At 35.2% G+C, this 115,343-nt stretch carries 106 protein-coding genes, 1 pseudogene and 2 other annotated features (2 of these 109 cut by a window edge); of the genes and pseudogenes, 18 read left to right on the plus strand and 89 right to left on the minus strand.

Annotation, left to right across the window (positions count from 1 at the left end):
* Positions 1-590, minus strand: the start of a protein-coding gene (gene secDF / locus DFR56_RS11050; RefSeq protein ID WP_110395498.1) for a protein translocase subunit SecDF. The gene continues 1,669 nt to the left of window position 1, outside the view; 590 of the gene's 2,259 nt are visible here — the first part of the coding sequence; it begins with the start codon at positions 588-590; the stop codon falls past the left edge of the window.
* A 41-nt stretch (positions 591-631) separates the two neighbouring features.
* Positions 632-928 carry a post-transcriptional regulator gene (locus DFR56_RS11055; protein WP_110395499.1) on the minus strand — a complete coding sequence of 99 codons (297 nt, stop codon included), beginning with the start codon at positions 926-928 and terminating at the stop codon, positions 632-634.
* Between the two features lie 133 nt (positions 929-1,061).
* Here DFR56_RS11055 and spoVB point away from each other — a divergent pair, with 133 nt between their 5' ends.
* On the plus strand, positions 1,062-2,612 hold the full coding sequence (spoVB, locus tag DFR56_RS11060) for a stage V sporulation protein B (RefSeq protein WP_110395500.1): 1,551 nt from the start codon (positions 1,062-1,064) through the stop codon (positions 2,610-2,612).
* Between the two features lie 724 nt (positions 2,613-3,336).
* Entirely contained in the window at positions 3,337-3,720 is a 384-nt protein-coding gene (locus DFR56_RS11065) for a TIGR04086 family membrane protein (protein ID WP_110395501.1), read from the plus strand.
* Positions 3,721-3,983: 263 nt separating this feature from the next.
* Here DFR56_RS11065 and yajC read toward each other — a convergent pair whose 3' ends face one another.
* The 24 genes from yajC to DFR56_RS11185 form a co-directional block, all read right to left on the minus strand.
* Positions 3,984-4,247 carry a preprotein translocase subunit YajC gene (yajC, locus tag DFR56_RS11070; protein WP_110395502.1) on the minus strand — a complete coding sequence of 88 codons (264 nt, stop codon included), beginning with the start codon at positions 4,245-4,247 and terminating at the stop codon, positions 3,984-3,986.
* A 14-nt stretch (positions 4,248-4,261) separates the two neighbouring features.
* Positions 4,262-5,398: a tRNA guanosine(34) transglycosylase Tgt gene (tgt, locus tag DFR56_RS11075; RefSeq protein WP_110395503.1), complete on the minus strand. Its 1,137-nt coding sequence runs from the start codon at positions 5,396-5,398 to the stop codon at positions 4,262-4,264.
* Positions 5,399-5,927: 529 nt separating this feature from the next.
* Complete coding sequence (gene queA / locus DFR56_RS11080) at positions 5,928-6,971, minus strand: tRNA preQ1(34) S-adenosylmethionine ribosyltransferase-isomerase QueA (RefSeq protein WP_110395504.1); 1,044 nt, start codon at positions 6,969-6,971, stop codon at positions 5,928-5,930.
* Positions 6,972-6,989: 18 nt separating this feature from the next.
* Complete coding sequence (locus DFR56_RS11085) at positions 6,990-7,187, minus strand: DUF2905 domain-containing protein (RefSeq protein ID WP_110395505.1); 198 nt, start codon at positions 7,185-7,187, stop codon at positions 6,990-6,992.
* A gap of 6 nt (positions 7,188-7,193) precedes the next feature.
* Positions 7,194-8,186, minus strand: coding sequence for a Holliday junction branch migration DNA helicase RuvB (gene ruvB / locus DFR56_RS11090; protein WP_110395506.1), 993 nt, complete (start codon positions 8,184-8,186; stop codon positions 7,194-7,196).
* A gap of 28 nt (positions 8,187-8,214) precedes the next feature.
* Positions 8,215-8,817, minus strand: coding sequence for a Holliday junction branch migration protein RuvA (gene ruvA, locus DFR56_RS11095; RefSeq protein ID WP_110395507.1), 603 nt, complete (start codon positions 8,815-8,817; stop codon positions 8,215-8,217).
* Between the two features lie 33 nt (positions 8,818-8,850).
* Positions 8,851-9,582: a YebC/PmpR family DNA-binding transcriptional regulator gene (locus DFR56_RS11100; RefSeq protein WP_110395508.1), complete on the minus strand. Its 732-nt coding sequence runs from the start codon at positions 9,580-9,582 to the stop codon at positions 8,851-8,853.
* 103 nt (positions 9,583-9,685) lie between these two features.
* Positions 9,686-10,426: an NAD(+) synthase gene (gene nadE, locus DFR56_RS11105; RefSeq protein WP_110395509.1), complete on the minus strand. Its 741-nt coding sequence runs from the start codon at positions 10,424-10,426 to the stop codon at positions 9,686-9,688.
* 109 nt (positions 10,427-10,535) lie between these two features.
* Positions 10,536-11,393 (minus strand): SafA/ExsA family spore coat assembly protein, encoded by an 858-nt coding sequence (gene safA, locus DFR56_RS11110; RefSeq protein ID WP_110395510.1) that lies wholly within the window; start codon positions 11,391-11,393, stop codon positions 10,536-10,538.
* A 302-nt stretch (positions 11,394-11,695) separates the two neighbouring features.
* Positions 11,696-12,553 carry a prephenate dehydratase gene (gene pheA / locus DFR56_RS11115; RefSeq protein ID WP_110395511.1) on the minus strand — a complete coding sequence of 286 codons (858 nt, stop codon included), beginning with the start codon at positions 12,551-12,553 and terminating at the stop codon, positions 11,696-11,698.
* Positions 12,554-12,736: 183 nt separating this feature from the next.
* Entirely contained in the window at positions 12,737-14,008 is a 1,272-nt protein-coding gene (obgE, locus tag DFR56_RS11120; RefSeq protein WP_110395512.1) for a GTPase ObgE, read from the minus strand.
* 251 nt (positions 14,009-14,259) lie between these two features.
* Positions 14,260-14,550, minus strand: a complete 291-nt coding sequence (gene rpmA, locus DFR56_RS11125; protein ID WP_110395513.1) for a 50S ribosomal protein L27 — start codon at positions 14,548-14,550, stop codon at positions 14,260-14,262.
* Positions 14,551-14,564: 14 nt separating this feature from the next.
* Positions 14,565-14,891 (minus strand): ribosomal-processing cysteine protease Prp, encoded by a 327-nt coding sequence (locus DFR56_RS11130; RefSeq protein WP_110395514.1) that lies wholly within the window; start codon positions 14,889-14,891, stop codon positions 14,565-14,567.
* A gap of 12 nt (positions 14,892-14,903) precedes the next feature.
* Positions 14,904-15,212, minus strand: a complete 309-nt coding sequence (gene rplU, locus DFR56_RS11135) for a 50S ribosomal protein L21 (protein WP_110395515.1) — start codon at positions 15,210-15,212, stop codon at positions 14,904-14,906.
* A 16-nt stretch (positions 15,213-15,228) separates the two neighbouring features.
* Positions 15,229-15,304 (minus strand) — a sequence feature (ribosomal protein L21 leader region).
* A 78-nt stretch (positions 15,305-15,382) separates the two neighbouring features.
* Positions 15,383-16,237, minus strand: coding sequence for a site-2 protease family protein (locus tag DFR56_RS11140; protein ID WP_242694695.1), 855 nt, complete (start codon positions 16,235-16,237; stop codon positions 15,383-15,385).
* The gene (locus DFR56_RS11145) at positions 16,221-16,994 is read right to left on the minus strand and encodes a M23 family metallopeptidase (RefSeq protein WP_110395516.1); all 774 of its coding nucleotides are present in this window, start codon (positions 16,992-16,994) and stop codon (positions 16,221-16,223) included. Before DFR56_RS11145 ends, DFR56_RS11140 begins: the two co-directional genes overlap by 17 nt.
* Positions 16,995-18,449: 1,455 nt before the next feature.
* Positions 18,450-19,247, minus strand: a complete 798-nt coding sequence (gene minD, locus DFR56_RS11150; protein ID WP_110395517.1) for a septum site-determining protein MinD — start codon at positions 19,245-19,247, stop codon at positions 18,450-18,452.
* Positions 19,240-19,935 carry a septum site-determining protein MinC gene (gene minC, locus DFR56_RS11155; RefSeq protein ID WP_110395518.1) on the minus strand — a complete coding sequence of 232 codons (696 nt, stop codon included), beginning with the start codon at positions 19,933-19,935 and terminating at the stop codon, positions 19,240-19,242. The genes minD and minC overlap by 8 nt, the downstream gene beginning before the upstream one ends.
* 88 nt (positions 19,936-20,023) lie before the next feature.
* Positions 20,024-20,551 (minus strand): rod shape-determining protein MreD, encoded by a 528-nt coding sequence (gene mreD, locus DFR56_RS11160; RefSeq protein ID WP_110395519.1) that lies wholly within the window; start codon positions 20,549-20,551, stop codon positions 20,024-20,026.
* A 2-nt stretch (positions 20,552-20,553) separates the two neighbouring features.
* On the minus strand, positions 20,554-21,429 hold the full coding sequence (gene mreC / locus DFR56_RS11165) for a rod shape-determining protein MreC (RefSeq protein WP_110395520.1): 876 nt from the start codon (positions 21,427-21,429) through the stop codon (positions 20,554-20,556).
* Positions 21,430-21,441: 12 nt separating this feature from the next.
* A complete protein-coding gene (locus DFR56_RS11170) occupies positions 21,442-22,482 on the minus strand; it encodes a rod shape-determining protein (RefSeq protein ID WP_278250622.1) in 1,041 nt (346 codons plus the stop codon).
* Between the two features lie 444 nt (positions 22,483-22,926).
* Positions 22,927-23,619, minus strand: a complete 693-nt coding sequence (radC, locus tag DFR56_RS11175; protein WP_110395521.1) for a RadC family protein — start codon at positions 23,617-23,619, stop codon at positions 22,927-22,929.
* A 182-nt stretch (positions 23,620-23,801) separates the two neighbouring features.
* On the minus strand, positions 23,802-24,584 hold the full coding sequence (locus tag DFR56_RS11180; RefSeq protein ID WP_110395522.1) for an SPOR domain-containing protein: 783 nt from the start codon (positions 24,582-24,584) through the stop codon (positions 23,802-23,804).
* 117 nt (positions 24,585-24,701) lie between these two features.
* Positions 24,702-25,973 carry a bifunctional folylpolyglutamate synthase/dihydrofolate synthase gene (locus DFR56_RS11185; RefSeq protein WP_110395523.1) on the minus strand — a complete coding sequence of 424 codons (1,272 nt, stop codon included), beginning with the start codon at positions 25,971-25,973 and terminating at the stop codon, positions 24,702-24,704.
* Between the two features lie 102 nt (positions 25,974-26,075).
* Between DFR56_RS11185 and DFR56_RS11190 the strand changes: the two genes are divergently transcribed.
* The 4 genes from DFR56_RS11190 to DFR56_RS11205 all read left to right on the plus strand — a co-directional run bounded on the left by DFR56_RS11190 (position 26,076) and on the right by DFR56_RS11205 (position 31,410).
* Entirely contained in the window at positions 26,076-26,978 is a 903-nt protein-coding gene (locus DFR56_RS11190; RefSeq protein ID WP_110395524.1) for an ATP-grasp domain-containing protein, read from the plus strand.
* Positions 26,975-27,841: an ATP-grasp domain-containing protein gene (locus tag DFR56_RS11195; RefSeq protein ID WP_110395525.1), complete on the plus strand. Its 867-nt coding sequence runs from the start codon at positions 26,975-26,977 to the stop codon at positions 27,839-27,841. Before DFR56_RS11190 ends, DFR56_RS11195 begins: the two co-directional genes overlap by 4 nt.
* A gap of 421 nt (positions 27,842-28,262) precedes the next feature.
* Positions 28,263-28,937: an ABC transporter ATP-binding protein gene (locus DFR56_RS11200; protein WP_244916489.1), complete on the plus strand. Its 675-nt coding sequence runs from the start codon at positions 28,263-28,265 to the stop codon at positions 28,935-28,937.
* Positions 28,930-31,410 carry an ABC transporter permease gene (locus DFR56_RS11205; RefSeq protein ID WP_110395527.1) on the plus strand — a complete coding sequence of 827 codons (2,481 nt, stop codon included), beginning with the start codon at positions 28,930-28,932 and terminating at the stop codon, positions 31,408-31,410. The genes DFR56_RS11200 and DFR56_RS11205 overlap by 8 nt, the downstream gene beginning before the upstream one ends.
* Positions 31,411-32,095: 685 nt before the next feature.
* Here the strand turns inward: DFR56_RS11205 and DFR56_RS11210 are convergent.
* A complete protein-coding gene (locus DFR56_RS11210) occupies positions 32,096-34,738 on the minus strand; it encodes a valine--tRNA ligase (RefSeq protein ID WP_110395528.1) in 2,643 nt (880 codons plus the stop codon).
* A gap of 50 nt (positions 34,739-34,788) precedes the next feature.
* Positions 34,789-35,011: a binding site (T-box leader), on the minus strand.
* 24 nt (positions 35,012-35,035) lie between these two features.
* Here DFR56_RS11210 and DFR56_RS11215 point away from each other — a divergent pair.
* Positions 35,036-35,305 carry a hypothetical protein gene (locus tag DFR56_RS11215; RefSeq protein WP_425326636.1) on the plus strand — a complete coding sequence of 90 codons (270 nt, stop codon included), beginning with the start codon at positions 35,036-35,038 and terminating at the stop codon, positions 35,303-35,305.
* Positions 35,306-35,355: 50 nt separating this feature from the next.
* On the opposite strand, the gene spoVID is transcribed toward DFR56_RS11215, so the two are convergent.
* Positions 35,356-36,417 (minus strand): stage VI sporulation protein D, encoded by a 1,062-nt coding sequence (spoVID, locus tag DFR56_RS11220; protein ID WP_110395529.1) that lies wholly within the window; start codon positions 36,415-36,417, stop codon positions 35,356-35,358.
* Positions 36,418-36,625: 208 nt separating this feature from the next.
* On the opposite strand from spoVID, the gene DFR56_RS11225 reads away from it, so the two are divergent.
* Positions 36,626-38,317: a methyl-accepting chemotaxis protein gene (locus tag DFR56_RS11225; RefSeq protein WP_110395530.1), complete on the plus strand. Its 1,692-nt coding sequence runs from the start codon at positions 36,626-36,628 to the stop codon at positions 38,315-38,317.
* Positions 38,318-38,803: 486 nt separating this feature from the next.
* Here the strand turns inward: DFR56_RS11225 and hemL are convergent, their stop codons facing one another.
* The 6 genes from hemL to hemA form a co-directional block, all read right to left on the minus strand.
* A complete protein-coding gene (gene hemL / locus DFR56_RS11230; protein WP_377725769.1) occupies positions 38,804-40,102 on the minus strand; it encodes a glutamate-1-semialdehyde 2,1-aminomutase in 1,299 nt (432 codons plus the stop codon).
* Positions 40,102-41,082 (minus strand): porphobilinogen synthase, encoded by a 981-nt coding sequence (gene hemB, locus DFR56_RS11235; protein ID WP_110395531.1) that lies wholly within the window; start codon positions 41,080-41,082, stop codon positions 40,102-40,104. Before hemB ends, hemL begins: the two co-directional genes overlap by 1 nt.
* 34 nt (positions 41,083-41,116) lie before the next feature.
* Positions 41,117-41,899, minus strand: a complete 783-nt coding sequence (locus tag DFR56_RS11240) for a uroporphyrinogen-III synthase (RefSeq protein WP_110395532.1) — start codon at positions 41,897-41,899, stop codon at positions 41,117-41,119.
* Positions 41,878-42,807, minus strand: coding sequence for a hydroxymethylbilane synthase (gene hemC / locus DFR56_RS11245; RefSeq protein ID WP_110395533.1), 930 nt, complete (start codon positions 42,805-42,807; stop codon positions 41,878-41,880). Before hemC ends, DFR56_RS11240 begins: the two co-directional genes overlap by 22 nt.
* Before the next feature lie 12 nt (positions 42,808-42,819).
* Positions 42,820-43,608 (minus strand): cytochrome C assembly family protein, encoded by a 789-nt coding sequence (locus DFR56_RS11250; protein ID WP_342353159.1) that lies wholly within the window; start codon positions 43,606-43,608, stop codon positions 42,820-42,822.
* A 104-nt stretch (positions 43,609-43,712) separates the two neighbouring features.
* Positions 43,713-45,071 carry a glutamyl-tRNA reductase gene (gene hemA, locus DFR56_RS11255; protein ID WP_110395535.1) on the minus strand — a complete coding sequence of 453 codons (1,359 nt, stop codon included), beginning with the start codon at positions 45,069-45,071 and terminating at the stop codon, positions 43,713-43,715.
* 275 nt (positions 45,072-45,346) lie between these two features.
* On the opposite strand from hemA, the gene DFR56_RS11260 reads away from it, so the two are divergent.
* Positions 45,347-45,829 (plus strand): LiaI-LiaF-like domain-containing protein, encoded by a 483-nt coding sequence (locus tag DFR56_RS11260; protein WP_110395536.1) that lies wholly within the window; start codon positions 45,347-45,349, stop codon positions 45,827-45,829.
* Positions 45,830-46,832: 1,003 nt separating this feature from the next.
* Here the strand turns inward: DFR56_RS11260 and DFR56_RS11265 are convergent.
* The 8 genes from DFR56_RS11265 to ahpC all read right to left on the minus strand — a co-directional run bounded on the left by DFR56_RS11265 (position 46,833) and on the right by ahpC (position 56,325).
* Positions 46,833-48,401: a bifunctional metallophosphatase/5'-nucleotidase gene (locus DFR56_RS11265; RefSeq protein ID WP_110395537.1), complete on the minus strand. Its 1,569-nt coding sequence runs from the start codon at positions 48,399-48,401 to the stop codon at positions 46,833-46,835.
* A gap of 305 nt (positions 48,402-48,706) precedes the next feature.
* Entirely contained in the window at positions 48,707-49,537 is an 831-nt protein-coding gene (locus DFR56_RS11270; protein ID WP_110395538.1) for an arylamine N-acetyltransferase, read from the minus strand.
* Between the two features lie 309 nt (positions 49,538-49,846).
* Complete coding sequence (gene phnE, locus DFR56_RS11275; protein ID WP_110395539.1) at positions 49,847-50,629, minus strand: phosphonate ABC transporter, permease protein PhnE; 783 nt, start codon at positions 50,627-50,629, stop codon at positions 49,847-49,849.
* Positions 50,626-51,426, minus strand: coding sequence for a phosphonate ABC transporter, permease protein PhnE (phnE, locus tag DFR56_RS11280; RefSeq protein WP_110395540.1), 801 nt, complete (start codon positions 51,424-51,426; stop codon positions 50,626-50,628). Before phnE (DFR56_RS11280) ends, phnE (DFR56_RS11275) begins: the two co-directional genes overlap by 4 nt.
* On the minus strand, positions 51,423-52,193 hold the full coding sequence (gene phnC, locus DFR56_RS11285; protein WP_110395610.1) for a phosphonate ABC transporter ATP-binding protein: 771 nt from the start codon (positions 52,191-52,193) through the stop codon (positions 51,423-51,425). The genes phnE (DFR56_RS11280) and phnC overlap by 4 nt, the downstream gene beginning before the upstream one ends.
* A 108-nt stretch (positions 52,194-52,301) precedes the next feature.
* Positions 52,302-53,291, minus strand: coding sequence for a phosphate/phosphite/phosphonate ABC transporter substrate-binding protein (locus tag DFR56_RS11290; RefSeq protein ID WP_110395541.1), 990 nt, complete (start codon positions 53,289-53,291; stop codon positions 52,302-52,304).
* Positions 53,292-54,183: 892 nt separating this feature from the next.
* Positions 54,184-55,743 (minus strand): alkyl hydroperoxide reductase subunit F, encoded by a 1,560-nt coding sequence (gene ahpF / locus DFR56_RS11295; protein ID WP_110395542.1) that lies wholly within the window; start codon positions 55,741-55,743, stop codon positions 54,184-54,186.
* A gap of 12 nt (positions 55,744-55,755) precedes the next feature.
* Positions 55,756-56,325 (minus strand): alkyl hydroperoxide reductase subunit C, encoded by a 570-nt coding sequence (gene ahpC / locus DFR56_RS11300; protein WP_110395543.1) that lies wholly within the window; start codon positions 56,323-56,325, stop codon positions 55,756-55,758.
* A 660-nt stretch (positions 56,326-56,985) separates the two neighbouring features.
* On the opposite strand from ahpC, the gene DFR56_RS11305 reads away from it, so the two are divergent.
* A complete protein-coding gene (locus DFR56_RS11305; RefSeq protein WP_110395544.1) occupies positions 56,986-57,321 on the plus strand; it encodes a hypothetical protein in 336 nt (111 codons plus the stop codon).
* A gap of 187 nt (positions 57,322-57,508) precedes the next feature.
* On the opposite strand, the gene yihA is transcribed toward DFR56_RS11305, so the two are convergent.
* From yihA to DFR56_RS11335, 6 genes are all read right to left on the minus strand, one after another.
* Complete coding sequence (gene yihA / locus DFR56_RS11310) at positions 57,509-58,087, minus strand: ribosome biogenesis GTP-binding protein YihA/YsxC (protein WP_110395545.1); 579 nt, start codon at positions 58,085-58,087, stop codon at positions 57,509-57,511.
* Positions 58,068-60,404 carry an endopeptidase La gene (gene lon / locus DFR56_RS11315; protein WP_110395546.1) on the minus strand — a complete coding sequence of 779 codons (2,337 nt, stop codon included), beginning with the start codon at positions 60,402-60,404 and terminating at the stop codon, positions 58,068-58,070. The genes yihA and lon overlap by 20 nt, the downstream gene beginning before the upstream one ends.
* A 237-nt stretch (positions 60,405-60,641) precedes the next feature.
* Entirely contained in the window at positions 60,642-61,919 is a 1,278-nt protein-coding gene (gene clpX / locus DFR56_RS11320) for an ATP-dependent protease ATP-binding subunit ClpX (protein WP_110395547.1), read from the minus strand.
* A 436-nt stretch (positions 61,920-62,355) separates the two neighbouring features.
* The gene (gene tig, locus DFR56_RS11325) at positions 62,356-63,648 is read right to left on the minus strand and encodes a trigger factor (protein ID WP_110395548.1); all 1,293 of its coding nucleotides are present in this window, start codon (positions 63,646-63,648) and stop codon (positions 62,356-62,358) included.
* 187 nt (positions 63,649-63,835) lie between these two features.
* Complete coding sequence (locus DFR56_RS11330; RefSeq protein ID WP_110395549.1) at positions 63,836-64,798, minus strand: hypothetical protein; 963 nt, start codon at positions 64,796-64,798, stop codon at positions 63,836-63,838.
* 71 nt (positions 64,799-64,869) lie between these two features.
* On the minus strand, positions 64,870-65,115 hold the full coding sequence (locus DFR56_RS11335; RefSeq protein ID WP_110395550.1) for a hypothetical protein: 246 nt from the start codon (positions 65,113-65,115) through the stop codon (positions 64,870-64,872).
* 211 nt (positions 65,116-65,326) lie between these two features.
* Here DFR56_RS11335 and DFR56_RS11340 point away from each other — a divergent pair, with 211 nt between their 5' ends.
* On the plus strand, positions 65,327-65,878 hold the full coding sequence (locus DFR56_RS11340; RefSeq protein WP_110395551.1) for a DJ-1/PfpI family protein: 552 nt from the start codon (positions 65,327-65,329) through the stop codon (positions 65,876-65,878).
* A gap of 951 nt (positions 65,879-66,829) precedes the next feature.
* Here the strand turns inward: DFR56_RS11340 and DFR56_RS11345 are convergent.
* From DFR56_RS11345 to DFR56_RS11475, 29 genes are all read right to left on the minus strand, one after another.
* Positions 66,830-67,147: a PTS lactose/cellobiose transporter subunit IIA gene (locus DFR56_RS11345; RefSeq protein ID WP_110395552.1), complete on the minus strand. Its 318-nt coding sequence runs from the start codon at positions 67,145-67,147 to the stop codon at positions 66,830-66,832.
* Between the two features lie 172 nt (positions 67,148-67,319).
* Positions 67,320-67,916, minus strand: coding sequence for a class I SAM-dependent methyltransferase (locus DFR56_RS11350; RefSeq protein ID WP_110395553.1), 597 nt, complete (start codon positions 67,914-67,916; stop codon positions 67,320-67,322).
* A 603-nt stretch (positions 67,917-68,519) separates the two neighbouring features.
* On the minus strand, positions 68,520-68,792 hold the full coding sequence (locus DFR56_RS23470) for a hypothetical protein (RefSeq protein WP_242694611.1): 273 nt from the start codon (positions 68,790-68,792) through the stop codon (positions 68,520-68,522).
* Positions 68,793-68,966: 174 nt separating this feature from the next.
* Positions 68,967-69,098, minus strand: coding sequence for a hypothetical protein (locus DFR56_RS23715; RefSeq protein WP_278250624.1), 132 nt, complete (start codon positions 69,096-69,098; stop codon positions 68,967-68,969).
* A 10-nt stretch (positions 69,099-69,108) separates the two neighbouring features.
* Positions 69,109-69,285 carry a hypothetical protein gene (locus tag DFR56_RS22950; protein WP_158525606.1) on the minus strand — a complete coding sequence of 59 codons (177 nt, stop codon included), beginning with the start codon at positions 69,283-69,285 and terminating at the stop codon, positions 69,109-69,111.
* Between the two features lie 170 nt (positions 69,286-69,455).
* Entirely contained in the window at positions 69,456-70,667 is a 1,212-nt protein-coding gene (locus tag DFR56_RS11360; RefSeq protein WP_110395554.1) for an MFS transporter, read from the minus strand.
* Positions 70,668-70,717: 50 nt separating this feature from the next.
* A complete protein-coding gene (gene fba / locus DFR56_RS11365; RefSeq protein ID WP_110395555.1) occupies positions 70,718-71,581 on the minus strand; it encodes a class II fructose-1,6-bisphosphate aldolase in 864 nt (287 codons plus the stop codon).
* A gap of 28 nt (positions 71,582-71,609) precedes the next feature.
* On the minus strand, positions 71,610-72,671 hold the full coding sequence (locus DFR56_RS11370; RefSeq protein ID WP_110395556.1) for a tartrate dehydrogenase: 1,062 nt from the start codon (positions 72,669-72,671) through the stop codon (positions 71,610-71,612).
* Positions 72,672-72,694: 23 nt separating this feature from the next.
* Positions 72,695-74,122, minus strand: a complete 1,428-nt coding sequence (locus DFR56_RS11375) for an aldehyde dehydrogenase family protein (protein ID WP_110395557.1) — start codon at positions 74,120-74,122, stop codon at positions 72,695-72,697.
* Between the two features lie 19 nt (positions 74,123-74,141).
* Positions 74,142-75,095, minus strand: a complete 954-nt coding sequence (locus tag DFR56_RS11380; RefSeq protein WP_110395558.1) for a transketolase family protein — start codon at positions 75,093-75,095, stop codon at positions 74,142-74,144.
* A 3-nt stretch (positions 75,096-75,098) separates the two neighbouring features.
* On the minus strand, positions 75,099-75,935 hold the full coding sequence (locus tag DFR56_RS11385) for a transketolase (RefSeq protein WP_110395559.1): 837 nt from the start codon (positions 75,933-75,935) through the stop codon (positions 75,099-75,101).
* A gap of 105 nt (positions 75,936-76,040) precedes the next feature.
* The gene (iolG, locus tag DFR56_RS11390; RefSeq protein WP_110395560.1) at positions 76,041-77,042 is read right to left on the minus strand and encodes an inositol 2-dehydrogenase; all 1,002 of its coding nucleotides are present in this window, start codon (positions 77,040-77,042) and stop codon (positions 76,041-76,043) included.
* Positions 77,043-77,070: 28 nt separating this feature from the next.
* A complete protein-coding gene (locus tag DFR56_RS11395) occupies positions 77,071-77,955 on the minus strand; it encodes a sugar phosphate isomerase/epimerase family protein (RefSeq protein ID WP_244916491.1) in 885 nt (294 codons plus the stop codon).
* 17 nt (positions 77,956-77,972) lie between these two features.
* A complete protein-coding gene (locus DFR56_RS11400; RefSeq protein ID WP_110395561.1) occupies positions 77,973-79,097 on the minus strand; it encodes a Gfo/Idh/MocA family protein in 1,125 nt (374 codons plus the stop codon).
* 82 nt (positions 79,098-79,179) lie between these two features.
* The gene (locus DFR56_RS11405) at positions 79,180-80,175 is read right to left on the minus strand and encodes a sugar ABC transporter substrate-binding protein (protein WP_110395562.1); all 996 of its coding nucleotides are present in this window, start codon (positions 80,173-80,175) and stop codon (positions 79,180-79,182) included.
* Positions 80,176-80,189: 14 nt separating this feature from the next.
* On the minus strand, positions 80,190-81,206 hold the full coding sequence (locus DFR56_RS11410) for a zinc-dependent alcohol dehydrogenase (protein WP_110395563.1): 1,017 nt from the start codon (positions 81,204-81,206) through the stop codon (positions 80,190-80,192).
* 22 nt (positions 81,207-81,228) lie between these two features.
* Entirely contained in the window at positions 81,229-82,056 is an 828-nt protein-coding gene (locus tag DFR56_RS11415) for a sugar phosphate isomerase/epimerase family protein (RefSeq protein ID WP_110395564.1), read from the minus strand.
* A 22-nt stretch (positions 82,057-82,078) separates the two neighbouring features.
* A complete protein-coding gene (locus DFR56_RS11420) occupies positions 82,079-83,086 on the minus strand; it encodes a sugar ABC transporter substrate-binding protein (protein ID WP_158525607.1) in 1,008 nt (335 codons plus the stop codon).
* A gap of 121 nt (positions 83,087-83,207) precedes the next feature.
* Entirely contained in the window at positions 83,208-84,209 is a 1,002-nt protein-coding gene (locus DFR56_RS11425) for an ABC transporter permease (protein ID WP_110395566.1), read from the minus strand.
* A 7-nt stretch (positions 84,210-84,216) separates the two neighbouring features.
* On the minus strand, positions 84,217-85,701 hold the full coding sequence (locus DFR56_RS11430) for a sugar ABC transporter ATP-binding protein (protein WP_110395567.1): 1,485 nt from the start codon (positions 85,699-85,701) through the stop codon (positions 84,217-84,219).
* Between the two features lie 6 nt (positions 85,702-85,707).
* The gene (locus DFR56_RS11435) at positions 85,708-86,718 is read right to left on the minus strand and encodes a Gfo/Idh/MocA family protein (protein ID WP_110395568.1); all 1,011 of its coding nucleotides are present in this window, start codon (positions 86,716-86,718) and stop codon (positions 85,708-85,710) included.
* A 34-nt stretch (positions 86,719-86,752) separates the two neighbouring features.
* Positions 86,753-87,766 (minus strand): Gfo/Idh/MocA family oxidoreductase, encoded by a 1,014-nt coding sequence (locus DFR56_RS11440; protein WP_110395569.1) that lies wholly within the window; start codon positions 87,764-87,766, stop codon positions 86,753-86,755.
* Between the two features lie 94 nt (positions 87,767-87,860).
* Positions 87,861-88,772, minus strand: a complete 912-nt coding sequence (iolE, locus tag DFR56_RS11445; protein ID WP_110395612.1) for a myo-inosose-2 dehydratase — start codon at positions 88,770-88,772, stop codon at positions 87,861-87,863.
* Between the two features lie 104 nt (positions 88,773-88,876).
* Positions 88,877-89,683 (minus strand): 5-deoxy-glucuronate isomerase, encoded by an 807-nt coding sequence (iolB, locus tag DFR56_RS11450; protein WP_110395570.1) that lies wholly within the window; start codon positions 89,681-89,683, stop codon positions 88,877-88,879.
* A gap of 18 nt (positions 89,684-89,701) precedes the next feature.
* On the minus strand, positions 89,702-91,570 hold the full coding sequence (gene iolD, locus DFR56_RS11455; protein WP_110395571.1) for a 3D-(3,5/4)-trihydroxycyclohexane-1,2-dione acylhydrolase (decyclizing): 1,869 nt from the start codon (positions 91,568-91,570) through the stop codon (positions 89,702-89,704).
* Between the two features lie 24 nt (positions 91,571-91,594).
* Positions 91,595-92,596, minus strand: coding sequence for a Gfo/Idh/MocA family oxidoreductase (locus DFR56_RS11460; RefSeq protein ID WP_110395572.1), 1,002 nt, complete (start codon positions 92,594-92,596; stop codon positions 91,595-91,597).
* Between the two features lie 60 nt (positions 92,597-92,656).
* Positions 92,657-93,859: a 6-phosphofructokinase gene (locus DFR56_RS11465; protein ID WP_110395573.1), complete on the minus strand. Its 1,203-nt coding sequence runs from the start codon at positions 93,857-93,859 to the stop codon at positions 92,657-92,659.
* Between the two features lie 129 nt (positions 93,860-93,988).
* Entirely contained in the window at positions 93,989-94,981 is a 993-nt protein-coding gene (locus tag DFR56_RS11470; RefSeq protein WP_110395574.1) for a LacI family DNA-binding transcriptional regulator, read from the minus strand.
* A gap of 35 nt (positions 94,982-95,016) precedes the next feature.
* Positions 95,017-96,009 carry a Gfo/Idh/MocA family protein gene (locus DFR56_RS11475; protein ID WP_158525608.1) on the minus strand — a complete coding sequence of 331 codons (993 nt, stop codon included), beginning with the start codon at positions 96,007-96,009 and terminating at the stop codon, positions 95,017-95,019.
* A gap of 751 nt (positions 96,010-96,760) precedes the next feature.
* Between DFR56_RS11475 and DFR56_RS23990 the strand changes: the two are divergent.
* A pseudogene (locus tag DFR56_RS23990) lies at positions 96,761-96,880 on the plus strand (IS3 family transposase); the annotation flags it as partial.
* Positions 96,881-96,926: 46 nt separating this feature from the next.
* Here the strand turns inward: DFR56_RS23990 and DFR56_RS11485 are convergent.
* Entirely contained in the window at positions 96,927-98,117 is a 1,191-nt protein-coding gene (locus tag DFR56_RS11485; RefSeq protein WP_110395576.1) for a KamA family radical SAM protein, read from the minus strand.
* 274 nt (positions 98,118-98,391) lie between these two features.
* Between DFR56_RS11485 and DFR56_RS11490 the strand changes: the two genes are divergently transcribed.
* Positions 98,392-98,676 (plus strand): hypothetical protein, encoded by a 285-nt coding sequence (locus DFR56_RS11490; RefSeq protein WP_110395577.1) that lies wholly within the window; start codon positions 98,392-98,394, stop codon positions 98,674-98,676.
* 78 nt (positions 98,677-98,754) lie between these two features.
* On the opposite strand, the gene DFR56_RS11495 is transcribed toward DFR56_RS11490, so the two are convergent.
* Entirely contained in the window at positions 98,755-99,981 is a 1,227-nt protein-coding gene (locus DFR56_RS11495) for a dicarboxylate/amino acid:cation symporter (RefSeq protein WP_207519422.1), read from the minus strand.
* A 25-nt stretch (positions 99,982-100,006) separates the two neighbouring features.
* A complete protein-coding gene (gene dapF, locus DFR56_RS11500; protein WP_110395579.1) occupies positions 100,007-100,831 on the minus strand; it encodes a diaminopimelate epimerase in 825 nt (274 codons plus the stop codon).
* A gap of 248 nt (positions 100,832-101,079) precedes the next feature.
* On the opposite strand from dapF, the gene DFR56_RS11505 reads away from it, so the two are divergent.
* The 3 genes from DFR56_RS11505 to DFR56_RS11515 all read left to right on the plus strand — a co-directional run bounded on the left by DFR56_RS11505 (position 101,080) and on the right by DFR56_RS11515 (position 105,725).
* The gene (locus DFR56_RS11505; RefSeq protein ID WP_110395580.1) at positions 101,080-102,975 is read left to right on the plus strand and encodes a PrkA family serine protein kinase; all 1,896 of its coding nucleotides are present in this window, start codon (positions 101,080-101,082) and stop codon (positions 102,973-102,975) included.
* Between the two features lie 143 nt (positions 102,976-103,118).
* Positions 103,119-104,282, plus strand: coding sequence for a sporulation protein YhbH (yhbH, locus tag DFR56_RS11510; protein WP_110395581.1), 1,164 nt, complete (start codon positions 103,119-103,121; stop codon positions 104,280-104,282).
* Between the two features lie 36 nt (positions 104,283-104,318).
* Entirely contained in the window at positions 104,319-105,725 is a 1,407-nt protein-coding gene (locus tag DFR56_RS11515; RefSeq protein ID WP_110395613.1) for a SpoVR family protein, read from the plus strand.
* A gap of 17 nt (positions 105,726-105,742) precedes the next feature.
* Here DFR56_RS11515 and DFR56_RS22955 read toward each other — a convergent pair whose 3' ends face one another.
* Both DFR56_RS22955 and DFR56_RS11525 read right to left on the minus strand, forming a co-directional pair.
* The gene (locus DFR56_RS22955) at positions 105,743-105,904 is read right to left on the minus strand and encodes a hypothetical protein (protein ID WP_211320625.1); all 162 of its coding nucleotides are present in this window, start codon (positions 105,902-105,904) and stop codon (positions 105,743-105,745) included.
* A 563-nt stretch (positions 105,905-106,467) separates the two neighbouring features.
* Positions 106,468-106,806: a zinc ribbon domain-containing protein YjdM gene (locus tag DFR56_RS11525; RefSeq protein ID WP_110395583.1), complete on the minus strand. Its 339-nt coding sequence runs from the start codon at positions 106,804-106,806 to the stop codon at positions 106,468-106,470.
* A gap of 913 nt (positions 106,807-107,719) precedes the next feature.
* Here DFR56_RS11525 and proB point away from each other — a divergent pair.
* Together proB and DFR56_RS11540 are read left to right on the plus strand one after the other, a co-directional pair.
* Positions 107,720-108,814 (plus strand): glutamate 5-kinase, encoded by a 1,095-nt coding sequence (gene proB, locus DFR56_RS11535; RefSeq protein ID WP_110395585.1) that lies wholly within the window; start codon positions 107,720-107,722, stop codon positions 108,812-108,814.
* A 21-nt stretch (positions 108,815-108,835) separates the two neighbouring features.
* Positions 108,836-110,083 carry a glutamate-5-semialdehyde dehydrogenase gene (locus tag DFR56_RS11540; RefSeq protein WP_110395586.1) on the plus strand — a complete coding sequence of 416 codons (1,248 nt, stop codon included), beginning with the start codon at positions 108,836-108,838 and terminating at the stop codon, positions 110,081-110,083.
* Positions 110,084-110,633: 550 nt separating this feature from the next.
* Here DFR56_RS11540 and DFR56_RS11545 read toward each other — a convergent pair.
* The 7 genes from DFR56_RS11545 to DFR56_RS11580 form a co-directional block, all read right to left on the minus strand.
* A complete protein-coding gene (locus tag DFR56_RS11545) occupies positions 110,634-111,197 on the minus strand; it encodes a GNAT family N-acetyltransferase (protein WP_244916492.1) in 564 nt (187 codons plus the stop codon).
* Positions 111,198-111,349: 152 nt separating this feature from the next.
* The gene (locus DFR56_RS11550) at positions 111,350-111,541 is read right to left on the minus strand and encodes a DUF4177 domain-containing protein (protein WP_110395587.1); all 192 of its coding nucleotides are present in this window, start codon (positions 111,539-111,541) and stop codon (positions 111,350-111,352) included.
* Between the two features lie 295 nt (positions 111,542-111,836).
* Positions 111,837-112,709, minus strand: coding sequence for a DMT family transporter (locus DFR56_RS11555; RefSeq protein ID WP_110395588.1), 873 nt, complete (start codon positions 112,707-112,709; stop codon positions 111,837-111,839).
* 665 nt (positions 112,710-113,374) lie between these two features.
* A complete protein-coding gene (locus tag DFR56_RS11560) occupies positions 113,375-113,698 on the minus strand; it encodes a hypothetical protein (RefSeq protein WP_110395589.1) in 324 nt (107 codons plus the stop codon).
* A 266-nt stretch (positions 113,699-113,964) separates the two neighbouring features.
* Complete coding sequence (locus DFR56_RS11570) at positions 113,965-114,363, minus strand: phage holin family protein (protein WP_110395591.1); 399 nt, start codon at positions 114,361-114,363, stop codon at positions 113,965-113,967.
* Positions 114,364-114,783: 420 nt separating this feature from the next.
* A complete protein-coding gene (locus DFR56_RS11575; RefSeq protein ID WP_110395592.1) occupies positions 114,784-115,164 on the minus strand; it encodes a hypothetical protein in 381 nt (126 codons plus the stop codon).
* On the minus strand, positions 115,161-115,343 hold the 3' portion of the coding sequence (locus DFR56_RS11580) for a hypothetical protein (RefSeq protein ID WP_110395593.1). 84 nt of this gene lie beyond the right edge of the window; only the last 183 of its 267 coding nucleotides appear in the window; its start codon lies off the right edge, out of view — the gene reads right to left on this strand; the stop codon is at positions 115,161-115,163. The genes DFR56_RS11575 and DFR56_RS11580 overlap by 4 nt, the downstream gene beginning before the upstream one ends.

Consider the following 115,343-nt stretch of genomic DNA (forward strand, 5'->3'; position numbering starts at 1 on the left):
TTCGGATCAGCTTTTTGTACTTCTTCCTCGAATGAATCCCCCTCTTGAAAGTCCATCCATATAACAAGTAAGTTATTAGGTGCACCCATGTTTAAAACTTCAGTCGTTGCTTGACCGAATTTATTTGCATCTTTCAATTGCAAAGTAACCATTGGTTTATTTGTGTTTGGATCAAAATCTTGTTTTGCACTTCCTTCTTTTATATCAGAACCAGCTAAAAGTTCTTTGTCATTCACATCTCGAAATGATAATAAAGCCGATGTTGATAACATCTCGCGAGCCGTTTCCTGATCTTCTACACCAGCAAGCTGCACACGTATTCGATCTTCCCCTTCAATGTCAATAACAGTTTCACTTATTCCAAGTCGGTTTACACGATCATTTAATGTTTGTACTGTTGCCTCAAGAAGTGTTCGATCAACTTCTTGGCTTTTATCGACTGGTTCTACCTCATATAATATTTCGAAACCACCTTGCAGATCAAGACCAAGATTTATTTTCTTACTTATTCCTGTAACCGTCGTACTAATTGTTCCAGCGAAAATAAGAACAATTAATAGAAAGGCAATAATTCTACCTCTTTTTTTCATACAATAATTCCTCTCTTTATACCAAATTTATCAGATTGTTATCATTCATTATTTTGTCCTGTCAGTGCTTGAATAGAGCTCATTAAATCAGCTTCATCGGCATGTAAAGCATCGACCGTCATAAAATTCATATATGTAGTTGCTGGAAGATGAAAAATGTCTTGGATGACTTCATGTAATCGTTTCGTCGGATTGCCTTTCCAAACTTTACTTTCTAAACAGCGCCAAATTTCATCAACTGTTACATCTGAATAGCCAATTAATTTGAATTCACTTTGCTTACTTTTTAAGGCTGGATATATGACAGCTTTCCATTCTTTGATCGACTTTACTTCCATAGACATTCCTCCTAAGATTCAATTCCACTTAGTTTTATATAATTCTTTTGATTGCTTGTCATGCTTGACCTACTATCTAGCATATATATGATTGTAAAGCTATTTTTAATGATTAGAAAGTAGGGCGTTTACTTTGACTAAACAATCGTTTATCCGTGGAACAATGATGTTAATTATTGCTGGAATGATAACAAGACTTTTAGGTTTTGTTAATCGAATTGTTGTTGCACGGTTAATGGGTGAAGAAGGTGTTGGTTTATATATGATGGCATTACCTTCTTTATTTCTTATCATTACATTAACACAAATAGGCTTACCAATTTCCATCTCGAAACGAGTTGCTGAAGCAAACGCAAAAAATGATATGTTTAAAATTAAACAAATTATTTCATTATCCTTTCTTATTATAGCATGTACAAGTATCTTTTTTACTACTTGTATGATCATTCTTGCTCCATTTGTGGCAAATTATTTACTAACTGATAGCCGAACGTTATATCCACTTTTAGCTGTTAGTCCGGTCGTACCTATTATTGCGATCACGTCGGTCATTAAAGGCTACTTTCAAGGAATGCAAAATATGAAACCACAGAGCTATGCGATTGTTATTGAACAAATCGTTCGTATTTCTGCTGTATTTATTCTTGTTTCCCTATTGCTACCATATGGCGTTGAATTCGCTGCTACAGGTGCAATGATTAGCGTGATCATTGGTGAAATTGCATCATTAGCCTATCTATTCTTTTCATTTAAAAGAAAAAAGATTGTCAAAGTTAGGCATCAATTTTTTGCATTTTTAAAAGGAAGCAAAAAAACACGCCAAGAACTATTTTCGATTGCCCTTCCTAACACTGGCAGTAAATTGATTAGTTCCTTTGCAGGATTTTTGGAACCTATTTTAGTAGCTCAAAGTTTAGCGATTGCAGGTGTTGCAACAAGAGAGGCAACGAAACAGTATGGAGAATTAACTGGTTATGCGATGCCACTTTTATTTTTACCAACCTTTATTACTAATTCTCTATCTATTGCTCTCGTACCGTCAATTGCTGAATCTGAAGCACACGGTGATGAACGATTAGTACATTATCGTATTCACCAGGCAATTCGAATTTCATTTGCTTCTGGTGCATTAGCTACCATTATCTTCTCCTTATTTTCTATACCTATTTTAACATATATGTATGATACAAGTAACGCAAGTAAATATATCATTCTAATGGCACCATTTTTTTTATTGCTTTATATACAAGCACCACTTCAGTCTGCTTTATTTGCACTTGATTTAGCAAAAGAAGCGATGTGGAATAGTTTGATTGGATCCGTTGTTAAATTTATCACATTATTTTTGCTCGCTTCCAATGATCAAATTGGTATCATGGGTGTTGCGATTGCCATTAGTACAAGTGTTGTGCTCATTACTTTACTTCATTTAGGAGCATTGTATAAAGCGATTCAATTTACATTACAACTAAAAGATGTGGTAAAAATGATTACATTACTTGTTTCTACTTACTTATTCGGGTTTATGTTAAAAACGCTATTTGCAAATAGCGTAGACCAAATCGTCTCCTTCATGCTCATTTTAATCATTTTAACGGTCATTTATATCATTCTCGTTATATTATTAAGGTTCATCACAAAAGAAGAGTTAAAACAAATTCCGATTGTAAAAAACTTTCTTTAAGTCATTTACTCAACTTTCGCACCATTAAAAGTTTAAATGGTTTGCTTCGTCAAGATTTGGAGCATTTCTAATGATACATTTAGCCCCTGTAACTAAGAGGTGTTCCCAAAGAGGAGGACTGCAATTACTTTCTCCTACGTAATAGATTTATTTGTTACATATAAAAGATAAACTGCGCAATAACTTAGGATAGCAATTGTCAGACCGCTACGGAAATGCACTACGCTTAGGTGGGTATTGTCACTCATTACGTTTATTTGTTTATGAGTGTAATCATATCGTTCACCTTAGGTATAGTTGATTGGAGCTTAGGACAGCCGACTCCTGCGGGAAAGCACGTATCTGAAGACCCCGCAGCGGCGGTTTTTCCGCGAGGAGGCTGAAGCCGTGCCCGCGGAAAGCGACTGTCCATAGCGGAAATCAACGGTGCTGTTACTGTCGTTCTAGCCAGAATAGCAAATTAACTTACTGCGCAGTTTCGTTCAATTGCATACTGGTAGAAACTGTTTAAACGAAAAAATCAGGTAGAGTCTAGATGTAAACATACTGCTCTTAACCAAACTAGTTAAAGTCAACACTGGTACTATTCCATTGTACAAAGGTTTTCTATCCAATTCACTATGAGAAAGTTGAGTCATTCAAATAACTTTTTTACGAATTCCTGTCCAAATGATGTCTATTTTACAAGTACATGAATAAATATAATGTAAAAGGAGGGACAAAGATGAAAAACAATCATCTCATGGCGATCGTGTATGGTTGGGTTGCCATTTTAGTACTTGTTCTTTTATCTAGCATGTTATTATCCGTTCTTATTCGTTTTACGAACGTTTCAGAGTTTACTTTATCCTATATTACATTAACGATTGGACTATTATCATTATTTATTGGAGGCGTTATTGCAGGATTGAAAGGAAAAGAAAAAGGGTGGATTTTGGGTAGTTTAACAGGTATAGGTTTTACTTTGCTTACCTTTTTCATTCAATATTTAGGGTATAACGCTATGTTTTCGCTCCAGCAGCTTATCTTTCATATTACATATATTTTAGCTGCAATGATCGGGAGCATTATTGGTGTGAACTTGATCGTTTCGAATAAAAAGGCATAACGAACGAAAAAAGGTTGTCCTAAAAGCGCGTTCATGAAAAGGAAGACATGATTATTACTTCCCTCTAGTTCTACATGATAAAATCGTTGAAAGAGGTTATTCGGCACGAGGTGAAAACTATACGGTACTTGCCCTGTTCGTCTCAAACTTTTTGGGAGGATCGGACAATTTTCGGATAGGATTCGCTCTCACTTATGAAAATGAGCCTTTTCAACGATTTTACAATCTTTTAGACAACCAAATTCCATATGTATTTTATTTAATTACACATCTTGCTTTACTTCACGTACCGCAGCACGGTCAAAAGTTAGTTTCGTATTGTTGTTACAACTAATGACAATCGAATCTTCATCAATCGCATCCACAACACCATGCAAACCACCAATCGTGACAATTTTATCACCTTTTTGTAAAGCTCCTTGCATTTCCCTTACTGCCTTTTGCCTTTTTTGCTGAGGTCTAATAAGCAAAAAGTAAAAAATGACAAACATTAAAAGGATCGGTGAAAGTTGTATAAGTGTATTCATCTTTTTCCTCCTTTCTAAAAGTTTTTTGGCTTATGTTCATTGAAGCCATATTGTTCAAAAAAGACTTCTTTAAAGTCACCAAGTCGATCTTCACTTATTGCAGTTCGGACTTGCTTCATTAATTTTAACAGAAAATAGAGATTATGGTAAGTGGTAAGTCTAAAACCTAATATTTCATTTGTATTTATTAAATGACGAATATAGGCGCGTGTATAATTTTGACAGGTATAACACTCACAATTTTGATCAATCGGTGAGAAATCACGGGCATATTTAGCATTTCTGACGACAAGTCTACCACTAGAAGTCATGCAAGTCCCATTTCTAGCTATTCGAGTCGGTAACACACAATCAAACATATCAATTCCACGTATTGCTCCATCAATTAATGAATCTGGCGAGCCAACCCCCATTAGATAACGTGGTTTGTTACTTGGCATAAGTGGTGTCGTTACTTCTAACATTTCATTCATGATTTCTTTCGGCTCACCGACAGAAAGTCCACCTATCGCATACCCCGGAAAGTCCAAGGAAATTAAATCTTTCGCACTCTGTTTACGAAGGTCTTCATACTCGCCACCTTGAATAATACCGAACAACGCTTGGTCTTCTTTTCGCTTATGTGCCTGTAAACAGCGTTCTGCCCACCTTGTCGTCCGATTAATTGATTGTTCCATATAGTCGTATGTTGCTGGATATGGAGGACATTCATCTAAAACCATCATAATATCTGGCCCTAAATCATTTTGCACTTGCATCGCTTTTTCGGGTGAGAAAAATAATTTTTCTCCACTCAAATGATGGCGAAAATGAACACCTTCTTCGGTAATATCGCGAATTTTACTTAGGCTAAATACTTGGAAACCACCAGAGTCAGTTAGAATAGGACGATCCCAGTTCATAAAACGGTGTAAACCCCCTGCTTCTTTTACAATATCTTCCCCAGGTCTTAACCATAAATGATATGTGTTTGATAAAATAATTTGCGCATCCATCTGAATCAGTTCTTCAGGACTCATCGTTTTGACTGTTGCAAGAGTTCCTACCGGCATAAACATTGGGGTATCAAAACTACCATGGGGTGTATGAACTTTCCCAAGTCTTGCTCCAGTCTGTTTACACGTTTTGATTAATTCATAAGTGATTGCCATTTTTGTCATCCTTTTTAAGGTTAGTAACTCAACTTTCGCTCCAATAAAATGAGTTCAAACAATTCGCTTGGTTAAGATTGGGTCCTGCGAATACTTCTCCTACCAAATAGATTTGTTGTTTTATTACATATTAAGAAATAAACTGCGCAGTAACTTTTAGTAGTGAACGTACCGTCGCTACGGAAATACACTCCGCTTTCACCACAGGGCATAAGAGCGACATCTGTTCAACCTGCGCTATCGCTTGTTTTCACAGTGTCTCCTTTACCGCGGGCGGCTGGTGAGCCTCCTCATTCGCTACGCTCATTGCGGGGTCTCTCCGAGGCCTTTCCTCCCGCAGGAAGCGGTTTTCTTCCGAGGAGGCTGAAGCCGTGCCCGCGGAAAGCATGTCACATTTCGCGGAAGACAACGGTAGCATGGAACACATTTTAGTTGCTCAGTAGCCCCCTAAGTTACTGCGCAGTTTATATCAAATGCGTGATAATAGCAATAAACTTAGCAAGTTATACATAGGTAGTAAGAAAGTGTTTTATGCTTTCTTATCTGGTAATATAAACATCGCATCTCCGAAACTAAAAAAGCGATATTCACGTTTGATTGCTTCTTCATATGCGTTAAAAATAGCGTCTTTTCCCGCAAATGCACTGATAAGAAGCAATAAGGTTGATTTTGGAAGATGGAAATTTGTGATTAATCCATCAATTGCTGTAAACTCGTATGGTGGATAAATATAAATATCTGTCCACCCATTGCTCGCCTTAAATAGCCCATTATTTGCTTTTGCAACCGTTTCTAGAACCCTTGTCGATGTCGTACCTACTGCAATAATTCTACCATTGTTTGCTTTTACCTCATTTAATGTTTGTGCAGCTTCTTTTGATAAACTGTAATATTCAGCATGCATTTGATGTTCTTCAATATGTTCGGCCGTCACAGGTCTAAAAGTGCCTAATCCTACATGAAGAGTGATATAAACAATTTGGACTCCAAGTTGCTCCAAATGTGAAAGAAGTTCAGTAGTAAAATGAAGCCCAGCAGTTGGTGCAGCGGCTGATCCTTCTTCTTTTGCATAAACAGTTTGATATCTTTCTTGATCCGTTAACTGCTCTTTAATATATGGCGGAAGAGGCATTTCACCTAATTCTTCTAATACTTCAAGTAAAATCCCATCAAAAGATAATTGCAGTAAACGGGCACCTTCGTCTTTCTCTTCTATACAAGTAGCTACTAATTGGCCTTCTCCAAACATAATTTCAGTACCTTTTTTTACTTTTCTAGCAGGTTTAACGAGTGCTTCCCACACATTATTGTCTATTTCGTGTAATAATAACATTTCTATTTTTGCATTTGTATCCGTTTTTGACCCAAAAAGGCGCACTGGAATAACTCGGGAATTATTTAATACGATACAATCCCCTTTTTTTACATAGTTACCGATATTCGAAAATACATCATGACTTATTTTATTTGTACCTTTTTGTAAAAGGAGCAGTTTAGACGATGTACGATCTTTTAACGGAGTTTGAGCAATTAGTTCGTTAGGTAAATGATAATTATATTGTTCCATATCCATAGCTTTACTCCCTCTAATTTAACGAAACCGCGATATTAAATAAAATATCGCCGTTAAAATAATACTCACCACGATCGAAGTCATGATTGGAAAATGAAAAGAAACATTCCCTTTTTTAAAACTTATATCTCCCGGTAATTTTCCGATAAATGACCAAAGCAACCCGATAATAATGAAAATGACACCAATTAAGAGAAACATTTTACCAATCTGCATCCTCAATCACCTTTCGATTCCAAAATGAGTATATGCTTTCTCCGTAACAATCCTACCTCTTGGTGTACGTTGAATAAAACCTATTTGTAATAAATATGGCTCATACACATCTTCAATCGTTTGTGCCTCTTCACCAATGGTAGCGGCTATCGTATCTAATCCGACAGGCCCCCCATTAAAATCTTGGATAATACTTTTTAATAATTTATGGTCAATATGATCGAGCCCTGCATGGTCAACTTGTAACATTTGAAGTGCACGTCTTGTCGTTTCGAGTGTAATTTCCGATTCGCCACCTACTTGGGAAATATCGCGAATTCTTTTTAATAAACGGTTGGCGATCCTCGGGGTGCCCCGTGAGCGACTTGCAATTTCTTCCGCCGCTTCTTTTTTGATAGGCATTTGAAAAATCGATGCTGTTCGTTCAATAATATGACATAGATCTTTCGTTTCATAAAATTCTAAACGGCTCAATACACCAAAACGATCTCTAAGCGGAGCAGATAATAGTCCAGCCCTTGTTGTAGCACCTACAAGTGTAAATGGTGGTAAGTCAATTCTTACGGAACGAGCACTTGGTCCAGTACCAATGACAATATCTAAAAAATAATCCTCCATTGCAGGATATAACACTTCTTCAACAGAACGCGGTAAGCGGTGGACCTCATCAATGAACAAAACATCACCAGGTTCTAGTGATGATAAAATGGCAGCTAAATCACCTGATCGTTCAATAGCTGGACCGGAAGTAGAACGAAACTCTACCCCCATTTCATTTGCAATGATGGCAGCAAGTGTCGTCTTTCCTAGTCCAGGTGGGCCGTAAAGTAGTACATGATCTAAAGCTTCTTCACGCATTTTGGCCGCCTGGATAAATATATGTAAATTTTCTTTTACTTTATCTTGTCCAATATACTCAGCTAATATGGTCGGGCGAAGCGATAATTCTACAACCGAATCTTCCTCATTTTGTTCCCCTGTTACAATCCGCTCCTCCATTGTTTACCCCTCCCATCCTTTTAACTCATTAGTTTTTCACAAGTAATGTCAAAGCTTTTTTAATCATACGATCTGTTTCATCAATTTCTTCTTTTTGTAATGTCGGCATAATACCACTAATTTCACGATCGGAATATCCTAAAGCTTTTAACGCTTCTTTTGCTTCTGTTAATTGAATAGAGTTTTCAAGCTGCCCTTTATTTTCGAATCGATCTCCTTCAAGAGAAACAATATTGATTAGTTTTCCTTTTAAATCCAATATAATTTGCCGAGCAGTTTTCTTTCCAACACCTGGAAATTGGGTTAAATACTTTTCATCTTCCCTTTCTACCGCTGCAATGAAATCGGGAACATGAACGCTTCCTAAAATTGTTATAGCACTTTTAGGCCCAATTCCAGATACGGAGATAAGTTTGGTAAATAAATATTTCTCGTCTTCGTCTTTAAACCCATACAAACATTGGATATCTTCCCTTACATGATGATATGTATAGATAAATAGCTCTTTTTGTAAGGAAGATTGAAAGATAAACGGGTTAGGACAAATAATTTCATACCCAATACCCGCTACTTCAATAATAATCGATTCTTCTTGGATAAATGTCACTTTACCTTTTATATATGCGATCATTGTATTCCCCTTATTTCTATTTTTGGCGCTATCTTATTCGGCTATTTTTAAATTATGGTACACATCTTGCACATCTTCACTTTCTTCAAGCATATCAATTAGTTGCGTAACAGTGGCTTCTTGTTCTTTGTCTAGTTCTGTATAGTTTTGTGGAATCAAGGTTACTTCTGCTTCCTCAATGTCATATCCTAGCTCACTTAAATCATTTCTAACCTTTTCAAAATCATCAGGCATTGTATATATTTCATAGACATTGTCCACCACTTCGATATCTTCTGCTCCAGCCTCTATCGCTTCAAGAGTTAACTCGTCTTCATCCACTTTTCCTTCTTTATCCATGATAACAATATATCCTTTTCGATCAAACATAAAGGAAACACAGCCAGTTTCTCCTAAGTTTCCACCATGTTTACTAAATGCATGACGAACTTCAGCCGCTGCTCGGTTTCGGTTATCTGTTAAAACATGGACGATGACAGCAATCCCATTTGGACCGTATCCTTCATACGTAACCTCTTCATAACTTGCACCATCAAGTGTTCCTGTTGCCTTTTTTATTGCGCGTTCTATATTATCATTCGGCATATTATCAGCCTTTGCTTTTTCAATAGTCGTTCTTAGTGCGGGGTTCATATCTGGATCACCGCCACCTTGTTTTGCAGCAGTATAGATTAATTTCGCATGACGCATGAAAATTTTTCCTCTTTTCGCATCTTGCGCACCTTTACGACGTTGTATATTATGCCACTTTGAATGTCCAGCCATTTGTCGATTCCCCTTTCTTTCTTACCTCAAAATCCTTTTTAAGTATAGCAAATTTAAAAAAAATATGAAAGAAGGTCATGAAGCCAGAAACTTTTATATCACTCTATTTTAATCGTAATTGTGTAGCGATATTGCGCTTATGTTCTGTCTGCTCGTGCATTCTTTCAATGACTTTTCTATCTTTTTCCGGAATAGGTTGTCCACTAATATAAGCATCAATGTAATCATAAGTTGTACCCATCTCTTTTTCATCGGTTTGTCCTGCCCATAAATCAGCACTAGGATTTTTTTCAATGACTTCCGTAGGGACGTGTAAATATGCAGCCAATTCTCTTACTTCTTTTTTCGTTAAATCAACGATCGGCTGTAAATCAACCCCACCGTCACCATATTTCGTAAAGTACCCTGTGAACCATTCGGCAGCATTGTCAGTTCCTACGACTAAATAATTGTAATTTGTAGCGATTGTATAAAGGGTACTCATCCGAAGGCGAGCCCGTAAATTCGCATCCGCAATCCGATCTCTTTCTTCATTCCAAGCTTGTTCGGCCTTTATTTGGTTTTGAATCTCTTTATACATGATCTGATGAGTTTCTGTTAAATCGATTGTCATATGATTAATCTTACATGCTTGAACGACCTTTTCAGCGTCTTTTATATCAATTGGATTACTTTTTAAAGGCATAATGACCCCTAAAGAATCGTTCGGAAATGCACGTTTAATTAAATTTGCAACAACGGCAGAATCTAATCCGCCACTTACACCGACTATGAGCCCTTTCACACGGGCTTGTTCTACTTGTTCTCGTAACCAGCTAGTAATTATTTGAACTGTTTTTTCCATTGTTACCATCCTTTTATATATTAATCGTAAAAAGTGCAATGAGAAGACGATTGTCTTGGAATCGCCTCCTTTTATTATACACTTTTTTTCCATTATCTTGAATGGAATACTAACATTGATCACCATAATGATTCTCTGCATTCATTTGTTGCTGTGTCCTGTGATATCCGGGCATTTCGTTCATTTGTTGATTTGACATTTGAGCCATTTGATAGTTCGGCATATAGTTCATTTGATTATTAGAATAATAATTCATTCTTCGTGGCATAAAGGGACTTCCCATAAAATAAGTACCTCGATGATGCCATGGTGACGGATGATGTCTTGATACATACATGGATTGCATACATGGACAGCAACAGCAATGCATCTTTGATCTTTGATACATTGGCTTTTCCATCATATATTCCGATTGGGTGATTGGGCGAGTTGGAGGTTGTTGTTGTATCTCTTCTACCTTTCCTTTCTGCATTTCTTTTCGAACGCTTTTTTCTGGATGCTTCCTTTCCATTTCTTGCTTAGCCTCTTTTACATTTCCACTCATTTTAGTCCGGTTTGGCATTGGTGGTGCTTGAATAATTGGCTTTACAGGGTATAAAGGCTGATAATTAGTAGGAGCTTTCGGTCGAACTTGTTTCGCTTCAACATGATCATCAGCTACTATTTCACCCATTGGTCGTTCTGGCGTTCTCGCTTCTCTCTCTTCCGTAGGCTCCACTCTTGTAGCTTTCTCCATCTTTTCTACTTTTTCCGTACTTTGTCGTGGTTTAGTCTCCACACGCATTTCCATGTCAGTAGTTTTTTTCACCTGTTTTAATTCGCTCGGAATTTTTATTTTCATTCCTGGCATAATCATGTCAGGACTAGAGAGTTGTGGATTTAACTTAACAATTTCTTCAAAGTTAACACCATAGTTTTTGGCTATTTCGAATAAAGTATCACCTTTTTGTACGATGTGTATTTTCAAAATAAACAATCTCCTTTCATATTCATAAGACTAGGCTTTTATCTCATTAATAACATATGCATAGGAGTTGTCCTTGTTGAAACGAATTAAATACGTCTCTAAAAGAAACAAAAGCGCAAGCGCTCTTACAAGCAGAAAGTGACGTCCTGGGACTGCGATTACTCGTCCTACTTGAAAATATTGTACTAGCACATCCTGTGACGGAAGTTAATAGTGCAAATAAATTTTATACACGAGTATAGTCGAATATAGTTTCCTAGAAAATATGAAAAAACGCCTTCTTAAGTGAAGACGTTTTGAATTTATTTACAAGCTAATTTGTATACTGGATACGTTCCAAGTATCGTTACTTTACAACCAAGAGCTTCAAGTTCGCCTTGAACTCCAGGAAACAAAGCATCATCATACGGCTCATCTACATCAATAATAAAAAAGTAATTTCCCAAACCTGTTTTCATCGGACGTGATTCGATTTTAGAAAGGTTCATTTTCCGCCAAGCGAATGCAGATAATACTTGATGCAATACCCCCGCCCGGTCTTCTGGTAATGTGATTAGTAAGCTCGTTCTTTCTAAATCAGTTGAATGATTAATTTTCACCAACTCTTTATTTTTTGCTAAAACAATAAACCTTGTATGGTTATTTGGATAATCATGAATATTTTCTTCCATTATATTTAGATTATATTCCTCTGCGGCTAATGTGTTACCAATTGCTGCAATTGGATTCCCATTTGCACTAACCATTTCCGCGGCACTACCTGTCGAATTAGTATAATGAATCGTAGCCTGCGGTAAAAATTTATGAATATATTGCTGACATTGTGCAATTGCATGGCGATGGGAATGAACTTCTTTTATATCCAATAATTCGCCTGCAAAATCACGATGTACTAATAAGTTTTGCTGAATTGGCACAACTATTTCAGCGATGATCGGTAATCTAACCTGGTGAACAAGATAATCAATGGAAAGATGAACGGTTCCCTCTATTGCATTTTCAATCGGTACGACACCAATGTGAACTTCTTCATTATTTACCGCATCAATACATTGTGGGATCGTTTTAAAAGAAATTTTATCATCTCCGTTAAATGCTGCATCTACCGCTAATTTTGTAAACGTTCCTTTTGGTCCTAAATATCCTATCTTTACTGACAATCAACTTCCTCCTTACCCCACTTGTAACGAATGAATCAATTTGGCTCGCGTCTCGAATATACGATACACATCCAATCCGTGTGCCTTTCCTTTCGTCTATTGTGTAACTTTTCACAAACACATTCAACATGAACATATTGTTAATACTTTACCAAAATAAAGTATTTTAATCTACTGTTTTGCTTAATCAATAAATTCAAATTCAAAATCTAATAATCGTACAATATCCCCATCTTTAGCACCACGTTTTCGAAGAGCATCATCGACCCCTAAGTGTCTTAACCGACGTGCAAAGCGTTGTGTTCCTTCATCTGAAGAAAAGTCAGTCATTTTGAACATTTTTTCTATTTTTTCTCCTGAAAGTATAAAGGCACCATCATCGTCTCGTGTAATAACAAATGACTTTTCAATCGCTTTATGCTGAATAACGACTTCTGCTTCTACTGCAACTGTTTTCGGAATTTTTTCAAGTTCATCAGCAATACTGTAAAGTAAAACAGTTAATCCTTCTTTTGTTATAGAAGAAACAGGATAAATAGGTGTAGTAGCATCTTTAAGCTTCTTTGTAAATACGGCTAAATTTTCTTCGGCGTCCGGCATATCCATTTTATTCGCAACAATCATTTGTTTTTTTTCACTTAATTTTTCGTCATATGCGACCAGCTCTTCTTTTATTTTCACATAATCATCATATGGATCTCTTCCCTCTATACTTGCCATATCAATGACGTGAACGATTAAGCGTGTACGTTCCACATGGCGTAAAAACTGGTGGCCTAGCCCTACACCTTCATGTGCTCCTTCAATTAAACCAGGCAAATCTGCCATAACAAAACTACGCCCATCCTCTGTATCTACAACCCCTAAATTAGGAGACAAAGTAGTAAAATGATAGTCCGCTATTTTGGGTCTTGCGGCCGTAACGACAGATAATAAGGTAGACTTACCGACACTAGGAAAACCAACTAGTCCGACATCTGCAATTACTTTTAATTCTACACGAATATTTTTTTCCTCACCTGGCTCGCCATTTTCCGCTAAATTTGGTGCAGGGTTTCTAGAGGAAGCAAACCGAATATTCCCACGTCCGCCAATCCCACCTTGGGCGATCGTAGCCCGTTCTCCATGAGTCGTTAGATCTGCAATGAGTTCATCTGTATCTTCATCATATACAGAGGTACCTGGTGGAACTGGAACGACTAAAGGATTGGCATCTTTACCATGTTTTCCTTTGCTCATCCCATTTTCCCCGCGATCACCTTTAAAATGACGATTGTATCTAAAGTCAATCAACGTATTTAATCCTTCATCCACTTCAAAAATAACATCTCCACCATGGCCACCGTCACCACCTGCCGGTCCACCTTTTGGCACATATTTTTCACGGCGAAATGCGGCAATTCCATTTCCACCATCACCTGCTTTAACATAAATACTTACTTGGTCGATAAACATCATTTCACCTCGTCTTGCAGTTTATATGTATTTCACCCGTAACTATTCCAAGCTCAATATTAAACTGGAATGAAACGTCAGTCGATTTTAAGTAACTTCCTTGCTATGAAAAAGTGTATATTCATCTTATCATAACCTTGGACAAATTATACCAAACATGATCATGATAAAGAATGTAAACGACTTGATCATAATGGTTCTTAACAACCATAAAGAAAACCCCAATCGTGAGAGATTGGAGTTTTCTTTCATTAAGCTTCAACAGCTTCTGGATATACACTTACTTTTTTCCGACTTCTACCGTATGCTTCAAATTTAACGACACCGTCAACTTTGGCATAAAGGGTATCATCTTTTCCTCGCCCTACATTTTCACCTGGATAAATTTTCGTACCACGTTGACGATAGAGGATCGAACCCCCTGTTACAAATTGACCATCTGCACGTTTAGCACCGAGACGTTTCGCATGAGAGTCACGACCATTTCGCGTACTTCCAGCACCTTTTTTTTGCGCAAAAAACTGTAAATCTAGTTTCAACATATAAAGGCACCTCCTTACTGAATTTTAATTTGAATAAACTGTTTATATTCTCGTTCGATTGTTTGTAATGAAACGACCATCGCTTCTAATATTAGATTTGCATTCCTTGCCTGTTCTTTCGAGAGAGAGAAAGGTAATTCTACAAATAAATATCCTCCATCCGCCTGGTCAATCTTTAAGTCAATATCGCATAGTGTCGTAACAGCATTTACTGCCCCAAATGATACAGCAGAAACACCTGCACAGACCAAATCATAGCCATATGGACCACTATTTGCATGTCCACTAATTTTAAAAGCACGAATAAGATCAGCTTTTTTATAAATACAAACCTTTATCATTACAAAAAATCCTTAAAAGTTAATTTTTTCAACAATTAATTTCGTGTAAGGTTGACGATGACCTTGTTTACGCTTATAATTTTTCTTTGGCTTATATTTGAAAACAGTAATTTTTTTCTGGCGTCCCTGTTTTTCAACTTTGGCTTGTACAGTTGCACCTTCCACATATGGAGCGCCAACTTTTACATCTTCGCCACCTACGAATAAAACCTTGTCAAAAGTAACTGTTTCTTCTGGCTCTGCATTTACTTTTTCAATGTAAATTTCTTGACCTTCCGTCACTTTTACTTGTTTACCGCCTGCTTCGATAATTGCGTACATTTTTCTTTGCACCTCCCAATTGACTAAGACTCGCCATACAGGTACCCATTTTTTAGGTTTATTTAACCTGATCTGTGCGGTTGTAGCTATGGTGCTACAATTGAATAACATTGAAATGATATCATGAAATTGAAGTGATTGTCAACTTTTTTCCTAATAGATTGAATCCATTATGGATATTTCATTATCTCTGCAATTGTTTCATTATATCGCTTTTCCTTAAAATAAAAATGTAAACTCTTTTTTTCGCTTAAAGGTTCTTTTTCTTGACCATTTACGTAAATATGATGCTTTTTATTTCGCTCAAAAAAAGCAAAAATGTCTATAAGTCTTAGATCAGGCGGAACATCTAATCGTTTTACTTTATGCTCACTCTCTTCATGTAAACGATTCAGCAAAAAACGCATAAAGAGAAAATAATGATTTTTCCATTCTGTTCTATTTTCTATTAGTAAGAAAACAATAATTAATAGCGAACTTAACGTAAACGGTAAGATGAAAAGTTGGAATAAAATAAGAAAGCTACACACTAATATCGAAAATAGAATGGTAAACCGGTGCGCTTTTTTATATGGAATAAAAAATGATAACAGATAAAAAAGTAATTTTCCCCCGTCCAATGGGTAAATTGGCAGTAGATTAAATAATAAAATAACAGTATTATAATAAAATGCTGTTTCGATGATGGAGTCTGGTATCAAAGGTAGTAATGTCAAGCCACTTATACAGAAGTAAATCATGACATGTTGAAATGGCCCTGCAGCAGTAACGATCATATCCTCTTTAATTGGTCTGTTTGCGGATTCCTCTGTTTTCATCACACCACCAAAAACCCACAAAATGATCGCATTAATCCGCCAACGATACCATTTCGCAGCAAGAAAATGCCCTACTTCATGGATAAATACAATGGATAACAAAATAAATAAATGAATAAATGTTCCTGTGATGACTGAAATAACGATAAAGATGATTAATATCGGATGGATATGGATTAGTCGTATGAAATTAAGGAATGTCGTCAACTGGGATCACCTGTGATGGATCAATAAACTGATTATTTTTTTCAATCGAAAAATAAACCATTTCATTTTCTTCTGTCGGCTGAAAGGTTGCAATTGTTTGATTCGGATTCACAATTTGATACAAATGAACATCAATCGAACTTAAAAAGCCATATGTTGTTTGACTATTATCAGCATGTTGGATAATAACAGTTTTATTTGTTTCTTTATCATTTCCAGCAAAAATTACGACTCCCCTATTGATAGCTGAAACAACTGTTTTTTCATCAGGAGATATCATAATGCCAGAGCCATTTGCTGAAAATGTTTCGACAACATCGCCAATGACTGGTAAAATCATCGGATTGTCATCAGAACCTAAACTAATATTCCCTTGTGGTGTAATAGCTAGTGGAGTACCGAAAGTTGTCACATACCATTCATTTACTTTGGCAAACGGAAATTCGTTTTGTAAAGCGTTATATGCCCATTTTTGTGGCTGTTGTAATGCCGGTATATTCGATTGTAATAAAAAAGCGGAACCGACAAAAAGCACAATCGATGCTGTCACTTTTATCAGCATAGTTGATTTCTGCATTTTTCGTTCTGTTTTTTTATCATATGTAGGTTCAATATTGTATGATGGTGATTCAAAACCATGTTTCTCTTGATCATCTGCAATATAAGGTACTAATCGTTGTGCAGAAGAATCATGTCTTTCACGCATTTTCTTTCGCTGTTTAATTGATTGCCTTACTTTTCGAACCCCTCTATCCATATTGTTCAATCCTTTACTATTATCTTTGTAAATCATATGAAGGATCAGGACAAGTTATGATAACAAAGTAATTCTTTCATTTTTATTGAAAGAATTGAGTATTCATTAAGTATGATGATTTATTAGTAACTCAACTTTCGCAGAGTGAAATGGACAAAGAAGCCTTCGTAGAATAAGGTAGAATGAAGATACAGTGCTCGAGTTGACTTTGGATTACCTGTTTGCTCTAAGCAGTCTGTTTACATCTAAACTCCACCTGCTCTTTTCGTTAAGTTTGTTGCTATTATCACGCAATTGAAATAAACTGTGCAGTAACTTAATTTAATATATTATCTGCAAACCTAGTCACAGCAACGTTGATTTCCGCTACGGACAGTCGCTTTCCGCGGGCACGGCTTCAGCCTCCTCGCGGAGAAACCGCCGCTGCGGGGTCTTCAGACACGTGCTTTCCCGCAGGAGTCGACTGTCCTACGCTCCAATCAACTGTATGTAAGGTGAATGATAATTATTTTATTACACCCATAAACAAATAACAGTAATGATTGACTACACCCACCTTAGCGAAGGAAATGCACGGAGACTCCTGTGGGAGGATAGGCCTAGATAAGACCCCGCAACGAGCAAGGCGAGTGAGGAGGCTTATCAGCCGCCCACGGTAAAGGAGACACTGTGAAAACAAGCGATAGCGCAGGTTGAACAGATGTCGCTCTTATGCCCTGTGGTGAAAGCGTAGTGCATTTCCGTAGCGGTCTGACTATTGCTATCCTAAGTTATTGCGCAGTTTATTTCTTTTATGTAATAAACAACAAATGCTATTTGGTAGGAGAAGGATTAGCAATCCCGACTTTTGGAAAACGGTTTATTATACCAAGGTTGTCAAGGATATAATTAGAAGCATCCCAAGCTTAACCAAGCAACTATTCGATCTCATTTTAGTGGTGCGAAAGTTGAGTTAGTATGTTAATTTTACTAACTATTTTTTGAGTTAGTTTAGGAGGCTAGTCAATAAATCAACAAACAAAGATTGTTATTATCGCTATTTTTAAGTATGTTAAAAGATATATTTTCGAATAAATCCTTACGGGAGAGTAAAACGATGCGGTTAAAAAGATGGCAACTACTGCCTAGAAAATAAATTTGGAGCCGTTGGTACTTTTTACAAATAACGTAACGGGGAATGATTTATATCCACTTTTATTGAAAACGAAAAGGACTAACTATCGGGGAAGCAGAGAATCACAGTGGCATTTATAATGACAGGTTCTACGATTGCAGTCATCCGTTAATACTAGTATTTATCCTGCTTCAACGTCATATTATACGTGATATTACGTTAACAGGGATGAAATTAAAGCGAAAAAAGCATTGTGTTGTCCTAAAAAGGAAAAAGTAGAGCGTCAAATGTGGCATCTCTACTTTTATAGATAACTTATTAGGATAGCCCTTGCTTATCCATTAAGAACGAATGCCAAAGAAACTTTTCATTCGATGAAACATTCCTTTACTATCTTCTAAAGATTGTAAAGGGACAGTTTCTCCTAAAATTCTTCTAGCAATATTCCGATAAGCGATAGAGGCTTTATTATTAGACTTTAAAGCCACTGGCTCTCCATTATTTGATGCTTTTATTACATCATCACTATCTGAAACGATCCCTAATAGATCGATAGATAATATTTGGACAATATCATCAATATGTAACATATCGCCGTCTTTCATCATATGATTGCGAATTCTGTTTATAATTAACCGAGGTCGTTCCATGTCTTCTTGCTCAATTAATCCAATAATTCGATCCGCATCTCTTACACTAGACTTTTCTGGTGTTGTTACGACAATGGCAGCATCTGCACCAGCAATTGCGTTTTGGAAACCTTGTTCAATACCGGCTGGGCAATCAATAATAATATAATCATAATCTTGTTTGAGTTCGCTAACAATCTCTAACATGCCTTCTTTTGATACGGCAGATTTGTCACTCGTTTGCGCTGCTGGTAATAAAAATAGATCTGAAAAGCGCTTATCCTGAATTAATGCTTGTGATAATTTACATCTTCCATCAATGACATCAACAATATCATAAATGATTCTATTTTCTAACCCCATAATAACATCCAAATTACGTAAACCTATGTCTGTATCAATTAAACAAACCTTTTTATCCATTAAAGCGAGAGCTGTGCCAAGATTTGCAGTTGTAGTCGTTTTACCTACTCCACCTTTACCAGAAGTAATAACGATTGCCTCACCCATTATGAATTCTCCTCTCTAATCCACGTAATTCTTTTCGTACATATGGCAACACTTGAAGACGGTCAATAGCTATTTTATTATTTTCTTTATCTAAGTACCCACATTCCATATAAACACCTTTACTTTCATAGTCTGGTGCCCGACTAATAAATGTAGCAATTCTTAATTGACTTGGATTCATATAGGATGCCGCTATAATAGCTTCTTCATTTCCATCCTTTCCGGCATGAGCAATACCGTGTAAGTTACCCATAATAAAAATATTGCCAGTGGCTCTTACTTGTCCACCAGGATTTACATCGCCAATTAAAAGTAAATCTCCTATGACCTCAAGCACTTGACCAGAGCGAACAATCCGACAAATCGCTTTTACTTCACTTTGATCGAACCAATTCTTTGCTTGTTTTTTACTGATTACTTCCGAATCGAACCGTTCCACAATAAAACGTTTATCTTTTTCAATTAACTCTCTTATCGTCGTTTTTTGCACATCCGTCACGTAACGGTAACCAAATTTTAAAATAACCGATACGACCTTGTCTTCTGAATCCTCTTTAGAAGAGGTCGTTGATAAAACATGTTCCAATTCATCATAAGCATCTCGAAAAGAACTTGTATCATCTATATAAAAAATTAGCCCTTCTTTTGTACCTTTTATCGTAATTAACTGCTTTTCCTTTTGTTTCAATATCTCACCTCATTTAAGAGAGTTACCAACACGCTAAAAAGAATATATTTGGGATAATTAAATAGTAACACAAATAGATGATTTATGACTATTTTCCTAGTTGTTCACTACTCCATTTCATTAACTTTTTTGTTGATAGTAGATAAATTGGAATTAAAAATAAAATATTTGCTAATATTGTCGGCAAAAGACGGTGAACAAAAAAGTGCGCTTTTGAAATTTCCACTACTCCTACAATTGAAAAGATGAGTAATAATAATAATTCAGTAACAAAGATACTTACTATCGTAATGATGATCGTCATCGATAAATTCGTTTGTAATAAACGTTTTAGGATATGAACGATATATAATGTGAATGGGTACGCGAACATATAGACACCTAAAACACCTGTATAAACAACATCAATTAGTAATCCGAAAATAACTCCGTAGATGATTGCATAAAATGTCTCATTCGTATCATAAAACATTGCCATTAAAATAAGAAAAATGAGTACCCAATGTGGAATGATTAATATCTCAGATGAGGTAAGAGATGATGGTAGTAAATCAAGAGCAATTCCTTCACAAACTAGTAAGAAAAATAAAATGAATGGAAAAATTATTCGTTTCATCGCTATTCTTCCTCATCTTCTTCAATATTATCAGTAGTTTCCAATGCACGATTTACTACAATCACTTGGTTAATCTCATACATATTTGCGGCTGGTTCCACATAAGCTATTTTCGTTAACCCGTATTGGTCTGGGTTAATCTCTTTAATCGTACCAATTGGCAATCCATCTGGGAAAAGGCCACCCATATTCGATGATACGACAAGTTCATCTTCTTTTAAATCTTTATCAGATTGTTCAATAATACGAAAAATTAGTGCTTCTTTCTCCTTATCGTATCCTTCGATTAATCCAAAAATATTATCACTATCTTCGCGGGAAATCTTTGCAGAGATTCTGTTTAGTTGATCAAATCCAGTAATTAATTGTACAGTCGATGTCAAATTCGATTCAGATGTCACTTTTCCAATCATTCCATCAACGGTCATAACCGCCATGTTTTTTCTGACACCATGTTTTGTTCCCCGATTAATAGTTATTTGTTCCAGCCAACGCTCTGGCGATCTAGAAATCACATTTGCTAAAACTGGCTCAAAATCCCTAGGTGAATCAACAATATCTAATGTTTTACGTAATTCTTCATTTTCTTTCTCCATTTCTTGCACTTCATAGATTAAAGTTTTATATTCTGCTAGTTTTTCGCGGAGTATTTTATTTTCATTGTACGTATTTTTAATATCGTCAAAGCTATGAAAGGTATCAACAAAAAATGTTACCGGCTGGTGGATCAAATTTTGCATCCACCCTACTGAATCCATTAAAAATTTCTCGGGAGCTGATAATTTATCCCTACTCGTTAACGAATAACCTACGAGTACAACTAACAAAATAATGCCAATTAATAAAATAAACAAAGATTTTTTTCTAAAAAATGACATACATACACCTACTTATTCAATTGTAGTACGTGAAGCGACATTTGGATGATCACGAAAATGTTGGATATAATCTAATGATTTACCAGTTCCGATTGCTACACTTTCCAACGGGTTCTCTGTAATAAAAACTGGAATATCTGTTTCTTCACTTATCACTTTATCAATATTATTTAATAATGCGCCTCCCCCAGAAATAACAATCCCACGATTCATTACGTCTGCAGATAGTTCCGGTGGCGTTTTTTCTAGAGTAGTTTTTACAGCATGGACAATTTTATCGATACATTCCTTTAATGCTAACGTAATTTCTTTACTCGAGATACTAATTGTTTCAGGTAACCCATTTAATAAATTACGTCCACGAATTTCCATTGTATGATCTTCTTCCGGTTCCATCGCTGAACCAATTTCTATTTTGATTGCTTCCGCCGTTCTTTCACCGATCATTAAGTTATATGTTTGACGAATATATTGAGTAATTGCCTCATCCATATTATTTCCTGCAACTCGAATAGATTTACTTGTCACAATTCCACCAAGTGAAATAACAGCAACCTCTGTCGTTCCGCCCCCAATATCAACAATCATACTGCCAGTCGGTTCCCATACAGGTAGATCTGCACCGATCGCAGCAGCAAATGGTTCCGCAATTGGAAATGCTTCTTTTGCACCCGCTAGTTTGGTAGCATCTATAACAGCTCGCTCTTCCACTTTCGTAATTCCAGATGGAACACAGACCACTATATTTGGTTTTGTACCTAGATTTGATCTTTTTTGTCTTGCTTTTTGTATGTAATACTTCATCATTGTAGCAGTCGTATCATAATCAGCAATGACTCCATCTTTCATCGGGCGGACAACAGTAATATTTCCTGGTGTTCGTCCGATCATATTTCTTGCTTCACTTCCTACAGCAGTAATATTCCCTGTTTCATTATTTATTGCAACAACAGATGGCTCGCTTACAACGACCCCTTTTCCTTTTAAAAACACTAACGTATTTGCAGTCCCTAAATCTATCCCTAAATCTTGCGAAAATCGAAACATTGCCAAAAAAATCCCTCTCTCTTCCTGAATTCTAGATGTATATATCTTTACATGTTAGACATTATTTATGTGTATAATGCACGAGAATTTGTATTCTTTATTCAATTGAATAAAGCGCCAATTTCATATGATGAACAGAAAAATGGCGCTTTTCCATAATCACTACTATTTATTATACGAAAAAATGAGAGAAAATGATAGGATTTCTATCGTCGAATCGATCCTATTCAGCAAATTTAACAGGAATGCAATGTCCATGTAATTTATCTAAATTTTTTAAACAAACTCATTATAAGTGCGTGTTCAAAAAGGAGGATAAAAAGGATCGAGCAGTTCAAGGCGGCGTAGCTATATGCAACGGAGCGTATGCATTTTGATACGTGAGTAGCGGTATAGCAAGCCAACAAAGAAATGCGAAGTATCATTTTTACCGGACTTTTTGAACCACCTCTATAAGTATCCTTTTTCCTTTAAAGAGATGAATATATCATTACCAATAACTAAGTGATCTAAAAGCTCAATGCCCATCATTTTACCAGCCTCAACTAAACGTCGAGTTACATGAATATCTTCTTGGGATGGGGTTGGATCTCCAGATGGGTGATTATGTGCACAAATAATCGAGGCAGCCGAACGTTTTACAGCCTCTCGATAAATTTCTCGTGGATGGACGATCGAAGCATTTAAACTACCAATAAAAATAGTTTGACGATGAATAATTTGATTTTTCGTGTTCAAAAATAATACAACGAGGTGCTCCTGCTTCAAATTCCTCATCTCTTCCATCACATATTCGGCCCCATCTTCAGGAGAACGGATAATAAACCGTTCTTCTGGTTTATATTGTTGGATCCTTTTTCCAAGTTCAATAGCTGCCAAAAGTACCACTCCTTTTGCAGTACCTATTCCTTTAATAGCAGTTAATTCTTCAATAGTCGCCTCACTCAACAATTTTAGCCCTTCAAAATGCATGATTAGTCGATTAGATAAATCCATGACTGATTCAGTCTTCGTTCCACTACCGATAAGAATTGCTAAAATTTCTTGGTTGGATAAATGACTTTCTCCAAATGTTAATAATCTTTCTCTTGGTCTTTCTTCTTTAGGTACATCTTTCATCTTAATCGTTGTACTGCTCAACATCTTTCATCCTCCTTGATCATTTCTTCTATCATAAATCGTTCCGTGAAATGATGCGAATAGCTAAAATACTATTTTCTCTATTCTTTATGTGGATGAAAAGCTGTTTTACCTTAAAGCAAAAAGCAGTTTTACATAGTATCTATAGAAGAGTTTTACTATTTTATATCTATTTTTAAAAAGTGCTATTCATTTGTTAATTGTTCATATTCTTGCAATAGTTGTAATAAAATTTGTTGTTCTTTGTATTCATTCGTTTCATTTGCTTCTATTTTTTGAATATGGTGGGTAATCGTATCATTAAATTTTTGCAAAGGTTCTGATAATCCTTGTGCTCCTTCTGTAAAATCTATCCACTCTTCAATTACACGATCATTTCCTATTGATTGTAATGATTTTTGCCACTGGGCAAGAAAGGAGTTCAGCCAGTTAAGATCTGTTTCTGATAAGTCGTTATTTACTGCACGTACTTCCCATTCTTTCACATAGGCATCAAGTCCTTGCTCGTCCATTTCTTGCGCATATTGATTAGCTATTTCTGCTGTTTCAGCCACTCCTGTAAATAAATAAAATTCTTTATCCCGTTTCCAAGGAACTGCCGGAAAATCCAACTTTTCATATTTGCCGCCCCACTGTTTAGCATTTTCTTGCTCGCTAAAAACGCCACCTTGAACGACATATACATGAAATGATTCAATCTGTTTCACACTTTTTTCCTCTCGTTCATTTCCCGTAGACGAATTTAAAATGGTTGCATGATGTGGATCTTCTTGCTTCGACATTTGTAACGTAATAAAACCAAATATCGTTCCGATACATAAAGATGAGCAAATGGCAAAAATAAGTTGCTTCGCTTTCCTACTCATCATTGGATGGTCCCTTTTATTTTTTAGGTTCACTATATTTGATTTTTTTGGTAATAAATTACTCTTCTTCGATCGCTTAACCCACTTTTTTTGTTTATTCATAACACTCACCTTTTTATATTATTTAACCGATTTTTTGCAAGTTTATCATACATCATATAAAAAGGAAGCGTTCTTTTGTCGTAAGGTATTTTACAAAAAAGGAGACAATTTTCGTTTTTACACTAAAAATTGCCGAACCAATGTGATGAAATGTAAAGAACCAGTAATGAAATAAACGTCATTTTGGTTAGGTTTTGGATGTAGTATGTCAAGTACAGCATTTTGCCAACTCAAATTTATCTCTATCTGTTGACCAATACAATACGCTTGTAACTCTTGTATCGTGGCTGCTCTCTTATCGTCAAAAGTAGTTAGAGCAACAGATGTAAAATGACCTTTTAATTTGTCTACCATTTCGGCCAACTGTTTATCTTTAAAGCCAGCAAATAAAAGATGCTTACGTTTATTTGGATAATGTTGCTCTACTGTTTGTAAAAATGCCATAATTCCTGCAACATTATGAGCACTATCCAAAATAATTGTCGGATGCTTGTGCACGATTTCAAATCTACCAGGTAACGATGTTTCTTGAAAACTTTCAGTGACATACGACCAATCGATTGCAAAACCTACCTTATTTAAAAGCAGTAGAGCCATACTCGCAAGGGATGCATTTTCTATTTGGTGGGGGCCTTTTAATTGCAATGAGAACTTTACCGTCAATTCGTCACGATATCTCCATTTGATGATATTGTTGTCATCCACATGGTAGATAAACTCTTCCTGCAATCGATAAAGCGGAGCATTTAATGCCTTTGCTTCCTTTTGGATCACTTTTTCACTTTCTTCGTGAAGCGATCCTACAATTACTGGAGAGTGATGTTTAATAATTCCGGCTTTATGGTAAGCAATTTCTTCAATTGTTTCTCCTAGAAATTGCATATGGTCTTTTTCAACGTTCGTAATGATGGACAATACAGGATGGAAACAATTTGTCGTATCATAACGTCCTCCCATTCCAGTTTCAATTAAAGCGATGTCAACGCGATCTTTAAAATATAGAAAAGCAATGACTGTAATGATTTCAAATTCCGTCGGATGCATATTTTGATGATCAAGCATATTGATATGTGGAAGTAGCTTATTCATAAGTGAAACTAGTTCTTTTTCCTTTATTTCCTTATCGTTAATTAAAAAGTATCCTTGAATACCAGTAAAACTAGGAGAAGAAAAAAGCCCGACAACATACTGATGATGAACAAGTGCATTTTTAATCAAATGAATCGTTGAACCTTTTCCGTTCGTTCCTGCAACATGAACTGCTTGTAGATATTGTTCTGGATTACCTACCTTTTTTAATAAAAAATGGACCCGATCGAGCCCAGGTTTTATACCGAGTTCTTTTCTTTTTTGAAAAAACTGTTCTACATCTCTTAATGATTGAAACATTTTTCACACCACTTTTTCTTGTAAAATAACATGTAAGAGTTAGAATGATTATAGCAATAATAGTGAACTTCGAGCAATTTATACAGAGAGGAAAAAGAAACAATGAAGCTTTCGTGCTGGATTATTTACAATGGTTTTTTACCAGGCAATAAATTCCGGGATTATGCTGAAATGATTCAAGAAGCGGCAATTGCTCACGGTCATGAAGCAACTTTATATACAAATAGTGATATCGTTAGTTTTCTTGATCAAGAAATAAATATTATTTCTTTAAAAAACGATCTACTGCCAGATTATATTGTTTATACAGATAAAGATATTTATTTGGCGAAACAATTAGAATTACTGCATATTCCTGTTTTTAACTGTGCAAAAGCAATTGACATATCAGATGATAAAATAAAGACATATCAGATGCTTGCCGCAAAACAAATACCGATTCCACGGACGGTTTTTGCTCCAAAGACATTTGGTTTACATGTACATTTTGATGATCTATTTTTTCAATCGATTATCGAACAATTTGGCTTTCCACTTATTATGAAGGAAGCTTTTGGATCATTTGGAGAACAAGTTTATTTCGTTTCCAATGTAGTTGAATTGAAAGAGCAAGTTGAAAAAATTGCGGATCGACCATTTATGTTTCAACAATTTATTGAGACAAGTTATGGGGTTGATTTACGTCTTCAAGTCGTTGGTGATGAAGTGATTACAGCGATGAAACGGACGTCAAATACTGATTTTCGTGCGAATGTTACTTCAGGTGGAAAGATGGAAACATATATCCCTAATGATGCGGAAAAAGCACTTGCGATCCGTGCCTCCAAGGCTATTGGTGCTGATTTTGCTGGAGTGGATCTCTTATTTGGCGAAAATAATGAACGGATCGTATGTGAAGTAAATTCAAATGCACATATTCGTAATTTATATGATTGTACAGGAGTCAATGTAGCTCCCGACATCATTCAGTATATCGAAAAAAGACTAGGAGAAAGAGAACAATGAAAGGTTGGCTTATTTATGATAAAACAGCTGCAGTCGAAAATAATACGTATATCGAATGGTTTATTCATGAAGCGAAAAAACAAGCAATCGATTTACAGTTCATTTTTCGCGAAGATATATCCATCGGTATTACAGAAGGACAATATGATGTCTATTTACATGGAAAAAGAGTAACCTTACCACAATTTGCGGTAATTAGAACGATTGAACCAACCCTACAAGCGCATTTAGAATCTTGTGGCGTAATGACTTTTAATAATGCTTCTACTTCACAAGTTTGTAATCATAAAGCTTGGACACATGTAGAAATAAATAAATTATCGATTCCGATGGTCACTACGTATTTTGCGACAAAAACAGCTGTACCTAGCGATCCACCACTTCCTTATCCTATCGTTGTAAAAGAAGCAACCGGTCGAAGTGGCAAGCAAGTGCATTATATTCAAAACGAACAAGAGTGGCGCCATTGTACTCAAGCTTTGACAACGAATGAATTCATTATTCAAGCTGCAAATGTCAAGCTTGGACAGGATGTACGTGTGTTTGTGATTGGGAAAGAAATTATTGGTGCAGTGTTAAGAAAAAATGATCATGATTTTCGGGCAAATTTCAAACTTGGTGGTCAAGCTTTTCTGTATGAATTATCGTTAAAGGAGAAGATGATAATACAAAAAATAGTGAACCATTTTGATTTTGGCCTCGTTGGAATTGATTTTTTAATTAATGAACAAGATGAGCTTGTATTTAACGAAATTGAAGATGTGGTTGGTTCTCGAATTTTGAGTGAAGTAAGTAACATTAATTTACTTGAAAAATATGTGACGTATATTAAACAGCAACTTCTTCATTCAGCATTTTCTTAGAAGCTGGAGTTATTTAACAAGTTAAGAAATCTTAATTCCACAGTTTTGAATTGCTTCCTGATAAATAGATTTTTGTTGTATATATCAAGGTTGGGACAAAAGCGTTTTGACTAAAGAACAATCTGAACAACGGTAGCTACATATTTCACCGCACCGGAAATATACTTTACTCAATAGGAATGCATTGTTCTATATTAGATTTGATTTTAATGATGTCCTAGCCTTATATTTCCATCCCGTAACATCAATTATAAAAGACAAATATTATCGATTCGCTTATTTCTTCTTTTCGGTTCTAAAATGACATTACTATGCTTTATTGTTGTATTTTGGATTATAATATAATAATTAACGTATATGTTACAAAATAGCGATGAATTGTATCATTACTAATTCGCTCTGATAAAGGGGGGGGATTTTTTTGTCTACTTTATTAACAGCAAAAAATATTAGCAAGACGTTTGCTAACTTACATACGGTAGTAAAACAAACGAACATTTCCATTGAAAAAGGGAAAATTTACGTCATCGAAGGGAAAAGTGGTTCCGGCAAGTCAACCTTGCTCAGTATATTAGGAGGAATGGAAAGTCCAACTAGTGGAAAAGTCATGTTTAAAGGGAGATCCTTGTATGATTCAGAGGAAGACAATCAAGCAAAAATTCGTGGGAATTCATTTGGTTTTGTATTTCAATCCTTTCATTTAATCCCTGAGCTAACGGTAAAAGAAAATATTGAATTACCATTACAGTTTATAACGGATAAAAGTCGTGTATGGGATGTAAACGATTTAACGAAAAAACTTGAAATTAAAAAACTATTACATCAAAAGCCTGCCTATCTATCAGGAGGAGAGCAACAGAGAGTTGCCATTGCACGAGCCTTAATAACAAATCCTGAAATTATTTTTGCTGATGAACCAACTGGGAACTTAGACCATAAAACAACTAGTATCATTGTCGACTTGCTGTCAGATTTAAGTAAAGAACGTCAAAACGCTTTAGTAATTGTGACACATGAGAGAAACTTAATAAATGTTCCTCATACTAAATACAAGATGGTGGATGGACAACTAAAGGTGGTACCTTCACATGTTTAAATTAGGAATACGTCTGTTACTTTCTCGAAAAAAATGGTTTGTTTTACTATGTATTTCACTTTCACTTATACTCACATCTATTACATCCATCTCTACCGCATCAAAATCGATTAAACTGGGCTTAAAAGAACAAGGCTATCAAGATTATGGTGAACAAACTCTTGTGTTATTAGACAGTAATGAATCTTCCCAATCGTTAGCAAACAATAAAGATGTTGAAAAGATTGGTCAGTTCCAATTGTTGGGAACAGTAGACTTGCATGATGGACATTTAGCAACTGTTGGAACGATGGATCATAGTGCTCAGGAGCTTGGTAAGCTAGAAGTAATCGAGGGGAACTTTCCAATCATTGAGAACGGAATCGCGATAGAGGCTACTTATTTATCTCTAATAGATGCCAACTGGAAAGTAGGGGAAAAGAGAAAGATTACTATTAGTGGAGAAAGTGTATCCGTGACGTTAACTGGTATTATAAAAGATTATTCTGCTAAATGGACTGTGCCGGTAGATTTTGAAAAGGGAATCAATGACTATCCTAACATTATCCTATCGGAACAAAATAGTCTAACGGAGAATAGTAATAATAGATTCTTAATTAAATTAAAAGGAAGTATAAAAGAACAAAGAGAAAAAGCATATACTTTTTTGGGTGAAAATGATCACAATGGATTTTATAATGGTAGGTTATATAACGTAGCTTTAGAACATCATGAACATATATCAGTAATTTCCTTCATTTTTCAGATTGCTATCTTAATCACTTCCTTTTTATGTATTTATAGTATATTTTACTTCTTTCATTTTGGTCAGCAGAAAAAATTATCATTACTGAAAGCAGTCGGAGCTAATGATAGAAGTTTGTTTATCATATATTTCTCACAAAATGTACTCATATTTTTATGTAGTTTCATTATAGCGATTCCATTCATCATATTTTTTCACTACATGATTATTCATCACACCTTTCATCTTAGTCATTATTCTTTATCTTACTTCATTCCGACCTTTGCAATAGTAATGATTTGGATGTTGATCGTATTTTTAATAACTATTTGGAATGCTGTCCAAGCAATAAAACGACTAAAAAAACATTCAATAAATGAATCCTTAAAAGATGTTCGAATCAGTCCGTATAAAGAAGGAACATTCGTTGATCGAATCAATAACTTTTCCATTAAACAAATTGTTATACAAGCATTCACTTATCCAAAACAATCTTTACTAATGATCGTAACGATCAGTTTTTCACTGTTAATCATTATTTTTTCTATCTATGTCGAAAAGGAAACAATTGGCTTATGGGATGATAATCGAAACCAATATTATTTAAATTCGCAAGAAATATATTCATCGAATACAGTTGATAATTTAACCGTTTTAACGAAGCCAGGATTAACCTTCTCACTTAAAGATATAGAAGAACTTGAGAGTAGATCAGGGATTAGTTATATTCAAAAAATTCCATTTTTAGTAGATTTACATCCGGTGATAAATGAAAAGTTTATATCTTTTTCTTTGGAAAATTGGATTACTCAAAACGAAGAAATAGAAGTTGCATTTGATGATACATATAATGGTATATATGATGGGAAACAAATCATTCCAAATGTGAAGTATAGGCTGTTGAGTGAGAAAGAATTTTTAATGCTTTACCCGGAAAAAGACTATCAAGAATTTAAAGGGAAAGCGATTTTGTATATTCCTAATACGATAGATGATTCTAATGAAATATTACTCGATCAACCAATTACCTTTGTTAGAAATACGCTTGATGAAGATGGTCGTTATGAAATAAGCGAGTGGGAGTATGATATTTTAAATGTATATAATGGACCATTTTCGATTGATTTGGATCATGATTATCAAATAGAAGAGGATGGCTTAATTGTTGTCCTTGATCAAGAGACTGCAATGGAAAACGGAATCTTTCAAGGATATAATGAACTTGATATCTATGTAGATGATAATGTTAGCACTTCCCAGGTAGGAGAAATAGAATCAAGCATCAATAAACTTATCGCTTTAACACCCGGAAGCCTTTATCAAAATATACCATTAGATTTCTCTAATGATGCAAGAATTTCAATTTTTGTCGGTTTATTAGGGAAGTTAGCATTTATTACATCTGTGATTTTATCGATCGTAAGTATTACCGTGATCGTCTTTAGTAAATATAAACTCAAAAAGAAAGAATGGGGTATTTATCTTTCCATGGGAATGAAGAAAAAAGATATCTATTACTTACTTTATTATGAAATGATCCTTTATTTTATCCTTGCAACCATTTTAGCAGTTGCCATATTTTCCTATACGGTTTTGATCAATCACACAGAGAACTCACTAATGTATTATTTACAATACTTTTCTTTGTCTGCCATACTAGTCTTTATTTTCATTTCTTTAGGAATGGTCGCTTTAGCCTCAGCAATTAAAAAACAGTCCATCTACTCGTTGTTACGGGAGAATGAGTAATAATATAGAGGTATTAAAGAAATAGTCTACATGTAGAATGAATTTCACAATTCATTTAGTAGAGCGCAAATCCGAACAATCTTTAGGTTGTAGGAAAATTCGCTTTCCACTACAGGTGGTCGCCTTCCGCGGGCGGCTGCTGAGCCTTGCCCCGGCAAGGGGTATGTCGACGTTGCCCGCAAAGGGCGGTTTTGGTCGGTCTTCCTTTAATAGCTCGTTACAGAGTCTCAACTAGGCCTTTTATAAGGGCACTGAAAAACACCCTTATTTAAAAATCCAATATATGGAGAGATAAAGAAAAAGTCAGTATTTCCCCTTTTGTGTGGAAACCGAATCCACGAAGACTCCTACGGGAAAAGCAACAGCCGAAAATCCACTTCATACGTTTTGGAAAAACGTATGAAGTTAGTTGAGGCGTTGCCCGTGGAAAGCGTAGTGGATTCGGATGGAACACAAGCGCGCTAACCGTGGGAGACTTTTTCAGTGCCCTCTCTTTTATCCCACAGGAGTCGCCACCTTTCGTTTCAATCTTAGTAGTAAGCAGTTTCTATAGACGAACATTTAATTAATATTTCATCTATTTGTTGGCATTTTTTATTTAATTTAGAATTTATGAAATTGATTCATGTAAAAAAACTAAACTGGTCATTAGGAATATTCGCTTTCCTTAACCAGTTTAGTTCTTTTATCTATTATTTCTTAACTCTTCCAAACGTTTTTGCACCATTTGACGTTTTTCTTCGTATTCAATTTGCTTTTTCTTTTCTGCTTCGACCACTTTTTCGGGCGCTTTTTCAACAAATCCTTTATTGCTCAATTTCTTCTCTACAAGTGCAACCTCTTTGTCCCACTTTTCTAATTCTTTTTCAAGGCGAGCAATTTCTTTTTCAAAATCAATTAACCCCTCAAGCGGGAGAAAAATTTCAGCACCAGTAATGACAGCAGTCATTGACTGTTCAGGTGCTACGACTGATTCACCAATAAAGAGTTCACTCGTATTACAAAAGCGTTCCATATAATGACGATTTTGTTCAAATTCTTCGACGATTGCCGAATCCTTCGTTTTAATAAACATACTTACTTCTCTTGACATTGGTGTATTCACTTCAGCCCGAATATTACGAACCGCTTTAATGATTGCCATAATTCGATTCATTTGTGCAGCAGCTTTTTCATCATGGTATTGTTCATCTACCTGTGGCCAAGTAGCGACCGTTATCGATTCCCCTTCATGTGGGAGCTGTTGCCAGATTTCTTCCGTTATAAACGGCATATATGGGTGAAGCATACGTAATGTTTGATCCAGCACATGGGCAAGGACAGATCTAGTCGTCTTTTTACGCGCTTCATCTTCACTATATAAAGGAATTTTGGCCATTTCGATATACCAATCACAAAAATCATCCCAGATAAAGTTGTATAAATAACGACCCGCCTCACCGAATTCGTATTTATTCGTATTCATTGTCACATGCTCGATCGTTTCATTTAATCGTGTTAAAATCCATTTATCCGGTAATGCTAAATCATCTGTTAAATCAATGTCTTCATAAGCTAGATCTTCCATATTCATTAATGCAAAACGGGAAGCATTCCAAATTTTATTAGCGAAATTCCATGTCGCCTCGACTTTTTCCCAATGGAACCGTAAATCTTGCCCTGGTGTGGATCCAGTCAACAAGAAATAGCGTAAAGAATCGGCACCATATTTATCGATCACTTCCATTGGGTCGACACCATTTCCAAGTGATTTACTCATTTTTCGACCTTCTGCATCACGAATAAGTCCATGGATAAGAACATCTTTAAACGGCTTTTCATCGGTAAATTCAAGCGATTGAAAAATCATTCTTGCCACCCAAAAGAAAATAATATCGTAACCTGTTACTAACACATCTGTTGGGAAATAACGTTTAAAATCTTTACTATTTTCATTCGGCCATCCCATGGTTGAAAACGGCCATAATGCAGAAGAAAACCACGTGTCTAACACATCTTTGTCTTGTTCCCAGTTTTCAATATCTGCTGGGGCCTCTTTTCCAACATACACTTCTCCTGTTTCTTTATGATACCAGGCAGGTATTCGGTGACCCCACCACAACTGTCTTGAAATACACCATTCACGAATGTTTTCCATCCAATGTAAATACGTACCTTCAAAACGATTTGGAACAAAATTTACTTTGTTTTCGCCTTGCTGTAACTCGACCGCTGCATCTGCAAGAGGTTGCATATGAACAAACCACTGTGTTGATAAGTATGGTTCTACAACTGCTCCACTTCGCTCAGAATGGCCAACCGTATGTGTATGGTCTTCTATTTCGAAAAGGACACCTTGTTCTTGTAAATCTTTCACAATCGCTTTCCGACACTCGAAACGATCCATCCCTTTATATTTACCTGCATTTTCATTCATTGTTCCGTCTTCATTCATAACGAGGACACGCTCTAAGTTGTGACGATTTCCAATTTCAAAGTCATTCGGATCATGTGCCGGTGTTATTTTAACCGCTCCAGAACCAAATTCCATATCCACATAATCATCAGCAACAATGTCGATTTCCCGACCTACGATTGGTAAAATCACTTTTTTGCCAATTAAATGTTTGTAACGTTCATCTTTAGGATGCACTGCAACAGCGGTATCGCCTAGCATTGTTTCAGGACGGGTAGTCGCGATTTCAATCGTGTCTTCACTATCTTTAATCGGGTAGCGCATATGATAAAACTTGCCAGCTACCTCTTCGTGTATTACTTCTATATCAGATAAAGCTGTTTTTGTTTTTGGATCCCAATTAATGATATATTCACCGCGGTAAATGAGCCCTTTTTCATATAATTGAATAAACACTTCTTGAACTGCCTCAGATAAACCGTCATCTAATGTAAAACGTTCCCTCGTATAATCAAGACCGAGTCCTAATTTGCCCCACTGTTCTCGAATGAAGTCAGCGTATTCCTCTTTCCATTCCCAAACCGTTTCAACAAATTTTTCACGTCCTAAATCATAACGTGATTTCCCTTTTTCCTTCAATTTCGCTTCAACGACAGCCTGTGTTGCAATTCCGGCATGGTCCATTCCAGGTAACCATAACACATCATATCCTTGCATTCGCTTCATACGAGAAATCGTATCTTGCATCGTCGTATCCCATGCATGACCTAAATGGAGTTTCCCTGTCACATTCGGTGGTGGGATAACGATAGAAAAAGGTTCTTTCTTTTTATCTCCTGTTGCTTCAAAGTAGTTCCCTTCTAGCCAAAAACCATACCGATCTTCCTCAATACTTTTATGATCGTATTTGGGGGGAAGTTGTTGTTTACTCATCATTCTTTCCTCCTATTTTCGTCTACTAAATAAAAAAACTCTTCATCCAATAAAAGGACGAAAAGTATTATTTCCGTGGTACCACCTACATTTACAAGCATAAGCTTGCACACTCATTATACGTAACGTGTAAGATCCGCTCTTCTTCTACTATGATTCAAAGAAGCTGTATCAAGGGCGACCTTCTAAAAAACTATTTTGGAAAACTTCCACCTAATTGTTTTCCTCTCTTTAAAAATAGGTTTTTATACTCTTCCCTCTCATCACATTTACATATGTAATTAAGATTAGTTTAATATGATTTATTTATTTTTGCAACTTTTATTATTTATTTTGGCACGTTCAGAAGTAATTTATACATATAGTATGATAAGCGAGGTGATTAGGGTGTCAAGATATCGATTCCCACCATGGTTGGATAAATGTATATGTGTATTAGAAAAAGCTATTTTACCGATCTTAATCTTTCAATTAATCCGCACCCTGTTTCTAACAACAACATTTGACTTGATTTTACTCGGAATATTAATTGGTATTTTCATCGCTTTTCATTTACGATGGATTTAAATATTGATACAGTATACGTAAAAACCCCTTGCATAGCAAGGGGTTATATACTATTCTTTTGAAGGGATTGGTAAATGAAGTAATTGTCCTTCTTCAATACTATCCCCTGCTAAATTATTATCTTTTATTAACTGAAGCGCTGATATTTCATACCGTTTTGCAATGGTTTCGATTGTATCTTCTTCCTGTGTAATATATATTCTCATTTTTGAATACTGTTCTTCCTCTTCTCCACCGAATAAATCAGTTAGGAATTGAACATCCTTCACTTCATCATCCTCTTCTGCTTCACTTTCGTTTAACTGTATATCAATTTCATTCGTCTCGTTTTCATCATTACTTTCTTCCAAATGATGATGTTCCATGCGAGACACTTCCTCAACTTCTTCTGTTACTTTTTCGACCGCTTCTTCTATTATTTCATCATCAACTTTTTCATTAACATCTTCTTTAACCGTTTCTTTTACATTTGTTTCTATTATTGTTTTATCTTTTACATCATTTTTGCCTTTTTCTTTCATCTCATTCGTTTCTGCGACTGCTACAGAATCTATTTCCGTTTTATTCTCTTCCATTTTTTGTTCTAATTCTAGATCCTTTATTTCCTGCAGCTTCTTAGTTTGTTTTTTCTGTTCATTTTCATCGAACACCTTTTCTTCTTGCTGCACGATGCTTGCATCAGCTTTAATTCCATTTATATGTACGGTCGATTTAATTTTTAATTTTCCTTGATCAGGTAACTCATAATCAAAAGAATCAATCGTCACAGTAACATCTTCTAAATTTTCTACTCGATACGGTGGCACTGTGATTTCAACAGGAAATCGATGGGAAAATGAAGCTTCATTATCATCTGTATCGATTACTTTTTCTATATATCCAGTTAAATCATCATTTAAAAATGAATTAGTATGTTGATCCGATTTTTCTGATGCTTTAATATATTCCCCTTGTAATAGGATTAACCCGCGCACTTGAATGTAATTATCGTATGTTTGAATAGCAATTTCAGGATCTAGAGAGATCGACAGCATTTCAGCAATTTCTTGTCCGTTTTCAAAATATAACGTTTCATTTACTTCAAAAGTAATAACATCTTTATTCTGTTTCAAAAGACAATCCTCCCTTTTTTAAACGAATTCGATTCGTATCACATTGATAAAAATATATGTTGTTTATAACACGATTATGACCTTATATTACTTAAAAATAGTAATTATCATAGATTTAACGTGGTTCTTATCATCATTAATGGTATACTGGGAAATGGTCATTAAACACTAGAACTTTATATCTACTTACACAAGCAGGTGAATATTTATGTCAATTAGGAGAAAATTATTTTTAACTTTCATTTCCATTTTTATCGTAATCGGAAGTATTGAAATTTATTCTGTTTACCAACTATTTCATTCTAAAGATATGTTAGAGACAATAAAAAATGACTCCCATGTAAAAGCGATAAAAGCACAACAATTAAAAATTGATGTTGTCCAAGTTCAACAATTTCTGACAGATATTAGTGCAACAAGAGGACTAGACGGGCTTGACGATGGATTTGATGAAGCAGAAAAGCACGCGAGTAGTTTTCGCTCCATCATTCAAGATTTAAAAAAAATTAGTACAAAAAACGAAACGGAACAATTAGATGAATTTTTACGAGATTTTGAAGATTTCTATGAAACAGGTAAAAGCATGGCAAACGGGTATATAGAAAATGGTCCTAAAGAAGGAAACAAACTAATGTTGCCGTTCGATGACTATTCAGCAGAACTAAATGAAAAAATTAATGTATTCATGGAAAATAATCTAACTTATTTATCAGAGGATATAACAGAGATTAGTGAACAAATGGCAAAGAATGCCCAAATGACGATCATCATTTTTATCATAGGACTTATCTTAGCCAGTATTGCGAGTTTTATCATTTCAAAAAATATTGGAAATCATTTAAAAGCATTAGAAAAGAATACAAAATTAATAGCTGATGGAGATCTATCCAAGAGAATAAAAACGAACCAAAAGGATGAACTCGGGCGGGTCTCCTTATCTTTTGAACATATGCGTGCTCATCTTCATTCACTTGTCTCAACAATTCATGATTTATCGAATCAATTACTGCATACAAATAAAGAACTTAGTGAAATTGCCATACAAACGGGCGAATCATCGAAGCAAATAGCTTATTCCATCGATGAAATAGCTAGTGGAGTAGATCAACAGTCTACTGATACGAATCAGATATTAACGTCCATCCATGATACGACTACTCAAGTGGAAGAAGGGAATCATTTCGTTAAAAACACGCTCGAAGTCGCATCTAACTCAACTGCAACAGCTCAAAATGGTAAGGTTAAAGTTGATAAAAGTATTGAACAATTAAAAGATTCCTATCAGGAAATGAAACGAGCTACAAAAAATGTTCAATCTCTAGGTGAACGGTCGAAGCAAATTGGAGAAATAGTTGATTTTATTAATGATATATCAGATCAAACTAATTTATTAGCTTTAAACGCAGCGATTGAGTCAGCGCGTGCTGGTGAGCATGGGAAAGGTTTCTCAGTCGTCGCTGATGAAGTACGTAAATTAGCGGAAGAAACTACTAGTGCAACAGGGAGAATTACAAATTTAATAAAAGAAACACAGTCTGAAACAAATGAAGTAATTACCTTAATGGAAAGTAATTTGGATCATTTCGAAAACCAAGTACATACTGCATCAGAAAATGGCGTTACTTTAGACCAGATTGTAAACCAAGCACAAAACACAGAGGAGAATGTCAGTAAATTACAAGCAATTTTACAAGCAATAAATACAAATGCGTTAAGCGTCCAATCGATGATTGAAAATATTTCGGCTATTATGGAAGAAACATCCTCAGCTGCAGAAGAAGTTTCATCTTCTGCTGAAGAGCAAGCAGCCATGTCAGATGATATTTCTAAAAACATTCATCAAGCTGAAAAAATGGCACAACAATTACAACAACAAATAAAAGTATTTAAAATAAAATAAATGAGTCAATTTCATTATTCAATTAAGTAGGGTCTGCTGAACAACTAAAATGCATTCCATCCTATCGGTGTCTTCCGCGATATGTGACAGCTTTTTAGTAGGCACGCTTCAGTCTTGTTTATTGCGACGAGTAAGCGAAGTCCTAGGTATTGTGACAAATCGTTTTTGATGGGACGAGCGTAGACGCCGTCCCAGGACGTCGCGCTCTTAGCCTGTGTACCAACTGTGTTATTCCGCCGAGTCAGTCACTTTCGCTCTAGGCAACTAGAACAGTTCATTGCATGTGCAAGTTTTTTTTAGTAAGACTGCCAAAATCCTTGCACTTCTATCACGTTAAATATTGCTCCAATTTCTGTTGGAAACACCGTTAGACACGATGGTCTAGTGATTTATGATAAGGTACCTTTTCCTTGCCAGCCTTTAGCAACCCCTAAGTAAAAAAAAAGAACGAGCGAAGACAATCTCGCTCGTTTTCGTACTTTCAACTTATAAGCTTGCAAAAACTTTATCAATCGCCTGCACAGTCTGTTCAATAAGTTCATCTGAATGGGCTGTTGATAAAAACAAGCCTTCATATTGTGATGGTGGTAGAAATACTCCTTCTTCAATCATTCCACGGTAATATTTTGCGAAACGATCTAAATCAGAGCTTTGGGCTGTTTCGAAATTTACGATAGCTTGATCAGTGAAAAAGACTCCGACCATGGAACCGACACGGTTAATTTGCAATGGTATATTATACTTATCTGCTGCTTTTTCATACCCAGCAACTAATGTATCCACTTTATGATTTATTTCATCGTATGTCTCTTCTTTAATCTGGGATAATGTCTCATATCCTGCCGTCATTGCAAGCGGATTTCCTGATAATGTGCCCGCTTGATAAATATCCCCAGCTGGAGCCACTCGTTCCATTATTTCTTTTTTACCACCATAAGCACCGACCGGTAATCCCCCGCCGATCACTTTGCCTAAACAAGTTAGGTCAGGATCAATATTAAAATGTCCTTGTGCACAATGGTAGCCTACTCTAAACCCTGTCATTACTTCATCAAAAATTAACAGTGCCCCATACTCTTTTGTTACCTCGCGTAAATGTTCTAAAAAGCCGTTTTGTGGAGGAACGACACCCATATTACCTGTGACAGGCTCTACGATAACAGCAGCAATATCTTTCCCGAACTGTTCAAAGGCATAGGAAACACTTTCCTTATCATTATATGGCACTGTAACCGTATGCTTAGCAACCGATTCAGGGACACCTGGACTATCTGGTAACCCAAGTGTTGCTACCCCTGAACCAGCTTTAATTAAGAGGGAATCACCGTGTCCGTGGTAATTACCTTCAAACTTTAAAATGATATCTCTACCAGTATATCCCCTCGCTAATCGTAACGCACTCATCGTCGCTTCTGTTCCAGAGTTGACCATCCGGATCATTTCGACAGAAGGTACCCGCTCCATCACGAGTTTTGCTAATTTACTTTCGAGTGTTGTCGGTGCACCAAAACTTGTTCCTTTTTCTGCTACTTTTTTCAAACTTTCGACTACTTGATCGTCTGCATGTCCTAAAATAAGTGGTCCCCAACTAAGGACATAATCAATATATTCATTCCCATCGACATCTGTAAGGATTGCCCCTTTTCCAGACTCCATAAAAATTGGTGACATGCCAACAGATTTAAATGCCCGAACAGGTGAATTTACTCCACCTGGCATTAGGTCAACTGATTCTTTGTACGCATCGATTGATTTAGTAAAATTTCTCACATTCTCCACCACCATTAATTTTTTTGTAACCACGTTGCTACATCTTTTGCATAATACGTTAAAATTAAATCAGCGCCAGCACGTTTCATGCTTGTAAACATTTCAAGTACTAACGACTGTTCATCAATCCATCCATTTTGTGCGGCAGCTTTTATCATCGCATACTCCCCACTTACATTGTAAGCAACGATTGGAATATTTGTATGATCCTTCACTTCTCTTACAATATCTAAATAGGAAAGTGCTGGTTTCACTATTAAAAAGTCGGCTCCTTCTTCAATATCTGTTTGTGCCTCTTTTAACGCCTCTCTTCTATTTGCTGGATCCATTTGATATGTTCTACGATCACCAAATTGTGGTGTACTATCAGCCGCATCACGAAATGGTCCATAAAAGGCAGATGCATACTTCACCGCATAAGACATAATTGGAATATGTGTAAATCCAGCTTCATCAAGTGCTTGCCTAATAACAACGACAAAACCATCCATCATATTAGATGGCGCAATAATATCTGCACCCGCTTCCGCTTGTGAAACAGCTGTTTTAGCAAGTAATTTTAATGATTCATCATTATGGACATCTTCCTCATGGACTACGCCACAATGACCATGTGATGTATACTCACAAAGACAAGTATCAGCAATAACAAGCATGTGAGGATGGGATTGCTTAATCACTTTTGTCGCTTGTTGGACAATTCCTTCCTCGATATAAGCGCCTGTTCCGATTTCGTCTTTATCGTTTGGCACTCCGAATAAGATAACTGCACGAATACCGAGCGACTCAAGTTCATTCAATTCTTCCTCAAGAAAATCGAGCGAAATTTGAAAAACACCTGGCATTGATGAGACCTCATTCTTTACTTTTTCTCCCTCTACGATGAAGAGTGGGTAAATAAAATCATTTATCGTTAAAGTAGTTTCTGTCACTAAAGCACGCAATGATTCCGATGACCTTAATCTACGATGCCGCTTAAAAGAAAATGTATCCATTCATAATCCTCCTATATACGTGAATCAAGTTGTTTTAGTTGCATGTTTCCATTTCGATTAATTTCTCTACCATACTTTCTATCGTAAACATTTCTGGTACGATTGTTCGTTTACATTGAAACTTGATTGCTGCTTTTTCTGTCGTTGTCCCTATACATACAGCTGGTATTGTTAAAAATTCTTGCAATGTAGGATGTCCTTCAATCATTTCCATAAAAGTCTTTACAGTTGAAGGACTAGTAAATGTTACATAATCAAGCTTTTTTTCTTCAAGAACGTGAAGTAATGTCTCTTTCATATTTGTATAAGCCTTTGTATCATAAACGACAATGGTTTCAAACGTTCGCTTGCGATCTGTTAACTCATTTACTAAAACTTGTCTTGAAATATTACCGCGGACGAGTAAAATATTGTCTGCTTCAGGATACCGTTTAAAAAATTCATCTGCCATTACTTCAGCATTGTAGGTTGTTGGGATAAACGATGCCTTATAGCCATATTCTTTTAACGCTTTTTCCGTTTTATGCCCTACTGTCGCAAAAAGTGTCTGTATAAACTGGTTGTCTTTAAATTGATTAAAAAAACAATGGACCCCATGTGCACTTGTAAAAAAAATCCAGTCAAATGTCTGTAATTCTACCTTTGTCTTCTTTATGATATTCCGACATGTAATGTGTAATAAAGGTACTTCTATCGGAATCCCTTTATATTTTTCAATTAAACGGGCAAACTCTTTCGCTTGTGATTTTTCTCTCGTAATTAAAATCCTTTTTCCTTGTAGTGTTTTCATTCCTGTCATTCTTTGCCAAGCTCCCATTTTGCTTCCTCAATGAGTTCCTTTGCCCCTTTTTTCATTAACTCATTAGCTGCTGTTGTCGCAACTTCCTCAGGTGACACTCCTTTAGCCGTAAAGGTTAAAATCTGCTCGCCATTAATAGATGCGACGGAAGCATATAAAATAATGTCGTTATTTTCTACTGTAGCATAAGCGCCAATCGGTGCCTTATCTTCCTCATCTAACAAACGGACAAAAATGCGTTCCGTAATAGCAGCAGTTTCTGTGTTTACGTCATTAATTGTTCGTAGCACTTGCTTTGTTTCATCATCCTCACTTCGACATTCAATGGCTAAAGCACCTTGACCAACCGCTGGAATAAACGTGTCTGCTGGTAAATATTCCGTTATTACTTTTTCTATTCCGAGTCGCTTTAAGCCAGCAACTGCTAAAATAATCCCATCATATTTTCCTTCTTCCAATTGTTTAATCCGAGCATCGACTGCACCACGAATCCATTTTGTTTCTACATGTGGTAAAATTGCTTTTATTTGTGCTGCCCTTCTTGCACTACTTGTCCCAATAATTGCTCCCTCTTGTAAATCCGCTAATTTTATTCCATTTCGTCCAATAAAAGCATCGCGATGATCTTCTCTTATCGGCACAGAGCCGATAATGAATCTGTCATCTAACATAGCGGGTAAATCTTTCATACTATGTACTGCAAAATCAATTTCTTTCTTTTCTAAGGCTTCTTCAATATCTTGAATAAAAATACCTGTCCCACCGACTTTTGCTAAGGAGACATTCTGTTTCCGATCTCCTTTAGTTGAAATATATTTTAACGTAAACTCATTTGGAACTCCCGCTTTTTTTAATTCCTCCATTACCCATTTTGCTTGAGTTACTGCAAGTTTACTTTCTCTCGTTCCAATAATAAATGAACGCATAAGGTAACCTCCTTAAAAATGAAATTCTGATAAAGAACTAAATAGGAAAAAATTAATTAATAACCCTAAAAAAGCACAAGTATTATAAATCGAGATCGGTTTTCCTCGATACCCTTTTAACATACGTAATAACAAATAAACGATGTATACGACTAAAACGAGAATCGATCCAACCGTCTTTACATCTAACCAATAAAATTCAGCTTGTGCTACATACGCCCAAACGAGTCCGAAAATAAGCCCAATTAATAATAATGGTACTCCAATAATAATTAAGAAGAAAGAATACGAATCTAATCTTTCCAAATCAGCGAAACGCCACATCCATTTTAACCCTTTTTTCTCCTTTAAAAAATAATACTGAATTAAATACATAAGAGCTAATGTAAATGATAAAGTAAAAAAACCATACGAAAGCAGTGCTAATGTGATATGGATGATTAATATTTCATGGACAAATTCACTTCCTTGGTCATGAAAAGCAGTTTGAGCACTTAACGAAAGTGATAATAATAAAATAAAAAAACTGAACAAGTTCGTGAAAAAAACGATAAAATGAATTTGGAAAAAATGGTTAATAAGTAACGAAAATAATAATAAGATCCATGCATAAAAAAATAAACCATCGTTTAAAGTTAAAATCGGAAAGTTTTTTTCAATAAACGTTTGGTTATATAAAATGATCGTTTGGATAAACCAAACAAGGCAGAGTAAATAAAAGGATATTTTATTTACTCTGGAATTAGATTTAATAAAATCGATAAAATAACCTACTAAACTCAAGCTATAAATAAATAGCATTATTTCATATATCCATTTTGCAGCAAACATAGATTAACCCTTTCTAACCTACTAAGTATCATACACTCCATAGTCACATAATTACATTGGCTAAACGAAATTTCTTAGTTAGTGAAGGGAAATGATACATTATTTTTCTTTAAGTCTGTCACTATTGCTTTCGTTTTATTTGATCTTTTTTCCACTTCTTTTTTTACATCATCATCAATTCCAAATACATCTACAAATAATGCAAGTAGTTTATCCGACTCTTTCTTCCCAGCCATTTCTTTTGCTTGAATGATCGGTTCTTTTAATAATTGATTAATAATACTTTTTGTATGTTTACGAATAACCTTTTGTTCACGCTCTGTTAAATCGGGAATTTTACGTTTAATACTTGCAAATGTTTCCCCTTGAATCGTGAGCGCTTTTTCACGTAATGCACGAATGACCGGAACAACACCCAGAGTGATAACCCAATCTTTAAATTCAACAATTTCTTTTTCTACTTGTAACTCAATCACTTCAGCCGCTTTTTTACGTTCGGCTAAATTTTGATCAACGATATGTTGCAGGTCGTCAATATCGTATAAGAATACACTATCTAATTCGCCGATCTTCGCATCTAAATCTCTCGGTACGGCAATATCAACTAAAAAGAGAGGTTTACCTTTTCGATCTTTTTGAATTGGGATCAAATCAGCTTTTGTCAAAACAGGGTCTTTAGCAGCAGTTGAACTAATCAAAATATCCGCTTTTTTCAAAATGGAACTTAATTCATTTGCTGTTGCCGCATTTGCGTTAAACTGTTTAGCTAATTTTTCTGCACGCTCAAGTGTCCGATTGACAACTGTAATCTTTTTTACTCCTGCTCCGTACAAATTTTTCACTGCTAACTCGCCCATTTCGCCAGCACCATAAATAACGACATGTTTGTCGGAAATTTCTCCGAAAATCTTTTTCGAAAGTTCAACAGCAGCATAACTAACGGAAACAGCATGTTCCCCAATTGCAGTCTCTTTATGGGCTCGTTTTGCAAAAGTGATTGCCCGTTTAAATAATTCATTAAAAATGGTTCCAGTCGTTTCCATTTGTTGGGCAGTTAAAAAAGCATCCCTTATTTGCCCTAAAATCTGCGTTTCACCAAGTACCATTGAGTTTAAGCCGACAGAAACACGTAGTAAATGTTCAATTGCACCATCATTTTCGACGATTTGTAAATAAGAAGAGAACTCTTCCATTGGTATATGAAACCAGTCAGATAGAAACTGCTTGATATAATAACGTCCAGTATGGATTTGATCAACAACTGCATATATTTCCGTACGGTTACATGTAGATAAAATGACGTTTTCTAATATACTTTTCCGTTTATTTAATTCTACTATTGCATCTTCTATTGTAGATTCACTAAAAGCAAGTTTTTCACGAATTTCAATTGGTGTTGTTTTATAATTAAAGCCAACTTGTAAAATATACACGTTTCATGCTCCTTAAAGTAAATTAACTTCTTCCATGTTCATTCCCTAACATTCCATTTTAAAAACAAATTTAAATAAAAAGCGAAGTTAATAATTATTCTAATCTAATTATAACATTAACTTTTGGCTTATGCCTGTATAAATATGAACTTCCTTTGACAGTATCACACTATTCCAGTTGTTTTCACCATTTTCACTCTTTCATATTCGTACTTGTTCATTTTCTTTCGATATATTATGATAGTATTTGAAACATCTGTGAAAAGAGGATTTTAATGAAAAAACAACATGCATTTTCTGCATATATACTAATTGGAATAGGTGTATATTTTTTAATTAGACAATTAAACTTAAGCTTATTTGCAAACTTTTATTCATGGCCCACTTTTTTAATGATTATTGGCATTGCTTTTTTAATCCATAGTTATTCAACAAAAGAGTATCAAAACATCTTTGTGGGTGTATTACTACTAGGACTTGGTATTCATTTTCATGGCCTTGAGAATTATCCGTTTTGGTTTGATCATTGGTCTAGTTATGCGTTAATCGTTGGTGTTGCATTTTTAATCCGCTTCTTCAAAACAAAAACAGGATTAATCCCTGCCAGTGTTTTAATTGGTCTTGCCTTATTAATGATTTTTTCCGTCACCTTACCTGAATGGTTTGACTGGATTTATGGTATTGCTGACTTTTTTGAAACATTTTGGCCTGTTGCATTAATTGGAATCGGGATTTATTTTTTACGATTTAAAAAATAATTATTCATAGAATGAGGATTAACTGTTAGTGGTGTGAATACACTTGAACCTTCCTAGCTTGTGCGAAAGTTCAAGTGTATTACCTTTTACTTATCACCCAACTTTCGCAGAGTGAAATTGACAAAAAGCCTTCGTAGAATTAAGGAGGATGAAGATACGGTGCTCAAGTTGACTTTGGATGAACTGTTTGCTCTAACCATTCTGCTTTACATCTAGACTCCACCTGCTCTGTTCGTTACGTTTGTTGCTATTATCACAACTACGACATAACTGCAAATAGCGTGATGTCCTAGCGCTACGGAAATACACTCTGCCTTTCAGGCCACTGAAAAGGTTATAAAAAAGTTTGGGATAGATTGGTATACTACCGCATCCTGAATATGCTTCGCTTTCCGCGGGCGGCTGACGAGCCTCCTCACTCACTACGCTCGTTGTGGGGTCTCATCTAGGCCTATCCCCCCGCAGGAGTCTACGCATATTCAGGCTGCTATAAATGTGCTTAATCATTATTTTTCCGATAAATCACTTTTCAGTTGCCTTCCGCTATCAGATGGGAGTCTCCGTGTATTTCCTTCGCTCAGGTAAGGTTGAATCATTACGGTAATTTATGTTTGAAATTATTATCATTTATATTTACCTAACCTAACGTATAGTTGATTGGAGCGTAGGACAGTCGACTCCTGCGGGAAAAGCAACAACCGAAAATCCCGCAGGAAGCGCACTTTGCTTCCGAGGAAGTTGAGGGTTGCCCTCGGAAAGCGACTGTCCGTAGCGGAAATCAACATTGCTGTGACTAGGTTTATAGATATCAAACTAAGTTACTGCGCAGTTTATATTTTATATGTAAAAAACAACAAATCTATTTTGGTAGGAGAAGTATTGGCAGCCCCAATCTTTTTTGGAAAACAGTTTATTATCTTAGTTTATCAAGGATAGAACTTAGAAGCATCCCAGCTTAACCAAGTGAACTGTTTGAACTCATTTTATTGGAGCGAAAGTGGAGTTACAATGTAACAATAAAATTCTTCGTTGTTTCCGCTTTTACAATTGGATGTTTTTTAAAATAGGCGCAAATTAACTCTGTTGTATTCTGTTGTATCTCTTTTACAACAGGTTTATGTTTAAACATGTCATAATTTCCCCCACCTGATGCACGATAATTATTGAGTGCGACACTATATTTTTGATCATGCTCAAGTAATTCTCCATGATAAAATACTTGCTTAATACGGGAACCCGGTTCATTTGCAACATGGATCATATAGTTGATTCCTTCCCACATATCGTAATTATAATGTTGTGGCTTTGGGTACATAAAAGCTGGATTTACTGTGATTTCATTTTTTTTATTGACGATAAAATATTCTGCACTTTTCTCTAAGGCTAGTTTTATATCTTTACCAGTCAGTTCCAAAACGATAAGTGTATTGGGAAACATGAAGTTTGACTCGACATCTCTCATTGTTACAGTAGATCCAAATCCTTTCGTATCATTATTTAATAAGGAGGTTACTGAGATGTCCACTCCACTTGCATCCATCTGTACTTGATGAATAAATTGAATAAAGGCATGTTTGCTAGTTCTTGCCAAAAAAGGATCTGAAATAGACATATCGCCCTTAATATGTCCAATAGGTTCATCAAGCCATTGTTGTGTTGACTGTTCCAAGGACTCCATTTCCCTTATTATAACTGGATCTGGTTCAACCCCTTCCAATGTAAGAAGTTCGGCACTTTTATTCGTCATCACCCACTCGCCATTTTCTTTCTGAAGTTCAATGTCAACTTTTCCATACATCTGTGCATGATGACCAGGTTGAACAACTAACACATCATGGAGCACTTCCGTTAGTTGACGATGTTGATGTCCAGTTAATAAAATGTCAATACCTTTTATTTCTTCACACATTTTGTATGCTTGGTTTTCACCAGTTATTTGCTCTGTCGGCTCACCAGTCTTTAGGTCACATTCAAAACCACCATGATAAGAAGCGATCAGCACGTCTGGCTGCTCTTTCATATGAATTTGATTTACCCAACTTTGTAACGTTGAAAACGCATCTAAAAATTGAATTCCCTCAATATGTTCAGATTGTTCCCAATGCGGGATATAGTGAGTGGTTACCCCTACAATGGCGATTGTAAGTCCATTCGGAAATTTCTTTACTATATAAGGCTGTCCAAATAATGGTTGTTTTGTTTGTTCGTTTAAAATATTAGCAGATAACCATGGAAAATGTGCCTGTTCTACTGCGTCTGATAGCACTTTCATCCCATAGTTAAATTCATGATTTCCTATTACAGATGCATCGATTCCAATTTGATTCATCACGTTAATCATAGGATTTTTCTGCTCAGAATATTCATTGACATAATGGGTCATAAGTGGTGTTCCTTGAATTAAATCTCCATTATCAAGGACGATCACATGATCATATTTTTTTCTAGCTTGTTTGACAGCAGTAGCGTATGTCGCAAGCCCTGTGTTCACCTTCTCATTTGTCCCATAATGAATAGGCAACAAATTCCCGTGAACATCACTAGTACATAATATATGAAGTTTTACTTGCAATCTTTACATCCTTTCCTATATCACGACATACCTTTTTACGTTAAGCGTGATCTTATTTTACCCGATATCAAATCAATCAACGTAACCATCACAATAATCTCTTGTAACAAAATTCCTATTATCCTGATTCCTGACACATAACACAAAAATAAGCGGTAGCCGCACGTACACTACCCTCATATCAATACAAAAAACTTAGCAATACTTGGAGCTACTGCGAACAATAAGCGCGCTATAGCTTAAGTACATCATTTTACAAAAAACATCCATAACTTACGAATCCTAATAGATAATAAATTCACTTATTAACTACTTTTAGAAAAAATATCTATATTTAATTGGTTAAGTACATCAATTGCTTTATGAATTGGCAATTTAGTTAACCCAAACTCTTCGGTAATAACCTCAACAATTTCTGTTTGTGAAGATAAAGTGGTAACGCTTTTTCTACCATTTGTGTATCGAATTGTAAATCTATTATTTACTAGTGAAACACTTCTTCTTTTCTTAAGTTGATACAATTGACATCTCAGTATTGTCATGAACGTAAAACCTGGTTCATTTGATTTATCGATTAGTGAATGAAAATCAAAAATATTATTTGAGTTTGAAGGATTAAATGACCAAGTTTCACCACTTTTTTTTCCATCTGTTAGACGGATATAATCATAAGTTCCGTCATTTTTGTTTACTATATGAATTCTATCATTTCTAAAGTTTGTATCATAATTATCTTTATTTTGCAGAAGTAGTGGAGAAAATAATGGTGCTGCCGCCCCTATATCTACATAATACTTATCACCATTTAATTTTACTATTATTCCCATATGCTGATTACCAACCTTAGTAAGATTGCTAATAAAACCTAACTGCTTCAAAAATATATTTAGATGAGAATTTAAAGTATAACAGGTTCCTCCAAAGTTGTATTTTTTAAAATTCTCAATAAACGTATCGTGCTCTGGCACTTTACATTGCTTAAAGTTTCCTTTTTGAAAATAAATTAGTTTACTAATGTTTTCAAAAGGAAATGTATTTAATTGTGCTTTACATATCTTTTTTAAGTAACTTAACGTTGGAGCTTCAATGTCGAGATTTAAAAAACGTAAATAATCCACGAAATTCTGATTTCCCATACTGACACGTCCCCTTTCTTCTTTGTAAACTATTTTACAATATAGAGAAGATTTGTAATCAGAAAAAGGACTGAATATCAACAATACTTTAGTTGTAATAAATGAAACTTAAAATTTGATAATAATCTAACTATTCATCCTGTACTAACCTACCGAAATTATAAATACATCTCTTCAATAGCTTTATATGTTGTGTCCTCATTTGTCTCATAATGGAATGGCATCAAATTTATTTCCGTTAACATCACTAGTAATAATATCTAAAGATTTACTTGCAATCTTTTCATCCCCTATATACAACATACGTTTTTACGTCAAGCGTGATCTTATTTTACCCGATATCATATCAATCAACGTAATCATCACAATAATCCCTAGTAAAATAATGCCTACTCGCTCCCAATCTCTGACACTTAATGCAAAAATAAGCGGAGTTCCAATTCCACCTGCTCCAATGACTCCTAAGACAGTAGCAGCACGCACATTAACCTCAAATCGATACAAAATAAAGGAGAAGAAATTGGGTAATACTTGTGGTACTACTGCGAACATAAATATTTTGATTGGATTGGCACCAGTTGCAACTAAAGCCTCCCTTGCACTTAAATCAATTCCTTCAATGCTATCTGAAATCAATTTCCCTAACATACCGACCGCACCAATGCCAAGTGCTAACACACCTGCAAATGCTCCAGGGCCAACCGCTTTTATAAACAGTAACGCAAGAACGATATCAGGAAATACGCGAATAAAGCTTAACATAAATTTATTCGTCCCAACAATTGCTTTCGTTTTTACGATATTATTAGCAGCCATAAATGAAAAAGGAATACAAAGAATACCTGCAATAAAAGTCCCCAATAACGCAATTGCAACCGTATCGAGTAATCCGCGTAATAAATCTTCTCCAGCTGGATCATAAACATAGCCCCAATCAGGTTGGAAAAGACCAGATATAATGGCGGAAACAATTTCAATCGATGTTTCTTTCAGCTCTATGTTTGGTAATCCGATAAAAGCCCATATGTAGATGAAAAGCACCGTTAAAATAAGGAAGGTGCGACGTAATATAATGAGTGACTCTCGTTTCATATTAATTTCTCCCTAATTTTCGTACTCAAATAATCAATAAGTAAAACGACTCCAAGTGTATAGACGATAATCGATGATGTTTTAGCATAATCGAAAAATCCAAGCGTTTGTTCATAAAATAAGCCTATTCCTCCAGCTCCAACTAACCCTAATACCGCCGCCGCTCTAATATTAATTTCAAAAGCATATAGAAAGAATGACATAAATGGGGCCATTACTTGGGGTACGACTCCAAACATAATCCACTTTAATTTATTTGCTCCCACTGCAGTCATTGCCTCCATCGGTCCAGGATCAATTGATTCTACTGATTCATAAAACAATTTCGCGATAATCCCTAAGGAAAAAAACATTAGTGCAAAAATCCCTGGAATTGTTCCGATTCCGAAAATAGCAACAAACAAAGCTGCTAATAATAATTCTGGCAATGTACGAATTAAATTTAATAAAAATCGGGCCGGTCCCGTAATGATCGATAGAAAAAATACATTTCTCGCCGCAAGCATAGCTAGCGGAAAAGCGAGCAGTCCACCAAATGTCGTCCCAATTACCGCCATACGTATTGTTTCCAACATCGGTGAAGTAATTACTTGAAAATAAGCTAAATCTGGTGGAACTAATTGAACAACTAGATCCCACATATTTGGCAGCCCTTTTAACAATTCAGTAAATGAAAAACCAATTTGCCAACCGCTTCCTAACACTAACACGAGGACAAGCATGGCTGTAAAAATAGGTTTCATTTTTGAAGGTGGTGAAGGAATATGATCTGTTTGTTCTTTTTCTATTGTGTTCATTTGGCAGCCCTCTTCATTTCATTTTTTCTCATGTCCTGTCCATATATGCTTGTAAATGTGTCGTTCGTCGCTTCGATCACAGGACCATCAAACACAACTTCTCCATCTTTCAACCCGATAATTCTAGTTGCATATTCTCTGGCTAGATCGATCGAATGCAAGTTAACAATCATCGTTATATTTAATTCTTGATTGATTCGTAATAAATCTTCCATTACTTGTTTCGTTGTCAGTGGGTCTAGTGAAGCGACTGGTTCATCTGCAAGGACAATTTTTGCCTCTTGTGCTAATGCTCTTGCAATTGACACTCGTTGTTGTTGGCCCCCGGATAGTTGATCTGCTCTTACGTACGCCTTTTCCACTAGATTTACTCTTTTTAAAGCTTCGATTGCCAATTCTTTATCCTGTTTTGGAAATAAACCTAATATCATACGTAATGTTGAGTGATATCCGACTCGACCAGACAATACATTTCTCATCACAGAAGACCGTTTGACAAGGTTAAAATTTTGAAAAATCATGCCTATATCCCGGCGAATACGATAAAGTTCGTTCCCTTTAGCTTTCGTAATTGATTCGCCATGGATAGAAATTTCCCCCTCACTTATTTCAATGAGTCGATTAACGGAACGAAGAAGTGTTGACTTCCCGGCCCCAGACAAGCCAACAATGACAACAAATTCCCCGTCTTCTATTTGGAGATTGATGTTTTTTAATCCGATCGTTCCATTAGGGTATATTTTGGAAACATTTTTAAATTGTATCAACCTTTTCCCTACTTTCGTGAGCGTAGTAAAAAGGAGGCCGTCCGAAAATAGATCGTTGACAGCCTTCCTTCCTTCTCCGTATGTTGTTTTCCCTAAAATGTCCATGTATTATTGTACTTCATTACTTACCTTTTCTTCATATTCTCTAACAATATCGAAATTACTATCTTGTGATTCAACATATCCCTCATGACTGTAAATATCACGGATAATTTCTTGACCTTCTTCATCTTGTCCAATTGCGATGAAAGCTTGTGTGATTGCCTCTTTCATTTCGTCACTAATAGCAGGACGTACGGCAATCGTATCGTTAGGAATATCTTCTGTGAACTCAAGTATTTTTGTATCTTCAAAGACATTTTCATAATCACTCACGACTACATTTCTAGCATCTTGGAATGTAACTGCTGCATCTATATCTCCATTTAAAAGGGCAATTACAGCTTGGTCATGTCCTTTTAAAGTTACTGACTCGACATCGTTAAGCGGATGAATTCCTGCTTCCATTAAAGTTGCAGCTGGCCAAACAAATCCCGCTGATGATGTAACATTTTGATATCCTATCTTTTTACCTTTTAGGTCTTCTATGGAATTAATATCTGAGTCTGCTTTCACGATAAAAATCGATTTGTATGAATCTACCAATTCCTCTGTCGCTGAACCATCATCATGTACACCAAATCTTTGGGCTTGTAAAATTACGTCGGCTGCCACTTGCTCATGGGCAAGTACATAAGCAGTTGGCGGCAAAAAGCCTACATCTACTTGATCTGACTTCATCGCTTCTACAATCGTATTATAATCTGTCGAAACACTAACCGTTACCGGAATACCTAATTCATTACTAAGTAAATCTTCTAAAGGTTTTGCTTTTGCTTCTAAAGTATCTGCGTTTTGAGAAGGAACAAATTGAACTTTTAATTCTTCTAGTTCTTCACCATCATTTTCTTCTTGAACTTCTGTGTCCTCATTTGTTTCTTCCTGATTTTCCGCGTCCTCATTTTCTGTTGAGGACGCACCTTCACCATCATTTCCACATGCAGCTAAAACACATAATGAAAATAGGATTGTAAGGCCTATGAATAAGATTCTTTTCATTTTTCCCCCACCTTAATTATTTAATCTAAATTGGTTAGTCAAATTAGTTTCCTAGTAAAATTACTTTTACTATTTCACCCCCTGCTATACTAAGCAACCATAAAAAAATAATAACAATGTATTATGTAATAATAGTTAATTTCGAGTAAAAATAATGTAAAGCCAAAAAATGTATTGAGCATGATAGGATTCCTGAAGTGATAAAAACCTCACTTTTGAATAATGTACATTCAAAAGTGAGGGATAGATGCCAAAGGTTTATAGAAAGTTTTTATTCCCATTACTTTCTGTCGCCGAACGGAAATAAACAAATCTTCATTATTCGAAGGTTAAATAGGGATTCTGAATGATTCTTAAATGAGCACTGATCGGCTTTGTAAAAACTGCGAAATAGTGTTACTCCCTTGAGAGGATGAAGGGTCCAATATTTGAGATATATACTGTATTTAGAGTGTTTTAAAACCCTTTGACTTAAGCAATTTCTATAGCTAACGTATGATAGAGGATATTCAAAAAGTCTAACAAAAACGACGCATCGAATTTCTTCGTTGCCAGATAAGAAAGGATAAATCCTTTCTTACTACTCACTGACTAAAGGCGCGACGTCCTAGCGTTGCCACAAGGCTTTTTGATGGGGCGAGCATTTAGCGGAGTCCCAAGTTTTTTCGATGGGACGAGCATTTAGCGGAGTCCCAAGGCTTTTTGATGGGGCGAGTAATCGAAAGAAGCGGGTTTAACCAGCGGAACTTCTTGATCCTTTGTATCGACCTTTTTGAACACGCATGTATAGGACAAATGATAAAAATAAAACCTCATGAAATCAGTTTAAAATTTGATCTCATAAGGTTCATTCATTTCTATAGAGTTTTATTTCCAACCTCTTCTATAAAGGTTATTTTGTCTCCACTTTTTCAAATGTATCTGCATGACGGACGAGGTAATCGAATGCACTTAATGCCGCAGTCGCACCAGATCCCATGGAGATAATGATTTGTTTAAACTTTTCATCTGTACAATCTCCTGCAGCAAATACGCCAGGAATATTGGTTACACCATTTCTATCTACAATGACTTCACCAAATTGGTTACGTTCAACTGTTTCACCGAGCCAATCTGTGTTTGGAACAAGACCAATCTGGACGAATACACCTTCCAGTTCAATATGTTGTTCAGCCTTTGTTTCCCTATTAATATAAGAAATACCATTCACATTATCTGTTCCGGTAATTTCAGTTGTTTGCGCATTTTTAATCACCGTTACATTTGGTAAACTGTTTAAACGCTTCTGTAATACAGAGTCGGCTTTTAGTTCCGATGCAAATTCAAGAACTGTAACATGTTTTACAATTCCAGCAAGATCAATTGCTGCTTCAATACCAGAATTACCGCCACCAATGACTGCTACGCGTTTCCCTTCGAATAATGGGCCATCACAATGCGGACAATATGCTACCCCTTTATTCCTAAACTCATCTTCTCCAGGTATGCCAACTTTACGCCAACGAGCACCAGTTGAAAGGATGACAGATTTGCTTTTTAAAACTGCACCGTTTTCTAATTCAATTTCAACATAGTCCTTTTTTTCAAGACGTACAGCACGCTGTAAGTTCATTACATCGATATTGTATTCTTTCACATGTTCTTCGAGATTTGCTGCAAGTCTAGGACCTTCCGTACGATTCACGCTAATGAAATTTTCAATAGCGGCTGTATCAAGAATCTGACCGCCGAAACGTTCTGCAACAATCCCTGTACGGATTCCTTTACGAGCTGCATAGATTGCTGCACTCGCTCCGCCAGGTCCTCCCCCAACAACAAGAACATCAAATGGATCTTTATCTTCGAATTCAGATGCGTCCGGACCGCCACCTAACTTAGCAAGGATTTCTTCAACAGTCATTCGGCCACCGCCAAATTCTTCTCCATTTAAGAATACCGTCGGAACCGCCATAATATTTTTACTTTCAGTTTCTTCTTTATATGCAGCACCATCGATCATCGTATGCGTAATTTTAGGGTTTAAAACACTCATAATATTTAGTGCTTGAACAACCTCTGGACAATTTTGACAGCTTAAACTGATATAAGATTCAAAGTGCAGTTCCTTATCGATATTTTTAATTTGCTCAATTACTTTTTGATCCACTTTTGGAGCTCTACCACTTACATGAAGTAATGCTAATACTAACGAAGTAAATTCATGTCCAAGTGGAACACCAGCAAAAGTAATCCCAGAATCTTCATCTGGTTTGTTAATACTAAAACTAGGAGTTCTCTCCAATACGGTATGCTCAATTGTTATCTTCGATGACATGGCGGATAGCTCATCTACTAGCTCCACCATGTCTTGGGATACTTTGTCAGACCCTACACTAACTTTTAGTCGAATTTCGCCTTCTAACATTTCAAGATATTGGGCTAATTGTGCTTTAATTTCAGCATCTAATATCATTTAATGCACTCCTTAAATTTTACCTACAAGATCTAGGCTTGGCTTAAGTGTTTCAGAACCTTCTTCCCATTTAGCTGGGCAAACTTCACCTGGATTATTACGCACATATTGGGCAGCTTTTACTTTACCTACGAGTGTGCTTGCGTCACGTCCAATTCCGTCTGCATTAATTTCTGCCGCTTGTACAATTCCGTCTGGATCAATAATGAATGTACCACGTTGAGCAAGACCTGCTTCCTCGTCCAGAACATCAAAGTTACGTGAAATTGTTTGTGATGGATCACCGATCATTACGTACTCAATTTTGCTAATAGCCTCTGAATGATCGTGCCACGCTTTATGTGTAAAATGTGTATCAGTTGAAACCGAATATACTTCCACACCTAATTCTTGAAGTGTAGCGTATTGATCTTGAAGGTCCTCTAGTTCTGTTGGGCAAACGAATGTAAAGTCTGCTGGATAGAAACAAACAACACTCCACTTTCCTTTTAAGCTTTCATCGGTAATCTCAATAAACTCTCCGTTACCCGCATTATATGCTTGTGCTTTAAATGATTCGATTTCTTTTCCGATTAATGACATTTTAAAACTCCTCCATGTATATGTATTTTTAGAATTCATCTTGTTAGTTTAGGACAATATTGGAAAATTTACTCATGAATATAAGCATGAAATTAATCATCCTGTAACTATAATAATTCTAATGTTATATTTATTATTTAATAATGAACCGATTTTGTCAAGTATTGTGTAATTTTGTCACACTTCTTTCAAATTAAACCTCTCATATACCAATTCAATTCCATCTAATTGAAAGCAATCTTGTCATATAATTTTAAGCAGTTATCAGTATCCGTTTAACATTCTCAATTACTTTCTTGTTTTCTCGACTATATTACATATTTAATTCTATTCGTCTAGTTTGACGAATATGGTGAAAGAAGTGATTACATTCCCTTTATTTAATGGAATAGAAAGAAAATAAAACAAAGTTTCCGATCGTACTCTCTGCATTACTGAAGCTACTACCTGGGTGTCAAAGAGGTGCAACATATTGTGGTAACGGTAGCGATAAAAGTATTGATTAATGAACAGACCTTACATTATGCTAAAATATCATTTGAAAAGACACTAAATGAGTAAGTAATGGCATTATAAAGATAGAAACAAAAGTTTATTATTATAATACGCAAAGGTTATTGGAATAAAAATATAAGCTAAAATAGGAGGAGGGCGTTATTATTGAACCGATTAGTTATCAGTCTACTGTGGATTTTTATCGTCATTTTTGTAACTGCTTTAATCTCATCAGTACAAGTAGTATGGAATTCATTATTGATATTCACTTTCCTTGCACTTGGAGTTTCGTTTTTAGCTGGATTAATTTCATTAATTAAAATTGAAAAAATTGCACACATTCCAGTTCTATTGGGATTGTTTACTTTTAGTTGTTTATGCGCCATGGTAGAAATTAAATTCTTTTTTGGCATTAGCTTCTTGTATTTTATTGCGTTAATGGTTTACTTTTTTATTCGTTCATCTCTTCGGAGTAGACAATCATATGGTAAAAGTAAATGAATTAAAATAATAAAACTTTATTTTAAGTTTTCTTGAGAATACCCGAAAGTTGATAGAAAAGTATTTAATTTGAAATTAGCAAAGGTTAAACCACTTTCTACTTTGTTGGGAACAGTCCTATTGTAGAAGTGGTTTTTAGTATTAACTTAAGCAAGTGGAAATAAGCAATCTATTCCATTTTTTTACGTTAGATATATTGTTTAATTTCTTTCCACACAAGCTCTTTATTTTCACTTGTCTCCGCTGAAAAAGGAATGATCGTAACCTGTTCATTAGTAAAAGTGGTTTTAATTTGCTTTATATGTTGTGTACGCTTATTTTTCGGTACTTTATCGAGTTTCGTAGCAATAATGATTAACGGGATCTCTAAATAGGTAATATATTCGTACATTTGAATATCTTCTCTCGTTGGTTTATGGCGAATATCGACGATAAGAATAACAACACGAAGTTGATCTCTCGTTTCAAAATACTCCTCCATCATCCTTCCCCATTTTTCCCGTTCGGATTTAGATACTTTTGCGTACCCATAACCTGGTACATCGACAAAATAAAATAAATCATTGATGATATAAAAATTAAGCGTGCGGGTTTTCCCAGGCTTAGACGAAGTTCGTACTAGGTTTTTACGACCAATGATACGATTAATAAAAGATGATTTACCAACATTCGACCTCCCAGCAAGAGCAATTTCTGGGAGATTTGTTTTTGGATACTGTGCCCCGCTTACTGCACTAATTTCTATGTTAGCTTTTGTTACTTTCATCGGCTTCCTCCACAAGTGCATGTTTTAATACGTCATCTAAATGTTTTACTTTGATAAATGTTAAATCATCACGTACACTTTTAGGAATATCTTCAATATCACGTTCATTTTCAGCAGGGATGATAATTGTTTTAATCCCAGCTCGATGTGCACTTAATGATTTCTCTTTAAGACCACCAATTGGTAATACATGGCCACGTAAAGTTATTTCTCCAGTCATTCCGACATCTTTTTTAACAGCCCGACCAGACAGAGCTGATACGAGTGCAGTTGCCATCGTTATTCCAGCAGAAGGACCATCTTTCGGTGTTGCACCTTCTGGAACATGAATATGGATGTCGTATTTTTTATGAAAATCTTCCTCAATTTGTAGTTCTTTTACACGGGAACGTATATAACTAAAAGCAGCTTGTGCTGATTCCCGCATTACCTCACCAAGTTTCCCTGTCAAAATTAATTCACCTTTACCTGGGTAGTGGGATACTTCAATCGATAAAGTATCTCCGCCAACAGCGGTATACGCAAGTCCTGTCGCTGTTCCTACTTGATCTTCCTGTTCCATTCGTCCATACCGGTAAATCGGCTTTCCTAGTAATTTTTCTAGTCTTTTCTCTGTCACGATTACCCGCTTTTGCTCACCAGATATAATAATTTTAGCTGCTTTTCGGCACAATGTGGCAATCGTTCGTTCCAGTCCGCGTACTCCTGATTCGCGAGTATATTCTCTAATTACTTTTAATAATGCCTCATCACGGATCTGTAAATTTCCTTTTTGTAACCCATTTTCTTTTAGTTGTTTTAGAATAAGATGCTCTTTTGCGATATGCATTTTTTCCACTTCGGTGTAACCGGAAATCGAAATTAATTCCATTCGATCTAAAAGTGGGCCAGGAATATTGTTTACATAATTTGCCGTTGCAATGAACAGGACGTTGGATAAATCATATGTCTCTTCTATAAAATGATCACTAAAATTGTGGTTTTGTTCTGGGTCAAGTACTTCTAACATTGCCGATGATGGATCGCCTCTAAAATCATTCGACATTTTATCAATTTCATCAAGTAAGAATACTGGATTTATCGTTCCAGCACGTTTCATGCCTTGAATAATTCTTCCCGGCATCGCGCCGATATAAGTTCGACGGTGTCCCCTTATTTCTGCTTCGTCGCGAACGCCCCCCAAAGAAATACGGACAAATTTACGATGAATCGAATTGGCAATCGACTTCGCTAACGATGTTTTTCCAACGCCAGGTGGACCAACTAGACAAAGAATTGGACCTTTAATGGAATTCGTTAATTTTTGCACAGCTAAATACTCTAAAATTCGTTCTTTCACTTTATCGAGTCCATAATGCTCTTTATCTAAAATTGCTTCCGCATGGTGGATTTCGATCGAGTCTTCTGTTTTTTCCGCCCAAGGAAGGGATGTTAACCAATCGATATAATTACGAATGACGGAGCTTTCAGCTGAACTTTGTGGAACTCTTTCAAACCTATCGAGTTCTTTTAAAGCAACTTCTGTTACTCTTTCTGGCATATTCGCTTCCATGATGTCCTCTCTTAATTGATCGACATCACTTAATTTCCCGTCACCTTCTCCAAGCTCTTTTTGGATCGCCTTTAACTGTTCACGTAAATAGTATTCCTTTTGTGTTTGTTCCATGGAAGTTTGCACACGTTTACCAATTTTCCTTTCAAGATCAAGTACTTTTTTTTCATTGGTAATAATCGTGAGTAAATGTTGCATCCGATCTTTCACATTGTCAATTTCTAATAATTCTTGTTTATCTTTAATTTTAATTGGTAAATGTGAAGCGATAATAAAAGCTAGTCTACTTGGTTCTTCAATATCTTGAACTGTTGCTAATGTTTCTTTCGTAATTTTTCGTGACACTTTTATATATTGACCAAATTGATGAACTAATTGCCTCATCAATGCTTCCTCTTCGTGTAAATCACCACTAACATCTTCTAATTTTTTAATTTCTACCTTGTATTCTTTCTCTTCTTCTGTATAACGAATTATCTCTGCACGATATAAACCTTCCACTAACACTCGAATAGTGCCATTTGGCAATTTTAACATTTGGTTAATTTTAGCTAACGTTCCAACCCTGTAAATGTCTTCGGGATTTGGATCTTCAATAGCTACTTCTTTTTGAGAAGAAAGAAAAATCGTTTGATCCCCCATCATAGCTGTTTCTAAAGAAGCGATGGATTTTTCCCTTCCTACATCTAAATGAAGTACCATAGACGGAAAGACGAGTATACCGCGTAACGCCAGGAGGGGCGATTGTATCGTATCATTTGTCATATTATGTACCTCCAACAAACATCTCTTTTTAAATAATATTGTTAGTATTTCCTTTTTAATATACTCTATCAGAACTTTTCTACATTCCTTGTTACAATAAGAAGAAGACTAACTGCAACGATCAATATCTCCTTCACTTACCGATAAAATGTTAGGAGTAAATGAACTCGTGAGTCAGTCTTCTCTTCTGTTTTGTAGAAGGTAATACCTCGTATTCATATATTTTGAAATATATAACTATGCGCTTTCCTTAGGAATGTTTTTCGTATTATCCTCTATTGTACCATCTGTATAGAATAATTTAGGTCTCACATTTTCTGTTGTTACCGCTTCTTTTGTTATGATACATTTTTCTATATCTTCCCGTGATGGAAGCTCAAACATGATTTCTAACATTATGTTTTCGATAATTGACCTTAAACCACGAGCCCCTGTTTTTCGTTCCATCGCACTTTTGGCAATCTCTTTTAATGCGTCTTCTTCAAATTCTAATTCTACATTATCCATTAGGAATAACTTTTCATATTGTTTCACTAAAGCGTTTTTCGGCTTTGTTAAAATCTCAATTAATGCTGCTTCATCTAATGGTTTTAAACTTGCGATCACTGGTAAACGTCCAATGAACTCTGGAATAAGACCGTAGCTTAATAGGTCTTCAGGTAAAACTTTTGATAATAGTTCACCCATGTCTAATTCTTCATGTTCATTCTGATCACCAAACCCGATCACTTTTTTACCTAATCGGCGTTTAATAATTTGGTCAATTCCGTCAAAAGCACCACCTACGATAAAAAGGATATTTGTCGTATCGATTTGAATAAACTCCTGATGTGGGTGTTTACGACCACCTTGTGGCGGAACACTGGCTACCGTTCCTTCCAAAATTTTTAAAAGTGCCTGTTGCACACCTTCCCCAGAAACGTCGCGTGTGATCGATGGGTTTTCTGATTTACGTGCCACTTTATCAATTTCATCGATATAAATAATCCCTTTTTCCGCTTTTTCAATATCGTAATCAGCAGCTTGGATTAATTTAAGCAAAATATTTTCTACATCTTCCCCTACATAACCGGCCTCTGTTAACGATGTAGCATCCGCAATAGCAAATGGAACATTGATAATTCGAGCAAGCGTTTGAGCAAGTAATGTTTTACCGCTTCCTGTAGGTCCAATCATTGCGATATTACTTTTCGATAGCTCTACATCGTCAGCATTTTTAGGTGAATTAATTCGCTTATAATGGTTATAGACTGCTACTGATAAATTCTTTTTTGCCTTTTCTTGACCAATAACGTAGTTGTCAAGAGTTTCACAAATTTCTTTCGGCTTCGGGATTTCCTCGACCTCTACATCTTCATCCATCCCGATTTCTTCTTCAACAATTTCCGTACATAATTCAATACATTCATCACATATATATACACCTGGTCCAGCAACCAATTTACGCACTGAATCTTGGTCTTTGCCACAGAATGAACATTTTAACTGTCCTTTTTCTTCATTGAATTTAAACATACATTTCACCCCTAAACGTTTAACTCACACTTTATATTCAATCTTTATAGCAATCATATCAGATACAATTTGGAAAATAAAATGATACACCCTTCGATAAGCTGTTCAAAAAGAAGGTAGAAAAGTTTTTCAGCACTATTTTAAACTCCCCTTTCTAACATCATACGATTGAATGGACTGTATCATTCCAGTTGTTCCGCACTTTAAGCAAGGCGTTTTAATAGTGAGAACTAAAATAGTGCCTATGCAGTAGGAAAGTAATAGACATTTCTATCCGCTAAATAAAACTTCATATTCTTTTATTGTACCAGTTTATTCATAAATTATAACTATTAATTGCTTTTTATCCTTTTAGATAAGTGAAAACAAGGTGCACTCTATAATGCACCTTGTTACAATATTGTTTTATCTTAACATACATTTACCGTCGTAGGAATTAAACAGCTTTACTTTGTTCTACAATGTAGTTAATTGCTTTTTTAATTTTCAAGTCTTCTTTTAACACATCTGAATTGCCGCCTAGCATTCCGACAATTTGATCTTTCTCTAATTTGTACAATTTCGCCATTTCAGTAAGTTCTGCATCGATATCTTCTTCTGAAACTTCAATTTCTTCTGCATCCAATATCGCTTCTAACGTTAAGTTTGTTTTCACACGTTTCTCTGCATCATTTTTCATTTGCTCTTTTAACTCATCTTCTGATTGTCCAGAGAATTGGAAGTAATTTTCTAGATTCATGCCTTGCATTTGGAGGCGTTGTTCAAATTCTTTCATCATTTGATCAAGTTCCGTATCGATCATCGCTTCTGGAATATCTACTTCCGCTTTATCTGTTACTTGCTCAATTAATTGCTCACGCTTATTGTTTTCTGCAGTTTGTTCTTTTTCTTTTTGTAGTTCTTCTTTTTTCTTCGCTTTTAGCTCTTCTAATGTTTCGACATCCTCATCGACATCTTTTGCAAACTCATCATCTAGTTCTGGAAGCTCTTTTTCTTTTACTTCATGAATTTTCACTTTAAATAATGCTTCTTTACCAGCAAGATCCTCTGCATGGTAATCAGCAGGGAATGTTACACTTATCTCCGGTTCTTCTCCCGCTTCTTTACCAATTAATTGTTCTTCAAATCCTGGGATAAACTGACCTGAACCAATTTCAAGTGGGTGATTTTCTCCTTTTCCACCTTCAAAAGCTTCATCCTCTAAAAACCCTTCAAAATCAATGACGACTGTATTGCCTTCTTCAATGCTTCCCTCTTCTTTTAAGACGAGTTCTGCTTGACTTTCTTGGAGTGCTTTCAGTTCATTTTCCACATCTTCGTCCGTTACTTCAACAGACTCTTCTTCTACTTCAAGTCCTTTATACTCACCAAGCTTTACTTCTGGTTTCACTGTAACTTCACAAGTAAAGACGAGATCTTTCCCACGCTCAATTTCTTCAATATCAATATTTGGTTGGTCTACTGGAAAAATCTCTGTTTGATCAATTGCCTCGCCATATGCTTTAGGTAAAATAATATCGACAGCATCTTGGTACAATGATTCCACTCCGAAACGTTTTTCAAAAATAGGACGTGGAATTCTTCCCTTTCTAAATCCCGGTAAAGAAACATCCTTTACAACTTTTTTAAATGCTTTATCTAGAGCTTGATTAAACTCATCTGAAGATACATTTATCGTTAATACTCCTTCATTTCCTTCTTTTTTCTCCCATTTAGCCGTTACTGACATTTTATTCCCTCCAACTTATTTAAAACTAATATATTTCAATTATTTTTCATATTCATTATCATGCGTGTTTTTTAGACTCTTTTTTAAAATAGCTATGAACAACCCCAAGTAAACACACGTTTTATTTCAACCATCTTAGTATAACATATTGATAGAACCTTTCAAATAATATTACATTAATATTCTTTTATAGAATAATATTTAAATATAATTCATTACAAACTTGAATATGTTGAATGAATTTATTTATCTTTTTATCCTTATCTTCCTTTGGACTATGGAGTGATAAGTGAACTTTCCCAAGATGGATTAACGCTCTTGCTACAGTTTGTACATCATCATCTGGATAATAAAATGGATAGCGAACATAAACGAATTGATCGAGTAATTCATTTACTAATTGAAACAAGGTTGGATTTTCCTGTTCAAGAGGCCGGATTTGTTCTAAGGTTTTTTGATAAATCGGATGCTCGTCTATTTGTGGTAGTTCATCTAGATTTACCGTTAAAGAATCACCAAATTTTATTATTTCAATTTTTTCGTTTACATCATGTTCCTTTACTACTTCAAGTATATACGTTTTTACAACTGGATGAATCACTTCTTGCTGCAATAAAGTGATAAAAAAAGGTGGAACTTTTACGCTTAATTGTTTCCATTTATTTATTATATACCATTGCTTTTGATGGTCATTCTCTTCTACTGCTACATGTAGATCTTTTAATAGTTCACTCGCTGTCATTTCATTCATTTGATAACAAATATTATACAATTGCTCAAGTTTATTCAAATACTTATCAGGAATTAATCTTACTTTTTTCTCTTCTTCAATTGCAGTCATTAATTCACTAAATTTGTTTCTTTCATATAAAATCATCGTATAATAGTCAAAATAATCATCATAATGGTGATCATCTTTATTCCATAATAATTCCTCACAAAATTGTTCCGCTTCTATGAACTGATTTAATTTAATAAGGCAAATTAATTTCCCTACATGGATTTTATAAGAAGAAATCTGATGGGAAAGTAATAAATTTAACTTTTCCAAAGCTGTTTCATAATTTTCCTCATCCATCGCTGTAAAACTTTCCACCTCTAATTGTTGTAGCATGCCTGGAAATAAAACTACATTATTCGTTTCTTTCATTCTTACCACCACATTTCTTCCAAGATTTTGTGTAAATAAATTATAACACTATTTCTCCGTTCATCTCTATTTTATTCTTCCTTGTTTTTCTCTAGCATATTTTTACTACCACTATATAATCCACTTGCAGATAACCCTAATACTAGTCCAATAAGTATTCCTTCCTTTATACTACTACCAAAATAAAACAGACCAAATAAAATGCCAAGTAATAAAGCGATAAAAGGCGCATATTTAGCTTTAAATCCCGCCAATTTAAATAGTTGCACAAGACCAGTGATCAAAGGAACAACGGCAATATCATAAACTTCAAACATGTAACATCTCCTCCTAGCAATACTGTATGCTCGTACGAGGAGAAATGAACGGCATAGTGATATCGCTTATCACTTTATGCTGCAATTAATATGTAAATTTTGTTAAAATACAGAATAATGTGTTGAAATAAATATTATGTAGCGTAGAATGAAGATTAATAGGATTCCTATCTATAAAGGTTTTCCTAATCATTTTCAAGGAGGAATAAACATGTCAAAAAAGGTACTAATTTTAATTGGTGATGCAGTTGAATCACTAGAAATTTATTATCCGTATTACCGTTGTTTAGAAGAAGGTTTTGACCCTGTTATTGCAGCAACAGAAGTAAAAAAGATTCATACCGTTGTACACGATTTTACAAACTGGGAAACATACACGGAAAAACCTGGATACCTAATTGATGCACATATTGCCTTTGAAGATGTAAACCCTGAAGAATATGATGGATTATTTATCCCTGGTGGCCGTTCGCCTGAACATATTCGTATGAATGACCATGTACCTAATATTGTTAGTCATTTTTTTGAAACAAATAAGCCAATTGCTTCTGTTTGTCACGGCAGTCTTGTCTTAACTACCGTACCTGAACATATAAAGGGACGGGAAATGACAGCGTATATTGCTTGTAAACCTGAAGTACAAGCTGCTGGAGGTACATATATGGATGAAATGCTACATGAAGATGGAAATCTCGTCTCTGGGCATGCATGGCCTGATCTACCTGGAGTAATGAAAATGTTTATCGAACAATTAAAAGGTTGAAAAGTGGGAGAGCTAAGGTGAACAGCTCTCCTTTTGTATTCAATGACATAGTATTTTTTATAAGCAGGCCTGATTTTTAAGATCATTTATATCCATGTCTATTATAAGTAATAATGCGTTTCTTCTTTTACTACAACTTGAATGTATCTGGTCATAGAAAATTAAATCTAGCATTAATGTAAAACCACGTAGAGAAAATTCTTTCAAGATAAAACGCCACCTTTATACTATATGCTTGTACCAAATTAATGAAACATAGATTAAAAAGCTCATCATTCCAAAAGTTATGATTAGTGTTTGAAATTCACCAATTTATAAAATAATCCAATTTTTGAGGGTTGGGAAAGCTAAATCACTAAAAGAAGGTGGAATTGGTGAAGTTGGGAAAGCTAATGGGGAAACAGGTATTTTAGGAAAAATTCACAATATCTCAAAGGAAAAGGCAAGTTATGTTAATTATTACTAAAAGAATGACAAAACCCTCTCTCAGTAAAAATTTAACTAATGGATTTCGATAACCAGGCTAATAAAGAAGGTCTTGTAGCGAATTCAAAATTGAAATAAAATAGAGGTTTTCAACATTCAATATGGGGACCATGTATTGAAACCCTTGAAAATCATTATCAAAACTTAGTACAATTAAAACAATTTATAAATTGTACTCCGAAAATCAAGAATCCTTAGCATTAACGGAGCTTTCTACAATGCTAATTGCTACAATGGATCCTCAAGCGGAATTACTACGGCGACAGTAAACCTTCTTTGGCTTTCCAAATACACACTCGCAATTCGGTGTATCCAATTTTTAGTCTATCGACAAATCATCCGCTACCCTTGCTCCTTATGCTGCATTGTTATTGTAAATTATAAAAATGAATAATAGTAAAAATATGTATAAACAACAATAAAGTAGATAACAGATACACAAGAGTGATTATTTATATCCTGATTTTATATAGGTATATTTTCTAGTCTACTCATTTTTTTAAAGTAAGAACTAAATGCTATGCAGTTTTCTTTAACCACCTCTGCATTCTTTACTGATTGCAATGCTATTGCTATTTTTAAAGACTGTTCTATTTCTTCACAGTTTTCATTTTTCAAAAAGATTTCCCTTACTTTCTGAGCTTTTTTCAGACGTTGATTACCTTCATTAATTAGCTGTTTTACTTCGTTCCAATTATTGTTTTTCGCTTTTGTAATGGATTCCAGAAACAATTCCGTTGCATCCATACTATGCACAATTAGTTGTATAATCTCATGTTCCATATTATCTCTACTCCTCCTCCAATACCTAACCCAATTAAAAATGTCCCACTTTTAATAATAAGGGATATTATACCAATCAACCCTTATCATTATATAAAGTGATACTGAACAAATTCCATACAACAAAAAGTACCGACTTCCTTATACCCATATTACTCATCCAAAAAAGAAATCATTTTATACTACGCGATATAAACAATGAGGCATCCTGATTCATAAAAATACGATTTCCATGATAAAATGTCTTTATTTCAATTGATTTAAATCCAACTTCGGATAACCTTTTTTTCAGTTCTTCATGCGAAAAGCCGTTATGAACTTTCGGATGATTGATTTTATCGTTTTTGTCAAAATCAATAATAAGTAACTTACCACCATTATTTAAAACGTTGAACAATTCTTGTAAAATTTTTTTAGTATCCGGAATATGAAGAAGGACTAGTGACATTAATACTATATCCGCCTTAAGTTTAGGAGTTTCTTCCGTAAAATCGGAATAAAGTACTTCTGAGTTGCTAATGCCTTTGTGAGAAATTTTAGCCTGTGCAACTTCCAACATTCGTTTTGATGAATCTATCAACAAAATAGAATTTATTAAATCCGACAATTCTAAACTAATTAGACCCGTACCGCTCCCATAGTCGATTAAAGATTTTGATTTACTATTCTGTAATTCCGGTCTTACTTCCTTAACTATAACTTTAGCTAATTCAATTCTTTCTTCTGTATCATATTTTTTTGCCAACTGTTCAAAAACGTTATTTTCCATATGCTAGTCTCCTATTATTAAAAATATCATAACAATCTTCTTCAACTTCTAATCCGCTTATAAATTACTACTAATGATAACACAAAAAAGACAGGAATATTCCTGCCCTTCTATCATCCATCTTAATTTGTGAAGTAGGAAAGAAATCTTTAACGTTTATTTTTACTCTGCAAAAAATAAGTCATAAAAAAAGCCTATCCTAGAAAATCAGTTTTTACTGATTTCTAGGTGGCCTCATTTCTGTATATTTGTTTTAAATATATTTTATATTCGCGACGTTACTAAGACTCTTAGCCTTACAGGCGAGAGATAAGTGCCGCTAAAGAAAACACACCGACTAACAAACCGACAGGCGTAGGTAGAGGTGATGTTGCACTTATGCAAATAGACTCTATTTATTTGACAAGCTCCGGAATAAGTGCGGCTAAGATTTAGGTGGAGTTTCGACACATAGGAAATGCTACGAGCAAACGTTGTGACAGACGTTTTTGATGGGATGAGCGAGTGCAAATATTTTCGGTGGGACGAGCATTTAGCGCAGTCCCAGTCCTAGGACGTCGTGTTCTTGGTTTGCTTCATTCCTCCATCTGAACCAAGTTTTCTTTATAAATTACTTTCTTCCATTAATTTTATCCATTTTCTAATTAATTCTTCTTCTTTTTTATTCTCTGTCTTCTTGATTAGATATTTAATATCTAATTCATGGAAGTTTTTAGAGAAAATATTAAATGCCCATTTCTCGTCATCTTCAGATTCCCAAAAAAGAGTTGCCCTTACTCTATCTAAAATAATATCTTCTTTGGAAATTATATATACATATTTATCATCATCTTCATCCATGTATGCTTTAATTACTTTATTTTTATCTCCTGCCAAATAATTATCAGGAATTTCTATTACTACCTCAATATCCTCTCTATAAAAATGCCTTCCTTTTTTTATGAAATTTAAAGATATAAGAATTTCTTCAATTATGTGCCTACCAGGTGCAACTATATCTATATCTCTAGTTGTATAGTCATTTTGTGTATATATCTCTACGGAAAGACCTCAAACGATGATTGGTTGAATTTTATGTGGTTCGAGAAGTTTAGTAATGATTGCAGTCGTATTCATCATTGCTTCATACTTTGGTTTATCCTTTAATTTCTCAAGTTCTTCAAGTGCTTTTGAGATGTCCATATAAGCTCACCTACTTTTTGGCGAGTTTTGCTAAAATTTCTGCTTCAACAGGATCTCTTGGACGAACTCGACCTTTTTTAAGATTTTTAGTTGCTAAATATTTTTCATATTCCTTTAAAATCTTTTCCTTTGTATCTCTATCTTTTAAAACATTCTTCTTAATTTCTTTTAATGTAGTAATGATCATTTTTCATCACCCTTTATAATTCCCTCATGATCTATAATTAATTCATACTTATTAATACTTATTATAACACAAAAAGATATTCCTGCCCTTCTTTCTCACTTATCTTATTTTATTCACACTTCACACCAAAAAATTGCCAATAAACATTTTATGAAGTCGTAAAAGCAATTTTAACGTCTATTTTTACTTTGCCAAAAATAAAGGATCATCACAGATAGTAATGTTAAAATTGCCGAAAATAAAAATACTTCATTTAATCCAAATTGTTCAGCAATTACACCAGCAAAGATTGGTCCAATTAATATACCGAGCGCATAAAATGATTGATAGTAACCCATTGCAGACATTTTTAACTCATCTGGACTTATTTGCACTACTTCACTTAATAATAATGGAAATGTAAATCCTAAGGCAAAGCCAAGTCCAGCATGGTACAAACTAATAGATATAAGTGTATTCGCAAGTGGAATTAATCCTAAAAAGATGGATGTTAAAATAAAACTAATCTTGAGAAACATACGATTATATTTTGGATCTAAAGAAAATATCATTAAACCAAGTGATGTCAATGCATGTGGAATAAAAAATGCACTCATTAACCAGACAAACTGTTGTTCATTTATGCCAATTGAAACTGCTATCATTGGACTAAACCCGAATATGGAAATAAATAAAATAGCATGTGCAATTAATGATAAAAAAGTAACGAGCTTTAAACCTGGTATAGCATTTGTTCTTTTTATGTACGCATTTACACGGAGTGTTAAATTATTTTCCGTTCCATTTTGTACTTCTTTTATATTCCAAGCAAAATAGATTCCAAATAAAGAAGCAATTCCCCCGAGCCAAAAAGGGAAATTCCATCCAAAAAGATGAATTAGATATCCACTGGCCGTCATACAAATAAACTGAGTTGTTACTGTATTAAATTGCATAGCGCCCATCGCTTTTGCGGCTTTACTTGGACTAAAATAGTAGGAATACAATACTGTCGCCATTACCCACATGGATGCCGTAATTCCTGCTAACAATCTAGCAAATAATACGAATATAAATGAATCAAAATAAACAAGGAGCATACAGCTAATAAAAGCACAAACAAATCCAGCTATGAGTAATTGTTTCCTAATTTTATGAAGTACATCAGATAAAATACCGAGTGGGAATCGAAACAAGATTTGGGTGACACCATAAGCTCCTAAAATGATTCCAATTGCTGCATAGGAAAATCCGACAGACTCTAAATATACACTAAATAATGGTATGTATATATAAATCGAAAACCAAAAACAAAACACAGCAAGATTAAAAAAAATATGTGCCTTTATTGGGACTGTTTGAACATTCTTTTTTTTAGCGAGTTCGATCGTATCCACCTCCATATAAGCAATCTAATTACAAGGAAAAGAAAGCGTAAGGGGATTACTTTCCTTTACGCTTTTTGCGAAGAACCAAACTCACGCATTTTCCCAATAACCGTTTCCTTAATCGCTTCCCGGCCTGGTCCCATATATTTACGCGGATCATAAACTTCAGTGTCTACTGCTAGCACTTCACGAATCTTTTTCGTTTGCATGATCTGGTTTTCTGTATTGACATTTATTTTTGCTGTTCCTAAAGAAATAGCACGCTGAATATCCTTTAAAGGGATACCTGTTCCACCATGTAACACAAGTGGCACTCCAGTTAATTTCATTACTTCTTCCATTTGCTCAAATCCTAAATTAGGTTCGCCTTTATATGGTCCATGAACAGAACCAAGTGCTGGTGCGAAACAATCTACATTTGTTTCTCTTACTAACTGATCACATTCTGCAGGAATCGCGTACATCGCTTCTGCATCATCCACAACGAGATCATCTTCTTGCCCGCCGATACGACCAAGTTCTGCTTCAACTGATACACCGTGAATATGTGCGAGTTCCACGACTTTTTTTGTCAGAGCAATATTTTCTTCAAGTGGCAAATGTGAGCTATCGATCATGACAGATGGAAATCCGGCATGGATTGCTTCTGCACATTTCTCAAAGCTTGAACCATGGTCTAAGTGAATCGCAACAGGTACGGTCGTTCCGTACTCTTCCATCAATGCGTTTACCATCGTTACAACTACCTTAAAACCTCCCATATAACGGGCAGCCCCTTCAGAAACGCCAAGGATAACTGGTGACTTTTCTTCTTCCGCTGCTTCTAAAATAGCTTGTGCATATTCTAAATTATTAACATTAAACTGTCCTACTGCATATTGATTTTCTTTTGCAATATTAAGCATCTCTTTCATCGATACGAGTGGCATAAATCACTTCTCTCCTAACTCAAATTATTTACTTTAAAAGTTGAACGACCCGCTCCCCAACTTCATTTGTTTTTGCATTTCCACCAAGATCTGGAGTAAGTACTTCACCTTCCGTCATTACTTTTTCAATTGCCTGTAAAATATTTTCCCCAATATCTTCAAAGCCGAAAAAATCGAACATTTGACTGACCGACCAAATCGCTGCAAGTGGATTTGCGATTTGCTTTCCAGCAATATCTGGAGCGGATCCGTGAACAGGCTCAAACATCGATGGGTATGTACGCTCTGGATTTATATTTGCTCCTGCTGCAAGCCCCATTCCTCCAGCCAGTGCCGCACCAACATCTGTTAAAATATCGCCAAATAAGTTCGAAGTGACAACAACTTCAAAGCGGCCTGGATCCATAATCATATGCATTGCTGCCGCATCGACAAGGTAAGAATATGTTTCTACTTCAGGATATTCTTGACTAATTTCTTCAAATACTTCATCCCAAAAAACCATAGAATAATTTAATGCATTCCCTTTACTAATACTCGTTAATGATTTCTTTTCTTTTTTAGCGACTTCAAATGCATGACGCATTATTCGTTCTGTTCCTTTACGAGAAAAGACACCTGTTTGTAAAACTACTTCCTCTTGTTTTCCCTTAAATAACCAATCACCAGCTCCAGCATATTCCCCTTCCGAGTTTTCACGAATAAAAAGCATATCGATATTTTCTTTCGTTCCATGTGTAATCGGACAAGTAGCGCCATCTAATAATTGGATTGGGCGTAAATTAACATATTGATCAAATTCTTTTCTAATGATTAACAATAAATCCCATAACGAAATATGATCAGGGACACCAGGGTAACCGACAGCACCTAAATAGATAGCATCAAATGCCTTTAACTGTTCAATCCCATCATCTGCCATCATTTTTCCATGTTCTAAATAATATTCACAGCCCCATGGAAAATGAGTAAATTCAAAGGAAATTCTCCCATCTAATACGGCAGCTTTCTCCATTACTTTTATACCTTCTGCAACTACTTCTGGTCCAATCCCATCTCCTGCAATAACCGCAATTTTCTTTATATTCATCTGCTTTTTCACCTTTCTATTTATTACCCTTCTAAATTTACCACAACGGTAACCGTTTCGACTAATTCTTGAATGGCATAAGCAGGACCTTCCTTACCGTTTCCACTTTCTTTTACTCCACCATATGGCATTTGATCTGTACGATAGCAGCATGTATCATTAATTACTACACCACCAACATCAAGCAGGTAAGGAATTTTGTAAGAAATAGTTAAATCAGCTGTGTAAATTCCAGCTTGTAATCCATATTTCGAATCATTTACTAAATCAATTGCTTCTTCCAGCTTACAATAAGTAGTTACTGAAACAACAGGAGCAAATAATTCCTCATCTAACACTTTCATTCCTTTTTTCACATTCGTTAATACGGTCGGTTCAAAAATATTCTTCTCTCTTGATCCACCAGTTAAAATGGCAGCACCATCCGTTTTTGCTTCTTCAATCCACTGTTCCACACGTTCAGCTTCTTTTTCATTAATCATTGGCCCTACATTTGTTTCTGGATTTAGAGGGTTTCCGACTTTTAATTTTTTTACTTCCGATAAAAACTTCTCCATAAATGCTTGTTCAATCTCTTGATGGACAAAAATTCTTTGCACTGAAATACAAATTTGACCAGCATGTGCAAAGGACATTTTCGCTAACTTTTGTGCTGCTTTATCGATATCTGCATCATGATGAACGATCGTCGCTGAATTAGAGCCAAGTTCCAATGTAGCCTTTCTCAGACCAATCGTTTTTTGAATATGCTTGCCAACACCAGGTGAGCCAGTAAACGTATAATGAGCAATTCGTTCATCTTGTAATAATTGTTCACCGACTGTTCTCCCTCCACCAATCACACATTGCACAAATCCTTTTGGTACTCCAGCTTCTTCTAGTAATTCACAAAGTCTAATTGCGAGACTAGGTGTTTCTGAAGCTGGTTTAATGATGACAGGGTTCCCAGCAGCTAATGCTGGGGCAACTTTGTGGACGACAAGATTTAACGGAAAGTTAAATGGTGTAATTGCTGCCACAACTCCTACTGGTTTTTTGACTGTATATAAAAATCTTCCTTGAACATTATAGTTAGGGATAATTTCACCGACAAGTTTCTTCGCTTCATCTGCGGCAATTTGGAAAGTAGCAGCCGAACGCGCTACTTCTACAAGTGCATCTGTAATCGGCTTTCCACCTTCATTTGCAATAATTTCCGCAAGTTCCTGTTTTCGTTCCATTAAGAGTGAAGCAACTTTCATTAAAACAGTATATCGATATTCAGGAGCAAATGTGGTCTGTTTAAATGCTTCAATAGCGGCTTCAATTGCCCTATCAACTATTTTTTCATCGGCAACAGAAATAACTGCATATAATTCCCCTGTATATTTATTGTAAACTTCTTGTTTTTTAGCTGATTCAATCCACTCACCATCAATAAATAATTTTTCTTTTTTCACTTCTGTAATCATATTATCGTCCCTTTCTTATTTACTTTCTCTTTACTACCTCTTTCACTGCTTTAGCGATATGTGCAGCCGAAACTTCAAAATCTTCAAGTAAAGCTTCATTTGGTGCTGATTCAGTATTACGATCTTTTACGCCGACTCGAAGCATTGGTACTGGTTTTTCTTCTACCAAAACTTCTGCAACAGCACTGCCAAGTCCACCATAAATACTATGTTCCTCTGCTGTGACGATCACACCAGTTTTTTCAGCAGCTTTTACAATTGCTTTCTTATCTAACGGTTTAATTGTCGGCATATGTAACACTGCAACAGAGAGTCCTTCTTTTTCTAGCGATTCTGCCGCTTCAATGGACCGGCTCGTTTGTGTTCCTGTTGAAATAATTGTTACATCTGTTCCTTCTTTAAGTGAAACCGCTTTTCCAATTTCAAACTCATAATCATCTTCAAAAATAACTGGGTATGGATCACGTGCTAGTCGCATATATACAGGTCCATCGAATTGGTGAGCAAACTCCATCATTTTCTTCACTTCTGTACTGTCAGCTGGAGCAAGCACAGTCATATTTGCAAGCGTTCTAAAAATCGCAATATCTTCTAATGATTGGTGTGTTTTACCAGTAAGTCCTGTAAGTAAACCGCTATAAGCACCGATCATATTTACATTTAAATTAGGTTGAGCAATTTGTACTTGGATTTGGTCAATTGCTCGTTTGGAAAGAAATGCAGCAAATGTGACCGCCCAAGGTTGAAGACCAGTAGTTGCAAGTCCTGAACAGACACTTAACATATTCTGTTCGGCAATTCCCATTTGTAAAAATTTATCTGGATTTTTTAATGCAACCCCGTCAATTTTCGTTGAGTTTGCTAAATCACCGTCCACTACATACACTTTTTCATCTTCTTTTGATAATTGTAATATTGTTTCACCAAATATATCTCTCATCGTTTCTTTTTTGTCTGATAATAAACTAGCCATTGATTATCCCTCCACACATAATTCTTTTATTGCATTTGCTAATTCTTCATTCGTTGGGACTCTGGAGTGCCATAAATATGCATTTTCCATAAAGCTAACTCCTTTTCCTTTTACCGTATTTGCAATAATAATAGTAGGTCTATCCTTTACTTCTCTTGCCTCTTTAAATGCTGCTTCTATTTCTTCAAAGTTATGTCCGTCAATGGAAATGACATGCCAGCCAAAAGCTCTCCAACGATTTTCGGGCGCTTCTACCGGAATTTTACGTCTACCATTTTCTCCATTCCAGCCAAATTGTTGCAATTTATTGTAGTCAAGAATAGCTACAAAATTATCTAAACGATACTTTGAAGCAACGTCTGCCGCTTCCCAAACTTGACCTTCTTGTGATTCGCCATCTCCTACTATACAATACGTACGAAATGCTTTATTTTGTAATTTTGCTCCGAGTGCCATTCCTACTGCTGCTGAAATTCCTTGTCCAAGAGACCCTGTTGACATATCAAGCCCGGGTAGAGCATTCAAATCAGGATGAGCTTGAAGCCGTGAATTAATAGCATCAAATGTTTTTAGCTCTTCAACAGGTAAATATCCTCTTAATGCCAATACTGAATATAGTCCAATTGCAGAATGTCCTTTTGAGAGAACGAATCGATCTCTATTTTCGTTCCGTGGGTTTTTAGGGTCAATATTCATTTCTTTAAAATATAAATAAGTTAATAAGTCAATCGCTGAAAGCGGACCTCCTAGGTGCCCTGCTCCTGCGTGATGAACTGTTTCAATAACATAACGTCTTGCTAATCTTGCCTTATTAATTAAATCTTCGCTTGATAAAGTCATTATAAATCCTCCTAAATTATATCCATTTGTTCAAATTAAGGTTAAGCGCTTTACTATATTGCGAAATAGATACAAGATAAAGAGATTTTATCTTGTAAATAATACTTACTTTATAGAAATAGGACGTCCTTCTATATATGATTGCTTGGCAGCTTTTGCAATAAGTTCTGCTTGGAGCCCATCATTTCCTTCACATTGTAAAGGTTTATCATTCTGAATAGAATCAATAAAAGCAAATGTTTCTGCAATATAAGCTTCTTTATACCGCTCTAAAAAGAAATGTTTCAAATTATCTTTATGTGTTCCATCAATCGTACTAAATTCAACTGTTGTTGGTCGATCATTTTCACAAGTGAGACTCCCTTTTCCACCAAAAACTTCTACTCGTTGATCATATCCATATACTGCTTTTCTACTATTATCGATAACACCAATTGCTCCATTTGCAAATGTTAACGTAGTGATTGCAGTATCAATATCGCCTACCTCTCCGATAGCAGGATCTACTAAGTTTGCTCCTAACGAAAAAACTTCAACTACTTCACTATTCACAAGGTATCGTGCCATATCAAAATCATGTATTGCCATATCAAAAAATAGTCCTCCCGAGCCTTTAATATATTCAACTGGTGGTGGCTCTGGGTCTCTCGATGTAATTTTTATAATATGTGGTTCTCCAATGACACCATTTTTTACAGATTCATGAATACGTAAAAAATTGCGATCAAATCGACGGTTAAACCCTACTTGAAATTTTACACCGGCTTCCTTTACTGCCTCTAGTACTTCTTTTGTTTCATTGATAGAAAAACTAATTGGTTTTTCGCAAAAAATATGTTTTCCTTTAATAGCTGCAGCAATAATAATTTCTGCATGTGTATCTGTTGGTGAACATACAAAAATCGCATCAATTTCTTCGTCATTTATAATATCTTCATATTTTGTAACAACTTCTTCAATACCGATTGTTTTCGCCCAATCTGTTACATGTTCAATGAAAAGATCTGAAATTGTCTTTATTCTCACATTGGGAAAGCTAATAATATTTTCAGCATGTAGTCTTCCAATTCTACCTGCACCGATGATACCAATAGTTGTTTTCTTCATTTGGTCACTCCTTTTTAATGATGTCTATTTAACCCATACCTATTTCTCGTAAGTAATTTCTCGTTCTTTTTGCAATCGGTAATGGCTTTTCAAATGGAGCTGGGTACATATCTTGTTCGACAATAATCCATCCATCAAAATTTATTTTCTTAAGTATTTGAACAAGTTTGTTCATATCAACAATCCCTTTAGCCGGTTCCACCATTACGCCTTCTTGAACCGCTTTTGCAAGCGACCAATTGTTTTGTTGTGTAGCTTCAAGCACGGATAAATCACAATTTTTTAAGTGAATATATGAAATTCTATTATGATGCTGTTTGATAAAATTAATCACATCTGCCCCCATGTAGGCATGATGACCAGTATCAAAACAAAGATTAATATTCGTTCTTTCTAAAAATTCTTCGATTTGTTCTTCTGTTTCTATATGTGTTTGTGAATGTGGATGATATACAACTTCCAAATCATATTTAGTTTTTGCATGATTATTTATTTTTTTAATATTATGGTAAAAAATATCTTTTTCTCGTTCAGTTAAATCTTTTTTACGGATTTGTTTTCCGGTAAATAAATCTGTGTAACAAGCATCAATTAATACGACATATTTTGCCTCTTCAAATTGAACTTGTATGGATGCCATTTCATCAAGTTGTTCAATCATTTTATTGGTGTTTTTTGTACAAGTTAAATCATCCATTAATGTTGTTGATACTAATTGAATATCCCTTTTCTTTAGTTCTTCTTTTAGTTTGTTTGCTTTATTTGGCATATAGCCCCATGGCCCTAACTCCATACCAGTGTAACCTGCAATTGCCATTTCATCTAAACATCTTTCCCAAGACATTTGTTTATCATCTTCTGTAAACCATATCCCCCAGGAAACGGGGGCAGTACCTATTTTACATTGACTCAAATTGCATTCCTCACTTTTTATATTGATACCCAATTATTTGATTCAGACGATTCAAGAATTGCTTCAATAATTTGGTCTACTTTAAAACCAAAGTTAAAATCGCAAATATATGAAGTTCCTTTTGTAATGCTCGATAAAACTTCATGAGTTTCTAGTGTTTTAAAATCATTGAATCCGATTGCTATACCAGATGCTGGTTGAAAAGCACTATACCCTTCGTGATCATTTCCAAGCAATACTTTTCTGAATCCTCTATCTACACTATGATCTTCAGTAAAGTACACGTGAACGTCATTAAGATTTTCTAATGAATAATGTACCGCCCCTTTTGTACCTTGAATTTCAAAACTTAAATAATTTTTTCTACCTGTCGCTATTCTACTAGAACTTAATGTACCGACAGCACCATTTTCATACTGCGCTAGTAATATAACAATATCATCATTTTCAACAGCCTTCATATCTGTAGAGTCAGATCGTACTGGTCTTTTTTTAATGACAGTTCTAGTTAAGGCATTAACAGCTTTCATATCTCCTAAGATAAATTGTAAAACACTAAATAAATGCGATCCTAAATCACCTAATGTACCACTACCAGAAATTTTTTTCATATGACGCCAAGAAATTGGGATTTGTGCATCTAATAGTGCATCCTGATCATATGTACCGGATACTTTTGTTATATCGCCTAATTTACCCGACTCAACTAATTCCTTTATATATTTCGTTGCTGGATTCATTACATTATTAAAACCTACATAATTTACTAGACCTTTTTCTTTCGCTAAATCTACTAACTCTTTTGACTGATCTGCTGATAGACTAAGAGGTTTTTCACAATAAACATGTTTATTATTTAATAAAGCTGCTTTTGCAATTTCATAATGAAAAGCATTTGGAGTAGTAATATCTACTAAATCAATATTTTTATCAGTTACTATATCTTGCCAATCTTTGCTATATCGTTTAAATCCGAATTTTTTTTTGACCTCAAAAGCACTTTCTTCATTAATATCTGAAACCATTTCAAATACAGGTTTTCCATATTCTTCACCAAAATGATATAAAGCGTTTAAAAAAGATTTGGAATGAGATTTTCCCATCCATCCTGTTCCAACCAATCCAATTCTTACTTCTTTCATAGTAAACACCTCTTTAATGAGTAAAGGGTTTTTGAACACATCTGACACAATTCAAGATGTGTTCAAATGTTCCCTTCAGCAATTATTTACCTAACCAATCATTTACTTCATCTAATTTTTCTTGAGCATTTTCATTTGTAATTAAGTCAATACCACTGTCAATTTTCTCTTCAACTGTCTCATCATTAATCGCTCTTATCGCATTTTCAACTCCAATATATGCCATTTGATATGGTAATTGTTGAATTACCGCATCTAAATCACCTTGAGAAATTGATTTTAAAGCATCACTTGTCCCGTCAATTCCAATTACCGGAATTTCTAAGTTACTTGCGTTAATCGCCTGAAGTGCTCCTAAAGCCATTTCGTCATTCGCAGTAAATACACCTTTAATATTTGGGTGTGCTGTGATTATGTTTTCCATAACGTTAACAGCTTTTGTTCGATCAAAATCAGCCGCTTGAACTGTCACAACCTTAAGACCATGCTCTTCAAGTTTGTCTTTAGCACCCGAAACTCTTGCTTCGTTTTGGGCAGCTCCTGAAACACCTTCAATTATTGCAACTTCATCACCTTCAGATAGTATTGAAGTTAAGTATTCACCTGCTTTTTGACCGGCGGTATAATTATCTGTTCCAATATACGTTACCTTATCTTCCCAATCTAAATCTGTATCAATAAGTAATACAGGAATATCTGCATCACTATATTTAGATAGCGTTGGTATGACTGAACCAGTACTTGGCATTAACACTAAAGCTTCCGGGCTTTCAGTTGATAAATCTTCTAAAATATTGATTAATTCTTGCTCTTGTGTTTGTGTAGATGCAGCAAGGAATTTTCCATTAACATCAAAATCTTCAAACGCTTGCTTTGCTCCAGCTTCAGCCAGTTTAAAATACTCTGCATCAGATCCTTTTAAAACAACTGCGATTGTTGGTTTGTCACTATCGTTATCAATGCTCTCGTCTGCTGATTCTTCACTTTCGTTACCACTTGAACTACTACCACAACCAGCTAATAACATTAGAGCTGAAATAATTACTAGAGATAATGTTAAAAAATATTTTTTCTTCATTTGTTTCACTCCTATTATTTTTCTGGATAAACCATAATTTTAATTGCTTCGCCTTTTCTCATTGTCTTGATTGCTTCATGAATATCTTTTAATGATGTTCTATGAGTAATAAGACTTTCAAGGTTTAATATGTTAGCTTCTAAAATTTTAATTACTTTAGGAAAATGATTTTTTTGAATAATTGTACCTATAACAGTAATTTCTTTTTTAGTTATTTCACACTGTTTAATCGGGTGATTGGCATTTTCATTCATGCCAACTAATAAGACTTTACCACCTTTTCGAACAAGTTCTATTGTTTGATCAAATAGTACACCTACGCAGTCAATGACAACATCTGCCCCTACTTTAGTAATGTCTTGAACTAATTGTTCAACATTCACTTTAGTTGGATTCATGATGTGTGTTGCTCCCGATTTTTTTGCATGTTCTAAACGATAATCAGATAAATCAACTGTTATTATTTGACCAGCACCTGCTGCCTTTTGAACTTGAGTAAACAGTTGTCCCATTGGACCTGCTCCTAAAATTACAACATTGTCGCCAGGTTGTGTTTGGATTTTCTCACTACCATTAATTACGCATGAAAGTGGTTCAGCCAAAACAGCTATTTCAGCTGGTACTTTCTTTGATATTTTATAGACATTTTTAGAAGGAACTACACTATAGGAAGCCCAACCACCATCTTTAAAGATTCCAATTGTTGAAAAATTTTCACAAACATTTTGAATGCCTGTTTGACAGTAATAACAATGTCCGCAAACTGTTGTCGGGTCAATAATTACTCGGTCACCAACTTTGACATTTTGAACATTATTGCCAATTTCAACAACTTCACCAATATATTCGTGTCCTTGAATAATACCAGGAGTTGCAGGGTGTGTAGGAGGGTCTGATAAAATATGAATATCAGATCCACATATACTTGCGACTTCTACCTTAATTTTCACTTCATCCGTTGAAGCTATTTCAGGTATATCGACTTCTTTCAATGTTAATTTTCCAACCTCTTCAAAAATTGCTGATAACATAATTTTTTCTCCTTATCAAAATTTAATTACTTAACATTCTCTGTAATACTTGCACTGTATGTTCACAGTAAAGATATAAATCATCCATTGATTCCTTATTAGCTGCGAACGGGTTTGCTCCTGGTGCCATACACTCAAGAACAAGAGGCCCACCATAATTAATTTCCTTCAGTTTTGAGATTACTGCTTCAAAATCAATATGACCAAATCCTACACCTTGTCGGTTATTATCAGAAAGATGGAAAACCCCTAATTTATTAGAGACACTTTCAATTGCACTTATCATATCGACTTCTTCAATATTCATATGATATGTGTCCACAAGCATTTTCACGCTCGGGTGATTTAATTCATTTACAAAACGATAAGCATCTTCAGCTGTATTTAAAATAGAACTTTCATAACGGTTAACTGGTTCTATGATTAACTCAACACTTTCCAATGTTGCTGTTTCGCATAATTGTTTAACTGAATCAATTGCCCAATCCCAATCTTCTGTTCCTTTACCAACAAGGTGCGCCTTTCCAACAGCAGATGGACAAATTACAATGTATTTACCACCTAATTCATTACAAACTTTAATTTGTTCTTTAAAATATTCGACAGCAATTTTCCGATTGGTTGGTTTACCGTTAGCTAAGTCTTTTGTTTCATCAGGCCAAGCAGCATCACCTGTAATTCCATCAATTTTTAATTGTAAATCGTTAACAATTTGTTTAATTTTGTCCGTATGAGTAAGCGCCATCGCTGCTTGGAGTTCTATCGCATCATAACCACTTTTTTTGATGAATTTAAGAACTCTTTCAATTGGTTCATCCCCAAAAATCCAACTACATATCGATAAATGCATAAATCACACTCCAAAGTTAACATTAATTATTTAAATAACCTTCTATTTCTTGAATTCTTTGCTCTACATTATCTTTTGTATAAACCTGGGCACCTGAATCAATACGTTTTTCTACTGACTCACCTTTTATCGCTTTTACAGCTGATTCCACTCCTAAATAACCCATTCTATACGGATCTTGGGCTATATTAGCCAACATTTGACCATCTACAACTGCTTGCAAACCATCTGGGGTACCATCAAAGCCAATTAATGGAATATGTGTACTATCTTTATTTTCTAACCCTTTAAATGAACCCAAAGCCATTTCGTCAGAAGTTGCGAAGACTACTTTAATATCTGGATCTGCTGTGAGAACGTTTTCGACAATATTAACCGCTTTTACACGATCACTTTGAGCGTCTTGAACGATAAATTCAATGTTTTTACTTTCTAAAGCCGCTTGGAAACCTTCAGTTCTTTCATCATGAACTTTTGCTCCCATTTGACCGCGAACGATTAGAACTTTATCACCATCATTTAATTGATCACTAATATATTCTCCACCTTTAGAGGCAGCTTCATAATTTTCTGTTCCGATAAAACTTACTCTATCCTCAAATTCATTTACGTTTGCATCCACCAAAACTACTGGTATATTAGCATCGTGTGCTTTTTGAAGCGCTGGTAACATCGCCTCGGGAAGACTTGGTGTAACAACAAGACCATTTACTTTAGTAGAAATTAAATCTTCAACCATTTTTACTTGTTGTTCATATAAAGTTTCCTCCGCTGGTCCAAGAATTTCAATTTCTACACCTAATTCCTTTGCTGCATCTTGAGCTCCAGCCATATGGATTTTCCAATACTCAGAACTTAAAGTCATTAGAACTACACCAATCTTCAAATTGTCAGCTTTAGTTTCTTCCGTTGACTTTTTTTCATTTCCTTCATTACTAGAATTAGTAATTGAACTAGAACCTTCATTTGATGAACAAGCAGTCAACATAAGAAGAGCAGATATAAAAACAAGTAACATTATTTTCCTCACTTTAACACTCCTCCATTTATTAAAAATATAAAATAAATCTATCATGTACGTCCCCTAAATTTATTCATCCCCCCTTGAAATGTATTAAATTACTTACATAGAAAATATTTATTTTTACGTATTAATTTTTCGAGCGTCTACGTAACACATCAACATAAACAGCTAAGATAATTACAGTTCCAATAACAACTGTTTGAATATCTGTCGATGTCCCTAATAAGTTAAGACCATTACGTAATACAGCAATAATCATCGCTCCAATTAAAGTACCCCAAACTGTCCCTACACCACCGAAGAAACTTGCACCACCAATGATTACAGCGGCAATCGCATCTAATTCATATGTTAACCCAGCTATTGGAGATGCTGCGTTTGTTCTTCCGATTAAAACTAGACCGCCAAGCCCAGCCATTAATCCACTTAATGTATATACTTTAATTAATACACGGTCTACCGGAATCCCAGAGAGACGTGCCGCTTCTTTATTTCCTCCAATAGCGTAAATATATCGACCTGTCGCTGTTCTAGTAAGAAAGATATGGAAGATAATACTTATCACAATTACTAAAATGAAGCTAACAGGAATAAAACCCACATTTGCTTGCCCTGTAAAATTGATTACATATGCAAAACCAAATATTGGTGTAGCACCAGTAATGATTAATGCAAGGCCTCTAAAAACGTTCATTGTACCCAATGTTGAAATAAATGGGTGTGGCAGTCTTAATTTTGTAAGTAACAATCCATTTAATAGACCTGCTAAAGCTCCAACTAATAAACAAACAAATATCCCTAAAACTGGTGGCATACCCCACATCACTGTGACAACACCTGTAACTACGATAGAAAATGCTAATATTGATCCAACAGATAAGTCAATACCTGCTGTTAAAATTGGTAATAACATACCAATTGAGAGTAGCGCGTTAATTGATGACTGTCGTGCAATGTTCATTAGGTTATCTATCTTTAGAAAACTCGGTGATAAAATTGCTAGTGTAATAGACAAGATAATCAATCCAAATAGTGCACCAAACTTGTTAGCAATATATTTAAAATCGTATTTTGCTTTTTTCTTTTCTTCCACATTACCTTGTTCTATAATTTCTGTTTGTTCTTTCATTATTGATTTAACCTCCTGTCGCTGCTTTCATAATTACTTCTTGATCTGCCTCATTCCTACTTAAATCTGCGGTAATCTTCCCTTCACTCATAACGAGTATTCTATCTGAGATGCCAAGAATTTCTGGTAACTCGGACGAAATAACGATAACACCGGCTCCATTTTCAATTAAATAGTTCATTAAGTTATATACTTCAACTTTTGCCCCAACATCAATTCCCCTTGTTGGTTCGTCAAAAATAAATACCCGTGCATCTGTAAACAACCATTTAGCAATCACTACCTTTTGTTGGTTACCACCACTTAAATATCTAGTTAATAAATTGACATTGTTAGGCCTAATACTTAAGTCTTTCACATACTTATCGGCAACTTTTCTTTGACTTTTTGGATGAATGAGACCATTTTTCTTCACCTTATTTAACATAGCAATTGTTTTATTAAAAATTAGGGATTGATCTAAAAATAACCCCTCTTCTTTTCTGTCTTCGGTAATAAATGCTAAGCCTGCTTTTATTGCGTCGATAGGATGACGAATATTTTGTTTTTCTTTTTCGATATATACTTCACCTGATACGATTGGATCAGCCCCAAATATAGCCCGGGCTAGTTCTGTACGTCCTGCGCCAACTAACCCTGATATCCCTAAGATTTCTCCCTGATAAGCAGTGAAATTTATTTGTGGAGAATCTTCTGTTAATTTTAAGTTTTTAACAGATAATATTTCTTTTCCTTTTTTGAAATCAATTTTAGGGAATTTATTATCCAATGAACGACCTACCATGAGTGAAATCATTTCATCAATGGAAGTAGATTTAGTTTCAACTGTTTTGATTTTATGTCCATCTCGTAGGATTGTAATGCGATCACTTATCCGCTTTATTTCTTCAAGACGGTGTGAAATGTATATGATTGTCATCCCTTGTTCTCTTAATCTTTCAATAGTAAGTAATAATTGTTCAGCTTCTCGTTCACTTAAACTAGATGTCGGTTCATCCATAATGATTAGTTCACAGTTTAGTGATAACGCTTTAGCAATTTCGACTAATTGTTGTTGACCTACCCCAAGGTTTTGTACTAGTTCATCTGGATTCACATTTTGACCTAATCGCTCCATTAACACCTTTGCTTCTTTTTTCATCGTGGTACGATCTAGTAAGGAAATTTTACTCCCAGTCTTCTTTTCATGTCCTAGAAATATATTTTCCATAATAGATAGTTCAGGGATTAAATTAAGTTCTTGATAGATTGTTCCAATCCCTGCGTCAATGGAGTCACTCGGTTTAGTTACCTCAATTGGTAGTCCCTTCCATATTAACTCTCCAACATCTTTCTCATAGGCACCGGTGATAATTTTAATAATTGTAGATTTTCCGGCACCATTTTCTCCTAATAGGACATGAACCTCACCAAGTTTTACTTCCATATTAATATCATGTAGCACTTGAACGCCTGAGAAAGATTTACTAATATTTTTTAATTCAAGTATCATATAAAATCACCCCTTACTTCTCTTCAAATTTATTATCCTTCCAGTATCTAAGGAATCTATACAAGCTTCTATCGCTCTCATATTTTTAATCGTATTTTCTTTTGAATAAATTGGCTCTGTATTTGTTAACACACAGTTCGATAAATGCTCAACTCCAAGTGTATAACTATGACCATAAATAATTTCTTGTCTTTTTAAACCGTTTTTATTAGTAACCGTTATATTTCCTTCACCATCCGCTTGAGTTATGAATGCTTTTGACACTTGAATCGTACCTTCCGTCCCTACAACCTCATACGTATGGCGACTTGGCATATCCATCGCACAATCAAAATACGTTTGTATCCCATTTTCAAGTTCCATTGTTACAATTGCGGATATATCTACATCATATCCGGGAATTTTTTTTGAGATCGCCTTTATACATTTAGGTTCACTATTCGCAATAGTTCTAATTGCATGAATGCTATAACAACCAATATCGTAAATACTACCTCCTCCTGTTTTTCGATCCATTCGGAAGTTTCCACCTATTTTATTTAATAGAAATGAAAAGCTTGAATGAATTAGTTTAACTTCACCTATTTCTCCTGTTGTAATAATGTCGCGTACACGTTTATGTTGTGGATGAAATTGGTACATAAACGCTTCCATAAAAATAACGTTATGCTGTTGACATACTTCAATCATTTCAACCGTTTCTTTTTCAGTCAAAGACGCGGGTTTTTCACATAATACATGTTTTCCAGCTTTTGCCGCCTCTTTTACCCATTTTGAATGTAGATTATTAGGTAGTGGGATGTAAACTAAGTCAATATCAGGATCTTCTAATAATGCTTCATAAGTGCTATAGGCTTTAGGAATTTGAAACTTCTCGGCCACAGGATGTTCTTTCCCATTTTGACTTGCAATTGCAAGCGCATTTGCATTTTTTGCTCGTAAAATTGCTGGTATCGTTTGTTCTTGTGCAATTGCAGCAGTACTTAGAATTCCCCAATTTATTTTAGCTGTTGTCATACGATAAACCTCCTGTTTTTACTTTTTGTTCGGTTTAATGTTTCAACAACACTGTTTCCCCGTTATTAAATGAACTTGTTGCTGCAATAGAAATTTCAAGTGCCTTTTTACCGTCCCAGGCAGTACATAATGGTTGTTCACCTTTACGAAGTGTGTCAATAAAGTGCACCATTTCTAGTAAATATGCGTCTTTAAATCTAGTAGGGAAATCTTGCACTAAATCATGGCTCGTTTGATTTTTAGTGAATAGTTTAATATCATTTTGACGCATAGACCCAATTTGTATTGCACCTTCTGTTCCAATTACTTCCCCTCGGATATCATAACCATATGGAGCAATTCTTGTTGTTTCAACATCCCCTGCAGCACCTGACTTAAATCTAATTGTTGATAGGCCTTGGTCAACATCATGATACTTTTCCATAAACTTATTTGATTCTAGCAAAATATTTCCAGTTGCTTGTATAGAATGCACTTCATCATTCATTAAAAAGCGAGCAATATCGTAATCGTGAATTGCGACATCTAAAAAGATACCACCGCTATATTTAATAAACTCTTCTTGTGGAACATTTCCATCTCTACTTACACCTTTAAAATAAAGGGGTTTTCCAATGTCTCCAGCTGCAATTCTCCTTTTTGCTTCTACATAAGCAGGGTCAAATCTTCTCATAAAGCCTACTTGACAACTAATGTTATTTTCTTTAATCACTTGAATAACATCGTCTGCTTCATCCAATTTTTGTGTTAACGGTTTTTCAACAAAAACATGTTTTTTATGTTGTGCAGCCTTTTTAATCATTTCGGCATGTGTGCTAGTTGGTGTGACGATGATAATTGCATCAATATTCTCATCTTTAAATGCATCATTTGGATTTTCGGACCAACTTTCTACTTTTAATTCACGAGCCACTTCTTCCGCTCTTCCCTTTAAAGGATCAATTACTTTAACGAGTTTTGCACCTTGGATTTTTGAAGCAATATTTTCAGCGTGCCAATAACCAAGTCGTCCAAGACCTAAAACTGCACAACGAATTTCTTCTATCATATTTTCCCCTCCACTAAATTAAGCGCTTAACTAATTGTTGAATGACATTACACGTTTTATTAAAACCTATTCTATATAGTTTTAAAAACATCCGTTAATTAGTGATTCTTTCAACGATATTTTCTAAGTATTTTAATGATGCCTTGGCAAATTCATGTGGATTATATTGAACAGGATCTTGCTCCCCTTCTATTAGTGCCCAGCCATTATATTTTTTTTCAATTAAAATTTTAAAGACTGGTTCAAAATCCAAACATCCCGCACCTGGAACAGTAAATAATCCACTTCGGATACACGCACGGATACTAAACTTTTCTTCTCGAGCTTGTTTCAATACATCTGCTCTTACGTCTTTCAAATGGATATATTTTATTCTGTCATAGTATTTATTCAATAATTCAACTGGATCATTTGATCCATAATATCCGTGTCCCGTATCATATAGTAAGGAAACAAGATTAGAGTCGGTCATTTCCATTAATCTATCAATCTCTTCCGGTTGCTCAACAACTGTACCAGCATGATGATGGTAAACTAAATCCATTCCATTTTCTCTACAAATTTCTCCTGCTTTATTCAAGCCTTCAACTAAGTATTTCCACCCTTCATCATCTAATCTTTCTACATATGTTTCATCTTGTTTTCGGCGTGGATCTTGATTAAGCATTGAACCACCAATCTCTGCTGTACTTACAACTTTACAACCAAATGGTTTTAAAAATTCAACATGCTTTCGATAGGCTTCAAGTTCTTCCTCAAATCTCGTTGGATCAGTGAAAAATACAGACTTCCATTGTGTTGTCAGTTGCAGATTATACTTTTTTAATGCTTCGGCTAAGTCGATTGGATCTTTCGGAAATTTTCTACTAATTTCAGTTCCTGTAAAGCCGAGTGAAGAGATATCACTCATTACTTGTTCGTATGTATAATAGTCACCATGTTCTAGAACATCTTCACCTACCCAGTTAATTGGATGAATTCCTAACTTAAATGGAAGATTTTTTATCGCCATTTAATTCCCTCCTTGCATGAACTAAGGGGGTTTAGCTATAGAAGTATATAGCTAAACCACTCTTGTTACTATAGCTTTTTCCTTGTCCTCAAATGATTTTATTTCGCTAGCCATTCATGATCCTTATCATTCGTAAAACGCCATTTACGAATTGGTCCTGCCATCACATTTAAATAATATAGTTCATATCCTGGTGGGGCTGAACATGGGTGATGTCCTTTAGGAACTAAGACGGAACATCCATCGTTTACGATAATTGTTTCATCGAGTTCACGATCATCTGTATAAACACGTTGTACTGCAAATCCCCCGTCTGCAGGATTAATTTTATGGTAATATGTTTCTTCTAAATACGTTTCATCTGGATAATTATCTTGGTCATGTTTATGCGGAGGGTAACTAGACCAGTTTCCAGCTGGTGTAAATACTTCAATTACGAATAAACTATCAGCTGGCTTTTCTTCTGGAATAATTCCGTGAATTTCACGTTCCATCCTACCTGATCCACGTTTCGCAACATCCACATCTTCTGGACGGACAAGTCTTGCTTCATACGTTCCTTTTCCTGGAGCGGTGCAAACTGCAATCTCTAAATCCGTTAAAGCTTCTAGTCTTACTTCATCATCATTTGGAGCATAAACGGTATATGCAGGTGTTTCATCAAAGACACTCATTCTTTCACCGATATTATCCCATGATTTATGCTTCGTTTTTGCGTTCGCACGACCCGATAGCAGCACGACCGCCATCTCTTTATTACCAGTTGGTTTTATAAAAGTTTCATCTTTTTTTAACTGATATACTTCAAAACCGACATAATCCCATTCAGCTGATTCTGGAGTAATTCGTAAAACGTTCCCGTCCTGATCTGGAGTTTCTTTAGGTTTTATTAAAAGTTTCGACACTTTCTATTCCTCCCGCTATTAATATTTTCTTGCCTTTTCTTTATTTGCTTCCATTTCACGATGAGCTTTTTGTACTTTTTCACTTGTTGACACTTCTGCTACACCTAGATGCCACCATGATTCATATCCTGTTGTACATGTTCCTGGCAATACTTTAATATCAATTAAAGTTGAAACAGTTTCCTCTTTTGCTTTTTCTAAAGCTGCTTGTAGCTCTTCTAAAGTACGAACTGTATATCCTTTTGCACCTAAACTTCTAGCATTTGCTGCGAAATCAATGTCCAAATATTCACCTGTTAAACGATTATCTTCTTCCGAGCGATAACGAAATTCGTTACCAAATCCGTCACTTCCTTGACCAATTTGCAGGTTATGAATACATTGGAAACCATTATTATCTAGTAATAAAATAGTAATTTTTTTATTTTCTTGAATACTTGTGACAAGTTCCGTATGGAGCATCAAATAACTTCCATCTCCAACAAGTGCGTACACTTCTTGGTCATCATCAGCAGCCATTTTTATACCTAGTGCCCCTGCCACTTCATAGCCCATACAGGAAAATCCATATTCCATATGGTATGTTTTTGGTTCTGTATTTCTCCATAAACGGTGTAAATCACCAGGCATACTTCCTGCCGCGCAAGTAATGATATCCCTTTCATCAATAAAGTTATTAATTTCACCAAGAACTCGTGTTTGTGATAATCCACCTTCAACTGTTTGTGCATAATACCCATCAACAATTTCAGTCCACTCGCCTTTTAATTCTATCAATCTATTGAGATCATGCGCATTTTTATATTCTTTTTCTACTAATCTTGTAGCTAATTTATCTAGCGCTGTTTTGGCATCAGCTACAAGCATTTGTGATTCCATTTTCATAGCATCGAATCCGCTTACATTAATACTTAAAAATTCTACATCTGGATTAGCAAAAGCAAGCTTTGATGAAGTTGAAAAGTCTGTGAGTCGAGATCCTATGGCAATGACTAAGTCTGCTTCTTGCGCTAATTTATTTGATACAAGTGATCCGGTCGCTCCAATACTTCCCATATTAAATGGATGTTTCCATGATAGAGCACTTTTACCTGCTTGTGTTTCCCCTACCGGAATATGAAATTGTTCAGCAAACTTAGCAAGCTCTTCTGTAGCTAAAGAATAATGTACACCACCACCAGCAATTATTACTGGTTTTTTCTTTTTAGAAATAAGTTCAACTGCACGGTCGAAAGATTCTTCTGATGCAGTTTTTCTTTCAATATAATGAACACGTTTTTTGAAAAATTCTACTGGGTAATCATATGCTTCAGCTTGTACATCTTGTGGGAGTGCAAGGGTGACTGCACCTGTATCAACTGGATCTGTTAAAACTCGCATCGCATTTAGTGCTGCAGTCATTAATTGTTCAGGGCGTGAGACTCTGTCCCAATATTTACTTACAGGTTTAAATGAGTCATTTGCTGAAATTGTATAATCTCTTGGATCCTCAACTTGTTGTAACACTGGGTCAGGCTGACGTGTTGCAAAAATATCTCCTGGTAAAAGTAATACTGGAATTCTATTTACTGTTGCAGTCGCTGCAGCAGTAACCATATTTAACGCCCCCGGACCTACGGATGTAGTACAAGCATAAATTTCAAGGCGATTTTTTTGTTTTGCATATGCAGTAGCGCTGTGAACCATACCTTGCTCATTCTTACCTTGTAAATATGTAAGTTCACCTGTGTGATTCTCAAGCGCCTCCCCCATACCAGTTACATTTCCATGGCCGAAAATTCCGAAAACACCTTTCACAAACTTTCTTTCTACTCCATCAAATTGAATATATTGGTTATCAAGAAATTTCACTAATGCTTGAGCCATTGTTAGTCGCACAGTTTCCATTAAGTTCAGCTCCTTTTTTATTTGTTACAAGTACACTTTTTCTTTCGTTTGAAATGATCTTGCTGCGGCTTCAGAAATTTGTAAAGCAATTTTTCCATCGTTTTCATCAACGATAGGCCTTCTGTTGTTTTTTACACAATCAATAAAATGTTCTAATTCTTTTAAAAATGCAACTTGGAAATTTGTAGGGAAATCAGGAATATTATCATAATACGCTTTATTTTTCGTTAAAATAATATTGTTATGGTACTGGTTTGAACCAATTTGGATCATCCCTTCTGTTCCAAGAACTTCTCCTCGGATGTCGTATCCAAATGAAGAGTTCCTACTTCCCTCTATATCGGCAGTAACTCCATTTTCAAACTGAAGATAAGATAATGATTGATCCACATCACAATAGTTATGCATAAATGGATGAACATGTACTTCTCCAAATGTTTGAACCGCTTTCACTTCACTGCCAATAAGAAATCTAGCAATATCATATTCATGGATACATAAATCAAGGAAAATACCACCACTCGATTTAATATAATTTTCTGGGGGAGAGCCCGGGTCCCTACTCACTCCTTTAAAATAAATTGGCTTACCGATGTCTCCTTTTTCTATCCTTCTCTTTGCATCTGCATAAGCTGGATCAAATCTTCTCATAAAGCCAACTTGACAAAATACGTTATACTTCCTTAATGCTTGAATAACTTCATCCGCTTCTTCAACGGTTTCTGTTATTGGTTTATCGACAAAAATATGTTTATTATGCTTAGCAGCTTGGATTAGTAATTGTGCATGAGTTTTAGTAGGTGTACCTATTACTACTGCATCAATTTCATCATCTTCAAATACCTCTTGTACATTACTAGTCCAATTGGAAAGACCTAATTTTCTAGCAGCTTTTTCAGCATTCTCTGTTCGTGAAGCAACAATATTTTTCACTTTTGCACTAGGTATATTTTGAACTAAATTTTTTGCATGTACTGACCCTAATCGGCCAACACCAATTACCGCGCAATTTATTACTTCTTTCAATCTAGCACCTCCTGTCGAAAATACGTTTAGGTATAGCGCTTACTTAAAATCTATAAAAAATTAGATTACTTGTTTATATATCGGTAACCCATTTTTCATCGGAATGATCATTTCACCTTGAATAAGTGATTCTGCATAGTTAATAAATTCTTTTGTCATCGTATTTTCACTCAAATCATACCACTCTACGGGAACGTACTTCTCCTTATTAGCGACATCTTTTAAGGGTTTTGGTCGATAAACAATTTTATAATCATTTTCAACATTTTTCTCTCTGTCCATTCCAATCATTACACCAGAATATCCTTTAACAGCATGCTTCCACGCTTCTTTACTTATTTCATAAGCTTCATCAACATCTGTTTTTGACGCTAATATAATACTACTTCTTTGCCAAATGCTTGTTACTATCGATCTCGTTTGAATTCCTGTGCTATTTTCTATTGTATTTTTTAAATAATCGGCTACGCCACCTAATTTAGGTCTGTCTAAAAGGTCATATTCTATCTGATTTTCATTTATATATTGACCATATTCATTTTTCATTCCTTCTGCGACAATTAAAAAGGTATTTCTTTTATTTCTGTAAGCATTTTGAATCTTTTCTAAACAATTCTCTAAATAAAAGGGGGCTTCAGGAATATAAATTAATGTCTGACTTTCATCATCACATGTTGCTAGAGAACAAGCTGCAGCTAACCAACCAGTATGCCTGCCCATCGTTTCAATTATCGTTACCCGATTACTACTTGGATAACTGGCTACATCCATTTTCATATCTAAAACAGAGGTAGCTAAAAACTTTGCAGCACTTCCATATCCCGGTGAATGATCTGTTTCTACTAAATCGTTATCAATTGATTTTGGTATCCCGATTACTGTTAAATGATAGTTCATCTGTTCCGCTACGTCGTTAACCATTTTGGCAACTTGCATCGAACCATTTCCACCTATGTAAAAAAAATAACGGATATGACGTTTTTTTAAAATAAGAATAATTTTCTCAATCTCACTTAGTATCAATTTATGTCGACATGTTCCCAGTGCTGCGCCAGGAGTCCACCTTAGTCGATGACGATCTTCAGTCGATAATTTACTTAAATCAATAAATTTTTCATTCATTAAACCATGAATACCACCTATTGAACCGTAAATTTTCCCTTTAAAACCAGAGTAAAGCATTTCATCAACCAGTCCAACAACTGAATTATTAATTACAGCAGTCGGCCCACCCGATTGTACCACTAAACAATTCTCGTACATTAAAATGACCACCTCCTTTATATTTACGCACTTTTTGATTAAGCGCTTCACTAAATAACCAATAAAAATCTTGCTTGTATTTTAATAAAATCATGCAAATAATAAATAAGTTACACTATCATTTTTTAGTTATACCGTACTTTTTCTTTTTATTAAAGAAGGTAAAAGCGTTATCCGACTTTTCTCTTCTTTTTCACCTTTAATAATTGATACCATTAAATCCATCACTTCCTTTCCCATACTCTGAATAGGTTGAGCGATCGTTGTTAACGGGGGTTCGATAATAGTAGCAATTGACGTATTATCAAATCCAATTACAGATAAGTCTTTGGGAACATTTAGTCCTAATTGTTTGGCCATTTGGATGACACCTGCTGCTAGCAAATCGTTACAAGCAAAAATTGCTGTCGGCCCATTATCGCTATTTATATATTTCTCAGCCATTTCCCTACCCGCTTTAATATGATCTATTTCATGGATAAACTCAAAATTCGAATTTATTTTTAAATCATTTTCTGCTAGTGCATGGTTAAATCCTCGTAGCCTTTCTCTATTGCTCCATAAATCACGGGCTACTACTCCTAAATTTTGATGGCCTAATTCTATTAAATGGTTGGCAGCTAAATACCCCCCCATAAAGTCATCTAAAGCAACAGCATTTACTGAAAACATCGGGAAATCACGAGCAACGATAACGACAGGTATATCTTGTTTCATCAATTCTTCTACTTTTTCCAGATTTTCGAATCCGGAAGCTAGAATAAACCCATCGACACTTTTTTGCATTAATAAAGCTAAATATTGATTTTCTTTATCACTTTCATAATCGGTATTACAAATGACTAAATTATATCCAAGTTCATGCCCACGATCCTCGATACTCCGAGCTAACTCAGAAAAGAAAGGGTTTGCTAAATCAGGAATAAGTAAACCTATTGTCTTCGTTTGTTTCCCCATTAAAGCAGACGCTAACATATTCGGTCGATAGTTTAATTTTTCCATCACATCTTTTACTTTCTTTCTTGTTTTCTCACTAATACGTCCATTATTATTAATTACTTTTGAAACGGTTGCAATCGAAACATTTGCTTCCTTTGCAACATGATAAATTGTTACTTTCATTTTAATCTCTCCATCATTAGGCCAAAGCATTTATATTATGATATTTTAACTGTTTCGGAAGAATTGTACAATGATTGGTAAGCACTTTCAATATATTTTACCATTTCAAGAGAATTATGATGATTATACTTCGGATCTTGATGATTAATAATACAATCTTGAATGTGTTCTACTTGTCTTAAATACTGATCATCTTTAAATAAGCGACTTTCAATTACATGGCCATCATGATCAATTAGGGTCACTTTTCCTGTGCCATTTTCTGAAACGTCGGGTCTAAAAGCAGATTCAACAATAATTGTACTTTTTTCTCCAAAAATTTCATAACGATCAAGGAATGAACCTTCGAAAGATGCACTAACTTCTGCACAACGATTCTTTTCATCTGTAAAAAAGCAAACTGAAGTTGTATCTACTTGATGATTACTATCAACTTTTCCTATCATCGACACTTCTGTTGGTTTCATCCCAACAATTTGCGTTAGAGCATGGATACCATAACAGCCGACATCCCATAATGCTCCCCCACCTAATTCACGATTCAATCTTATATCGTTCGGGTCATCGAGCTTAAATGAAAAATGAGCTTTTACATATTGATAGTCACCTATTGTCCCATCGTTCAGTAACTGTTTTACATATTCGTGTTGAGAGTGAAACTGATACATGAACGCTTCCATAAACACCACATTGTTTTGCTTAACCGCTTCACTAATTTCTTTCATCTCGTTTAAAGTCAGTGTCGCTGGTTTTTCCAATAAAACATGTTTTTTAGCGTTCATTGCTTTAATAGCCCATTCTTTATGTAATGCATTTGGTAAAGGTATATATACCGCATCAATAGACTCATCTAACAATAATTCCTCATATGTGTCATATATTTTTACAGTATTAAATCGTATTGCTTTTTCCCTATTTCGCGATGCTACTGCAACTACTTCGCCGTTTTGGGATCTACGAATAGCGGGTAATAATTCAGAAAAAGCGATATTTGCTGCGCCTAAAATCCCCCAATTAATTCGGTTCATAAAATCCCCCATTTTGAATTTCTTTCAATCAATTTAGTAAAGCGCTTTCCTTAGGGAGTATTATATACAATTACTTTTTTAAAATCAACCCCTTTTTCAAAGTTTTTATAAAATCAATTATATTCGTTTATTAATAAGGTCCACGCCTTTAAAGATACCCCGCTCATCATAAAGTTCCTAAATGTTCTCGTTCTCTTAGCTATTTACTAAAAGAATTTCATCGTACTACTCGATGTCACAACTTTTTGGCTCGTTGACCTGCGTTTATATTATTCGTTCATCATTTTGCCGTATTTTACTAATAATGCTTCATATTCGTGTGCCTCATAGTATCAACACAATCTTATCACAAACATTTATGGTTTCACTTCAGTTGTTTCATTAAGAACGCCGAAAAGTAGGATCACATAGTTGCCTTGTTCCATATTCAAATCCATCATTTAAAAATAGCTATGCAGTTTATCTGAAATAAGCGGTTCTTACATTGCAACTCGCACCTGCTAACGAAAATATACATACTCTTTTTCCCATTTGCTTCTTTATTCTAATACGATATCATTGGATCATTAGCTATTGATGCATTCAGATCAAGGTTCGCATTGACATGCCCTAAAGTCAAGGAATTGTTCAAAGTATGTTTTGTAAAGGTAACTATTACGACAATTCTGTAATGGAAAAATTCTTTGGCATTATAAAGTCAGAATCCCTCTACTTCAAGGAATTTGAACGGTAGGCATTTCAAAAAAGAGCTAAAAAATATATCGACTATTACAACACGAAACGCCTGAAGGCAAAATTAAAAATGAGTCCGGTAGAGTACCGAACTCATTTCGAACAACTGCCTAATGAAATAACCGTGTCTAACTTTTAGAGGGCACCTCAAAATTTCCCTACGTGTTTTTTAAATACGCTTCTATTTATTTCGCCGTACTTGCACTACTACGCCGTCTACGTTGTTTAGGCATGTCACTCATTTCATTTACTGAGACAACGTCTTCCACTCTCTTCTCAGGTGGATCCCAGTACTGCTCATTTCCTGGTAAATCATCGAACCAAGCAGCATCTTTTGGACAATCAAGAATCATAAATTTACCATAATTACCATCACGAGCTTGATGGAATTTTAAATACGCTTTTCCATCTTCAATAGCTAAAATTTCAACTTTTCCAGCTGTATGACTCATGGACAAACGAACACGTTTTCCAAGACCAGAAGTCTTTGCCTTCGCTTCTTCAACAATATTATATGCTTCTTCAAGCGTTAAAACGAAATCTTCATTCCCTCTCACAGGACGATTAATAAAGAAATAATAAGGAGTAACCCCAGCCCATGAAAGTTTATCCATTAATTCTCCTAATACATCCGGATCATCATTAATACCTTTTAATACCGGTGTTTGGTTTACAACGATCGCACCTGCTTCATGTAATGCTTGGAAACCTTTATGTGCTTCTGGTGTTATTTCGCGGGGGTGGTTCACATGTGCCATAATGTATATGCGTTTCTCTGATGTGGAATGTTTACGGATAACTTCAAGTAATTCTTTATCTTCATAAATTCTCATCGGGTTAAAGACAGGTAATTTGGAGCCAATTCGAATAATTTTTACATGATCAATTTCACGCAAACGTTCAAAAATCATATCTAGACGTCTTGCCGCTAAAATTAATGGATCCCCTCCAGTAAGTAGTACGTTATTAATTTCTGGATGTTCACTAATGTAGTTAATCCCTGGATCTACGTCGATCATCGCTTCTTTTACATCATTTCTAAATAAGCGCTTACGGAAACAGTAACGGCAGTAGGCACCACATACCTCCGAGCAGATAAGTAGCGCGGTAGTTGTATATTTGTGCTGACAACCTGGAACTACATAATTCGTATCCTCATCAGATGCATCCCATCGTCCATAGTCAGCAAGTTCATTCGTGTTCGGAATAACAAGCTTTTTAATTGGATCTTCAGGATCTTCCCAATCGATTAATCCTAAGTAGTAGTCATTTACTCTGAATACAAACTTATCCGTAATGGCTTTTAGCTTTTCTCTTTCTTCTTCTGGTATTTGCGTTATTTTATCAATATCCGTTATGTATCTTGGTTGTGCCATATAGTCAATCTCCTCCATAATTTAATTTTGTAAAATATTTTGGCAGATCTTTACGATTGGTTATCTTAGCTATCCCCAATCCGATGATAGTTTTTCCTATCATTTTGACTTCCTATGAAACTATATTACAGTACCAATACTAAAAACATAACATAGATTAAAGGTTTATTCAAATGACCTTTCCAATATGGTGCAGACAAATTCTTAAACTTTATAGATTTTATTCAAGGTTAATCAGTTTGTAAAAAAGATCATGTCATTTAAAAGGGGATCAATGAGATTTGTATTAAAGTACACAAATAATGCTATGCGGGATGCGCGCCCCCTCTATTTTTTGAAAAAAGACCGTGATGTACATCCCAGTGTGTCCACGTTACCTTTCTTCGTGAAAAAGCTAGAGAAGGGAGCGTGCGGCGCACCACGTTACCTTTCTTTGGGAAAAGCAGAGAAGGGGCATATGGCGACGCAGGGTGACATGCCACTGTTCTTTGTAAATGATTGGAAGATGGGGTACGCAGCGAGCTTCCCGTTAACATCTCCTCCTAAATTAGAGCATTAATCGATCCGAGGTAGGCATTAAGACGAAAAAATCCCCAACATAAAACCCTCTCCAAAAATGAGAGGGCACCAGGTTTATTTAACTTACTTCTCCTGCCTTTATCCAGTCCTTTCCATCTAATTGCCTTGTAACCACCATACTTGCTACTGTATCGCCAGTTGCATTTACCATTGTTGCTGGCGGATCTACTACAACACCAATCGCAGAAATAATCGGTAATGCTTGGAGTGGTAATCCGTACAATGTCACAATCATCATTTCTCCAATGAATCCACCACCTGGAATCCCGCTCATCACGATTCCAGACAAAAGACAGATACCAATTGCCGTTAAAAATGTACTGAATCCAGAAAAATCCATATTAAATACACCAAAGACAAAAGCGATTTTTAACATTGCCGATAAACAAGAACCATCCATATGAATCGTTGCTCCAAGTGGTAAAACTGTTTCACGAATATCTTTCGGGACACCTATTTTTTGCGCTGCTTGTAAATTGATCGGTAGTGTTGCTACACTGCTCCCCGTACCAAGTGCTGTTGCCGCGGGTGCAAGAATGTTTTTCCAAAAACGAACAACTCCCTCTCTTCCACCAGCGATAAAGGCATACAATGTAAAACCGATAAAAAAGTAAAGAATCGAAACAGGATAATAAATAATAATGGCTTTTGCATAATCGCCAATTAATGCAGTTCCAAATTCACCAATTAATGAGGCAAAATATGCCCCCAAACCAATCGGAGCGTAATACATAATAAGTTGTACTATTTTCATAAATACTTCGGAACCACCAGATAAAAATTTGGCAAAAGGTTTGCCCTGCTCTCCGACTAAGCCAGTAGCAACTCCAACTAAAACAGAAAAAATAATTAATGCAAGCATATTCGATCGTGAAAACAAGTCGACAAAGTCAGGCACAGTAAATGTTTGAACCAGTTGATCTGCAAAAGTAATTTCTTCTATTTCCTCAGGTGTTTCCAACGGAATATTTGCATTTGAACTTGGTGAAAACATAACAGTTGCCACTAGCATGAAAACGGAGGCAATAATACCAGTAACAATAAAAACTGACATCATGGAACCCATTATTTTCCCTAAGCGCCGCATGCTGTCCATATTTGCAATTGCTGATGAAATAGAGAAAAAAACGAGTGGGATAACGACCATAAATAATAAATTAATAAAAATATCCCCCAATGGTTTTATTACATTCGCTTTTTCCCCAAAAATAAGTCCTATAATTGATCCAATGATAATCGAAGCTAATAATATAATAGGAAAACGATATGCTTTTAGTTTCGACACGTGCTCCTCTCCTCCCTCTTTCCCATTACTTATCCATGAAGGAACCTGTGAAAACAACTTCCGCTTCACCAGATAAAGTAATGGAAGATACTTTTTCATTATCCATTTGAAAACCTATCGTTAATACACCCCCTTTCGTTTGAACGCTTACAGGAGATGTTGTAGATTGTACTAATGCAGAAATAATTGCCGATGCTGTTGCACCTGAACCACATGCTAATGTTTCTTCCTCTACTCCACGTTCATATGTTCGAATAATTAGTTCCGACTTATTTTTTACTTCCACTATATTTACGTTCGTTCCTTTTGGGAAATAATTGCTATACCTTATTTTTCTTGCCCACTGAATAAAAGCTTCCTCTTTTTCCTCTACTATTTTCTGTTTAAAAATAACGGTGTGTGGGACACCGACAGTTGCATAGTGAAAATGTTCTTCATTTCCATTCATATCTAATGTTTGTGCTAGTTTAATATTTCGAATAAAAACAGTTGGGAAATATATTTGCACATGACCATTATTCAAAATAGTTGCTTGATATACTCCATCTACTGTTTCAAAAGCCATCTCTTTATCAACAATTCCGTTTATGTAAGCAAATTTCGCCATACAACGAGCACCATTTCCACACATTTCACCTTCTGAACCATCTGAATTAAAATAACGCATGGAAAAGTCAGCTTTATTTGAATCTTCTAGGAGCATAAGTCCATTTGCTCCAATATGAAATTTTCTTCTACATACCATTTGTACAAAACTTTTTAGCACAACATGTTGCAAAACATTTTTTCGATTATCGATCATAATAAAATCATTTCCGCAACCATGCATTTTCGTAAAATTTATCTTCATCGGTTTCTCCTTACGTAAATAAAATGTTCAAAAAGTGTCTTACCTTTCATTTTACCTTTTCATTCTGGGCAAAACAATACAATTTTCATCAAAAAAATTGATATTTACTATTGTGCCATAGATATTTGCATCATTAATGCATTCCTTGCATAAGCTGTATAAACCTTGATTTATAAAAATGATACAACTAGGATCTTACAGTGCTATAACTGTATAAACATAAACCTCGATTATGTGGAGGGAGTCGAATGAATATTTTACACAAATTAAAAAGTTATCGGGAAGAAGAAGAAAGATTAAAATGGGAAGGTACTTTTCATGACTATTTGGAAATTGTAAAACAGCAACCAGAAGTTGCCCAAACAGCCCATTCCAGAGTGTATAACATGATTAAGAATGCTGGAATTACAGAAGAAAATGGGGAAAAAGTATATCATTTTTTCGATGAAGAAATTTTTGGCTTAGAAGAAGCGATGGAAAAACTAGTAGAAGAATATTTTCATCCTGCCGCAAAACGACTCGATGTTAAGAAAAGAATCCTCTTACTTATGGGACCTGTTAGCGGAGGGAAATCAACAATTGTTACGTTATTAAAACGAGGACTCGAAACATTTACAAGAACGGATGAAGGTGCTGTTTATGCGATTAAAGGTTGCCCAATGCATGAAGATCCACTTCACCTTATCCCTAACCATTTACGAGAAGACTTTTTTAAGGAATATGGGATTCGAATTGAAGGTAGTTTATCCCCATTAAATACGATGCGTCTAGAACAGGAATATGGCGGCCGGATTGAAGATGTAATGGTCGAACGAATTGTCTTTTCAGAAGATAAGCGTGTCGGAATTGGAACATTTAGTCCATCTGATCCAAAATCACAAGATATTGCCGATTTGACGGGGAGTATTGATTTTTCTACTATTGCCGAATACGGTTCTGAATCCGATCCTAGAGCTTATCGTTTTGACGGGGAATTAAATAAAGCGAATCGTGGGATGATGGAATTTCAGGAAATGTTGAAATGTGATGAAAAATTTCTGTGGCATTTATTATCACTCACACAAGAAGGTAATTTTAAAGCAGGAAGATTCGCGTTAATTTCTGCTGATGAACTTATTGTTGCGCATACGAATGAGGCTGAATATCGTACTTTTATATCCAATAAAAAGAATGAAGCATTACATTCAAGAATTATCGTTATGCCGATTCCTTATAATTTAAAAGTGAGTCAAGAAGAACGAATTTACGAAAAAATGATTAAACAAAGTGATATAAAAGATATCCATATTGCCCCACATGCGCTTAAAGTTGCAGCGAAATTTTCCATCTTAACTCGACTCAAAAAGCCCAAAAAACAAGGGATCGATTTAGTGAAAAAAATGCGCATTTATGACGGAGAAAATGTGGAAGGTTTTAACCAAGTAAATGTGGAAGAATTGAAAAACGAGTTCCCAGACGAAGGATTAACAGGGATTGACCCAAGATATGTGATTAACCGAATTTCTTCTGCTATTATTCGAAAAGAAGTGAAGTCGATCAATGCACTAGATGTATTACGCTCATTAAAAGACGGACTCGATCAACACCCATCCATCACTCAAGAGGATAAGGAAAATTATTTAAATTATATTTCGGTTGCCCGAAAAGAATATGATGAAATCGCAAAACGTGAAGTACAAAAGGCATTTGTCTACTCTTACGAAGAATCAGCGAAAACATTAATGGAAAATTATTTAGATAATGTAGAGGCATATTGCAATAATAATAAATTAAAAGATCCATTAACAGGCGAAGAAATGAATCCAAATGAAAAATTGATGCGTTCCATCGAAGAACAAATTGGTATTTCTGAAAATGCTAAAAAGGCATTCCGGGAAGAAATATTGATTCGTATTTCAGTTTACGCACGAAAAGGAAAACAATTTGATTATAACTCTCATGAGCGGCTCCGTGAAGCGATCCAAAAAAAGTTATTTGCCGATTTAAAAGACGTCGTAAAAATTACAACCTCTTCCAAAACACCAGATGAATCACAATTGAAAAAAATCAATGATGTAATCGCAAGACTCATTGATGAACATGGCTATAACTCTATTTCAGCCAATGAATTGCTTCAATATGTTGGAAGTCTCCTCAATCGTTAGATAAGCTGGTTCCAAAAGCAAGGTTTGTTACTAAAAAACCTTGCTTTTTTTCTATCCCATCATTCTATTTTGACAATAAAATTCTCTTGTTTGCATACACTAAAACAAGATTAATAGTTTTTATTATTGAAGGAGGGGAAAAAATGCAAGATGAAAAGAAAAGTTTCATCGTCTCCCAAGATAACTGGTCCCTCCATCGTAAGGGATATCAAGATCAAAAGCGTCATATGGATAAAGTGAAAGACGCCATTAAAAATAATTTACCAGATTTAATTAGTGAAGAAAGCATCGTTACTTCTGATGGGAAAGATATTATTAAAATACCAATTCGTTCTTTAGATGAATATAAAATCCGTTATAATCATGAAAAATCAAAACATGTTGGTCAAGGTGACGGTGATAGTAAAGTAGGCGATGTGATTGCTCGTGAACAAAGTAAAGGAAGTGGAAGTGGAACCGGTAAAGACCAAACTGCTGGAGATCAGCCTGGCACTGATTATTATGAAGCAGAAGTATCGATTGCAAATATTGAAGAAGTTCTTTTTAATGAGTTAGAACTACCAAATTTACAAGAAAAAGATCAAAGTGAAATAAAAACGAGTAAAATTGAATTTAATGACGTACGAAAAAAAGGTTTAATGGGAAATATTGATAAAAAACGAACGATTTTATCTGCACTTAAAAGAAATGCGACAGATGGAAAACCGAAAATCGCTCCAATATTAGATGATGATTTACGCTTCAAAACATGGAATGATGTCATTAAATATGAATCCAATGCAGTTGTGCTCGCTATGATGGATACGAGTGGATCCATGGGAAATTTTGAAAAGTATATGTCTAGAAGTTTTTTCTTTTGGATGACACGATTTTTACGAACTAAATATGAACATGTAGAAATAGCTTTTATCGCTCATCATACAAAAGCAAAAGTAGTAACCGAGGAAGAGTTTTTTTCAAAAGGAGAAAGTGGCGGTACCATTTGTTCTTCCGCTTATGAGAAAGCACTAGAATTAATTAAGGAAAAGTACAGCCCAAGTCGGTATAATATTTATCCTTTTCATTTTTCAGATGGCGATAACTTAACTTCGGATAATCCAAATTGTTTAAAGCTTGTGGATGAATTAATAAAAGTTGCAAACATGTTTGGTTACGGAGAAGTGAATGCGTATCGACGCTATTCAACTTTAATGAGTGCATATAGAAGAATTGATCATCCAAAATTCCGTCATTATATTTTAAAGGAAAAACAAGATGTGTATCACGCTTTAAAAAGTTTCTTTCGTAAAGCAAACGTAAATGAATAGATCATCGGATGTTTAGGAGGGATTTATTTGACAGATATGAAAGCTCTTAATCAGGCAATAAAAGAAATTACTGAAGTTGCCGCCGGTTTTGGACTAGATTTTTATCCGATGCGTTATGAAGTCTGTCCCGCTGAAATTATTTATACATTTGGAGCATACGGGATGCCTACGAGATTTACTCATTGGAGCTTTGGTAAGCAATTTCATAAAATGAAACTTCATTATGATCTTGGTTTGAGCCAAATTTATGAACTTGTTATCAATTCAAATCCTTGTTACGCATTTTTACTAGATTCAAACAGTTTAATTCAAAATAAATTAATTATTGCCCATGTACTTGCCCATTGTGATTTTTTTAAAAATAATATACGCTTCTCAAACACAAGACGTGATATGGTCGAAAGCATGGCAGCAACAGCTGAGCGAATTGCCCATTATGAAATGATTCATGGAAAAGATGAGGTGGAGGCATTTTTAGATGCAGTATTATCCATCCAGGAACATATCGACCCATCGATCAATAAAGCAAAGCTGCATTTGGATCAGAATGACTATCTGAAAAATAATTCTGACCAAAAAGTAAAAACACCTTACGATGATCTATGGGGATTAGATAACAATAGGTCAGAAAAAAAAGACGTAAAAAAAGAAATGAAAAAGGTACCCGAAAAACCTGAAAAGGATCTTTTACTTTTTATTGAAGAACATAGTCGTACTTTAGATGATTGGCAACGTGATGTATTAACGATGATGCGCGAAGAAATGCTTTATTTCTGGCCTCAACTAGAGACAAAAATTATGAATGAAGGCTGGGCATCCTACTGGCACCAACGGATTATTAGGGAAATGGATTTAACATCAGATGAATTAATTGAGTTTGCAAAACTAAATGCAGGTGTGGTGCAACCATCTAAAACTCATATTAATCCATATTATTTAGGGTTAAAAATATTTGAGGATATTGAAAAAAGATACGATGCCCCTTCAAAGGAAATGATTGAAAGAGGCGTAAAACCCTATTCGGGAAAAGAAATGATGTTTGAAGTCCGCGAACTAGAGTCAGATATATCATTTATTCGAAATTATTTAACGAAAGAGCTAGTGGAACAAGAAGATATGTACTTGTTTCAAAAACAAGGAGATATGTACAAAATTACAGATAAACAATATGAAAAAGTAAGGGATCAATTAGTATCAGCAAGGGTAAATGGAGGATTTCCATACATTTATGTTGAAAATGGTGATTATCTACGAAACGGTGAACTATATTTAGTGCATAGTTTTGAAGGCATTGAGCTTGATCTTCCTTATCTTGAAAATGTACTGCCATATATTTATGAACTTTGGGGAAGAACTGTCCATCTTGAGACTTTTGTCGATGAAAAAAACACCTTATTTTCGTATAACGGCGAAAAACATATGTCGCGGAAATTGTATAAGTAAATTGAACGATGAATATCCTAAAAACGGCTTGATTTAAGAAAATCATTTATTCCATAAATAAGAAAAAGAGCCCCGAATATGGGGCTCACCGTTTTAGTCATCAATTTCTCGACAAAAACATCTAAATTCACGATCGCGATCGCGGTGATGGTGACGACCACAACCGCATCCTCTGCCACGTTCTCTTTCCCAGTCTCGATCACGACGACCTCTGACTTCACGACATTCACAAATTAGCCTAACACGTCTTCGTCTACGATCATCAAAAAAATCATCTCTAAAACACATAAATTGAACCCTCCATAAAATTATTAAAGTTGGCCGACTTCAATAATAATATATGGAATCATGCTATTTTTGATTGGACAATCCGTCTGATGAAGGAGTCTTTTTTTATTTTAGCTTCATTTTATTCGATACCGTTTCCGTTTTCATGAACAAAGAAATTTGAACAATATCTTAAAAACACATCGGTAAATAACTGGCGAATCATTCTTACTTAAACCTGCCTTTCGTTTAAACCATAAGATACATAACGACAAGACTGTAGCTTCCTCTATTTCATTTTCATTCGTAATGCCTATGAAATTTATCCTTTTATCGTAGAATCTCCTAGCAATAGTCATGCTGGCTTTTAGTGTACGATTTCACTATTTTTTTCATACAAAAATGTAAAAGAGACCAAATCACCTTGGTAATTTGATCTCTTACATGTACTTCCAACGAAAACGCATTACGTTTCTTAAATCTTTTTTAGAAATTCCGATTTTAACTGCATATTTCCATGTCCTGGTACACGACAATCAATGTCATGATCACCATCAATAATTCGTATTCCTTTTATGTTTGTCCCTTGTTTTACGACATCAGAACTACCTTTTACTTTTAAATCTTTTATAACGGTAACCTGATCGCCATCTTGCAGTTCGTTTCCGAAAGCATCTCGTGTTATGTTCTCTTCTGCTACTTCTGTATCCGCTTCATCAGACCATTCATGCGCGCATTCAGGGCATACAAAAAAATGACCATCCTCATATGTGTATGCTGATTGACATTGTGGACAATTCGGTAAATTAGCCATGAAACCCCACCTCGTATAGTTATTCCGTCTAACATTATAACACTTTTTGGACAATAACTGGACTTTAAAACAACTAACCGAATTTGAGGAAATTGCTTAGTACGAAAACGTTGAAATGATTAAGAAAAAGTTGCTACATATTTACTGGTGGATATTTTATCTAGTAGAAAAGGTTAAAATGAAAATACTAAAAATAAATCGAATATCTATTTGGTAGAAATCAAAACCTTAACAGGACACTTGACATGAAGTAGGCCTCCTTCTTAAGAATGCAATATGTATATAAAGGTTATGAGCTTTTATTAATTTTCCAATGAATTTACATAAAAACGAATGAATACTTTAGCAAAAGGTGTTAAGGGGCAGGATAATTGAATAATCTAGACTAGCGTATTCCGATGCTGCCCTTATTATTCGGGTTGAAATAATACGTGATTATCATCGATCGTATTGATATCTTTTTCAAACACTGAACATTTATTGAGTTGGGCAAGCCACTTTCTACCTTGTGGTACATAAGGAGGATGAAAAAGTAGCTTTGCCACTGAAGCTATAACATTTTTACAACTGGACATTAGAAGAAAATTATTCATTTTCCTGTATATTTATTTGACTTTTATTATGATTATCCATATATTAAGAATAAAGATAAGTGAACGATCATAGAGGAATAGTATGTGGAAGGTACTATGTTAGAGAGTGAAATTTATAAGCTGAAAGATTTCATCATAGGAAACGACAGAACCTACCTCTTAGTCCAATAAAAAATTTGGCGGCTTCTTCACGTTACGAAGCAAAGTGGAATGGATAAACATTCAATTTAAGGTGGTACCGCGGAAGTAAAGCTCTTTCGTCCTAATAGGAAGGACGAATGGGCTTTTTTTATTGATGGAGGGAATAGGAGAAAAGTGAAATGAAAAAGCAAACGATCGTCGTCAAAATCGGAAGTAGTTCTTTAACGAATGATAATGGAGAAATCGACGAAGCGAAACTAACAGGTCATGTAGATGCGATTGCAGCACTTAAAAAAGCAAATCATACTGTTATTTTAGTGTCGTCTGGGGCTGTCGCTGCTGGGTTTAAACAGTTAGGTTATCCGTTTAGACCAGTTACGATTAAAGGGCGCCAAGCTGCTGCAGCAGTAGGACAGAGTTTATTAATTCAATCTTATATCAAAAAGTTTCAAGAACATAAGATCGTTCCAGCACAAATTTTATTAACTCGAAGTGATTTTTCTGACCGGGAACGTTATCGCAATGCATTTTCAACGATTATGGAATTGCTCGATCGTGGGATTATCCCAATTATTAATGAAAATGACTCGGTTTCGATTGATGAACTTACTTTTGGTGATAATGATATGTTATCCGCGCTAGTTAGTGGATTTATTCATGCGGATCAGCTCATCATTTTAACAGATATTAATGGGCTTTATACTGATAATCCAGTTAAAAATCCACAGGCAAAAAAATATAATTTTTTAGAAGAAATTACGGATGATATCTTAGCTGCGGCTAGTAGTGACGGTTCGAAACTAGGAACTGGAGGCATGAAATCGAAACTCGAAGCGGCAAAAACGGCTCTTTCCCTAGGCGTATCCATTTTTATAGGAAAAGGAGAAGGAAAAGATAGTCTACTCCATATTTTGCAAGGAACAGGCGATGGCACTTATATTACCAATAAAGCTCTAGAACCAATTAATACGAGCAGACAATGGATTGCACTCCATTCCGAATCTGTCGGAAAAATATATGTAGATGAAGGTGCTGAAGAAGCGATATTGTATAAAGGTCGTAGTTTGTTGCCAGCAGGTATTTTTAAAGTAAAAGGATCATTTGAAAAAGGGGATGTCGTTGAAGTTTACGGAAAAAATGGTTTACTAGGAAAAGGAGAAGTAAACTATTCGTCTAGTGAGGTAGAACAGGAAATGAAAAAAAGATTGGAAAAAAAGAAGTTTGAACCATCTATTGAAGTGATTCATCGTAATCGCTGGGTTGAAATCAAATAAATTTTTAGGGGGAATGTTCAAATGAGTGAAGTAATAACAAGAGGAAAAGCAGCTAAGACGGCAAGCTACAAACTGGTAGCAGCAACGACGGAAGATAAAAATGCAGGCCTTCGATTAATTGCGGAGCAGATTGTCAAAGATCAAACGGAAATTATCGCGGCAAATGAAAAAGATCTTGCAAGGGGCCGAGAAAATGGCTTAGACACAAGTGTGCTCGACCGGATTATGTTAAATGAAGAACGAATTGCCGCGATGGCCCACGGAATTGAATTATTAGTTGAATTACACGATCCGATTGGTGAAATACTCGAAAAAAATGAACTTGACAACGGCTTACACGTTGAAAAAATTCGAGTACCAATCGGTGTCGTCGGAATGATTTATGAAGCAAGACCAAATGTTACGATTGATGCGGCAACTCTATCTTTAAAAACGAGCAATGCCGTCATATTAAGAGGGAGCTCATCTGCCATTCATTCAAATATAGCGCTCGTTAAATCGATTCATCGTGCGCTAGAGAAAAGTAAACTTCCAACAGATGCTGTCCAGCTTATTCAAGATACATCAAGGGAAACAGCGAAAGAACTGTTTCAGTTAAATGACTACCTAGATGTGTTAATTCCGCGTGGAGGCAAAAAATTAATTGAAACAGTAATCCGTGAATCAACGGTGCCAGTTATTGAAACGGGAGCTGGAAATTGCCACGCATTTATCGATGAGTCGGCAAAACAGGAAATGACAGAGGAAATTGTATTAAACGCTAAACTCCAGCGCCCTTCTGTTTGTAATGCGATTGAATCGATTCTTATTCATGAAGAGTGGTTTGAAAAGTTTGGTGTTCGTTTGCTAGGAAAATTGCGAGATAATGGGGTCGAAATTTTTGCCGATGAAAAGGTAGTCGCTCAATTTCCTGATGCCAAACTTGCAACAGATGAAGACTGGGGAGCAGAATATTTAGGGTTAACCGTTAGTGTGAAACTTGTTGGCCGTGTGGAAGAAGCGATTGACCATATTAATACGTATGGAACCCACCATTCAGAAACGATTATTACAGAAGAAGAGTTAAGCAAAAACTTATTTTTACAAACGATTGATTCTGCTGCTGTTTACCACAATGCTTCCACTCGATTTACGGATGGCTTTGAATTTGGGTACGGTGCGGAAATTGGTATTAGTACGCAAAAACTCCATGCTAGAGGACCAATGGGACTACAGGCACTTACATCGAGTAAATTTGTCATTAAAGGTAATGGTCAAGTACGTGAGTAATGTTTAATGGTGGAGTATATTTTATAGAACGGCAGGGTCTACCAATTTAATGGGATGGGCAATAAAGCACAAGTGCTCTTACAGACTAAAGGCGAGAGGTCTTATTTCTTTTGATTAATCGTCCCACCAAAAAGCATTGACGTAAGCGTCGGCTTCTGCGATTACTCGTTGCAATTGTACTTGTACATTGACTTGACGTAGTTAATTTAAAAGTATTTTATTCACAATCTTACGCTATAAAACTAGTCATAGCCTCATTAATAAAGGTGCTATGACTGTTTTAACTTTTTTGACTAGACGTTTTCATAAAAATTTACGCAAACTTGTTCTATTGCTAAATCAAAAATGGTGTAGAAAAATTAGCATAATGATTTCATTATATCTTTACTACCAGTTGTATATTATTTTTTCGTTTATATTACAGCTATTTAACGAGAAACATCAAATAAGTATAAAAACGAAAAAACAACTATAAGTCATATCACTTCAGGCCTTTTGACTTAAAAGTTTATGTACGTGCACATAAACATTCATGGACGCTATGACCATTCTATGTAAGCCCTTCATGAGATTTACCTACAATAATTCCATAATATATTAGATCTTCATAACGATTTTCTTTTTTTACGTGGTCAACTAATACTCCTTCTTTTTTCATGCCCAACTTTTGCAGAATTCTTCCCGAAGCTTGATTCGAATGAAAAAAACGAGCGAATACTTTATGATACCCTTTCTCCTCGAAAGCAAATTTTATTATAGCTTTTGCCGCTTCCGTCGCATATCCATTTCCCCAAAATTCCTCCCCAATCCAATACGCAATTTCACCGTTGTTAAACTTTTGATTGTTAGATAGCGCTATGGCTCCGAATAATTCTCCAGATTCCTTATCTGTTATAGCAAATTCGTATGATTTATTCGCCATAAAATTTTCTTGATGACATTCTATCCACGATAGAGCATCCTGTAAAGAATATGGATATGGAAGGTGCATTGTATTTTTATAAATATTATAATTATTACAAAGTTTAGTAACATCCTCTGCATCAGAACTTTGAAACAGTCTCATTACTAGCCTTTTAGTCGCAATGGTCTTACTTTGATGATCATATTTCACTAGATTTCCTCCTTATTATATGAATAGACACACCACAAATGACTATTCAAAAATAGATTTTGGAAACTATCTTTATGTATACAGAACATAGGAAAACAGCATAGTGCTATGATTCTATTTCTGAGTTGCAGAGTCTATTTTCAATTAATACATCATTCATTTTTCTTTCGTTTAAATATTAACTCAAAAAAAGTAGGTGTACCATAACCTTTTATTCCTGGTGCAAAAATTTGGACTAATTCCCATCCTTCTTTTTCATGGTCATAAACAACTGTGTGATAATCTTCGTCTGGGGTTAGCTTGAAACTGGATAATTTAATTTTTACAAACTTATGTTCATACATTAAAATAACCTCCCATTACTAGTCTGTATAAAATAATTATACATTAATTACACAATTTAATAAGTCTTTAACAGCTAATGGACAAATTGATAATGTATGGAAGATTGTGAGGATATCAAAACATTTGAATACATTTTAAAATATTTTTCTTGAGGGATGGAGGTGGAAATTAATCTAACTTAATTAAAAATAACCCCGTTAAATGAATTTCATCCCTAATCCAACCCTAAAAAAACAATAAAGATGAATGCCATAAATTACAGCATCCACCTTTATATACTTTGTTCTTTTTTCTCTATAACTTTGTAGCCCTTCGGATTCTCGTTTCACTTACAAAAGTGAAGCCTAATAACAGTAAACCACCAATCACTTGTAATAGAGTGAATTGCTCTTTTAAAAGCAATCCGGATATTAATATAGCAACGAATGGGTCTACATAACTTAACATTGCTATACTCTGTCCTCGTAGAAGTTCCATACCAGAGAAAAATAACCAGAAACCAATCCCTGTATTCACAATTCCCAAAAATATAATAAAAAGGATGGACGATGAAGATACACTTAACATATTAAGCCCTTCTGTTATAAGGACGTATGGTAAAAGGATTAATCCTGTCACCCCTAATTGGATAATGGTCACTGCCAACCGATCCATTTCTTTAATAAATTTATTTAATAACATTAATGTAGCATAAAAGACAGCCGCAACTATTCCAAAAGTAATACCGAATAAATCGTCTGTCCCACTTGCACTAAACCCGTTACCAACAATGAAAATCATCCCAATAACTGCCCCAAAGATACATATCACCTTTTTGATAGGTAGTTTTTCCTTAAGAACGACGGGTGAAAGTAACATCACAAAAACAGGAGCAAAATAATACCCTAAAGTAGCGTTTGTAATTGTTGTGTAATCATAGGACTGATAAAGAAAAATCCAATTACCACTCAATGCTATCCCCGATACAAAAAGGATTATTGTGTAATGTTTTATCTTTCGCCATGAGAATTTTTTTCTTTGGCTGATATAAACAAGTGTTAAAAAGAAACAACCGATGGAGCTACTTAAAAATGCTGTTTCACTCGAAGATAAGTCAATATATCTGACAACTAAACCAATTGTTCCAAAAATAACCATTGATAATATAAACTGTATGCTAGATTTCATTTTCTACTCCTTCGAATCTGCGAAACAGCTTATATTTCGCAGATTTTTAATCTGTTGTATAGATAAGCGTGTTTATGAGCAGAAACGGTGGTGGAGAAGTAGCTAATCTAACATTTGGATTAATGATTGAATTTGATAATGGCATAATGCTCACCCCCCATTTTTAATATTTAGATTAGATAATTATACAATATTATTATGAATCTTACATCTAGTAATAATTATCACTAAAATATACTAAAATAGCATGGGGGCATAAAAGTTACTACGTTTTAGGATCGCTTTTACAGCAGTCTTTTTTATCATTGTACTTTTTCAATAGACAGAGATATGAACGTATATAAAAATGGCCACCAACTCAACTTAACTTTAGAGCGGTGGCTGTTTTTACTTTTATTCTTAAGTTTTTCAAGCAAACTACTTACTTTTTCCCCTTCTTATCTTTCTTCTGTTTATCTTCCCTTCATTTTCCCTTAATAAAGAACCTATTCAATCATCAGACATTATAACCCCACGTTCTTCAAACACTTTTTTAGCGACTGCTTACCCATTTAGGACACGTAGAAATCCAATGTACGGAAAAAGGTGCATGATACAATTTGCTTAATTGCACGGATCTTATTTTATAAATCGTTACTCATTGTTCATTCTTCCTGAAATTTTAATTAAATTACGTGATCTATTAATTGTGCAGAATCATGATATGCACTTGAATTAATCATTGTCATTACTCGCATTGGGCCTTGTTTGCGAACATTGGTAAAAGTTCTATGTGAAGGTGAGCTTGACGATACATAGCCTGTACGAGTACCAATTGTAGTCCATGTACCATTCACCCTTCTTTGTAGGTACATTGTCCACGTAGCGTAAGTCCAATCTCCATAACATAGAGGGTCATGACAACTTGAGTTTAAACTAACATGGACACTAGGAAAAGCTGGATTTGTAGTTTGTGTAAAACGGACTCCATTAACTATTTTTGTCGACATAAAAAATTCCTCCTTTTTTTTTGAAACCAAATGCGTCACGGTCTTCTTCGTCTAAATATGAAAATATGCGAAAGCAGCTGCAACAGATCTGCCTAATGTTTTCTTTGTTAATAATGGCACCAAACACGGTGCATAATTTTTCGTGTACGAGTTGTTGAATAGGATGCCTCTTTAGGAATAGACTTCGATGATCGACTAACTGTGGTAGCTTTGAAAAGCATAGCTCATTTTGAATATCTCCTGTCTGAATAAAAAATAGCAACAATTTACTCTTTGCTCTTAGATTTACCGTTTAACGTTTCTACCGCTTTTCTAAGAACATCTGGAATAGGTAAATTTGTTTTGCCAACTGTCTCCAAAATGCTTAACAATTCATTTGCCATATAAAAAAAGATGACTGCATCACGTATGAATGTGCCATCTCCTGTAATTGTATCAATTGAGTATGCTACAGCTACTAACGCTAAGATAATAACTTTTTTAGCAATTCCTTTAAATCCAATTTTGCTATTTAATTGCCCATAACTTGCGGCGACCAAAACTCCTAAAATATAATCAAACGCAATAAATACTACTAAAACTTGAAGCAAGGGCGACCAACCTCCCAATAAAATTAGTACGATCGCCCCAATGACAGCGAAAACAGATTTAAAAAAAGTTTGCATCATTACCTCCTTTTTTGATATAAAAAATAACGCTCGGGAAGCGTTACAAATTAAGTTCTTTTATCTTTTTATTTTTGACCACATTACCTAATAGTCTCTTAATAAAAAATGTTTGATGAAAATGTAAATACTTTTAAGGCGGGATTTAAATTGGTGCTCTCCATTATAAAATACTCATCATACAGCGCTTCATGTTGTTTGTTAAACCCTTTAACCCTTTAGTATCTTTACTGTCAAAACCGCGCATTATTACGTATAAGTTCGTCACCCGCATCAGTTTTTACATAATCCATTTACCAACGCTAGTTCCTCCTCACCCACTTCCTTGTTTTTCTCTTGTAAATACCTTAACAATTCGCATTCTATGGACGTTCTTTTTTCCTTTTGCCGAAATTATGTTTAATAAAAATTCTGTTATCTTTAAAATACTCCTCCAAGCTTTTTATGATAATTAGTTACATTATTAATTATAAACTCATAGAAAATATTTCCTTGCATTGTAATTTTATTTACGTTCGCAATCATAACAACATCTACATCTTTTAAGTCATACACAACTACCCGAATTTCCTCTCTGTTATCTTGATATACTAAGGACTCCCCGATTAGTTCAGCTTCAATTTGCTGGAACTCTGCACCTGTCCCTCCATATTGCAAAGGTTGAGGATATCCCTCGTCTGGATTCACCCATCTATAACGTCGGTTATCAATATCATCAACAAACTGATACTCACTTTTTGTTAATGTTTGACCATCAATCTCATAATTAAAAATGTACTCTACTTCTTTTGTAAAATTCATGTTACCATCTCCTCTAATTGTTTTATTTTTCCTCGTAAATACTGTACTTCTAATTTTAAAGACTCCATATCATCTGTAAATTTTATTTTTAACTCTTGTACTGCCTTTATTGTTGGAGAAATGAATTGAGTCTCTTTAAAGTTATACAATCCATCTTCCCCAACTCCGATAATTGTATG

The organism is Pseudogracilibacillus auburnensis (assembly GCF_003201975.1).
Classification (GTDB): Bacteria; Bacillota; Bacilli; order Bacillales; family Amphibacillaceae; genus Pseudogracilibacillus; species Pseudogracilibacillus auburnensis.

Bases quoted from the DNA above. Each gene is read 5' to 3' on its own strand.
- DFR56_RS11055 (WP_110395499.1), bottom strand. From the start codon at position 928: ATGGAAGTAAAGTCGATCAAAGAATGGAAAGCTGTCATATATCCAGCC.
- DFR56_RS11065 (WP_110395501.1), top strand. From the start codon at position 3,337: ATGAAAAACAATCATCTCATGGCGATCGTGTATGGTTGGGTTGCCATT.
- yajC (WP_110395502.1), bottom strand. From the start codon at position 4,247: ATGAATACACTTATACAACTTTCACCGATCCTTTTAATGTTTGTCATT.
- tgt (WP_110395503.1), bottom strand. From the start codon at position 5,398: ATGGCAATCACTTATGAATTAATCAAAACGTGTAAACAGACTGGAGCA.
- queA (WP_110395504.1), bottom strand. From the start codon at position 6,971: ATGGATATGGAACAATATAATTATCATTTACCTAACGAACTAATTGCT.
- DFR56_RS11085 (WP_110395505.1), bottom strand. From the start codon at position 7,187: ATGCAGATTGGTAAAATGTTTCTCTTAATTGGTGTCATTTTCATTATT.
- ruvB (WP_110395506.1), bottom strand. From the start codon at position 8,186: ATGGAGGAGCGGATTGTAACAGGGGAACAAAATGAGGAAGATTCGGTT.
- ruvA (WP_110395507.1), bottom strand. From the start codon at position 8,817: ATGATCGCATATATAAAAGGTAAAGTGACATTTATCCAAGAAGAATCG.
- DFR56_RS11100 (WP_110395508.1), bottom strand. From the start codon at position 9,582: ATGGCTGGACATTCAAAGTGGCATAATATACAACGTCGTAAAGGTGCG.
- nadE (WP_110395509.1), bottom strand. From the start codon at position 10,426: ATGGAAAAAACAGTTCAAATAATTACTAGCTGGTTACGAGAACAAGTA.
- obgE (WP_110395512.1), bottom strand. From the start codon at position 14,008: ATGTTTATCGACCAAGTAAGTATTTATGTTAAAGCAGGTGATGGTGGA.
- rpmA (WP_110395513.1), bottom strand. From the start codon at position 14,550: ATGTTGAAACTAGATTTACAGTTTTTTGCGCAAAAAAAAGGTGCTGGA.
- DFR56_RS11130 (WP_110395514.1), bottom strand. From the start codon at position 14,891: ATGATAAAGGTTTGTATTTATAAAAAAGCTGATCTTATTCGTGCTTTT.
- rplU (WP_110395515.1), bottom strand. From the start codon at position 15,212: ATGTACGCAATTATCGAAGCAGGCGGTAAACAAGTAAAAGTGACGGAA.
- DFR56_RS11145 (WP_110395516.1), bottom strand. From the start codon at position 16,994: ATGGATAGAGGGGTTCGAAAAGTAAGGCAATCAATTAAACAGCGAAAG.
- minD (WP_110395517.1), bottom strand. From the start codon at position 19,247: ATGGGTGAGGCAATCGTTATTACTTCTGGTAAAGGTGGAGTAGGTAAA.
- mreD (WP_110395519.1), bottom strand. From the start codon at position 20,551: ATGAAACGAATAATTTTTCCATTCATTTTATTTTTCTTACTAGTTTGT.
- mreC (WP_110395520.1), bottom strand. From the start codon at position 21,429: ATGTCATTTTTTAGAAAAAAATCTTTGTTTATTTTATTAATTGGCATT.
- radC (WP_110395521.1), bottom strand. From the start codon at position 23,619: ATGTTGAGCAGTACAACGATTAAGATGAAAGATGTACCTAAAGAAGAA.
- DFR56_RS11180 (WP_110395522.1), bottom strand. From the start codon at position 24,584: ATGAATAAACAAAAAAAGTGGGTTAAGCGATCGAAGAAGAGTAATTTA.
- DFR56_RS11185 (WP_110395523.1), bottom strand. From the start codon at position 25,973: ATGTTTCAATCATTAAGAGATGTAGAACAGTTTTTTCAAAAAAGAAAA.
- DFR56_RS11190 (WP_110395524.1), top strand. From the start codon at position 26,076: ATGAAGCTTTCGTGCTGGATTATTTACAATGGTTTTTTACCAGGCAAT.
- DFR56_RS11195 (WP_110395525.1), top strand. From the start codon at position 26,975: ATGAAAGGTTGGCTTATTTATGATAAAACAGCTGCAGTCGAAAATAAT.
- DFR56_RS11205 (WP_110395527.1), top strand. From the start codon at position 28,930: ATGTTTAAATTAGGAATACGTCTGTTACTTTCTCGAAAAAAATGGTTT.
- DFR56_RS11210 (WP_110395528.1), bottom strand. From the start codon at position 34,738: ATGAGTAAACAACAACTTCCCCCCAAATACGATCATAAAAGTATTGAG.
- DFR56_RS11215 (WP_425326636.1), top strand. From the start codon at position 35,036: ATGATTTATTTATTTTTGCAACTTTTATTATTTATTTTGGCACGTTCA.
- DFR56_RS11225 (WP_110395530.1), top strand. From the start codon at position 36,626: ATGTCAATTAGGAGAAAATTATTTTTAACTTTCATTTCCATTTTTATC.
- hemL (WP_377725769.1), bottom strand. From the start codon at position 40,102: ATGGTGGTGGAGAATGTGAGAAATTTTACTAAATCAATCGATGCGTAC.
- hemB (WP_110395531.1), bottom strand. From the start codon at position 41,082: ATGGATACATTTTCTTTTAAGCGGCATCGTAGATTAAGGTCATCGGAA.
- DFR56_RS11240 (WP_110395532.1), bottom strand. From the start codon at position 41,899: ATGGGAGCTTGGCAAAGAATGACAGGAATGAAAACACTACAAGGAAAA.
- hemC (WP_110395533.1), bottom strand. From the start codon at position 42,807: ATGCGTTCATTTATTATTGGAACGAGAGAAAGTAAACTTGCAGTAACT.
- DFR56_RS11250 (WP_342353159.1), bottom strand. From the start codon at position 43,608: ATGCTATTTATTTATAGCTTGAGTTTAGTAGGTTATTTTATCGATTTT.
- DFR56_RS11260 (WP_110395536.1), top strand. From the start codon at position 45,347: ATGAAAAAACAACATGCATTTTCTGCATATATACTAATTGGAATAGGT.
- DFR56_RS11270 (WP_110395538.1), bottom strand. From the start codon at position 49,537: ATGGGAAATCAGAATTTCGTGGATTATTTACGTTTTTTAAATCTCGAC.
- phnE (WP_110395539.1), bottom strand. From the start codon at position 50,629: ATGAAACGAGAGTCACTCATTATATTACGTCGCACCTTCCTTATTTTA.
- phnE (WP_110395540.1), bottom strand. From the start codon at position 51,426: ATGAACACAATAGAAAAAGAACAAACAGATCATATTCCTTCACCACCT.
- DFR56_RS11290 (WP_110395541.1), bottom strand. From the start codon at position 53,291: ATGAAAAGAATCTTATTCATAGGCCTTACAATCCTATTTTCATTATGT.
- ahpF (WP_110395542.1), bottom strand. From the start codon at position 55,743: ATGATATTAGATGCTGAAATTAAAGCACAATTAGCCCAATATCTTGAA.
- ahpC (WP_110395543.1), bottom strand. From the start codon at position 56,325: ATGTCATTAATCGGAAAAGAAATCGAATCATTTAAAGCACAAGCATAT.
- yihA (WP_110395545.1), bottom strand. From the start codon at position 58,087: ATGAAAGTAACAAAAGCTAACATAGAAATTAGTGCAGTAAGCGGGGCA.
- lon (WP_110395546.1), bottom strand. From the start codon at position 60,404: ATGACAAATGATACGATACAATCGCCCCTCCTGGCGTTACGCGGTATA.
- clpX (WP_110395547.1), bottom strand. From the start codon at position 61,919: ATGTTTAAATTCAATGAAGAAAAAGGACAGTTAAAATGTTCATTCTGT.
- tig (WP_110395548.1), bottom strand. From the start codon at position 63,648: ATGTCAGTAACGGCTAAATGGGAGAAAAAAGAAGGAAATGAAGGAGTA.
- DFR56_RS11330 (WP_110395549.1), bottom strand. From the start codon at position 64,798: ATGAAAGAAACGAATAATGTAGTTTTATTTCCAGGCATGCTACAACAA.
- DFR56_RS11335 (WP_110395550.1), bottom strand. From the start codon at position 65,115: ATGTTTGAAGTTTATGATATTGCCGTTGTTCCTTTGATCACTGGTCTT.
- DFR56_RS11340 (WP_110395551.1), top strand. From the start codon at position 65,327: ATGTCAAAAAAGGTACTAATTTTAATTGGTGATGCAGTTGAATCACTA.
- DFR56_RS11345 (WP_110395552.1), bottom strand. From the start codon at position 67,147: ATGGAACATGAGATTATACAACTAATTGTGCATAGTATGGATGCAACG.
- DFR56_RS11350 (WP_110395553.1), bottom strand. From the start codon at position 67,916: ATGGAAAATAACGTTTTTGAACAGTTGGCAAAAAAATATGATACAGAA.
- DFR56_RS23715 (WP_278250624.1), bottom strand. From the start codon at position 69,098: ATGGACATCTCAAAAGCACTTGAAGAACTTGAGAAATTAAAGGATAAA.
- DFR56_RS22950 (WP_158525606.1), bottom strand. From the start codon at position 69,285: ATGATCATTACTACATTAAAAGAAATTAAGAAGAATGTTTTAAAAGAT.
- DFR56_RS11360 (WP_110395554.1), bottom strand. From the start codon at position 70,667: ATGGAGGTGGATACGATCGAACTCGCTAAAAAAAAGAATGTTCAAACA.
- fba (WP_110395555.1), bottom strand. From the start codon at position 71,581: ATGCCACTCGTATCGATGAAAGAGATGCTTAATATTGCAAAAGAAAAT.
- DFR56_RS11370 (WP_110395556.1), bottom strand. From the start codon at position 72,671: ATGAATATAAAGAAAATTGCGGTTATTGCAGGAGATGGGATTGGACCA.
- DFR56_RS11375 (WP_110395557.1), bottom strand. From the start codon at position 74,122: ATGATTACAGAAGTGAAAAAAGAAAAATTATTTATTGATGGTGAGTGG.
- DFR56_RS11380 (WP_110395558.1), bottom strand. From the start codon at position 75,095: ATGGCTAGTTTATTATCAGACAAAAAAGAAACGATGAGAGATATATTT.
- DFR56_RS11385 (WP_110395559.1), bottom strand. From the start codon at position 75,935: ATGACTTTATCAAGCGAAGATTTAATTAATAAGGCAAGATTAGCAAGA.
- iolG (WP_110395560.1), bottom strand. From the start codon at position 77,042: ATGAAGAAAACAACTATTGGTATCATCGGTGCAGGTAGAATTGGAAGA.
- DFR56_RS11400 (WP_110395561.1), bottom strand. From the start codon at position 79,097: ATGAAAGAAGTAAGAATTGGATTGGTTGGAACAGGATGGATGGGAAAA.
- DFR56_RS11405 (WP_110395562.1), bottom strand. From the start codon at position 80,175: ATGAAGAAAAAATATTTTTTAACATTATCTCTAGTAATTATTTCAGCT.
- DFR56_RS11410 (WP_110395563.1), bottom strand. From the start codon at position 81,206: ATGTTATCAGCAATTTTTGAAGAGGTTGGAAAATTAACATTGAAAGAA.
- DFR56_RS11415 (WP_110395564.1), bottom strand. From the start codon at position 82,056: ATGCATTTATCGATATGTAGTTGGATTTTTGGGGATGAACCAATTGAA.
- DFR56_RS11425 (WP_110395566.1), bottom strand. From the start codon at position 84,209: ATGAAAGAACAAACAGAAATTATAGAACAAGGTAATGTGGAAGAAAAG.
- DFR56_RS11430 (WP_110395567.1), bottom strand. From the start codon at position 85,701: ATGATACTTGAATTAAAAAATATTAGTAAATCTTTCTCAGGCGTTCAA.
- DFR56_RS11435 (WP_110395568.1), bottom strand. From the start codon at position 86,718: ATGACAACAGCTAAAATAAATTGGGGAATTCTAAGTACTGCTGCAATT.
- DFR56_RS11440 (WP_110395569.1), bottom strand. From the start codon at position 87,766: ATGATAGAAGAAATTCGTTGTGCAGTTTTAGGTCTTGGACGACTTGGT.
- iolD (WP_110395571.1), bottom strand. From the start codon at position 91,570: ATGGAAACTGTGCGACTAACAATGGCTCAAGCATTAGTGAAATTTCTT.
- DFR56_RS11465 (WP_110395573.1), bottom strand. From the start codon at position 93,859: ATGTACGAGAATTGTTTAGTGGTACAATCGGGTGGGCCGACTGCTGTA.
- DFR56_RS11470 (WP_110395574.1), bottom strand. From the start codon at position 94,981: ATGAAAGTAACAATTTATCATGTTGCAAAGGAAGCAAATGTTTCGATT.
- DFR56_RS11475 (WP_158525608.1), bottom strand. From the start codon at position 96,009: ATGAACCGAATTAATTGGGGGATTTTAGGCGCAGCAAATATCGCTTTT.
- DFR56_RS11485 (WP_110395576.1), bottom strand. From the start codon at position 98,117: ATGGCACAACCAAGATACATAACGGATATTGATAAAATAACGCAAATA.
- DFR56_RS11490 (WP_110395577.1), top strand. From the start codon at position 98,392: ATGAGATTTGTATTAAAGTACACAAATAATGCTATGCGGGATGCGCGC.
- dapF (WP_110395579.1), bottom strand. From the start codon at position 100,831: ATGAAGATAAATTTTACGAAAATGCATGGTTGCGGAAATGATTTTATT.
- DFR56_RS11505 (WP_110395580.1), top strand. From the start codon at position 101,080: ATGAATATTTTACACAAATTAAAAAGTTATCGGGAAGAAGAAGAAAGA.
- yhbH (WP_110395581.1), top strand. From the start codon at position 103,119: ATGCAAGATGAAAAGAAAAGTTTCATCGTCTCCCAAGATAACTGGTCC.
- DFR56_RS11515 (WP_110395613.1), top strand. From the start codon at position 104,319: ATGAAAGCTCTTAATCAGGCAATAAAAGAAATTACTGAAGTTGCCGCC.
- DFR56_RS11525 (WP_110395583.1), bottom strand. From the start codon at position 106,806: ATGGCTAATTTACCGAATTGTCCACAATGTCAATCAGCATACACATAT.
- proB (WP_110395585.1), top strand. From the start codon at position 107,720: ATGAAAAAGCAAACGATCGTCGTCAAAATCGGAAGTAGTTCTTTAACG.
- DFR56_RS11540 (WP_110395586.1), top strand. From the start codon at position 108,836: ATGAGTGAAGTAATAACAAGAGGAAAAGCAGCTAAGACGGCAAGCTAC.
- DFR56_RS11550 (WP_110395587.1), bottom strand. From the start codon at position 111,541: ATGTATGAACATAAGTTTGTAAAAATTAAATTATCCAGTTTCAAGCTA.
- DFR56_RS11555 (WP_110395588.1), bottom strand. From the start codon at position 112,709: ATGAAATCTAGCATACAGTTTATATTATCAATGGTTATTTTTGGAACA.
- DFR56_RS11560 (WP_110395589.1), bottom strand. From the start codon at position 113,698: ATGTCGACAAAAATAGTTAATGGAGTCCGTTTTACACAAACTACAAAT.
- DFR56_RS11570 (WP_110395591.1), bottom strand. From the start codon at position 114,363: ATGCAAACTTTTTTTAAATCTGTTTTCGCTGTCATTGGGGCGATCGTA.
- DFR56_RS11575 (WP_110395592.1), bottom strand. From the start codon at position 115,164: ATGAATTTTACAAAAGAAGTAGAGTACATTTTTAATTATGAGATTGAT.